Origin of the sequence: Psychrobacter sp. AOP30-A2-5 (assembly GCF_052378115.1) — a bacterium.
GTDB lineage: Bacteria > Pseudomonadota > Gammaproteobacteria > Pseudomonadales > Moraxellaceae > Psychrobacter.
The window spans coordinates 57,672-173,014 of sequence record NZ_JBQSXK010000004.1 but is presented as its reverse complement, the minus strand read 5'-3'; the positions used below and the strand labels follow the sequence as shown (position 1 = coordinate 173,014).

The 115,343-nt window shown below is 42.8% G+C and carries 89 protein-coding genes and 1 tRNA gene (1 of these 90 only partly in view); 43 read left to right on the top strand and 47 right to left on the bottom strand.

Annotated elements, in window-relative coordinates:
• From ACT3S4_RS05280 to ACT3S4_RS05265, 4 genes are all read right to left on the bottom strand, one after another.
• A protein-coding gene (locus ACT3S4_RS05280; protein ID WP_045455214.1) for an ABC transporter substrate-binding protein crosses the window boundary here: on the bottom strand, positions 1 to 282 show its start. The gene continues 759 nt to the left of window position 1, outside the view; only the first 282 of its 1,041 coding nucleotides appear in the window; its start codon is at positions 280 to 282; its stop codon lies beyond the left edge, outside the window.
• Between the two features lie 146 nt (positions 283 to 428).
• Complete coding sequence (locus ACT3S4_RS05275; protein ID WP_444760623.1) at positions 429 to 1,481, bottom strand: ABC transporter substrate-binding protein; 1,053 nt, start codon at positions 1,479 to 1,481, stop codon at positions 429 to 431.
• 313 nt (positions 1,482 to 1,794) lie between these two features.
• Entirely contained in the window at positions 1,795 to 3,906 is a 2,112-nt protein-coding gene (metG, locus tag ACT3S4_RS05270) for a methionine--tRNA ligase (RefSeq protein ID WP_444760622.1), read from the bottom strand.
• A gap of 398 nt (positions 3,907 to 4,304) precedes the next feature.
• Entirely contained in the window at positions 4,305 to 5,720 is a 1,416-nt protein-coding gene (locus ACT3S4_RS05265) for a GntP family permease (RefSeq protein ID WP_444760621.1), read from the bottom strand.
• Positions 5,721 to 6,067: 347 nt separating this feature from the next.
• Between ACT3S4_RS05265 and ACT3S4_RS05260 the strand changes: the two genes are divergently transcribed.
• From ACT3S4_RS05260 to dcd, 8 genes are all read left to right on the top strand, one after another.
• The gene (locus ACT3S4_RS05260; RefSeq protein WP_444760620.1) at positions 6,068 to 6,781 is read left to right on the top strand and encodes a CoA transferase subunit A; all 714 of its coding nucleotides are present in this window, start codon (positions 6,068 to 6,070) and stop codon (positions 6,779 to 6,781) included.
• A 176-nt stretch (positions 6,782 to 6,957) separates the two neighbouring features.
• On the top strand, positions 6,958 to 7,587 hold the full coding sequence (locus ACT3S4_RS05255; RefSeq protein ID WP_444760619.1) for a CoA transferase subunit B: 630 nt from the start codon (positions 6,958 to 6,960) through the stop codon (positions 7,585 to 7,587).
• Between the two features lie 123 nt (positions 7,588 to 7,710).
• The gene (locus ACT3S4_RS05250; RefSeq protein WP_444760618.1) at positions 7,711 to 8,511 is read left to right on the top strand and encodes a 3-hydroxybutyrate dehydrogenase; all 801 of its coding nucleotides are present in this window, start codon (positions 7,711 to 7,713) and stop codon (positions 8,509 to 8,511) included.
• 171 nt (positions 8,512 to 8,682) lie between these two features.
• On the top strand, positions 8,683 to 10,035 hold the full coding sequence (gene mgtE / locus ACT3S4_RS05245; RefSeq protein WP_444760617.1) for a magnesium transporter: 1,353 nt from the start codon (positions 8,683 to 8,685) through the stop codon (positions 10,033 to 10,035).
• Positions 10,036 to 10,206: 171 nt separating this feature from the next.
• Positions 10,207 to 11,430 carry an iron-sulfur cluster carrier protein ApbC gene (gene apbC, locus ACT3S4_RS05240; protein WP_201559744.1) on the top strand — a complete coding sequence of 408 codons (1,224 nt, stop codon included), beginning with the start codon at positions 10,207 to 10,209 and terminating at the stop codon, positions 11,428 to 11,430.
• 177 nt (positions 11,431 to 11,607) lie between these two features.
• Positions 11,608 to 11,949, top strand: coding sequence for a hypothetical protein (locus tag ACT3S4_RS05235; protein ID WP_444760616.1), 342 nt, complete (start codon positions 11,608 to 11,610; stop codon positions 11,947 to 11,949).
• Between the two features lie 23 nt (positions 11,950 to 11,972).
• Entirely contained in the window at positions 11,973 to 13,115 is a 1,143-nt protein-coding gene (locus tag ACT3S4_RS05230; protein WP_444760615.1) for a DUF2804 domain-containing protein, read from the top strand.
• 136 nt (positions 13,116 to 13,251) lie between these two features.
• Positions 13,252 to 13,827, top strand: a complete 576-nt coding sequence (dcd, locus tag ACT3S4_RS05225; protein ID WP_011513914.1) for a dCTP deaminase — start codon at positions 13,252 to 13,254, stop codon at positions 13,825 to 13,827.
• Positions 13,828 to 13,934: 107 nt separating this feature from the next.
• Here dcd and ACT3S4_RS05220 read toward each other — a convergent pair whose 3' ends face one another.
• The 6 genes from ACT3S4_RS05220 to ACT3S4_RS05195 form a co-directional block, all read right to left on the bottom strand.
• Positions 13,935 to 14,372, bottom strand: coding sequence for a ClpXP protease specificity-enhancing factor (locus ACT3S4_RS05220; protein ID WP_045446801.1), 438 nt, complete (start codon positions 14,370 to 14,372; stop codon positions 13,935 to 13,937).
• 254 nt (positions 14,373 to 14,626) lie between these two features.
• Entirely contained in the window at positions 14,627 to 15,241 is a 615-nt protein-coding gene (locus ACT3S4_RS05215) for a glutathione S-transferase N-terminal domain-containing protein (RefSeq protein ID WP_444760614.1), read from the bottom strand.
• Positions 15,242 to 15,437: 196 nt separating this feature from the next.
• Positions 15,438 to 16,154 carry a cytochrome c1 gene (locus ACT3S4_RS05210; RefSeq protein ID WP_045446804.1) on the bottom strand — a complete coding sequence of 239 codons (717 nt, stop codon included), beginning with the start codon at positions 16,152 to 16,154 and terminating at the stop codon, positions 15,438 to 15,440.
• Positions 16,154 to 17,359 carry a cytochrome b gene (locus tag ACT3S4_RS05205; protein WP_173936707.1) on the bottom strand — a complete coding sequence of 402 codons (1,206 nt, stop codon included), beginning with the start codon at positions 17,357 to 17,359 and terminating at the stop codon, positions 16,154 to 16,156. Before ACT3S4_RS05205 ends, ACT3S4_RS05210 begins: the two co-directional genes overlap by 1 nt.
• A 22-nt stretch (positions 17,360 to 17,381) precedes the next feature.
• Positions 17,382 to 17,966 carry a ubiquinol-cytochrome c reductase iron-sulfur subunit gene (petA, locus tag ACT3S4_RS05200; RefSeq protein ID WP_045446807.1) on the bottom strand — a complete coding sequence of 195 codons (585 nt, stop codon included), beginning with the start codon at positions 17,964 to 17,966 and terminating at the stop codon, positions 17,382 to 17,384.
• Positions 17,967 to 18,437: 471 nt separating this feature from the next.
• A complete protein-coding gene (locus ACT3S4_RS05195; protein ID WP_045446810.1) occupies positions 18,438 to 20,381 on the bottom strand; it encodes an ATP-binding cassette domain-containing protein in 1,944 nt (647 codons plus the stop codon).
• Positions 20,382 to 20,622: 241 nt separating this feature from the next.
• Between ACT3S4_RS05195 and ACT3S4_RS05190 the strand changes: the two genes are divergently transcribed.
• From ACT3S4_RS05190 to ACT3S4_RS05180, 3 genes are all read left to right on the top strand, one after another.
• Positions 20,623 to 20,895 carry a SlyX family protein gene (locus ACT3S4_RS05190; RefSeq protein ID WP_045455183.1) on the top strand — a complete coding sequence of 91 codons (273 nt, stop codon included), beginning with the start codon at positions 20,623 to 20,625 and terminating at the stop codon, positions 20,893 to 20,895.
• Positions 20,896 to 21,101: 206 nt separating this feature from the next.
• On the top strand, positions 21,102 to 22,496 hold the full coding sequence (locus tag ACT3S4_RS05185) for an outer membrane protein transport protein (protein ID WP_201501507.1): 1,395 nt from the start codon (positions 21,102 to 21,104) through the stop codon (positions 22,494 to 22,496).
• 405 nt (positions 22,497 to 22,901) lie between these two features.
• Positions 22,902 to 24,398, top strand: coding sequence for a hypothetical protein (locus tag ACT3S4_RS05180; protein WP_444760613.1), 1,497 nt, complete (start codon positions 22,902 to 22,904; stop codon positions 24,396 to 24,398).
• Between the two features lie 765 nt (positions 24,399 to 25,163).
• Here the strand turns inward: ACT3S4_RS05180 and putP are convergent.
• Both putP and ACT3S4_RS05170 read right to left on the bottom strand, forming a co-directional pair.
• Positions 25,164 to 26,663: a sodium/proline symporter PutP gene (gene putP / locus ACT3S4_RS05175; protein WP_444760612.1), complete on the bottom strand. Its 1,500-nt coding sequence runs from the start codon at positions 26,661 to 26,663 to the stop codon at positions 25,164 to 25,166.
• Between the two features lie 477 nt (positions 26,664 to 27,140).
• Complete coding sequence (locus ACT3S4_RS05170; protein ID WP_444760611.1) at positions 27,141 to 28,013, bottom strand: LysR family transcriptional regulator; 873 nt, start codon at positions 28,011 to 28,013, stop codon at positions 27,141 to 27,143.
• A gap of 459 nt (positions 28,014 to 28,472) precedes the next feature.
• Between ACT3S4_RS05170 and leuC the strand changes: the two genes are divergently transcribed.
• From leuC to ACT3S4_RS05140, 6 genes are all read left to right on the top strand, one after another.
• Positions 28,473 to 29,891 carry a 3-isopropylmalate dehydratase large subunit gene (gene leuC / locus ACT3S4_RS05165; RefSeq protein WP_201603548.1) on the top strand — a complete coding sequence of 473 codons (1,419 nt, stop codon included), beginning with the start codon at positions 28,473 to 28,475 and terminating at the stop codon, positions 29,889 to 29,891.
• A 25-nt stretch (positions 29,892 to 29,916) separates the two neighbouring features.
• Positions 29,917 to 30,381 (top strand): hypothetical protein, encoded by a 465-nt coding sequence (locus tag ACT3S4_RS05160; RefSeq protein ID WP_444760610.1) that lies wholly within the window; start codon positions 29,917 to 29,919, stop codon positions 30,379 to 30,381.
• A gap of 47 nt (positions 30,382 to 30,428) precedes the next feature.
• A complete protein-coding gene (leuD, locus tag ACT3S4_RS05155) occupies positions 30,429 to 31,079 on the top strand; it encodes a 3-isopropylmalate dehydratase small subunit (RefSeq protein ID WP_055124341.1) in 651 nt (216 codons plus the stop codon).
• Between the two features lie 141 nt (positions 31,080 to 31,220).
• Positions 31,221 to 31,982 (top strand): hypothetical protein, encoded by a 762-nt coding sequence (locus ACT3S4_RS05150; protein WP_444760609.1) that lies wholly within the window; start codon positions 31,221 to 31,223, stop codon positions 31,980 to 31,982.
• Positions 31,983 to 32,296: 314 nt separating this feature from the next.
• Positions 32,297 to 33,400, top strand: a complete 1,104-nt coding sequence (gene leuB / locus ACT3S4_RS05145) for a 3-isopropylmalate dehydrogenase (protein WP_055124339.1) — start codon at positions 32,297 to 32,299, stop codon at positions 33,398 to 33,400.
• A 434-nt stretch (positions 33,401 to 33,834) separates the two neighbouring features.
• Positions 33,835 to 35,031: a L,D-transpeptidase family protein gene (locus tag ACT3S4_RS05140; protein ID WP_444760608.1), complete on the top strand. Its 1,197-nt coding sequence runs from the start codon at positions 33,835 to 33,837 to the stop codon at positions 35,029 to 35,031.
• Positions 35,032 to 35,335: 304 nt separating this feature from the next.
• Here the strand turns inward: ACT3S4_RS05140 and infA are convergent, their stop codons facing one another.
• From infA to dinB, 7 genes are all read right to left on the bottom strand, one after another.
• Entirely contained in the window at positions 35,336 to 35,557 is a 222-nt protein-coding gene (infA, locus tag ACT3S4_RS05135) for a translation initiation factor IF-1 (protein WP_045446828.1), read from the bottom strand.
• A 121-nt stretch (positions 35,558 to 35,678) separates the two neighbouring features.
• Entirely contained in the window at positions 35,679 to 36,518 is an 840-nt protein-coding gene (gene truA / locus ACT3S4_RS05130) for a tRNA pseudouridine(38-40) synthase TruA (protein WP_444760607.1), read from the bottom strand.
• A gap of 73 nt (positions 36,519 to 36,591) precedes the next feature.
• Entirely contained in the window at positions 36,592 to 37,677 is a 1,086-nt protein-coding gene (locus tag ACT3S4_RS05125; RefSeq protein ID WP_444760647.1) for an asparaginase, read from the bottom strand.
• Positions 37,678 to 37,910: 233 nt separating this feature from the next.
• The gene (locus ACT3S4_RS05120; RefSeq protein ID WP_444760606.1) at positions 37,911 to 39,530 is read right to left on the bottom strand and encodes a FimV/HubP family polar landmark protein; all 1,620 of its coding nucleotides are present in this window, start codon (positions 39,528 to 39,530) and stop codon (positions 37,911 to 37,913) included.
• A gap of 51 nt (positions 39,531 to 39,581) precedes the next feature.
• Positions 39,582 to 41,336, bottom strand: a complete 1,755-nt coding sequence (locus ACT3S4_RS05115; RefSeq protein ID WP_444760605.1) for a type IV pilus assembly protein FimV — start codon at positions 41,334 to 41,336, stop codon at positions 39,582 to 39,584.
• Between the two features lie 111 nt (positions 41,337 to 41,447).
• Positions 41,448 to 42,668 (bottom strand): tRNA preQ1(34) S-adenosylmethionine ribosyltransferase-isomerase QueA, encoded by a 1,221-nt coding sequence (queA, locus tag ACT3S4_RS05110; protein ID WP_444760604.1) that lies wholly within the window; start codon positions 42,666 to 42,668, stop codon positions 41,448 to 41,450.
• Positions 42,669 to 42,834: 166 nt separating this feature from the next.
• Positions 42,835 to 43,920, bottom strand: a complete 1,086-nt coding sequence (gene dinB, locus ACT3S4_RS05105; RefSeq protein WP_444760603.1) for a DNA polymerase IV — start codon at positions 43,918 to 43,920, stop codon at positions 42,835 to 42,837.
• A 508-nt stretch (positions 43,921 to 44,428) separates the two neighbouring features.
• Between dinB and ACT3S4_RS05100 the strand changes: the two genes are divergently transcribed.
• Positions 44,429 to 44,674, top strand: a complete 246-nt coding sequence (locus ACT3S4_RS05100; protein WP_045446843.1) for a hypothetical protein — start codon at positions 44,429 to 44,431, stop codon at positions 44,672 to 44,674.
• A 65-nt stretch (positions 44,675 to 44,739) separates the two neighbouring features.
• Here the strand turns inward: ACT3S4_RS05100 and ACT3S4_RS05095 are convergent.
• Both ACT3S4_RS05095 and ACT3S4_RS05090 read right to left on the bottom strand, forming a co-directional pair.
• A tRNA-Leu gene (locus ACT3S4_RS05095) sits at positions 44,740 to 44,825 on the bottom strand.
• A gap of 134 nt (positions 44,826 to 44,959) precedes the next feature.
• Positions 44,960 to 45,733, bottom strand: coding sequence for a ferredoxin--NADP reductase (locus ACT3S4_RS05090; protein ID WP_045452050.1), 774 nt, complete (start codon positions 45,731 to 45,733; stop codon positions 44,960 to 44,962).
• 509 nt (positions 45,734 to 46,242) lie between these two features.
• Between ACT3S4_RS05090 and tsaA the strand changes: the two genes are divergently transcribed.
• The 8 genes from tsaA (at position 46,243) to gspK (ending at position 54,326) form a co-directional block, all read left to right on the top strand.
• A complete protein-coding gene (tsaA, locus tag ACT3S4_RS05085; protein ID WP_444760602.1) occupies positions 46,243 to 47,145 on the top strand; it encodes a tRNA (N6-threonylcarbamoyladenosine(37)-N6)-methyltransferase TrmO in 903 nt (300 codons plus the stop codon).
• A gap of 85 nt (positions 47,146 to 47,230) precedes the next feature.
• Entirely contained in the window at positions 47,231 to 49,018 is a 1,788-nt protein-coding gene (locus ACT3S4_RS05080; RefSeq protein WP_444760601.1) for a GspE/PulE family protein, read from the top strand.
• Between the two features lie 147 nt (positions 49,019 to 49,165).
• A complete protein-coding gene (locus ACT3S4_RS05075) occupies positions 49,166 to 49,954 on the top strand; it encodes a TatD family hydrolase (protein ID WP_444760600.1) in 789 nt (262 codons plus the stop codon).
• Between the two features lie 233 nt (positions 49,955 to 50,187).
• The gene (locus tag ACT3S4_RS05070) at positions 50,188 to 50,871 is read left to right on the top strand and encodes a TetR/AcrR family transcriptional regulator (protein WP_045446854.1); all 684 of its coding nucleotides are present in this window, start codon (positions 50,188 to 50,190) and stop codon (positions 50,869 to 50,871) included.
• A 174-nt stretch (positions 50,872 to 51,045) separates the two neighbouring features.
• Complete coding sequence (locus tag ACT3S4_RS05065; protein ID WP_444760599.1) at positions 51,046 to 51,873, top strand: prepilin-type N-terminal cleavage/methylation domain-containing protein; 828 nt, start codon at positions 51,046 to 51,048, stop codon at positions 51,871 to 51,873.
• Between the two features lie 3 nt (positions 51,874 to 51,876).
• Complete coding sequence (gene gspI, locus ACT3S4_RS05060; RefSeq protein WP_372815659.1) at positions 51,877 to 52,371, top strand: type II secretion system minor pseudopilin GspI; 495 nt, start codon at positions 51,877 to 51,879, stop codon at positions 52,369 to 52,371.
• A complete protein-coding gene (gene gspJ, locus ACT3S4_RS05055; RefSeq protein WP_444760598.1) occupies positions 52,368 to 53,234 on the top strand; it encodes a type II secretion system minor pseudopilin GspJ in 867 nt (288 codons plus the stop codon). Before gspI ends, gspJ begins: the two co-directional genes overlap by 4 nt.
• Positions 53,235 to 53,273: 39 nt before the next feature.
• A complete protein-coding gene (gspK, locus tag ACT3S4_RS05050) occupies positions 53,274 to 54,326 on the top strand; it encodes a type II secretion system minor pseudopilin GspK (RefSeq protein ID WP_444760597.1) in 1,053 nt (350 codons plus the stop codon).
• Between the two features lie 60 nt (positions 54,327 to 54,386).
• On the opposite strand, the gene ACT3S4_RS05045 is transcribed toward gspK, so the two are convergent.
• The 4 genes from ACT3S4_RS05045 to ychF all read right to left on the bottom strand — a co-directional run bounded on the left by ACT3S4_RS05045 (position 54,387) and on the right by ychF (position 58,451).
• On the bottom strand, positions 54,387 to 55,067 hold the full coding sequence (locus tag ACT3S4_RS05045; RefSeq protein ID WP_045446867.1) for a TetR family transcriptional regulator: 681 nt from the start codon (positions 55,065 to 55,067) through the stop codon (positions 54,387 to 54,389).
• Positions 55,068 to 55,171: 104 nt separating this feature from the next.
• Positions 55,172 to 56,593, bottom strand: coding sequence for a deoxyguanosinetriphosphate triphosphohydrolase (locus ACT3S4_RS05040; RefSeq protein WP_444760596.1), 1,422 nt, complete (start codon positions 56,591 to 56,593; stop codon positions 55,172 to 55,174).
• Between the two features lie 80 nt (positions 56,594 to 56,673).
• Positions 56,674 to 57,231, bottom strand: coding sequence for a hypothetical protein (locus tag ACT3S4_RS05035; protein WP_444760595.1), 558 nt, complete (start codon positions 57,229 to 57,231; stop codon positions 56,674 to 56,676).
• 128 nt (positions 57,232 to 57,359) lie between these two features.
• Complete coding sequence (gene ychF, locus ACT3S4_RS05030; protein WP_404642229.1) at positions 57,360 to 58,451, bottom strand: redox-regulated ATPase YchF; 1,092 nt, start codon at positions 58,449 to 58,451, stop codon at positions 57,360 to 57,362.
• Between the two features lie 362 nt (positions 58,452 to 58,813).
• Here ychF and ACT3S4_RS05025 point away from each other — a divergent pair, with 362 nt between their 5' ends.
• Together ACT3S4_RS05025 and ACT3S4_RS05020 are read left to right on the top strand one after the other, a co-directional pair.
• Entirely contained in the window at positions 58,814 to 61,006 is a 2,193-nt protein-coding gene (locus ACT3S4_RS05025) for an ATP-dependent helicase (RefSeq protein WP_444760594.1), read from the top strand.
• 44 nt (positions 61,007 to 61,050) lie between these two features.
• Entirely contained in the window at positions 61,051 to 62,007 is a 957-nt protein-coding gene (locus ACT3S4_RS05020) for a WG repeat-containing protein (RefSeq protein ID WP_444760593.1), read from the top strand.
• A 118-nt stretch (positions 62,008 to 62,125) separates the two neighbouring features.
• On the opposite strand, the gene ACT3S4_RS05015 is transcribed toward ACT3S4_RS05020, so the two are convergent.
• Positions 62,126 to 66,763, bottom strand: coding sequence for an AAA domain-containing protein (locus tag ACT3S4_RS05015; protein WP_444760592.1), 4,638 nt, complete (start codon positions 66,761 to 66,763; stop codon positions 62,126 to 62,128).
• 391 nt (positions 66,764 to 67,154) lie between these two features.
• Between ACT3S4_RS05015 and ACT3S4_RS05010 the strand changes: the two genes are divergently transcribed.
• Together ACT3S4_RS05010 and ACT3S4_RS05005 are read left to right on the top strand one after the other, a co-directional pair.
• Positions 67,155 to 68,402, top strand: a complete 1,248-nt coding sequence (locus ACT3S4_RS05010) for an NAD(P)/FAD-dependent oxidoreductase (protein ID WP_109590201.1) — start codon at positions 67,155 to 67,157, stop codon at positions 68,400 to 68,402.
• A 59-nt stretch (positions 68,403 to 68,461) separates the two neighbouring features.
• Positions 68,462 to 68,800 (top strand): RidA family protein, encoded by a 339-nt coding sequence (locus tag ACT3S4_RS05005; RefSeq protein WP_055124581.1) that lies wholly within the window; start codon positions 68,462 to 68,464, stop codon positions 68,798 to 68,800.
• Between the two features lie 156 nt (positions 68,801 to 68,956).
• Here ACT3S4_RS05005 and ACT3S4_RS05000 read toward each other — a convergent pair whose 3' ends face one another.
• Together ACT3S4_RS05000 and ACT3S4_RS04995 are read right to left on the bottom strand one after the other, a co-directional pair.
• A complete protein-coding gene (locus tag ACT3S4_RS05000) occupies positions 68,957 to 69,769 on the bottom strand; it encodes an enoyl-CoA hydratase (RefSeq protein ID WP_444760591.1) in 813 nt (270 codons plus the stop codon).
• A 202-nt stretch (positions 69,770 to 69,971) separates the two neighbouring features.
• Positions 69,972 to 70,472: a lactoylglutathione lyase family protein gene (locus ACT3S4_RS04995; protein ID WP_055124259.1), complete on the bottom strand. Its 501-nt coding sequence runs from the start codon at positions 70,470 to 70,472 to the stop codon at positions 69,972 to 69,974.
• A 107-nt stretch (positions 70,473 to 70,579) separates the two neighbouring features.
• On the opposite strand from ACT3S4_RS04995, the gene ACT3S4_RS04990 reads away from it, so the two are divergent.
• Positions 70,580 to 71,449, top strand: coding sequence for a LysR family transcriptional regulator (locus tag ACT3S4_RS04990; protein WP_444760590.1), 870 nt, complete (start codon positions 70,580 to 70,582; stop codon positions 71,447 to 71,449).
• Positions 71,450 to 71,537: 88 nt separating this feature from the next.
• Here the strand turns inward: ACT3S4_RS04990 and ACT3S4_RS04985 are convergent, their stop codons facing one another.
• Together ACT3S4_RS04985 and ACT3S4_RS04980 are read right to left on the bottom strand one after the other, a co-directional pair.
• Positions 71,538 to 72,674, bottom strand: coding sequence for a glycerate kinase (locus ACT3S4_RS04985; protein ID WP_444760589.1), 1,137 nt, complete (start codon positions 72,672 to 72,674; stop codon positions 71,538 to 71,540).
• A gap of 20 nt (positions 72,675 to 72,694) precedes the next feature.
• Positions 72,695 to 74,053, bottom strand: a complete 1,359-nt coding sequence (locus ACT3S4_RS04980; RefSeq protein WP_201553679.1) for a GntP family permease — start codon at positions 74,051 to 74,053, stop codon at positions 72,695 to 72,697.
• A gap of 226 nt (positions 74,054 to 74,279) precedes the next feature.
• On the opposite strand from ACT3S4_RS04980, the gene cobT reads away from it, so the two are divergent.
• Genes cobT through ACT3S4_RS04965 form a run of 3 tightly spaced genes read left to right on the top strand, consistent with a single transcriptional unit; the run spans position 74,280 to position 76,748 of the window.
• Positions 74,280 to 75,332 (top strand): nicotinate-nucleotide--dimethylbenzimidazole phosphoribosyltransferase, encoded by a 1,053-nt coding sequence (cobT, locus tag ACT3S4_RS04975; RefSeq protein ID WP_444760588.1) that lies wholly within the window; start codon positions 74,280 to 74,282, stop codon positions 75,330 to 75,332.
• The gene (gene cobS, locus ACT3S4_RS04970) at positions 75,332 to 76,165 is read left to right on the top strand and encodes an adenosylcobinamide-GDP ribazoletransferase (RefSeq protein WP_444760587.1); all 834 of its coding nucleotides are present in this window, start codon (positions 75,332 to 75,334) and stop codon (positions 76,163 to 76,165) included. The genes cobT and cobS overlap by 1 nt, the downstream gene beginning before the upstream one ends.
• Before the next feature lie 31 nt (positions 76,166 to 76,196).
• Positions 76,197 to 76,748: a histidine phosphatase family protein gene (locus ACT3S4_RS04965; RefSeq protein ID WP_444760586.1), complete on the top strand. Its 552-nt coding sequence runs from the start codon at positions 76,197 to 76,199 to the stop codon at positions 76,746 to 76,748.
• Between the two features lie 20 nt (positions 76,749 to 76,768).
• Here the strand turns inward: ACT3S4_RS04965 and ACT3S4_RS04960 are convergent, their stop codons facing one another.
• From ACT3S4_RS04960 to ppsA, 6 genes are all read right to left on the bottom strand, one after another.
• Positions 76,769 to 77,017, bottom strand: coding sequence for a hypothetical protein (locus ACT3S4_RS04960; RefSeq protein ID WP_055124252.1), 249 nt, complete (start codon positions 77,015 to 77,017; stop codon positions 76,769 to 76,771).
• Between the two features lie 270 nt (positions 77,018 to 77,287).
• Positions 77,288 to 77,797: a 50S ribosomal protein L9 gene (rplI, locus tag ACT3S4_RS04955; RefSeq protein WP_045446903.1), complete on the bottom strand. Its 510-nt coding sequence runs from the start codon at positions 77,795 to 77,797 to the stop codon at positions 77,288 to 77,290.
• Positions 77,798 to 77,823: 26 nt separating this feature from the next.
• A complete protein-coding gene (gene rpsR, locus ACT3S4_RS04950) occupies positions 77,824 to 78,054 on the bottom strand; it encodes a 30S ribosomal protein S18 (RefSeq protein ID WP_010198808.1) in 231 nt (76 codons plus the stop codon).
• A 16-nt stretch (positions 78,055 to 78,070) separates the two neighbouring features.
• Entirely contained in the window at positions 78,071 to 78,475 is a 405-nt protein-coding gene (gene rpsF / locus ACT3S4_RS04945) for a 30S ribosomal protein S6 (RefSeq protein WP_045446907.1), read from the bottom strand.
• A 281-nt stretch (positions 78,476 to 78,756) separates the two neighbouring features.
• Positions 78,757 to 79,752 carry an RDD family protein gene (locus ACT3S4_RS04940; protein ID WP_444760585.1) on the bottom strand — a complete coding sequence of 332 codons (996 nt, stop codon included), beginning with the start codon at positions 79,750 to 79,752 and terminating at the stop codon, positions 78,757 to 78,759.
• Positions 79,753 to 79,881: 129 nt separating this feature from the next.
• Positions 79,882 to 82,266: a phosphoenolpyruvate synthase gene (gene ppsA, locus ACT3S4_RS04935; RefSeq protein WP_055124250.1), complete on the bottom strand. Its 2,385-nt coding sequence runs from the start codon at positions 82,264 to 82,266 to the stop codon at positions 79,882 to 79,884.
• 594 nt (positions 82,267 to 82,860) lie between these two features.
• Here ppsA and ppsR point away from each other — a divergent pair.
• The 3 genes from ppsR (at position 82,861) to sthA (ending at position 86,043) form a co-directional block, all read left to right on the top strand.
• Positions 82,861 to 83,757, top strand: coding sequence for a posphoenolpyruvate synthetase regulatory kinase/phosphorylase PpsR (gene ppsR, locus ACT3S4_RS04930; RefSeq protein ID WP_045446910.1), 897 nt, complete (start codon positions 82,861 to 82,863; stop codon positions 83,755 to 83,757).
• Positions 83,758 to 83,907: 150 nt separating this feature from the next.
• The gene (locus ACT3S4_RS04925; RefSeq protein ID WP_045446913.1) at positions 83,908 to 84,312 is read left to right on the top strand and encodes a DUF4377 domain-containing protein; all 405 of its coding nucleotides are present in this window, start codon (positions 83,908 to 83,910) and stop codon (positions 84,310 to 84,312) included.
• A gap of 81 nt (positions 84,313 to 84,393) precedes the next feature.
• Positions 84,394 to 86,043 (top strand): Si-specific NAD(P)(+) transhydrogenase, encoded by a 1,650-nt coding sequence (sthA, locus tag ACT3S4_RS04920; protein ID WP_045452107.1) that lies wholly within the window; start codon positions 84,394 to 84,396, stop codon positions 86,041 to 86,043.
• 128 nt (positions 86,044 to 86,171) lie between these two features.
• On the opposite strand, the gene ACT3S4_RS04915 is transcribed toward sthA, so the two are convergent.
• From ACT3S4_RS04915 to ACT3S4_RS04895, 5 genes are all read right to left on the bottom strand, one after another.
• On the bottom strand, positions 86,172 to 87,374 hold the full coding sequence (locus ACT3S4_RS04915; RefSeq protein ID WP_444760584.1) for an ABC transporter permease: 1,203 nt from the start codon (positions 87,372 to 87,374) through the stop codon (positions 86,172 to 86,174).
• Positions 87,374 to 88,711: an ABC transporter permease gene (locus tag ACT3S4_RS04910; protein ID WP_444760583.1), complete on the bottom strand. Its 1,338-nt coding sequence runs from the start codon at positions 88,709 to 88,711 to the stop codon at positions 87,374 to 87,376. The genes ACT3S4_RS04915 and ACT3S4_RS04910 overlap by 1 nt, the downstream gene beginning before the upstream one ends.
• 3 nt (positions 88,712 to 88,714) lie before the next feature.
• Positions 88,715 to 89,899 (bottom strand): HlyD family secretion protein, encoded by a 1,185-nt coding sequence (locus ACT3S4_RS04905; RefSeq protein ID WP_193009347.1) that lies wholly within the window; start codon positions 89,897 to 89,899, stop codon positions 88,715 to 88,717.
• 48 nt (positions 89,900 to 89,947) lie between these two features.
• Positions 89,948 to 90,814 carry a YihY/virulence factor BrkB family protein gene (locus ACT3S4_RS04900; RefSeq protein WP_045452110.1) on the bottom strand — a complete coding sequence of 289 codons (867 nt, stop codon included), beginning with the start codon at positions 90,812 to 90,814 and terminating at the stop codon, positions 89,948 to 89,950.
• 210 nt (positions 90,815 to 91,024) lie between these two features.
• Positions 91,025 to 92,734 (bottom strand): TolC family protein, encoded by a 1,710-nt coding sequence (locus ACT3S4_RS04895; RefSeq protein ID WP_444760582.1) that lies wholly within the window; start codon positions 92,732 to 92,734, stop codon positions 91,025 to 91,027.
• A gap of 622 nt (positions 92,735 to 93,356) precedes the next feature.
• Between ACT3S4_RS04895 and glpK the strand changes: the two genes are divergently transcribed.
• From glpK to ACT3S4_RS04875, 4 genes are all read left to right on the top strand, one after another.
• Positions 93,357 to 94,949 (top strand): glycerol kinase GlpK, encoded by a 1,593-nt coding sequence (glpK, locus tag ACT3S4_RS04890; protein ID WP_444760581.1) that lies wholly within the window; start codon positions 93,357 to 93,359, stop codon positions 94,947 to 94,949.
• Between the two features lie 266 nt (positions 94,950 to 95,215).
• Positions 95,216 to 95,728: a hypothetical protein gene (locus tag ACT3S4_RS04885; RefSeq protein ID WP_045446919.1), complete on the top strand. Its 513-nt coding sequence runs from the start codon at positions 95,216 to 95,218 to the stop codon at positions 95,726 to 95,728.
• A 248-nt stretch (positions 95,729 to 95,976) separates the two neighbouring features.
• A complete protein-coding gene (locus ACT3S4_RS04880) occupies positions 95,977 to 97,005 on the top strand; it encodes an endonuclease/exonuclease/phosphatase family protein (RefSeq protein WP_198330793.1) in 1,029 nt (342 codons plus the stop codon).
• Between the two features lie 238 nt (positions 97,006 to 97,243).
• Complete coding sequence (locus tag ACT3S4_RS04875) at positions 97,244 to 97,936, top strand: TetR/AcrR family transcriptional regulator (RefSeq protein WP_055124242.1); 693 nt, start codon at positions 97,244 to 97,246, stop codon at positions 97,934 to 97,936.
• Positions 97,937 to 98,078: 142 nt separating this feature from the next.
• Here the strand turns inward: ACT3S4_RS04875 and ACT3S4_RS04870 are convergent, their stop codons facing one another.
• The 5 genes from ACT3S4_RS04870 to ACT3S4_RS04850 all read right to left on the bottom strand — a co-directional run bounded on the left by ACT3S4_RS04870 (position 98,079) and on the right by ACT3S4_RS04850 (position 109,018).
• Positions 98,079 to 98,852 (bottom strand): hypothetical protein, encoded by a 774-nt coding sequence (locus tag ACT3S4_RS04870; RefSeq protein WP_444760580.1) that lies wholly within the window; start codon positions 98,850 to 98,852, stop codon positions 98,079 to 98,081.
• 166 nt (positions 98,853 to 99,018) lie between these two features.
• Positions 99,019 to 104,376 (bottom strand): SdrD B-like domain-containing protein, encoded by a 5,358-nt coding sequence (locus tag ACT3S4_RS04865; protein WP_444760579.1) that lies wholly within the window; start codon positions 104,374 to 104,376, stop codon positions 99,019 to 99,021.
• A gap of 133 nt (positions 104,377 to 104,509) precedes the next feature.
• Positions 104,510 to 106,597, bottom strand: coding sequence for a hypothetical protein (locus tag ACT3S4_RS04860; RefSeq protein ID WP_444760578.1), 2,088 nt, complete (start codon positions 106,595 to 106,597; stop codon positions 104,510 to 104,512).
• Between the two features lie 51 nt (positions 106,598 to 106,648).
• Positions 106,649 to 107,113 (bottom strand): hypothetical protein, encoded by a 465-nt coding sequence (locus ACT3S4_RS04855; protein WP_060490843.1) that lies wholly within the window; start codon positions 107,111 to 107,113, stop codon positions 106,649 to 106,651.
• A gap of 273 nt (positions 107,114 to 107,386) precedes the next feature.
• Positions 107,387 to 109,018 (bottom strand): hypothetical protein, encoded by a 1,632-nt coding sequence (locus ACT3S4_RS04850; RefSeq protein WP_444760577.1) that lies wholly within the window; start codon positions 109,016 to 109,018, stop codon positions 107,387 to 107,389.
• 630 nt (positions 109,019 to 109,648) lie between these two features.
• Here ACT3S4_RS04850 and aceE point away from each other — a divergent pair.
• Together aceE and ACT3S4_RS04840 are read left to right on the top strand one after the other, a co-directional pair.
• A complete protein-coding gene (gene aceE, locus ACT3S4_RS04845) occupies positions 109,649 to 112,462 on the top strand; it encodes a pyruvate dehydrogenase (acetyl-transferring), homodimeric type (RefSeq protein WP_444760576.1) in 2,814 nt (937 codons plus the stop codon).
• Between the two features lie 25 nt (positions 112,463 to 112,487).
• Positions 112,488 to 114,224, top strand: a complete 1,737-nt coding sequence (locus ACT3S4_RS04840) for a 2-oxo acid dehydrogenase subunit E2 (RefSeq protein WP_372861050.1) — start codon at positions 112,488 to 112,490, stop codon at positions 114,222 to 114,224.
• 228 nt (positions 114,225 to 114,452) lie between these two features.
• Here ACT3S4_RS04840 and ACT3S4_RS04835 read toward each other — a convergent pair whose 3' ends face one another.
• The gene (locus ACT3S4_RS04835) at positions 114,453 to 115,094 is read right to left on the bottom strand and encodes an OmpW/AlkL family protein (protein ID WP_109590148.1); all 642 of its coding nucleotides are present in this window, start codon (positions 115,092 to 115,094) and stop codon (positions 114,453 to 114,455) included.
• Positions 115,095 to 115,343 lie beyond the last annotated feature (249 nt).

Genomic DNA, 115,343 nt, shown 5'->3' with positions numbered 1-115,343 from the left:
TGCGCTTTGGAAATTAACCGTTAAGTTTTCACCATCCTTAAAGCCTGCTTCATTAAGCTCGTCGATAACGCCCTTACGGACGTCATCAAGCGCTGGATGTTCGACGATAGCCGTAATTGCGACGGTCTTCATCGCTGTGGCTGCATCGCCAGTAGCAGCTGCATCAGTGGTGCTGGTATCTTGTGCTGATTGATTACAGCCAGTTAAGATGGCCGTACAAACACCACCTAATAATAGTGCTTTACTAAAGTTAAAATGACCAAAACGATTTTGATACAACATGGGTCTCACTCCTGAAAATAATAATGTGTCCGTACATTATTTAATTTATAGATAAAAGGTATAGATGGATAAAGGGTAAAGCAGTTATCTGTATAGAAGGCTAAATGTTATTTTTCAGTGCTACTTGTCAAAACTATTTATCTGTACTATTTATCCGCACTCTGCGCTTGTTTGTCGACATTAATGGCATTTTTTAGCAGCTCATCAGTCAGACTGACGCCTTGCTCAGCAGCATGTTTCGGGCTTGCATATAAGGTCAAAGTATTCATCACTTCAGGCTTAACGCTGCTAACTGCTTCGCCATTTAACACACGATACACCATTTTGCCTGTGGTACGACCGAAATCATAATCATTGACACCAAGCGCTGCAGTCGCACCACGTCGCACACTGAACTCGTCTGAGGCAATGACAGGAATATCAAGCTCATTGGCAGCACCTGCCATCGCTTCAAAGGCGGATACAACGTTGTTATCTAGTGAGGTATAAATCACATCAACACGACCAGCAAGGCTACGAGTCGCCATCGCCACATCCGTTGGGCGATTGGCGGTGACGTCTAATATCTTAAGCCCACGCGCAGGCGCAGCTTTTTTAAGTTGATTAAGTACCACCACCGAATTGACCTCACCTGGACTATAAACATAGCCAATGGTTTTTGCATTGGGCGCAATTTTTTGAATATTGTCTAGTTGCGGCTCGATAGGTAGCTCACTAGACAGTCCTGTCACATTAGATTGGATAGGCACATTGTTTTCGTTAATGAGCTTTGCTGCGACAGGGTCTGAAATAGCCGTATAAATAACCGGAACCGTCTTAGTTGACGCAACGATAGACTGAGCTGATGGCGTCGAGATTGCCACGATGGCATCTGGATTGTCTCCTGCAAACTGCTTAGCAATCTGACCTGCTGTCGCTGTATTGCCTTGAGCACTTTGAAAATTAATGGTTAGATTTTGGCCTTCAACATAGCCATTATCTGCCAACTCATCAATAATGCCGCGGCGCATCGCATCTAACGAAGGATGTTCGACGATTTGAGTGATGGCTAATGTCTTGGCAGGCTTGTCAGAATCTGCGGCGGCACTGGTATCTGTCGTTGCAGCAGTGTCGGTCGTGTTTGAGCAGCCAATTAATCCAAGCGCGGCGCTCATAGCAGCACCGAATAGGCTGAAGCGTAAAGTAGTAGCAAAGGTCATTTTATTGGGGCTCATAGGTTAGAGAGTGCAGGTTACCCGAGTCAATGTTATGTGCATGCTGAGATAACGGGCTAACATCAAAGTAATCAATCCATTGATCATTACGTCCATATTATGACAGTAATGTAACTTATGGCAATAAGAAATTAAAACGCGTTTGTCATTGTCTCTATAAAGAACGTGCTGAGTTAATATTCATCGATATTATCTTCTATATAAGCACTGATTTTGGCGATTGACCAGCGATAGTTTTGGGACAATAAAAAAGATGCCCAGTTGGACATCTTTTTTGTTTGTTGAGTAAGCCTAACTATTAAGCAAGCACATCGCCAATCACGCAGTTGTCAGGTAAAGTAACCACTGTCAGCTGGGTTTTTGGATTGCCAGTTGATAGCACCATCCCTTCTGAGACACCAAACTTCATTTTGCGCGGGGCAAGATTGGTCACGCAAATCACTTTTTTATCTAGCAATTGCTCAGGCTCATAGAACTTACGGATGCCGCTAAACACATTGCGCGGTTTGTCTTCGCCAACGTCCAAGGTAAATTGTAAAAGCTTATCTGCGCCTTCGACATGATTGCAGGCTAAAACGTGAGCGACTTTCATCTCAACTTTGGCAAAGTCTTCGATACCGATATAGTCAGTTTGCTCAGTATTTGTCTCAGCATCTATATCAGTACCAGCTTCTTTTGCGGGCTTGTTATCTTTTTTAGCAACGGCTTTGCTAGCCACAGGAGCAGCAGCTTGAGCCAAAGACTCTTTTGACGCCTCAACCATCGCGGCAACGTCTTTTTCTTCGATACGCTGCATCAAAGGCTTGAACTTATTGATTTTATGACCCAATAGCCATTCATTACGGCTGGCAAAGCTTAAGTCGTCAATGTTTAAAAACTCTTTGGCATTGGCGGTTAGCTCAGGCAATACTGGCGCAAGATAAACCATTAATTGACGGAAGATATTAATCGCGACCGAGCAAACATCTTGAACTTCTTGCTCTGCGCCTTCGACCTTCGCTAGCGCCCATGGTTTTTTCTCATCGATATATTCATTGGCTTTATCAGCACATTGCATAATCAAACGCATGGCACGCGAAAACTCACGGTTCTCGTAAGCGGCAGCAATCTCATCACCCGTTTTGGTAATGTCTTCTAATAAACTTGGCTCAGCGCAGACTTCTGTGAGCATGCCATCGTACTTTTTGACCAAGAATCCAGCGCTACGACTGGCGATATTGACCACTTTACCAACTAGATCAGAGTTAACCTTTTGCATGAAGTCTTCTAAATCAAGGTTGATATCCTCGACTTTATCAGACAGTTTACTAGCAAAATAATAACGCAGGTATTCAGGATGTAAGTGATCAGCATACGTTTCGGCTTTAATAAAAGTACCGCGTGACTTACTCATTTTTTCGCCATTGACCATCAAGAAGCCATGAGCAAAAACACCCGTTGGTGTACGGAACTCACTACCAGCAAGCATAGCAGGCCAAAATAGCGCATGGAAATAAACGATGTCTTTACCGATGAAATGATAGACCTCGGTTTTGTGCTCGTTTTCTTGTGCCCAGTAACGGTCGAAATCAAGCGCCTCATCTGTACCTGCGCGCTTATCGCATAGGTTTTTGAAGCTCGCCATGTAACCGACTGGCGCATCGAGCCATACATAAAAATATTTGTCTGGCTCATCGCTTGGGGTATCTGGAATCTGAAAACCAAAGTAGGGCGCATCACGGGAAATGTCCCACGTTGCCAGACCTGCTTCAAACCACTCTTGTAGTTTATTGGCAACCGATGTTTGCAAGCGATTGTCACTACGCGTCCAATCTTTTAAGAATTGCTCAAATTCAGGCAAATTAAAGAAGTAATGCTTGGACGTTTTCAGAATAGGCGTGGCATCTGATAATGTTGAATGCGGGTCTTTAAGATCCGTTGCATCATAGGTGGTACCGCACACTTCACAGTTATCGCCGTATTGGTCTGGCGCTGCGCATTCAGGGCAAGTACCCTTGACAAAACGATCGGCTAAAAACAACTGTTTTTCAGGGTCAAATAATTGTTCGACATCTTTTGTACTAATATGCCCAGCATCATTCAAGCGACGATAAATCAGCTCAGAGAAATGCTTGTTTTCTTCTGAGTGCGTGGAGTGATAATTGTCAAAGTTAATCAAAAATTTAGCAAAATCTGCTTCATGCGACGCTTTCACCGAGGCAATTTGCTCCTCTGGCGTGACGCCATTGGCTTCTGCTTTGAGCATGATTGCCGTACCGTGTGCATCGTCTGCGCAGACATAAGTGACCTGATGGCCTTGCGCTTTCATGGCACGCGCCCAAATGTCGGTCTGAATATATTCTACAAGATGCCCCAAATGGATATAGCCATTGGCGTAGGGCAGCGCACTGGTTACTAGAATCTCACGCACTTTTATCACCTATATTTTTATATAAACGGGTTGGTTATCAAACGTCTTAAGCGGTTTTGAGCTATTGGACGCGATACTATTAATATCAAACTATCAATGCTAAAACATATTAAGCAAATAAAAATTTAAAAAAGTGTGCCTATGATACCGTAATTCGGCCAAATTTGTGACATTACCTGAGTAATTAATATAGTCGCTAATAAAGCGATTAACTCTATATGGTATATAGAGTGTCAATCAATTCTGAGAGATAAATAGTCGGTTGTATCTAGAGGTAGTAATGAGAAAGCATGCATAAAAAACCCACCAAGCAATCGCTCAGTGGGCTCTTCGGTATCAAGCAATAATCGTTAAATTTAATTATCTTTAAGGTTTAATAAAAGCCTCATTTCAGGACATTAGAACGAGCCAAATATCGTCCCTAAAATGATAACGGCGACCACAGCAATAAGTGGAATCACCATTGTCACCATGGCGACGTTTAGATAAGACTGCTTATGGGTCAAACCACAAATCGCAAGTAAGGTGATGACCGCGCCACTATGCGGTAGCGTATCCAAACCACCCGCTGCCATCACAGCAACACGGTGCATCAATTCTGGGTCAATACCCGCTGCGACCGCCATTCTTAAATAGTCTTCACCCAATGTCGATAAGGCAATACTCAAACCTCCAGACGATGAGCCAGTAATACCAGCCAGCGTGGTCATCGCCACCGCTTCTGAGATTAAAGGATTGTCAGGCGTTAGATTTAAGATACTATCACGAATGATGAGGAAGCCTGCTAACGAGGCGATAACCGCGCCGTAACCAACTTCTGAGGCGGTATTAAAAATTGGCAACATCGAATCATAAGTACCACGGTTGATGGTTTTTTGCAGATTATTCCAATGACCGATACGTAACAAAATTAACACCGCACAAGCCACGACTAACGAGATGATAATTGACCATAAACCCAGTGAGCCTGCGATATTTAGATCAGGAAACTGAGCTTGTAAGCCGCTAAAATCCACTGATGGAAAGACAGTGTAAGTTAATAAGGCATTTAAGCCAATGACCAACACCAGTGGAATCATAGAAATAGTAAATGAGGTGTGATGCGTATTTAATACCTCAGTTTCTTTTTTGGCTGCGCCAACGCCGCCCACATCCTCTTCGTCATGCTGACCATAGCCTTCGCCTGCTGCATTGGCTTTTCTGGCGCGTGATTGTAGCCATAACCAACCGCAAATAAACATGATGGTACCGCCGATAATACCCAAGATAGGCGCGGCAAAAACGTTGGTATTATAGTAAGGAATCGGAATGGCGTTTTGAATGGCAGGCGTACCTGGTAATGCCGTCATCGTAAAGGTGAATGAGCCTAAGGCAATCGCTGCCGGAATCAAGCGCTTAGGAATATCAGCGGCTTTAAACAAGTCTTTGGCGATTGGGTAAATAGCAAATGCCACGACAAATAAAGAGACGCCACCATAGGTTAAAATGGCACAAACTAAGATAACTGCTAAGATGGCTTTGCTGGCACCAAGCTTTTCGACCACGGTTTTGGCAATCGCGGTCGCCGCACCAGAGTCTGCCATCAAACGCCCAAATAGTGCGCCCAGCAAGAATATAGGGAAAAACTTAAGTAAAAACCCACTCAATGCGCCCATAAAGACATCGGTATAGGCAGGAATTGTGCTTAAAAAATCACCTGATAATAGTACGGCTAATGTCGCCATAATCGGTGCTAATATCAGCACGGAATAACCGCGATAAGCAAAAAACATCAGTAATAATAAAGTAATGACAATAGCAAAGGTACTAAACATGCTCGCCCTCCTTGGCAAAGTTCAGTCAGTGAGTATGCAGAGCATAGTGATATCGGTCAATGAAATTACTTAAAATAGCCAATATTTGATGTTTTATTAAACATAAATCCTGTCTTAATAAGATATTGACCCATTATATATACCGCTACTGCGCTGGCTTGTATATTCCTATGGTTATTCTCTTCTCGCTACGAGAATAATATGGTAAGTTAGCACAAGATTTTTAATTATGATATATCGATAGAAATTGTATTAATATAAATATGGAAATATTGAGTGATGTCACCCACTCATAATCATTGATGATAGAAGTTAATAACAAAAAATAGACTTGCAAGGAGATAAGCATGAGTCAATCAAAAGTATATAGCAGTGCCGAAGAAGCGCTAAAAGGTATTGTCAGCGATGGACAAACGCTCGCTATCGGGGGTTTTGGTCTGTGCGGTATTCCTGAAGCGCTCATCGAAGCGTTACGTGATAGCGGGGTTAAGGATTTGACCTGTATCAGTAATAACGCAGGCGTCGATGATTTTGGCTTAGGATTGCTATTGCAAACGCGGCAGATTAAAAAAATGATTTCATCCTATGTCGGTGAAAATAAAGAATTTGAGCGTCAATACTTGGCAGGCGAGTTAGAAGTTGAATTAACGCCGCAAGGTACGTTAGCGGAGAAACTACGTTCGGGTGGCGCTGGTATTCCTGCGTTTTACACCGCCACTGGCGTTGGCACGCTGGTCGCTGAAGGCAAAGAAACCCGTGATTTTGACGGTCGTACTTATATACTTGAGCATTCATTGCGCGCTGATGTGTCATTAATCAAAGCGCAAAAAGCGGACAAAGCGGGCAATTTAATCTTCAATAAGACGGCGCGTAACTTCAATCCAGATTGCGCCATGGCAGGAAAAATTACCATTGTCGAAGTCGAAGAAATCGTAGAGACGGGCACATTTGATCCTGATGACGTGCACCTGCCGGGTATCTTTGTACAACGTATCGTCTTGAATAGCAATCCTGAAAAGCGTATTGAAAAGACCACGACTAAAGCAGTCGAAAGCGCTTAGTTAAAGGCTTTATAGAATTTTTTAAAGTGTTAAATTAATAATAGAATATTGTAATACTATTCCTAAAAATTTGAGTGGCAAGGAAAACGAGTGAAAGTGCTACATTTAGTAGACTAAGCGAGTTTCACACCGCTCATCATATTTTTTGGGGTCGTTATAAAAATAAGGAAGTTATCATGGCATGGACAAGAGAGCAGATGGCACAGCGTGCCGCACAAGAGCTACAAGACGGCTATTATGTCAACTTAGGCATTGGACTACCAACTCTAGTCGCTAACTATATCCCTAAAGATGTCGATGTTTGGCTACAATCAGAAAATGGTCTATTAGGTATCGGCGAGTTTCCAACGGCAGAAAATGTCGATGCAGATTTGATTAATGCGGGTAAACAAACCGTCACTGCCGAAGCGGGTGCCAGTTATTTTAGTAGCTCAGAGTCGTTTGCGATGATTCGCGGCGGTCATGTTAATCTTGCGATATTGGGTGCGATGGAAGTGTCAGAAAAAGGCGATTTGGCCAACTGGATGATTCCTAAGAAAATGGTTAAAGGCATGGGCGGTGCGATGGATCTAGTCGCTGGCGTGCAGCGCGTGATTGTACTCATGGAACAAGTCAATAAACACGGCGAGCCAAAAATCCTTGCCACTTGCGAGCTACCATTGACGGGCAAAGGGGTGGTTGATCGGATTATTACCGAACTTGCTGTACTAGACGTCACTGACAATGGTCTAAAGCTAGTTGAGCTGGCAGAAGGTGTTAGCTTTGATGAGCTACAAGAAAAAACGCCAGTGAATATTGCTCAATAGCTTTGATACACTACCTAATAGTGTAAAGGCTGATTAATATTTTATTTAATAGCCACTATATTTTAGTGGTTTATTTACTGGTTTACTTCATTAAGTATTATTACCCATTATTAAGGATGATATATGGCGACCCAATTACAACAAGATTTGACCGGCAAAGTGGCATTGGTCACAGGCGCTGCCAGCGGTATCGGACGTGATATCGCTGAAACTTATGCGAAGGCAGGCGCAGCGGTTGGTATTGCAGATATTAATATTGAAGCGGCTCAGAAAACCGTTGATGCTATTGAAGCGGCAGGCGGACGCGCATTTGCCATTGCCATGGATGTGACTTCAGAGGAGGCGGTAAACGCTGGTGTGCAGCAGCTTGTCGATACCTTTGGTGGTATTGATATTCTTGTCTCTAATGCTGGCATTCAAATAATTGACCCGATCCATAAAATGGCGTTTGATGATTGGAAAAAGATGCTCGCTATTCATTTGGATGGGGCATTTTTGACCACCAAAGCGGCGATACAGCACATGTATAAAGATGACAAAGGCGGTACGGTCATTTATATGGGTTCAGTCCATTCGCATGAGGCATCCATGTTTAAGGCGCCTTATGTCACGGCCAAACATGGTTTGCTTGGTTTATGCCGTGTATTGGCAAAAGAAGGCGCTGAGCATAATGTACGCGCGCATGTGATTTGCCCAGGGTTTGTCAAAACGCCATTGGTCGAAAAGCAAATTCCGCAACAAGCGGCTGAAAAAGGCATCAGTGAAGAATCTGTAGTCAATGATATTATGTTAGTCAATACGGTAGATAAAGAATTCACGACCGTCGATGATATTGCCCAATTGGCATTGTTTTTAGCAGCCTTCCCAAGCAATGTATTTACAGGTCAGTCTATCGTTGCCAGTCATGGGTGGTTTATGAATTAACTGAGTGGTGAATTAATGGGTTCGCGGGTTGTTTGATTGGTTTAAGAATCATGGGCTTGCTAATAAAAGACCAATCCATTAGCATCTAGTTTTATATTAATTTGAGCCAATTAGATTGGCTCTTTTTTATGAGCGCTTGAATACCGTTTCGGGTCGCACGGAGTAAGTATAATGAATGATAAGGATTTTGCAAAAACGCTTGCAGTAATAGTAAGCCGTGCTATCGAGCAACAGCAGTTTGAGCAATCAATCAATCAACTTCAAAATTTGCGCCCGATTGATATTGCCGATGTTCTGGCAGTCATGGAGCCAAATCTTGCATGGCAGCTACTTGAGCATCTGCCCAATCGTTCTACCGTGTTCTCCTATTTAGAAACGGATATTCAGGTTGCACTTGCCTATGTATTTCCTCGGGCTATATTAGCAAAAATAGTAGGCGAGATGCCCGCAGATGAGCGTACCGACTTATATAAGCACCTCAATCAGGAGCAGCGGGATGCTTTGTTACCCGCCTTGGCACAGGCACAACGTGAAGATATTCGTAAGTTATCTGCCTATGAGGAGCGCACTGCTGGTGCGTTGATGACGTCTGATTATGCGACTTTAGCTGCTCATATGACTGTCTCTGAAGCATTGGCAGCACTGCGTCTAGAAGCACCTGATGCCGAGACTATTTATCATGCTTATGTGATTGATGAAGAGCGTAAGTTATTAGGCGTTGTCTCTTTACGAGTACTTATTTTATCGGCTCCTGAACAGCTGATTAATGACATTATGATGAGTACAGTAGTGTGTTGTAATGTCAATGATGATCAAGAAGACGTCGCGAAAGTCGTGGCTCGCTATGATTTAATTGCGCTGCCTATTACCGATGATAGGGGTGCTTTGGTCGGTATTGTTACCCACGACGATGCGATGGATGTGGCGAGTGATGAGGCAACCGATGATTTCCATAAGTCGGGCGGTGTCTCGACCATGGTTGGCAAATTAAAAGACGTCAGCATTCGAGTGTTATACCGTAAGCGCGTATTCTGGCTAGTGTTTTTGGTATTTGGCAACTTGCTCTCAGGCTTTAGTATTGCAAAATTTGAAGATGTGATTGCCGCCAATTTGGTATTGGTGTTCTTTTTACCTTTATTGGTCGACAGTGGCGGTAACGCTGGCTCGCAGTCAGCGACCTTGATGGTGCGAGCTTTGGCGACTGGCGATGTGGTCATGCGTGACTGGTTTTCATTATTGGGTCGAGAGGCAGTGGTTGCGTTGATGCTTGGGGCGACGATGGCGGTGGCTATCTCAATCATCGGTTATGTACGTGGTGATGCAGTGGTGTCGTTAGTGCTGGCACTGAGTATGATGTCGGTGGTGATGATTGGTTGCGTCATTGGTATGAGCTTACCTTTTGTGCTTAATAAATTGGGTTTTGACCCTGCCACTGCCAGTGCACCTTTGATTACCTCTGTCTGTGATGCCTCGGGTGTACTTATTTATTTGTTTATTGCTTCACAGTTTTTGTCTATCGGTTAACGCTGCTATAAAGCCTAGTCCCACTAGCGTTGTGGTTTTTTTATAGTGGTAATTCAGCTACACTGTCACTATAAAAGGTCTGGCTAACACGCTCACGAGCGGTATTGTTCACGACAGTATTCACTGAGTTTTTGCCATGCCCACTCACTTGTATAGGCAGTAATAGTCGCTATGTTTAACTTTATGAAGAAAACCTCCACCAAAAAATCAGAAACACCAGAGCAGCGAGCAGAGCGTGATAGTGCCGTGGACAAGGTGCTGCTTGGTTATGAGGTAGGTACTGTCAGTATTGCCACCATGGTAACGGGGCTTGAGCGTGATGGTGACCAGCTCACCTTAGACTTGCGTCTACCCGTAAATAGTAATCCTGAAATTATCCAACAAGAACTTGGGCAACTGTTACATCCGCACGGGATCAAGACTATTCATATGAATGTTCGTCTGCCCGCACCGACGAAAGGCTCGGGGTCAAGTCTGCCAAAAGCAATGCCAAAAACCACTAATGCCATGGACAATCAACATAAACCAGCGGCAAATGCTGATAGCAATACTACTGTTGAACCACCAATTACCAAAGCCGCACCGACACAAGCGTCACTCGCCGCGCATCCGCGTATTCGTCATATTATCGTCGTGGCGTCGGGTAAAGGCGGTGTTGGTAAATCAACGACTACCGTGAATATCGCCTTGGCATTACAAAAGCTAGGCAACCGTGTTGGCGTACTGGATGCCGATATTTATGGTCCTAGTATGCCAACGATGCTGGGCGTCGATAATGTCAAACCTGAGCTGGAAAACGAGCAGTTTGTTCCTATCAATGCGCACGGCATGGCAATGCTATCGATTGGTAGCTTACTCGATGGTGACAATACGCCTGTCGCGTGGCGCGGACCAAAAGCCACTGGTGCGCTGATGCAGTTGTATAATCAAACCAACTGGCCGCAGCTAGATTACTTAGTCATTGATATGCCACCGGGTACGGGCGATATTCAGTTGACACTGGCGCAGCGTATTCCCGTAACGGGTGCCGTGATTGTCACGACGCCGCAGCATATTGCCTTACTTGATGCGCAAAAAGGCATTGAGATGTTTAACAAAACCAATATCCCAGTACTCGGCGTGGTCGAAAACATGGCACTGCATACCTGTAGCAACTGTAATCATACCGAAGCTATCTTTGGCACAGGTGGAGGTGAAAAAATCGCTGAGCAATATCAGGTGCCGCTGTTAGGTCAGTTGCCATTGGCCAGTGGCATCCGTGCACAAGTGGATAAAGGTGAGCCGAGCGTCTTGGCTGATGATGAGTTTGCACCTTATTATCTGAGCATTGCTAAAAATATCGAAGCCAATATTAATAAATTCGCCAAGCCTGTCGATGATAAGCGTATTTTTTAATAGTTTTATAACGGTTCTCGATGATTTTTAGCGATAGCTAAATAGCCTAAGTATAAAAACTTGCAAGGATTTGGGTTTTAAAAAGGGAATATTGTTAGCTTATCGATTTATCAACGACATTTAGATAATATTCTCAAACAGTATAATCTCCTAAGATTATTCCGCCCGCCGTTATATATGATTGAGCTCTCAAACAATCAAGTCATTGCCGTTTGCTACTATAAAGATGGGAGTAGCAAACGGCATCAAGTTAATGATGACTTTAGTAATCGCCGCATGGTGATTGCTGATTTTTTAAAAGCGGTACAAGCGTTAGCTTATCTACTACTTAAATTCCCTAAGCATCCGTTTGGAATAAGTGCTTTTGCAGTAGTCAATGTCTCTGAAGAATTGGCAGACGGATTGACGATGATAGAAATAAAAGCGATTAGAGAAGCAATTTGGGCGGCGTCTACACAGGCAAAAAGAAGAGTCGTAAGTACCACCGTCAGCTACCAAGGACAGCTAATCTCACAATGAGTTTTGGCTAGGATGCCATGACTATGAATAAAAACGTTAACAACCAAGATCAGCAACAACTATCTACCAGCATTAAGCCAGTTGTGCTCGATGAGCTGATTAAAAACGGTCAGCCTACTTTTGGCATCTTTGCTCACGTTAAAAATATCAATTATTTGGACTATCACAGTCATCTTATTTCGCAAAAGGCGCTGCCAAACTGGCGCAAAGAGTTAAAAGCCAATCAATTCTGCTTTATTCAAATTATTCAACCGCCTTATCGGGTTTGTCTGGCATTGGCAACGATTAAACTGGCAACCAGTGCCTTTGTTTATCTTTATAACGATGAGACTAAACAGTTAGAGGTTTGTGAAGCATTGCAGCCGTTGACGCATCAAACACAGTTAGAAGGCGATTGCTATCAAGGGCAAATGGCATTTACCCATAGTAATCTCACATTAACATTGGATTTTACGCCTTCACAAATCGCAGTAGCATTGGACAGTAAACACATTACGCTTGATGTGATGCTACAGCGGCAAGCAGCGCCATTTGCAGTCTGCACACCAACGGGCAGGCGCGGCTGGACCTTCACTCAAAAAGAACCGCTGACGTGTATATCTGGTCATTTGCTTATTAAAGCCCATTCAAAATTTAACACTGATACTCAAGCCAAACAAATCCACTTTTCCGAAACGACTATCGCCAATCTCGATTGGACGCTTGGTTATATGCGTCACAAGACCAATTGGTTTTGGAGTTGTATCAATAGTTATTTGCCAGACGGTCGTCATTTTGCCCTAAATCTAGCGATGGGCGTCAATGAAACAGGGGTTAGCGAAAATGCGTGCTGGCTGAATGGGCAGATTTATTATTTACCGCCTGTGATGTTTGTCCGTGATGGTTTAAAGTTGCCAGCTAATGAGCAAGATGACAAAGCTAAAACCATAGATAATACGCGACAGCCTTGGCGCATCTATCATCAAAACCTAGGCTGGAGCAATGTTGATATTGACTTAACCTTCACGCCGATAACCGTTTATAAAAAGATGGATAACTTTGGTGTGCTTGCCAGTATATTTGAGCAATGGCTTGGCTTCTATAGTGGTGAGATTCGTCTAAAAGATGACGTGATTAAAATCGATAAGATAATGGGCTTAGCAGAAGATCATTTCGCAAAATGGTAGGCGGTTGCTGTGTTGATTGTAGATTTATATTAAACGCAGGCAAGCCTATAAATTAAGCGCTCAATTCCGTATAATCGTCGCTATCAAAATACCCTTCATATCGTAAATTTTATTTTATAGCTGCTAAGGAACAAAAATGTCTATCAAGTCTGACCGCTGGATTCGTAAAATGGCTGAAGAACACGGCATGATTGAGCCGTTTGAAGCGGGTCAAGTACGTTTTAATGATGCAGGCGAACGTTTGGTTAGCTACGGTACGTCAAGCTATGGTTATGATGTACGCTGCGCGCCTGAATTTAAAGTTTTTACCAATGTTCATTCGGTGATTGTAGATCCAAAAAACTTTGATGAGAAAAGCTTTATTGATGTTATCGGTGACGAGTGCATTATTCCGCCAAACTCGTTTGCGCTAGCTCGCACCATGGAATATTTCCGTATTCCACGTGATGTGTTGACGATCTGTCTTGGTAAATCAACGTATGCCCGTTGCGGAATTATCGTCAACGTGACGCCGCTGGAGCCTGAGTGGGAAGGGCATGTCACTTTGGAATTTAGTAATACCACCAATCTACCAGCACGTATTTATGCAGGCGAAGGGGTGGCACAAATGCTGTTTTTCCAAAGTGATGCTGATGACGTATGTGAAACCAGCTATAAAGATCGCGGCGGTAAGTATCAAGGTCAACGTGGCGTGACATTGCCAAGAACCTAGTAATCTTATATGCTAACTGAAAGTGCACAATGATAAATCTTTTAGATTAATCACAAAAAGGCTGACCGTATATAATACGACCAGCCTTTTTTATACCGAAAAATTGACTATTTCAACACTTTTAAACCAGCTTTATTATCACGTTTGGCTTTAGGTGTCGCAGTAGGGCTCTTCTGTGAGCTTACTATCGCATCATCTTCAGGTTGATAGTTGTCATATTCATTGGGGTCAAAAAACATCCCTTGCGAGTTTTCCTTCGCATAAATACCTAACACCGACGTCATTGGTACCCAAATCTCTTGTGACACGCCGCCAAAACGCGCACTAAAATGAATATAATCATTTTCCATACTCATATTACCAGTCGCACGGCTGGCGATATTCAATACGATACGACCATCTTGCACGTGTTCCCTTGGAATCTGTACGTTTTCGGCAGTGGCATCAACCATCAGGTAAGGCGTTAGTTGATTGTCTTCTATCCACTGATAAAGTGCGCGCACCATATAAGGACGTGTTGGGGTAATAGAGGTGGTTTCGCTCATCTAAGGGTTTCCTATACTGATAATTTGAATATAATAATCTAAAGATATTTTGTTGTTTTCTATTTTAAGACAGCGGTTAAGCATTGTCTAGGGTGTGTCCGGCTCTTGGAAATGGTGATAAAAATTGCAGCCAAAGAAGGAAAATAGTGCTGATAATATCGAAATATAAGCAAGCTATTTGACACAGTTGGACAAAGATTTAGTCATTTTTGGCCCATTTAAGGTTTAATGCTCAGATTGAGAATACACCCTAATTAACGCACACTTTTTTGAAAGCTAGTACGCTCAAAGACCCGATGTTGATAGTCAAATAAGGGGCGACTAATCGCGCGTGGCAGCTCAATTCCCATTTCTTCAAGTCGCCATAACAAAGGTGCTAACAATACATCACACCAGCCAAAATCGTCTGCCATAAAATAAGGTTTATGAGCAAACAGTGGTGATAAAGTAATCAAAGAGTCGCTTAACTGTTTTTTCGCAATAGCAGCTTGTGCTTTATTAAAGCTATTAGGGTGCATGAGTAGACGCTTACCGAGTACCAGCCAATCATGCTGAATACGCCAAGCCAGCTGGCGAAATTGGGCACGCTCTTGCGGGGTATCCGGTAGTAGCTTGTTTGTATGGTAACGCTCTTCAAGATACTCAAAGATAACGTTGATCTCATACAGTGCGATTTCACGTTGTTGCAGAACAGGCAAGGTGTGATAGGGATTCAGCTCGGTTAAATCTTCAGGCCGTTCAGAGTGCAAGCGTGATAGATAATAGGCAAGCTTTTTTTCCTCAAGTAATAGGCGCACTACATGACTGTCGTAGCCGTCATCAGCGTATAAAATCAGCTGACTACTTGGAATGTCGTTCGCATCAATCATGAAAGCCTAATGTTAATAGTAAAGCCTATCATCGTAAACAAAGTTGTCCTGATTATCAAGGCAAGGTACGTAAACATTGCGGGTGAGCCTTATTTTAAATAATGGTTCAGTGTTTTATGGTCTTTTAAGAGACAAAAAAAGGCACTACCAGAGTAGTGCCTTTTTTTTCGATAAAAATATATTTTTTAATACTCAATTATTTTACATCTTTCCAGAACTCTTTGTTCAATAAGTAAACTGGAATGAGTAATACTAATAAGAATAAAATCACAAAGAAGCCAATCACTTGACGGTCATGACGGTTAGGCTCTGCCATCCACGCCATAAAGTTAACCAAATCACCCACTTCAGATTCAAACTCTTCAGCACTCAGCTCTTCTTGCATATTATGCAATACATGAGGCATCGCCGCATTGGCAAGTACTAAGTTATTGGCACCCCAAGGACGGCTTGGGTCTTCATAAAACGATAACAGGTAAGTATATACCCAGTCATCGCCACGTAGTCTGGTCTCAAGTGATAAGTCTGGTGGTGCTGCGCCAAACCATGATGCTTGTACTTCAGGATCAATTTCAGCATTGATATGATCACCGATTTGATCGGTGGTGACCATCAAATACTTTTCGACCAACTCAGGTGGTATCTCTAAATCTTTAGCAATGCGCGAGTGACGAACATACTGGGCAGAGTGACAACCAGCACAGTAGTTCATAAAGATTTTCGCACCGTTTTGTAGCGAGCCCTTATTGGTAAAATCAATAGGGGCAGTACTACAAGCTAAATGTTCTTCAACACCCTCAGCATTGGTGAATGTACCACATCCACCGCCACCAGCTGCCAGTGCAGTACCAGCCGTCAAGGTTAATGCCGCGCCTAAGCCTAGACCCGCTAGGGATTTAATTAGCGTGTTCATTAGTGACCTCCGGTAACGCGTTCTGGTGGCTGTTTACACTTCTCAATAGAGGTATAAATTGGCATCAGTAAGAAAAACAAGAAATACAAGACAGTGAAGATACGAGCCATCAATGTTGCTGTTGGTGTCGTTGGCGTCGCGCCTAAGTAACCTAAAACTAAGAAACTAATCGCAAACACGGTTAAAGCAATTTTAGATAAAATGCCTTTATAACGTATAGAGCGTACAGGCGATCTGTCTAACCATGGTATCAAGAATAGTACGGCAATCGCACCACCCATCGCAATCACACCACCCAACTTGTCAGGAACCGCACGTAAAATGGCATAGAATGGCGTGTAATACCATACTGGTGCAATGTGTGCTGGTGTTTTCAATGAATTCGCTGTCTCAAAGTTTGGTGGCTCAAGGAAGAATCCGCCGCCTTCTGGGAAGAAGAATACCACTGCAAAGAACAAGATAAAGAAGACCACGATACCAATCATATCGTGTACTGTGTAGTACGGATGGAATTCAATACCATCTAACGGCACACCATTTTTATCTTTTAGCTTCTTGATATCAATACCATCAGGGTTGTTCGAACCCACATGGTGTAGCGCTACAATATGCATGAATACTAAGCCCACAAGTACGAGCGGGATAGCAACCACATGTAGAGCAAAGAAGCGGTTTAGGGTGATACCTGAGATAATATAATCACCACGTACCCATTCTGCAAGCCCATCACCAATCACAGGTAGAGCAGCAGGAAGGTTCAAGATAACCTGTGCACCCCAAAATGACATATTGCCCCAAGGAAGTAGGTAACCGAAGAAACCTTCTGCCATCAATGCTAAGTAAATACCCATACCGATAAGCCAAATAAGCTCACGTGGTTTCTGGTATGAACCATATAGCAGTGCTCTAAACATATGCAGATATACGACCACAAAGAACGCAGATGCGCCAGTTGAGTGCATATAACGGATGAGCCAACCACCTTTGACATCGCGCATGATGTATTCAACAGATGCAAATGCCCCTTCGGCACTTGGGTTGTACATCATGGTCAGCCAAATACCTGTTACCAATTGGTTAACCAATACCACCATTGATAACACGCCAAAAAAGTACCAAAAATTAAAGTTTTTTGGTGCATAGTACTTTGACATATGGTATTCATAGGTTTCGGTCGCTGGAAAGCGTGCGTCCACCCAATGCATTAACTTTTTACCCATGCTCATATTAAGCCTCCCCAATCGTCAAGATGGTACCATCCATGTTGTAATCTGGGACAGGTAAGTTAAGCGGTGCAGGAACGCCACTATAAACGCGACCCGCCAAGTCATATTTAGACCCGTGGCATGGGCAGAAAAATCCGCCATACCAATCATTACCACCCAAGTCAGCCGCGCCAACATCAGGACGGTAGTTTGGTGCACAACCTAAATGTGTACAGACGCCTTCTACTACCAAGACTTCTGGTGAGATAGAGCGTTCTGGATTTTTACAGTATTCAGGTTGTAATGATGCATCAGATTCAGGGTCAGACAGTAAAGGTTTTACTGACGCTAAAGTCGCTAGCATGTCTTCTGTGCGTTTGACCACAAAAATGGGTTTACCGCGATATTTGACAACGATCATCTGTCCTGCTTCGATAGAACCAATATCTTGGGTCACTGCAGCCCCTGCAGCCTCAGCTTTAGCGCTTGGGTACCAAGAACGGACAAAAGGTGTTGCCACAGCAGCTACCCCAGCTGCACCAATCGCGGCAGTCGAGGCAATAAGAACTCTACGGCGTTGTACGTTAACGCCTTCGGCTTGGCTCATTAATACTTCCTCCAGGTGAATGAAATGGGATTATCCCACACTGGGTTTGTGGCTTAGAAAATGTACAATATCAAGCCACTTTGGCTGTGCCTAATTTTGCTAATTGTTGCTATTCTAAGCTATTTCGGTGATAAAATAAATTATTGCGTTAAAAATAAAGCAACCTTGATAGAACATACTCTAAGGTTGAATAGGAGAATTGATGCAAAATAGCTGCATTATCAATGTCTCACATAGATTTTTTGGCAAGGGTTATAAGCGTGATGACCTTATAATTAATAAGGATATTTTGCAATAGCGAATGATACTCGAAATTAAGGTAATGTTCACTAACTTTCAGTACCTAACTACTATGTAAGTAGTCGTAAACCAATAATCACCGCTTTATAAGAACAACACGGTGATTATTTCATTATTTTTCATATCTTATCAAACTTCAAGTTTTATAAAACATGGCTTCAGTCGCTAACATTAGCTCTCAAGCTCACTCCAACGCTCAAGCTTACTCATCATCTCATCTTCAATCGTCAGTAGGCGCTCACTTGCGGCAGTCGCTGCATTAACGTCAGTGGTGAACCATGACCCATCAGCCAGTTTCTCTTGCAATTGGGCTTGCTCAGCTTCTAACGCAGCGATTTCTTTTGGCAAATTGTCCAGTTCACGCTGTTCATTGAAATTGAGCTTTTTGGCAGCTTTGTTAGGTTTTGCTGCGGTTGTATTATTGGTAACTTTACTGGCAGTATTTGCATTATTGGCTGGTGCTCTAGCCGCGTGTGCTGCTTGCTCACGGTTTTTCTGTACCAAGTATTCTTGATAACCACCGACATACTCTTTAACGATACCTTTGCCGTCTTCATCTTGGTCAAATACCCAAGTAGAGGTAACGACATTGTCCATAAATGAGCGGTCATGGCTGATGAGCAAAATCGTACCGCCAAAGCTGGCGACGGACTCTTCTAGTAGCTCAAGTGTCGCCATATCCAAGTCGTTGGTTGGCTCATCAAGTACCAGAATGTTGGCAGGCTTTAATAGCTGCTTGGCAAGTAGCACGCGGTTACGCTCACCACCTGATAATGCTTTGACTGGGGTACGCGCACGCTCTGGGGCAAATAAGAAATCTTGTAGATAGCTCATGATGTGTGTCTTACGACCACCCACTTCGACGAAATCCGAGCCTTCAGAGACGTTTTGCGCCACACTGGCTTCAAGGTCTAACTGATCGCGCAACTGGTCGAAGAAAGCGATTTTTAAGTTAGTGCCTAATTCAACACTACCAGTCTTGGTAACTTCGTCATCAGACATATCGAGTAGGGCTTTAATCAGTGTGGTTTTGCCCGCACCGTTGGGTCCGACAATACCGATTTTATCGCCGCGCATGATAGTGGTTGTAAAATTATCAACCAATACGTTGCCATCATACTCAAGATGTAAGTTTTTGACTTTACAGACAAGTTTACCGCTTTTCTCGCCTTGACCCATCGTGATATTAACGTTACCGACTTGCTCACGGCGATCACTACGCTCTTCACGTAAAGCTTTTAGCTCACGGACACGGCCTTCATTACGGGTACGACGGGCTTTGATACCTTGGCGAATCCAAACTTCTTCTTGCGCCAGTTTTTTATCAAAGTTGGCGTTGTTTTTTTCTTCAGCCAATAACTGTAGTTCTTTTAGTTCTTGATAGCGGGCATAGCCACCTTCGCCTTGAGTGACGTCATAGCTGGTCAACTGACCACGATCTAGCTCAATGATGCGCGTCGATAGTTTATTAACGAATGCTCTATCATGGGTGACAAACAACAATGTCAGACCTTGCCAATCCAATAAAAAGCGCTCTAGCCATTCAATACTATCAACGTCTAAATGGTTGGTTGGTTCATCAAGCAATAGTACATCGGGTTTGGTGACCAATGAGCGTGCTAGTAGTACACGGCGCTTACGACCACCTGATAATGAAGATAAATCATCATCTGGATCCAGCCCCATGGTTTTGATCAGGCGGGTGGCTTCTCGTTCTAAATCCCAACCGTGTACCGCATCGATATCATGCTGCAAATCGGCCATACGCTCACAAGCATCCATGTCGCCATTGGCACATAAGTCAGTTTGGGCATTGTAGTTGATAAGCAGCTCAGCCGTACGGCTGCTACCACCCATAACGATGTCTAGGATACGTCCGCTTGTCTCGGGAACGTCTTGTTCTAGCATCGCCACGCGCACGCTGCTATTGATAATGACTTCGCCGCTATCAGGTTGTAAGGTGCCGTTAATTAGCTTAAATAAGGTGGATTTGCCTTCGCCATTACGGCCAATTAAACAGACACGTTCACCTGCTTCAATAGCAAAATCAATGCCATCAAGAACAGGAGCGACGCCAAAAGCAAGGTGGATATCTTTTAAATGTATCAGAGCCATAGAATATCTTAAGCTTATATAATAGTGAGGTAGGGGTTGCTGCAAAATTGCGAGCAGTATAACATGCCATCACGTGACTGTAGTGAGCGTAAATGATTTTATCCGCACTATTTATGGCTTTTATTAACGGCTGCTATTTTATAAAGAGCATCGCCATCTAATTGCTACTTTTTATCGGTCATCGAGCCATTTTATTAATGAATCCTACCAGTCTTATGTTTATGATAATTCAGAGAAAAATATGAATCAATTTAATCCTCAAGATAAAGCTCAGAACGAGGCTTTAGCTGTGCATGCTGACCTACAAACGCAACAAGTCATTGATTTACAGATGAGTATGGCGCATCTAGAGATGACAGTAGAGCGACTCGATGAGGTGATTGCGCGGCAAGATAAAGATATTCAGACATTACAACGACAGTTGCAGCTGATCTATAAACAAGTGGAAAGTCAGGATCCTGAAGGCGGCATTGCACCTTTTGATGTAATGGCAGAAAGACCCCCTCATTATTAATATCTGCAAAAACTAAATGGTTGAAAATTTATAACTATTATATCCGCATTGTGAGATACAGATACTGTTCAGTCATAATCAGGAAATAATGTGTTTTTGCAGTTGTTTTAATGTTCGAAAATCATTACTATCCTCCACCTCGGATGCTGCTTGCTTATTAAAATTAAGTAAAGTAGTAAAACAATGCGGACGTTTGGAGATACATAATGCGCGCAAATTTTCATTTGAAAACTCTCACAGTAGCTGTTGCTGCTCTTTCTATTGCTAGCGTTGCTAGTGCTGCTGGTCTTGATCGTTCAGGTCAAGATATCACTGCATTCTTACAAGATGGCACCTATGCCGAATCTGTTTATACTTATATCGATGCCGATGTGAGTGGTAAAGACTTGTCAGGCAATAAGCTCAATGATATCGCAGAGTCTTATGATTTTTTCCGTTATGGTGTAAAAGCAGATATTAACGACACGTTTAGCATCGGTATTTTATATGATGAGCCTTTTGGTGCCGCCGCTGATTATAACGGTCAAAACGATTTCGTTACCGAAAGTGATCGTGACGCTATCATTCAAGACTTTACAAAAAACCCTAATATTACCGAAGCTTACGTCGATAACGTATTAATACCACAATTGCAAGGGGCGCTTGCTCCAGGTAATCCAGGTGGTTTAACCGCTGAAGAATTACAAGCCGCTCAAGGTCAGCTTATTGGTCTTGAAGCCGCTAAAGGTCTAGCAGCAGTAGCGGGCGAAGCGACGCAAGTAGAAGTACGTACTGAGAGCATTACTGGTATTCTTGGTGCTAAATTTGGCGCTAACAAAGAGTTTCAAGCTTATGGTGGTCCAGTGGCTCAGCGCGTGAAAGCAGATGTAAAATTGCGCGGTGATGCATACAGTTCAGCCAAGGGTTATACCACTCACATCAGTAATGACCAAGACTATGGCTGGATCGCTGGTATGGCTTATAGCAAGCCTGAAATTGCACTTAAAGCTGCTTTGACGTATCGCTCTGAAATCAAGCACAATGCAAAAGCTTTTGAGACTTTTCCAATTGCTACGGCTGCAGGTGCTACCGCTGGTCTAGCGTTGCCGACTACCAGACATTCTGATATTGAAATCAATACGCCAGAATCAGTCAACTTTGATTTCCAAACGGGTATCAATCCGACGATGCTAGCTACTGCGAAAGTCCGTTGGGTGCCTTGGAGTGATTTTGCTATCGTACCGTCACTATACAATGATGTCAGTAAAGTATCGACAAAAGATGATGAAGGCTTGGCATTAGTTAGTTATGATGAAGATCAATGGCAAGTTGAGCTAGGTCTCGCTAAGCGCATGACGCCAGCATTAGCAGTGACAGGTACTGTCGGTTGGGATAGTGGTGCTGGTAACCCTGTAACCTCGCTAGGTCCTATCGAAGGCTACTACAGTGCTGGTTTGGGTGCCAAATACAATGTGACTGAAAACTGGGCAGTATCAGCGGGTGGTAAATATCTATGGTTCGGTGATGCTAAAGGCCAAATTCCGACTAAAGCCGTGGTGAGTAACTTTGAAGACAACGATGGTTTTGCACTTGGCGTGAAGCTTTCTTACCAAGCAAACTAGTGTAAGTTGTAATTTGCTAACTTATAAATCCATAGTCTAAATAATAAAAAGCGATCCTGATTGGGTCGCTTTTTTATGCCAGCGTGTTTAAGTTTAATAAAGGATTAGAGTATTTTAGAATTATTAAATTATAACAGATAAGTATCTATCTGCTATCTCTAAAAAATGCTGATAGCAATTTAAAAATTATGACAATGAAAAACTAAATATTAGTTTTGTACGTGTATCTTATTTGTACTGTCCAGTCATATTTGGGAAATAAAGCACTTTAATTGTTGTTTTAGTGTCAAAAAGGCATTAGTATTCATCTCAGGACACGACTTTTATAATCATAAAGTTATGCGCAGCAATGCTAAATATTGATTATTTAAGTAGTAAAACAACAAGGACGTTTGGAGATACACAATGCGCAATACCTTTCATTTGAAAACCCTTGCAATAGCGATTGCCGCTTTTTCTGTAGCTAGCGTAACCAATGCTGCTGGTCTTGACCGTTCAGGTCAGGATGTCACAGCCTTCCTCCAAGATGGCACCTATGCTGAAGCTGTTTACACCTATATCGATGCTGATGTTAGTGGTTATGATAGCGCCAATAACGTTCCTACTAATAATACCTATGTCAGAGGTGATAAGACTGGCGATATCGCTGAGTATTACGACTTCTTTCGTTATGGTGTAAAAACAGATATCAATGAAACCTTTAGTGTTGGTATCTTATATGATGAGCCCTTTGGCGCAGCAGCGAAATATACTGGCGATAACAATTTTGTGTCGAAAGGCGATATTAATGCATCAATAACTCAGTTAACAGGTGGACGGTTCAATGCCGAGACTCTTGGTCCTGAAATTCAAGATTTAAGAGAGCAGGCTCAAGCAGCAGGTGCGGAAGCGCAACGACTTGGACAATTAGCTGCAACAGCTACAGATCCTCAAGTCGCGCAAGGTCTTGCACAACAAGCTCAAGCTCAAGCGGCAGCAGCCCAAGGTTTTGTGAGTGAGGCCACTGGTCTTGGTACAGCAAATGCGATAGCCCAAGCAGAAGCAGCTAATGCAGGGGAAGGCACTAATGTTGAAGTACGTAGTAACAGCCTGACAGCTATTCTTGGCGCAAAATTTGGTGCCAACAAAGAGTTTCAAGTATACGGTGGTCCAGTCGCTCAACGTATTGAGTCTGAAGTGAAATTACGAGGTTTGGCTTATGGTCCTGCTACTGGCTATACCTCACGTAACAGCCCTGATATGGACTATGGTTATATAGCTGGTATTGCTTATAGCAAACCTGAAATTGCCTTAAAAGCAGCACTGACCTATCGCTCTGAAATTGATCACAACATGAAAGTGGCTGAAACCTATCCTTTAGCTGGCGTTATAGCTGGTGATCCAGCTGCAGCCAATCGCACTAGTAATATGGAAATTACTACTCCTAAATCCGTAAACTTTGATTTTCAAACCGGTATTAACCCAACGACGTTAGCAACTGCAAAAGTGCGCTGGGTACCTTGGGGTGACTTTAAGATTACGCCGCCACTATATAATGAGGTTAGTAAAAGATCTTATGGACCTGATGGTTTGAACTTGGTTGAGTACGAAGAGGATCAATGGCAAGTAGAGCTTGGTCTAGCCAAGCGTGTTGCGCCAGCACTTGCAATTAGTGGTACCGTTGGTTGGGATAGTGGTGCTGGTAACCCTGTCACTTCGTTAGGTCCTATCGAAGGCTATTACAGTGCTGGTTTAGGTGCAAAGTATAACGTGACAGAAAACTGGGCAGTATCAGCAGGTGGCAAATACCTATGGTTTGGCGATGCCCAAGGTGTGTTGCCAAGTGACAAAATTGTTGGTGACTTTCAAGACAATGATGGATATATCTTCGGTGTGAAGTTGTCTTACCAAGACACTAAATAATACGAATATTTAGCAGTATCAATACATAAAAAAAGCGATCCATGATGGGTCGCTTTTTTATCGGTGTTCGAAATAGAAATTGATATAAAAGAACATTAAATCAACGACTTTAAAGTGTGCATAAAGGTTTTTAGCAAAATAATAAATTTATTTGACAGCTTTTTTTAGACGATTTCTAAGACGGCAGTGATTAGTTTCTTGCTCGCAATTAAACAATATTTGCCTCAAACATAAGCCACAACATCATTGAGTTATTACGATCATAAGTATATTTCAGCTGAAATATACGCTTCTTGAAACACACTTAAATCCAAGACTCATTGACCTCTCAGCGCTAATAGTATCTTTTCTTATAGATGATCTTATATATCGATGACTCTATGGTGCTCGGTATTGTGCCAGTGCTAATGGATATCATAACCGCCATATCTCTAACTCTTTAGCCTCGCTGAGGTAGTTCTGCTTATCCATTTATCTTTGATATTTGAGGTGCATTATAAATTTATTCAGTAGTATATCTTACACTAACAAGTTAGATGATTAATGACATAGTATAAGTAGCTACAAGCGTGATGATTGAGTGAAAAGTTAACACCTGAATTATGAAGTGTTATAGCGCTATTAGTTAAGTATGAGATCTCTAATAGAAATAACCATAGCTTACTTATGTACCAATGTCCTAGATATTATATTTAATAGTCATCAATAAAAAAACCTCACCAATGATGGCGAGGTTTTTTTATAGTGATAATTATATCGATAAGCTTATTTATTTAAATTGAGTTCCATTTCTTTAAATTTCGCAGTAACAGAGGCTTTTGGACCGCCTGTCATGATACTTACCGCAAAAATGGCGATTGTACTTAAGATAAAGCCCGGAACGATAGCATATAACCAGCTATTGAGTGCCATGCCATTCATCTGGAAAGGACCGTAAATCCATAGGATAACCGTCAATGCACCGACCACCATACCAGCAACTGCACCGTTACGGTTCATACCGCGCCAGATTAGGCTGAAAATAACCAATGGTCCAAATGCTGCACCAAATCCTGCCCAGGCGTTAGAGACCAAATTCAATACCGAGCTTTCTGGATTAGACGCCAGTAAAATGGCAACCACGGCGACAATGATTACGGAAATACGGCCGACCAATACTTGACGCGCTTCCGGTGCATCTTTATCAAAAAACAGCTTATAAACGTCTTTAGTCAATGAGCTTGATACCACCAATAGTTGCGATGAGATGGTACTCATGATCGCTGCTAAAATCGCGGCTAATAAGAAGCCTGAAACCAATGGATGGAATAAAAACTGCGTAAATACTAAAAAGATGGTCTCAGGATCATCTAGAGTCATCGCTGTCTTTTGGACATACGCACGACCAGCAAAACCAGTCATCAGTGCTCCAATAAGGCTGACAATCATCCAGCTCATACCGATGTTACGGGCAGTAGGGACATCTTTGACTGAGCGGATTGCCATAAAGCGCACGATGATGTGTGGCTGGCCAAAATAACCCAAGCCCCATGCCATTAGGGAAACAATACCAAGAATACTCATACCACTAGTAATGTTAAGCAAGCTTGGATCAATGTTTCTAACAGCTTGAGTAGTGGCTGAAATGCCACCAAGATCAGTGAAAGCGACGACAGGAACAATCACCATTGCAAACAGCATGATGATACCTTGTACAAAGTCAGTCATCGAAACGGCTAAGAAACCACCGAATAGCGTATAAGCAACAACAACGCCAGCGGTGACCCATAGGCCAGTGCTATAAGAAAGATTCAAAGAGCTTTCAAAGAGCTTACCGCCACCCACTAGGCTTGCAGCGGTATAAACGGTGAAGAATAGAATGATAACCAAGGCAGATATCACACGTAGCATGTGCGATTTATCTTCGAAGCGGTTAGCGAAATAATCAGGTAGGGTAATGGCGTTATCAGCCACTTCGGTATAAACGCGAAGGCGCGGTGCCACAATAAGGTAGTTTAAAAATGCACCAAGTGTCAAACCAAGCGCGATCCATATGCTCACGACACCGTCAGCATACATGTAACCGGGCAAGCCAAGTAGTAACCAACCTGACATATCTGATGCACCTGCCGATAGTGCAGTGACTGCTGGACCTAAACTGCGTCCTCCTAACATATAGCCTTCAGTATCATTGGCTTGCTTAAAGTAAGCGTAAATGCCAATACCAATCATCACTAAAAAATAGGCGCCAAGTGATACCAGCACGCCACTAGAAACTCCGTTCATATAAATTGTCCTTAACCAACATGGTTGGCGGTAATTATTTTAACTATAAAGATTAAGTGTTATAAGACGATGTCCCAAACAATATCTAAAGACGAAAAAAGCCATTAAGTAGGACATAATGGCTTTTATTCAATATCTGCTGTTAGTTTTATATGATTGATGCTGTTCTAGGGCTAATACGAATTTGCAGTGCTTAGAGATCAATAAGAATGTCATATTACATAATATCGACTGCTCGCATTTGCGACTCATTTATCAGTATCGGCCACCTATATAACCAATCATTTAAAACCATTAAACCTACTGTTAACCATCATATATTACTCGAAGTGTTCAATATATGACTATCAGTGTTCTTATAGTAAATTTTTGTTATAAAGACAACGTCAAGCGTATTATAACGCATGAGGGTCATAAATGCGAATAGCGTGCTTTTTAGATTCCATAGCACGCTCTAATCATCGTTTAGCTGGAGTTTTATTCAATAGGCGCTAACAAGTTTAACAAAGCTGTAACGCTGCTAGATTGCGTCAATTTCGGATTGATAACCACACCCAAATAGCGCTGTAACTCTATATTGTCTGCCATATCGATACGTTCTAAATCTTGACTAATCATGGTTTGCGGTAATACAGACCATCCCAGACCAACAGAAACCAGCATGCGAATAGATTCAAGAGGATTGGTGCTCATCGTGGCATAAGGTTTCAGATTGTGCTTAGCGAATTCAGCCAAGGTAATTTGACTGGTAAAGGTGTTGGCAGACGGTAAAATAGCAGGATAGCGTGCCAATTGCTCTAGTGTCACATTAGATTTGGTCGCTAAAGGCGATAGCGTACCTGTCATAAAGTAAAGAGGGTCTGACCATAGCGTATGATAGGTCAAGCGCTTATCATAGACGGGCGGTAGTGTTAAAAATGCTAATGATAAATCGCCATCGAGTACGGCTTTGTGCGCTTTTTCTGAATCGACGAAATGTACTTCTAGTTGTACGGCAGGATAAGCTTGGATAAAATGCTTAAGTACAGGCGCTAAATGGTGCAAGCCAATATGATGACTGGTACCGATCACTAATTTGCCAGATACGATATGCTGAGAGTGTTGCAGATTAATCTTAAAATTCTCATAATCTTCTAGCCAACGCTTGGCGTGCGGCAGCATTTCATTGGCTGCTTGGGTCGGTACAATGCCGCGTCCCACCGTATCAAACAAAGTAATGTTGAATTCATCTTCCAAATTTTTGATGCGTTTACTGACGGCAGGCTGTGTGATAAACAGTTTTTCTGCGGCACCTGAGATGCTGCCAGTGTGCATAACGGTAACGAATGTCGTCAAGTTTGTGGTGTTCAAACGGATGTCCTTAGCTACTTTGCGAGCTATAAATAAAAGTTGGCTGACCCAATCACAATGTATTAGAAATAAAAGTTTGCGTCTGGGCAAAAATCATCAATTATTATTATAGGATTAGCCTGCTATAATCACAAGACATCAAGGCGTATTGTGACATATTTATTCTATTAAATTGACTATTTGCAGCTCATCGCACGTTTTAAGTGCTGATAATGGTCATCAATGTAAAATCGCCAATATAAAAATATCGATTTTGATACAAGCGCCGCTGACGATGCCGCTGCGTATAAAATTTTTACCATAGACTATAGTCGAGTCAACTTAAAAGTAGTACAAGGCAACCGAGTGTAGATGTATATTTAATACTTCAAGCGAGGTTAACGCAGTAATACTTTTATAGTGGAATGACTATAAGCAAGTAAAAAAACCAGTAATTAGCAACCAATAAAGGATAGCAACATGGCAGGTCAAACGTTATATGACAAACTTTGGAATGCTCACGAAGTCACCAAGCGTGACGATGGTTCGAGCCTGATTTATATCGACCGCCATCTGTTGCATGAAGTGACCAGTCCGCAAGCATTTGAAGGCTTGGAGTTAGCCAATAGAGCACCGTGGCGCCTGTCGGCTAATATCGCCAGTCCTGACCATAACGTACCCACAGTCACTAAAGAGCGTTTAGAAGGCGTGCCTGGTATCAAGGACAAGGTATCACGCTTGCAGGTAGTGACATTGGATGAAAATTGCGCCAAATTTGATATCGCTGAGTTTACGATTAATGATGCTCGTCAAGGCATTTTACACGTCGTTGGCCCTGAGCAAGGTTTGGTGTTACCGGGTATGACGGTTGTTTGTGGTGATTCGCATACTGCTACTCATGGCGCGCTGGGCTGCTTAGCGCACGGTATCGGCACATCAGAGGTTGAGCATGTATTGGCAACTCAGTGCTTGATTCAGAAAAAATCAAAAAATATGCAAATTCGTGTCACTGGTAAGCTTGGTGCTGGCGTGACCTCAAAAGACGTGGTATTGGCTATTATCGCCAAAATTGGCACGGCTGGCGGGACAGGCCATGCTATCGAATTTGCTGGGCAAGTATTTGAAGACATGAGTATGGAAGGTCGCATGACCGTTTGTAACATGGCGATCGAAGCGGGTGCTCGCGTGGGTATGGTTGCGGTCGATGACACAACCATCGAGTACGTCAAAGGTCGTCCTTATGCGCCAACCTCTGAGCAATGGGCGCAAGCGGAAGCTTACTGGCGTACCTTATATTCTGATGATGACGCGGTATTTGATACTGTGGTTGAGTTGGATGGTAGCCAAATAGCGCCACAAGTCTCTTGGGGAACCTCTCCTGAAATGGTTGTCGATATCACTCAATCTGTACCAACACCTGATCAAGCGGTAGATGAAGCACAAGAAGAAGGCTGGTTACGTGCTTATACCTATATGGGTTTAGACGCTGGGCAAAAGATTACCGATATCCAGCTTGATCGCATTTTTATTGGTTCATGTACCAATTCGCGTATCGAAGATTTGCGTGATGCCGCCGCAGTCATTAAAGGTCGTAAAGTCGCGGACAATATCAAAGAAGCCATCGTTGTGGCAGGTTCTGGGCAAGTGAAGTTGCAGGCTGAAGCAGAAGGCTTAGATGCCTTGTTTACTGAGGCTGGATTTGAGTGGCGTGAGCCGGGTTGTTCGATGTGTCTTGCCATGAATGCGGATAAGCTTGAGCCACAAGAGCACTGTGCTTCAACGTCTAACCGTAACTTCGAAGGTCGTCAGGGCAATGGTGGTCGTACGCATCTGGTCAGCCCAGCAATGGCAGCAGCAGCAGCATTGGCGGGTCACTTTGTCGATGTAAGAACGTTTTAACTTTGCATTTCTATAGAGCATAAAAATGAAAATGCTGTTTGTTTTATTTTGCTTATTGGGCAACTCTCAGTTAGCGATGGCTCGTGATTACTGTAATGGAAGATTTGCCTATTGTGTCTATGTGCCAAATCAATTGACATGGTTGCCTGAGGCAGATAATGGTGATGGTCGTCATTTTAAGTTACCCAATTCTAATGCCACTATTTTGGTCTTTGGGAGTAATACACCAACTGTTTTCTTTTATACCGATAGTGATTATCTAAAAGAGAAGCAGCATCGATATAAAACAGGCATGACAGTTACTTACGAGCTGTTAAAAGATAAAACCTATACAGCAAGCGGCTATAGAAAAGACGGTCAAGTTTTTTATCATGTTATTAAAGTTAAGGATGGTCAGGAAGCAGTATTACATCTGAACTATCCTGAAAGTGAAAAAACTAAAATGACAAGTATTGTTAAACAAATGGCACGCTCTTTTGAGATTCATTAGACCGTCAAAAAAATTTACGTTAGTAATCGATATTTTAAGGAAAAACCATGCAAGCTTATAACACTCAAACGGGTATCGTTTGCCCATTAGATCGCGCAAACGTCGATACCGATCAAATTATTGCCAAGCAGTTTTTAAAGTCCATTAAACGCACAGGCTTTGGCGTCAATTTGTTTGATGATTGGCGTTATCTCGACGAAGGCTATCCGGGTCAAGACAATAGCACACGCGTTATCAATCCAGAATTTGTACTAAATAAGCCGCGTTATCAAGGCGCGACTATTTTGCTGGCACGCCGCAACTTTGGTTGTGGTTCTAGTCGTGAGCATGCGCCTTGGGCGTTGTCTGAATATGGTTTTCGTACGGTGATCGCGCCAAGCTTTGCAGATATTTTTTATAACAACTGCTTTAAAAACGGCATGCTACCAATTGTCTTGGATGAGGCAATTGTAGATACATTAATGAAAGACACGCTTGCTAATGAAGGCTATGAGCTAACTGCAGATCTTGAACGCCAAGTCGTCGTCACCTCAACAGGTGAAGAATATGCATTTGACGTGGATGCTTTTCGCAAACATTGCTTGTTAAATGGGCTTGATGATATTGGTTTAACCTTGCAGCAAAGCGATGCCATTAAAGATTATGAGCATAAGATGATGCAAAAAACACCATGGATATTTAACGATGTACGAGCATAAATAATGAATCTGCAAGCCATTACTCATAAAACTGCTGAACAGTAATAATGTAACGTTGAGTTATGGCGGTGAACTGGCTAAAATGAAGGGTAGTTTTTTTACGATATTTTATTATTTCTCTCATAAATAGTAGCCGCCATTATGAATAAAAAACGTTATGCTTTATGGACAAGTACGGTTGTTGCCGCAAGCTTATTGTTGTCAGGCTGTCAGCTATTGACTGGGTATCAGAAAATAGATGAGGCAGAAAACGCTAAAGCATGGGCAGGTAAGATTCAACCGATTGCGGGTGAAGTCAATATTGCCTGTATAGGAACCTATCATTGTGAAATTGCACGGATAGATAAGACACGAGTGATAGGGGCTGATACGCATGAGCCTATCAATCCTGCCATGCTGGTCGCGATGAAAGATATGAGTGCAAAGGGCAAAAGTCATACCAGCAGTCATAACAACAATAAGCATGCACAAACATCAATGCACGCAAACATAGATATGACGCCACTCGCTCATAAAAATGAGATTAAAATTGTACCTTTGTCTGCCTCAGGCATGCCGGGTCTAACCAATTATTATGCGCGGGTAAAACCTGCAAAACGCGAAGTACAGGTGAATTTCTATCCAGAAAACAATCTGGGCTATGTTGAGCGTTTTACTTTAATTCACGATTTTATTGAGGCGGACACTTATCAATTACGGGCTTATCAGAAAAAATCTAACGATAATTCTGGCAGTTTATTAGACACCGCTTCACCACAGCCGCTATGTGTTGATCTGTATCAAGGCAACACTGTACAGCGCCGTTTTTGTAAAGAGCTGTCTGCTGAGCATCAAGGAGAGTTTGTAGAAACTCGTATCGTGAAAGCATTGCCTGCATCATCGAAAGTAAAAGCCAAAGCTTAAAGCCTATGTGATTTTCAAAAATAGTAAATTGATCACGATTTTTTGTGCTATTGAAGGCACTAAAAATCGTTTTTAGGAAAATATCGTAAATTTGTAGTATTAGGGCTTGTCCTCAATTCAATCGATTATCCTCTAAATGAGTTGAAAATGGCTAAATTTTGCCAAACATCGTTAACAAACATCGTTAAATAGCTTATCAATATCTCGATATTATTTGCGCTACTTTCCTTGTTTGACGGCAATTTTTATCACCATTTTTAAAATGAGGACATGCCCTAACATAAATAAAAATCTACCTACCCACAAGGATTAGTATGGCAACGATTTTAACATTAGCGGGCGATGGTATTGGTCCCGAGATCATGACTCAAGCCATTGACGTACTGAATGCAGTCAATAAGAAATTTGCGTTAGATTTGACACTTGAATCTGGATTGATTGGCGGTGTGGCCATTGACGCAACGGGCGAGCCTTTGCCAGATGAAACGCTAGACCGTGCCCGTGCAGCAGATGCGGTATTGTTAGGAGCGGTCGGTGGTCCTAAATGGGATGGTATTGAACGCAGCAAGCGCCCTGAACGTGGTTTACTTAAAATACGTGGTGAGCTTGGTTTGTTCGCTAATCTACGTGTGGCAAAGCTTTACCCGCAGTTGGTCAATGCGTCTAGTATCAAACCTGAGATTATTTCAGGCTTGGATTTGCTTATCGTTCGTGAGTTAACGGGTGGTATCTATTTTGGTGAGCCACGTGGAATCCGCACACTAGAGAATGGTGAACAGCAGGGCTACAACACCATGGTCTATAGCACAAGCGAGATTCAGCGTATCGGTAAAGTTGCTTTTGAATTGGCAAAAACGCGTGCGCAAGCAGCAGGCACAGCAGCGAAAGTTTGCTCAGTGGACAAGGCAAACGTATTAGAAGTCACCGAACTGTGGAAGCAAACGATGACCCAAATGCAGCAAGCAGATTATAGCGACGTGGCGTTATCGCATATGTATGCTGACAATGCTTGTATGCAATTGATCAAGAATCCTAAGCAGTTTGATGTCATGGTGACAGGCAATATGTTCGGTGATATCTTGTCTGATGAAGCTGCTATGCTCACTGGATCTATCGGTATGTTGCCATCAGCCAGTCTTGATGAAGCAGGCAAAGGGATGTATGAGCCGTGTCATGGTTCAGCACCTGATATTGCTGGGCAGGACAAAGCCAACCCATTGGCGACTATTTTATCGGTTGCGATGATGCTGCGTTATACTTTTAAGCAAGAAGCAGCGGCACAAGCGATTGAGCAAGCAGTGAGTGATGTCCTTGATGACGGTTTGCGCACGCTTGATATCTTGGACAGTAGTGAAGCTGGATTGAAGCAAGTAGGGTGCCAAGAGATGGGGCAAGCAGTATTGGCTAAATTACTCTAGTCCCACTATAGTGATATAGATTGAATTTTCCCCTGTTTTATTTCGATAGGGAAAAATTCTCATCTTTATCTTTAATCGTCGTTCTAAACCCATAATTTGCTCAGCAAATTATGGGTTTTTTTTTATGTTTATTTTAATCACTTTCTAGCGGTAACACACTAAACCAGATAGTTGTAAAAAAGTACTTGTTTTAACACAGACACCGCAGGACAAAGGCTTTATTAACATAAAGCTGTTATATGCTCACAAGGTAATATGACACTATTAACAGCTTACAAACCACTAGAATCGCAGACTTTCACGTTAGAAGAGAGCTGATGAAAAGGTGTTTGAGTAAAGTTGGTTATGAAGGCGTTACAACTCAAAATAACAAGCCTTGATGACAACATAACAAAATAAAACTTATTATTTTTATAAAAAATTAGGAGCATGAGGTGTATCAATTAAAAAAAATCAGCACAGCAGTAGCGATGATCGGTTTTTCTACGGCAGTTTTCATGGGGCAGAGCGTTGCAGCACCACTGGATAGTGTAAATGCCAACAATCAAGCAACGACCAATAACTCTGACAACCAAACACCGACCAATAACGATGAAGCCAGTATTAGCAAAAATAATGCTAATAAGGCGAATGCTGCTGAAGAAGTCAGCCCTGTGACCAATGGCGTTAGCCAAAAGCTAGCACGTGATAGCAAAACCGCAAATGCTTCGAAAAAATTCCTACCTACTATCAAGTATACGACAGACAATTTATCAGTTGCTGCGCAAAAGGTGAATGATGCCACTTGGAAAGAGGGGATGAGTATCGACCGTGTCATCGGTACTAAATTGCAAGCCTTATTAAATTGGCATCACAATGGTGTAGGCCCTGTTGATGGTTATTGGGGCAAAAATACCCGCAAGGCCATGCAAGCGTTTCAACAAGCAAATGGTTTGGCAGTCACTGACACGCTAAACAACGAAACATGGCAAGCGCTGACAAAGAATGAAAAACTCGCGGTGCAGCCAGTGCTAGTCAGCTATCAGATAACTGATGCGGATGTTAATATTAAGATGACAGAAATACCAGCTGGTGCTGAAGCCAAATCCAAACTTGAGGGATTGTATTACGAGAGCATCACAGAAGGGCTAGCAGAAAAATTCCATATCAGTGAAAGCTATCTCAAAGCGTTAAACCCTAAGGGTAGCTTTAGGGCGGGTGAAACCATCACAGTTTATAATCCTGGCAACCCAAATACCAAGCCTGTCAGTCGAGTCGTTGCTGATAAAGCCACTGAAACGCTATATGCCTATGATGATAAAGACAACTTAGTTGCCAGCTATCCGACCACAGTAGGTAGTACGGCAACACCGTCACCAACAGGGACACATACGGTAGAGGTGAAGGTGCATGAGCCTAATTATACTTATACTGCTGAGGACGGTAGCAAGTCTATTCTTCCACCTGGCCCTAATAATCCAGTTGGCTCGGTATGGATCGGGCTTAGTAAGCCTTCTTATGGTATTCATGGCTCACCAGATCCTGATCGTATTAGCCGTCAAGCCTCAGCGGGTTGTATACGCCTGACAAATTGGGATGCACTTGCTTTGCTAGGGGTGATTCAAAACGGTGCGACTGTCGAGTTTAAATAGTGCCTCACTGTTTCTTAATCATGCTACTTATTAATCATGATTTAGAAATTTGAAAGTAAGTCAACTCATAAAATTTAGACAAAAAAATACCGCTGAAATTTAGCGGTATTTTTTATGATAAAAACAAATAACTAAGACTGAATCACTAAAATATTGATAGGCAATAATGAGCAGGTTAGCATTTTCATTATTATTATCAGTTAAACCACCCAAGCGTCTATATCAGCTATCAGCGAAAAGAAGCCATTTAGCAACCAGCTGTATTTATATAAATGCTTTTATAACCATTTTAGTTTATAAGAAATTAGTTTTTGCCACGATAAGTAATACGACCTTTTGATAGGTCATAAGGTGTCATTTCGACCTTAACTTTATCACCTGTCAGGATACGGATATAATGCTTACGCATTTTACCTGAGATGTGAGCAATGATTTCGTGTCCGTTTTCTAAACGAACTCTAAACAGGGTATTTGGAAGGGTGTCAATGACTTCGCCTTCAAATTCAATAATATCGTCTTTTGCCATAGTTGGTATCAATCAATTAAAAATAAGCCCATATTATACGTAAGTTAGCGGATTAAAGCAATACAGCACTAGGTTTTTACTTGACAGCCTGTAACCGTTATGTATGCCAACTCCTATTTATTTAGTCAGGTAAATTTAGCCAAATGGGGGTTAAAGGAGCATTTGGCAGTCGTTGTTGAAAATGCTCAGGATAGTAAGCATTGATAAAATATAGACCATCACCAGAGGCAGTAGGCGGTGCGATAGTACGATCTTTTTTGGCTAAAATATCTAAAAAGGCTTCTGGCTGCAACTCGTGTCGACCGATGGCATACAAGGTACCCATTAAGTTACGAACCATATGATGCAAAAATCCATCTGCTTGAATGTCAAAAACGATAAACTGACCATGGGCAAAGAGTCTTGCGTGACTGACTGAGCGTACCGGCTGATTAGACTGGCAAGCAGCGGCGCGGTAGCTACTAAAATCGTGAGTACCGACGATCTCAGCCGCCGCCAGTTGCATCGCTGCTAAATCGAGCGGTTCATAGATGTGAGTTACTTGGTGATTCAAAATAGCAGGGCGCTGTGCTTGATTCAGCGTGATGTAGCGATAGCGACGGGCAATGGCACCAAAACGCGCATGAAAGTCGTCAGGCATTGGTTGAATCCAGCGCAGGGCGATATCATCAGGCAATAGACTGTTTACCCCGCGCAGCCAGTTATGAGTAGGACGATAGGCACGTGTCGTAAAGTGGGCAATCATATTGCTGGCATGGACGCTTGCATCGGTACGACCAGCCGCGACGACCTCTACCGTCTCATTTGCGACTTTACCGATAGCGGTTTCTAACGCTTCTTGTACGCCTAATACTTCTCGTTGTCGCTGCCAGCCATGATAGCGCGTGCCCAAGAACTCAATTGCAATGGCTAATGTATAGGTTGGGGGCATTTCAGCGTTGATGCTGTTAATCTCGGACATGTTAATCTCGGACATGGTTGGTATTGGACATTTTCGTATTGGTTCTTATAAAGTAAACATATTTAACGATAGTCTAACGCTTTTTGATAGTGGTACCCGCCTGATTGACATTGTTCAACCAACGTTGTCTGCGCCGAGCGGGATTGTCATAACGCAGCAATAGCCATAATAATCGTGCATAGATAGCAGGAATCGTTAAGCGTCCGCCAGCAATCACATGATACTCATATTGCCAACTACCAGCCGCATAGCTGTCACTGACACCGCCAAATGGAGATTGGCTAGCGCATATCACCATGTGACCGTTTTTATAAGCAAGCTCTAGTGCCTCTGCTAGCGCTTGAGAATAAGGAACATTACCTGCGCCAAATCCTAACAAGATAATGCCACATGGCGGCTGTGATAATAACGCCTGTAGCTGGCTAGTCATTACCTCAGTGTCGTTTGGCAAGCAATATAAAGCATGAATGCGTGCTTGCTCAGCCCGAGATTCGATATGGTTAATCATTGCTTGCTGATCATCGAGCCAATGCTGGCGGCGGGTATTCGGTAAGTTTTTTATATAACTATTGGCAGGATAGGCAGCTCTGGAGTGACCCGTAAATGCCATCAAATCATGGCTATGAATTTTTTGTACCGTTTGCGCAGGCCAAGACTCACCGCCAAAAGCAATCTTCACACCCGACTCACCAGCAGCAGCCAGTTTTAGTGAATCGCTGAGGTTATCCCATGCGTCGCTATGGTCATCGATATCATAGGACTGTATCACCTCGCTGTCTAACAATGGGCGCATACTACCAGTGACGACTATACAAATATCACTGCCAGCAAACGCTTCTGCTAAAAACGCACCCAAATAACTCAAAGTATCTGTACCAGTGATGAGCACAAAACGCCTGTCGCCTTGTGCATAGGCTGCTAGCAAAAGCTGATAAAAATGTACAAAGTCGTTAGGGGTAAGTTGGCTACTGTCTTTAATTAAGGCATTATCCAGCCATGAGATTTGAGGCAAGTGGTTAGCGTTATCTTGGTCAGTCAATAGCTTTTGTAAAGTTGGTAAGAATACTTCTGCTGATAACGGTGCTAAGGGTCGTCCATAGCTACCAAAAGTACCGCCAGCATAAATGAGTTGGACAGGATTGGATAATGTATTTGTCATAGCAGAAAATGGCATAGTATGAGCCGTAATAAAGAAGTATGTGATAAAAAAGAGAGTTTAAGGTTGGATGCTAATAGCTAATAGCTAATAGCTAATAGCTAATAGCTAATAGCTAATAGCTAATAGCTAATAGCGCTCAGTAATAATAAATAGTATAAAGGTTAAATGCAAAAAAAATCAGCAAGTATTCTTAGTGTTATAGAATACTTGCTGACCAAAGAACGATGGGACTTTTACGCAGTACGATCTAGTAATACTTTTGCTTGGTTCTGTTGCTCACTAGTGCCCTGAATTAATACCTCATTCAATAAGCGTTTGGCACTGTCGTATTCACCCAATTGTAAATATTGGCCTGCCAAATCTAGCGTAACTTGAGTGCTATCTAATGATTTGACAAAGTCAAAGTCGGCCGCAAAGCGCGAGGAAAAGTCTTCTGCTGTTTCAGCAGCATCTTCGGCGGTAAGGGGAGACTCGTCTTCAACTGGGCTGAGCGCTGTTGAAGAGTGAGTATCGAATTCATTGTCTAATAAAGAGTTATCATCGAATAGCAGCGGGGCTGTCGTTGTGACAATAGATTCTTCAGCAAGATTATATTCTGAATCATTATTATCAAGCGATTGTGCTTCGAGATTAATATTTTCAAAGCCTTCAGTTTCAAAGCTCTCAGTTTCAAAACGATCTTCTTCAATAATGAAGTTATCAATATCACTATTTTCTTCAAGTACAGGCGCTTCGCTTTCTGTTAATGTTTCTATGTTGTTTCGCGCATCGAGACTGTCTAAAGACAAAGTGAAATCATTTTCTTCGTCATTCTGGACAGTGTTGATAGACAATGCTTCAGCAGTCTCTTCAACACCTTTATCGACATCAGTTGCTAGATCATCAAAGTCTAAAATGAATGCGTCATCTTCTAGCGTCATTTCCTCGTTAATACTATCAGGGCGGTCTGGAATGACAGAATCCGTTGCCTGAGCATCAGTGTCTTCAGATGAATCAAAGCTGAAGTCAAAATCACTAAGATCATTGAGATCATTATCTTCTGCGGACACCGCGACATCATTATCAGTTATGTCAATATTGTCAGTGTTCAGGCTTTCATCATCTGTCATCTCTAATGATGACGTGACTGGCGTCGTATCAGTCGCCTCAGATGCGCTAATATTACTCTCTAAATCACTCAGCGTAAGATCAAAGTTATCCTCTACATCGTCGCTAGTAAGACTGGTCTCATAAGATGTGTTTATTACTGCCGAATTAGACAGGCTGTCGTCTAGCATCGTACTACGGTTATCTTCAGAGGTTGCTGGCTGATCAGATAGCGCGTTCTTACTATCGATTTGATTAATCGGTAAGTCAAAATCTATGCTTTCAAAATGGCTATTATCTTCTACGGGTGCCTCTTTTGCTGCGACTTGATTCTGCTCTTCTGAAAATAAAGCTTTTAACTCATCAGCTAGCGCAAGACTTTTTGGGTCGCTTTGCGTCTTGATGGCATCATAAACTTTGTTAAAGTTCTCTGGCTGATTAATAGTCGCGTATATACTGAGTAATTTAACAGACAATTGACCATCATTCGGTTTTTCGCTTAGGCCGCGACTGAGGGTTTCAATGGCTTTGTCATAACGCTGTTGATCCATGAAGCGCTGGGCAATCGTAATATGATCAAACTTATTGTCATCATCTTTGTGGCTTTGGGCAGGAGTGTTGTGATCCGTTTTTGGCATCGGAGCTGGCGTAGCGGTACTCATTCCCGGCTGCGCTGAGGGCTTTTGCGCTTTCTTTTTGTACAATAGTAAACCGGCTACTATTAGAATAAGTACCAATCCGGCGATGATATATAGCATATTGTCCATAGTTACTCCCACGCCTATGATCACAGCACACTGCGTTGATCAGTTAGGCAATTATTGATTGCGTAGTTTTTTGAGACGAGCTTGGAGCTCAGCCAGTTTTTGGTTTTGTAATTGAATTTTTCTTGTATAGCTATCAAGTGCACTGCTGGTTTTTGACAGCTGCTGAGCTTGAGCTGCCGTACTTTGTCTTGAGGCCTTGAGCGTGGCTAATATATCTGTGCTGAGACCATTACCTGTTGCCACTGCTGATGTTGCTTGGGTGCCATCTGCGTTGCCATTACGACCAGGTGCGAGCACTGAAAATTGTGCTTTTGGCAGCGTTTGTGTTTTAGTAATCATGGGTTTTTTACGCTGTTTAGCGACTTGATTTGTTTCAGACGGTTTTTTAGAGGGTGCTTTGGCAGCCTTTTTTACCACAGGTGTGTTTGCTCTGCGGCTATATTGTCTTTGCGCTTTAATAGCCGCTTCTAGTTTTTGTTGTGATGGTACAACATCGTAACTGGGCAAGCTAAGCTTGGCATCCGCTTTGAGTTGACCCGCGTCTTTATTAATAAAGGCATCAGGGTTTTGCGTCTGAATCTGCTTCATTACTGTTTGAATGTCTAAGTCATTTTCTTGCGCAATTTGCTGTGCAATAACCCATAGACTGTCGTTGCGCTGTACTTGATATTGGGACGCAGTAGTAGTGCTGGCTGCCGTACTGATAGAGGCGTTGTTGGTGACACTAGATGGAACAGTGGCGACAGCTGTATTGCTGGTATCAAGACTGGCTTTTGGTGTACTCGCTTTGTTGTCACTCGGCGTTGGCATAATAGGAGAAGCAGTCATCATGCCAGCTTCTGATTTGCTACTCGGCTGTATCTGGCGAGTGACTTGAATATTCAAAATATCGAGCTGTTTATCAGTGACAGCTGTAGCAGACAGATTATTACCTATTGGCATGGTCTTGTTATTGACTAGGGCTGTATCATTCGCTACATTCTTAGCAGAATTGAGGTCGATATTGCTATTACCCATTGTCGTAACATTGCCATTTGCACTCAAGCGACCATTGTCTAATCGACTGGTTGGATTACGATCATTGTCGTTAGCGCTAAGAGTGTTGTTAACGTTGTTTAAACGACCGTTATCTAGCCGGCTAGGCGCATAAGCAAGATTGTTGCCTTGCGAAGTAGGAGTCGTTGTAGGTGCTTGGATATTAGGTGCTGGCAATTTAGACATCACCAACTCGCTCGTTGACGAGTGAGTAGTCGCTAGTATGGGCGATAATGTTAATGGCGGCGGTGCACCTTCTCTAACAGTCAACGGTTTAGCCATATTAGAGGACACACTGGGTAGATTGGGTTTTTTTGCGCCAGTAACGATGTTTTTAGGCGTGTCAATGGGCAAACGGCTATTGAGCGGCATCAACAATGTCTTGGGAATGACGTTGCGTTGACCCTTATCATTTATGTTTAAAACCACATCAGCAAAAGGTGTAGATACAGGTTTTGAGGTAGTAATAAATACTTGACCGCTGGTCGCTGAGGTAGGTTTAAAGCGTACGGTCATCGAATCAGTTTGGGCTAAGCCCATTTGCTGATAAATAGTAGAGTTTGCCAAACTTGCTGAAAAGTCAGCGGCTCGAATATCACTGACCACAATGCTCGCAGCTAGCGGCTCATGCTGGGCAGAGGTCACAACAGTCTTGCCAATCGTTGCAGCTTGTGCACTCGATACGAGAGCCGCATAGCCTACGGAACAAAGTAGTGCCATCGAGACCGCGCGATGTACCGTAGTCAACCGATGAGATAAATGACAAGACATGTGCAGACCTTTAAGATATAAGTTATCTGTGCTGTTATAACAAAATACCATTTAGTTTACCAGTTTATTTCACAACTGTTGTGGACAATACAAAAAATGTTTGAGTATTGTTTAACCTCGCTTTCTGTCGAGCAGCATTGCATCGCCATAACTAAAGAAGCGATAGTGTTCTTTAATCGCATGTTGATAAGCATGCTCAATGGCATCTTTACCCGAAAATGCCGACACCAGCATTAACAACGTTGATTTGGGTAAATGGAAATTGGTTAATAGTCGATCTATCACACCAAACTTAAACCCTGGGTAAATGAATATATCGGTATCACCTGACCAGCTGGAGAGAGGCTGCCCATTAACGGCTGTTTTTTGATAAGCCGTTTCGAGCACGCGTGTGACCGTGGTGCCAATAGCGATGACTTGTTTACCATTCGCATGGGTTTGATTGATGAGCTCAGCGGTTGCTTGTGGTAAATGTGCATACTCACTATGCATGGTGTGATTGAGCAAGCTGTCCGTTTTTACTGGCGCAAATGTACCAGCGCCAACGTGCAAAGTCACAAAAGCAGTACGAATACCTTTTGCCGCAAGTTCACTCAGTACCGATTCATCAAAGTGTAAGCTTGCAGTCGGTGCAGCCACACTCGCAAGCTTGGTTGGATCATGAAAGACCGTTTGATAACGAGTATTGTCTGTCTCATCCGCATGGCGTTCAAAGTAGGGGGGAATAGGCAGCTCACCATAAAGCTCTAAATGCGGCAAGATCGGCGCATCAAACGCTAAAATAAATAAGTTGTCTTGACGACCAATCATCACCGCCCTCATATGACCGTCAGCAAGCTGCAAGTGTTGTCCAAGTTTGAGCGCTTTACTGGCTTTAACATGGCAAAGTGCAATATGTTCTTGATTCACGGGTTTGTCATTTGCAGCTTCTACAGATTTTTCAGCCTCTACATATAAAGTCGCTGTCTCTAAATCTGAGATATCAACCAAACGTTCAATCAATACTTCAAGCTTACCGCCAGTATCCTTTTGTCCGAAGAGGCGCGCTTTCATCACCTTTGTATCATTAAATACAATCAAATCACCTTCATTTAATAACTCAGGTAACTCAGTGAATAAGCGATCTTCTACAAGCGTAGAGTTTTTTTGATTATTGGCGGGCAAATACAAAAGTTTTGAGGCAGAACGCTGTGAGAGAGGATAGCGTGCAATCAGGCTATCTGGCAGCTCATAATCATAATCATCAACGCTCAAATAATTCAAATCATTGTTGTTTTTTTCGGCATCAATTGAGGCGGCAGTAGTAGGGTCTATAGTGTGAAAATCGGTCATAATCAATCTTTAAATGAATGTAAATTTTGGCGTAATTGTAGCAGAAACGATGTCATGAAAGGACAGTTTAGTAACGACTCATGCGCACAAAACGGTTTGTATATTAAATAGCCTAAGCATTAATTATTAGAATGAATAATTAACAAAAGCGATGAGCGTCAGTATGTTATTCAAACAAATTTAACTGCGGCAACAATTGGGCGGCAGGTACCAATGAAGAGAAAGTAACACCGACTAAGCGGATAGGTAGCTCACGAGGAATGTCTAAAAACAGTTTGTCTAACCAATAATGGGCAGAATCAGCACTGTTAAAGGCAGTCGATAGCGTGTGTGAGCGGGTGATTTGAGTGAAGTCTGCGTATTTAACTTTTAGAGTAATGGTATAGGCGACCAGCTGTTTTTGTTGCAGTTGATGAAAGGCATCGGCATTCTGTTCATAAATTTGTATACGTAATTCATGATTATCACTTAGATTATCTTTGAATGTGGTCTCAGAACCCACAGATTTATGCGCGCGCTCAGATTTGACAGCACGCTCATCACACCCATGGGCAATATCGTGATAAAACTGCCCACGCTTGCCGAACTCCTGCACCAATACAGCCGCTTGCATTCGCTTGAGATCCGCGCCAGTACTTACACCCATCGCATGTAAGCGCTTGGCAGTGGCTTTACCAATACCATGAAAGCGCTCGATAGGTAGCGTACTGATAAAGGCATCAGCGTCCGCTGGCGTGATAATGGCCGTACCATTGGGCTTGTTGATATCAGAGGCAATTTTAGCCAGCATCTTGTTAAACGACACACCTGCTGAGGCCGTTAATCCAGTATGCGCTAGTATTTGTGCCCTTAGCCAGTTCGCCATCAAGGTCGCTGAACCTTTATGGACTTGTAGCCCTGTAACATCGAGATAGGCCTCATCTAGAGACAATGGTTCAACATGTGGCGTTAAGCGGTACATAATCTGGCGAATATCGCTACTAACTGCGCGATAAACCTCAAAACGTGGCCTAACAAAAATGACTTCTGGGCAACGTTTACGCGCCTCATAACAAGACATGGCAGAGCGTACACCGAATTTACGTACCTCATAGCTGGCTGCTGCGACCACACCGCGACCACTTGGATCGCCACCAACCACCAGTGGCTTACCGCGCAGTTCAGGAAAGTCACGCTGCTCCACACTGGCATAAAAAGCATCCATGTCTATATGAATGATTTTACGGGGGCTAGCATTTATAGAAGTTGTCATACTCACTATTTTACCTGATTCAAGCGCTTTGATTGAGTATCAAAATTTAAATTTATCGATAGACTCCTTTGCTAGGTTAGCAGGACGCTAGCAATGATATATGAATAATTTTATATGTCATAAATCTTATATATCATAGAGTTAGTTAATAATAAACAGTAGTATTCATTCAAAAAAATCGCATTTAGCAAACATATTTTTGCTCTTAAATTATCTAAGTCTACTGTAAATCAAACTCATTTGTACTCTTGCACCACCTGTCGTATCCACCTCACCGTTTGTCATAAATCTCACATTTAGATGTTACAGTTTTGATTCTGGTGTTTTACAATATAGTATCCGCGCTAATGGATGACTGTAAAACAATAAGTAATGCCTTGTGCGCCTCTATGACTATGTAAAAAAGACATTGCTTATCGCTCATGCCAAGATCGAAAATGGAGTTGTGGTAAAATTAACTCTTTAAGAGCTTGATGTTAGAGAGTTTAGAATGACTAAGGAGCTGATGATGAATAATGAACTAAAAGGGAGCGATTTAACAAGGGCGATGCTAGCACGCGGCGATAAAAAAGTATGGTGTGCGGTTTGTGATGATAGTGATGAGCAAGCAATGATGGATCATTGTGGTAATGATTTTACGGCTTATATCGTGTCATTTCGTGACGGACATTTTTATTGCAATGCTGGCATGCCGTGGGAGTTTGCCGTGCCCATTAAGATAATTGCGGTGCTGCAATCTGAAATAGAGAAGTAAGTGAAGCAATAATATTACCGGCACAAAAAAACCTCCTAATGAGGAGGCTGATTTGTTACTAATATTGGTACCAGTGGTCGGACTCGAACCGACACGCTTATTAGGCAACGGATTTTGAATCCGTCATGTCTACCAATTCCATCACACTGGCATGTTAGAAGATAAGGTCTATTAGATAGAGATTATCGAATTGGGCTACAGGGTTAACTCTGTATAGGATGCGTATTATAGCAGCCTATTTTTATCCGTCAAGAATTATTTTATATAATTTTCAATTAAATTGGTTTAGCCTACAAAAGCACGTTCAACGGCATAATCTGCTTGGACACCCATGCGTGGTGAAACAGTCAAACCAAAATCATCCAAAATCGCTGAAACTTCAGCATTAAATGGCATGCTACCGCAGATCATGACACGGTCGTCTTCTTTATTCATCGGTGGTAAGCCAATGTCTTCAAAGAGCTTTCCTGAGGTCATTAAGTCAGTCACGCGACCTTGATTTTTGAAATCTTCACGAGTCACTGTTGGGTAGTAGATGAATTTTTCACGGTACCATTCACCAAAGATCTCGTCGTTAGGTAATTCGTTTTCAAACATATCACGATACGCCAAATCATCGACATGGCGTACACCATGTACCAAGATGATTTTTTCAAAGCGTTCATAGACTTCAGGATCACGTGCCAACGATAAAAATGGCGCCAGTCCAGTGCCTGTAGAGAGCATATAAAGGTTTTTGCCAGGCAGTAAATCATCTAGTACCAAAGTGCCCGTTGGTTTTTTGCTCACCAACAGCTCGTCACCGACTTTGATATGCTGCAAGCGCGAGGTTAATGGGCCATCTTGAACCTTGATAGAAAAGAATTCTAAGTGATCTTCGTAGTTCGGGCTAGCAATCGAATAAGCACGCAATAGCGGTCTGCCATCGACAACGATTCCGATCATCGCAAATTCGCCATTACGAAAGCGCAGGCCATCGTCGCGAGTTGTCTTGATGCTAAATAGAGCGTCATTCCAGTGATGAACCTCTGTGACCGTTTCGGTGCGAAGTTTTGACATAAAGTCCTCGTTAATAAGTTGCTATCGGTTTTATTAAGTTTAAATGAGTGTTAAATTAAAATTTTCAATGAAAAAGGGTATAGAAGGGTAGTAAATTTTCAATCACTATTGGAACAGCCAATCGTTTAAAACTTCTGTCACGCAAAGTAAGTAGCATAGCCGATGTTTTAACCAATGTGATGGGGCGATATTCTAACACCTTATTAAGCATTTGAAATCAGGAGAGGGACTGATAAGGTCTAAGGATAGATACGACTGAATCTGTCACCTGTCAAACCACGACAATGGCTGTTGCTGTAAATGGCTTATAAGGGTTGAAAAATAAAGGCTCTCATCGAATTTATGGCTCATAATACCAAAATTTAAAATAAAAATCCGTCTAGCAGCGGCGATGCGGCATGATAAAATGGAATATCGTTAGTGAGTAATTTTGTATCACTGGATAATATGCGCTAAACGCACTCATAAAAGCAGATGCTTACTATTGAACGGTTTTTTGGAGAAACATGATGTCCGATGATAATATCTCTTTGGCGGGTTACCACTATGCGCCAATGATTGGCTACCATCGTGCGCCGCTATCACAGAAATTTGGTGCGCCACGCCAGCCGAATTTGGTTGCGCTCACCAGTATCATTGAGATGATAGCGCCTTATGACTCGCCAGTAGCATTTGCCGGTTTAGACGCGTTCAGCCATATCTGGATCAGTTGGCAGTTTCATCATAACTATACCAATAAAGACACCCATATTGGCAAAGGCGGCACTGACTTTCGTGCGCAAGTTCGACCACCAAGGCTCGGTGGCAATCAAAAAATAGGGGTGTTCGCCAGTCGCAGTATGTATCGACCCTCAGCGCTTGGGTTATCTGTCGTTAAGCTTGAAAGTATCGAGGTTGTAGAAGGGCGCGTGTTACTTATTATTAGCGGTGCAGATATGATAGATGGTACGCCGATTATCGATATTAAGCCCTATGTCGCTTATAGCGATGCGCTCAGCAATGCAAAAAGCGGGTTTGCGCCAACTGCGCCAGATTTATTAGAGATAATTATTACGGAGTCGGCTTACGAGCAATTTATGACGTTGGTTGACGCTGGACGATGCGATAAAAATGACAATGACAATGACAATGACAATGGGACTGAGACTGAGACTGAGAATAAAAATAATAAGAAAGCTATTCATGCAAAAAATAATAGTGTAGCGACGCTTATTCAACAAATGCAAGAGCAGTTGCTCATTGCTGATATCGAGACTATTAAAGCGTTAATTGCACAAGACCCGCGTCCAGCCTATCGTCGCGCGGAGATAAATACGCCGTTTGTCATGCGTTATAAGTCTGTTGATGTGAGCTTCCAGTTGATAGAATCAGGGCAATTGCAGATAACGGCTGTTGTCAAAGTGAGCTTATAATGCCCAGCAATGCCATTACTGCCGCATGAATTATCCATAAATCACTCCTCAATAAATAAAGCATCAATAATAAAAGAAGAAAAATATGTCTGCTCAGAAATATTCAATCGTGATTGATTTACGTTGGTGCTTAGATGAACTATTGGCAGATAAGGTAATTGATCAGCGTGGCTACAATTTAGTGATGACGAGCCGCCGTGATAAAGCGCAGCATCCACTCCTGACCATCAGTGAATTTGGTCTGCCAAACGGTCATGCACTGGATAAAAATGTTGAGCATAAATTGACTTTGGTATGGTTGAATCAATGGTTAGCTGCCAAAGCAGGCATGGCACTTGTCCGTATTGACCCGTTAAAAGTCGATGTCCCAGCCGTCACTCAACTGATGTCCTTTGAATATGCCCGCTCACAGCATATTTTGCCCATTGAAGTGACGAATGATGAAGTCGTCATCGGTACAGACCAGCCGTTTTGTACTGAGTGGCAGACAAGTATCGAAAAATTAATCAAGTCTAAAAGCTATCGTACGGTTTATATCAATCCTGAGCAAATCAATCGCTACCGTCAAGAGTTTTACCAAGTCACCCAAGCGATTGCAGGAGCAAATAGTGTCCATAAGCGGGCGGCGGCTGATGTCACCAATGTTGAGGCATTACTGCAACTGGGCGACAATACCAACCCCGATGCCAACGATCAACATATTGTCAGAGTTGTCGATTGGTTGTTGCAATATGCTTTTGAGCAGCGAGCCAGTGATATCCATTTAGAGCCTCGCCGTGAGACGGGTAAAGTCCGTTTTCGTATCGATGGCGTGCTACATACCGTCTATGAGATGCCTTTGGCAATCATTGTCGCGGTGACGGCGCGGATTAAAATATTAGGACGACTGAATGTGGCAGAAAAACGCAAACCACAAGATGGCAGGTTGAAAACCCGTACGCCAAAGGGTCTGGAAACTGAGCTGCGCTTATCGACGATGCCGACGGCCTTTGGCGAAAAGCTGGTGATGCGGGTATTTGATCCTGAAGTGCTGGTGCGCTCGTTTGCTCAGCTTGGTTTGTCAGGTAAGCAGCTCGATACTTGGCATGAGCTGACAGCGCATCCAAATGGCATTATCTTGGTTACGGGTCCGACTGGTTCTGGTAAGACTACGACGTTGTACAGTACGCTTAAGCAGCTCGCCACAGAACAAGTTAATGTCTGTACGATTGAAGATCCCATCGAGATGATTGAACCTGCTTTTAACCAAATGCAGGTTAATCCAGGGGTTGATTTGCACTTTGCAGATGGTATTCGCTCTTTGATGCGCCAAGACCCAGATATCATTATGGTTGGTGAGATTCGCGATGCCGAAACCGCCAATATGGCAGTACAAGCATCACTCACTGGACATTTGGTACTCTCGACGTTGCATACCAATGATGCACCAAGCTCACTTACTCGCTTGCATGATTTAGGCATTCAGCCGTTTTTAACCTCAGCGACGATATTAGGCGTCATGGCGCAGCGTTTGCTACGAACGTTATGTCCGCATTGCAAAAAAGCCCTAGACGTGATCCCAAACAGTGAAATTGCTGTGCAGTGGCAGGAATTGGTTCAGCCTTGGCGTGCGCCCGCTCCAGCGCAAATTTATACGGCGCAAGGCTGCGAGCATTGTCGCCATACGGGCTATCAAGGTCGCGTTGGTCTGTACGAGATCATGCCGTTGTCAAATGAGCTAAAAAAACTGGTCGCCGCCGATGCCAATTTAGATGTGCTTAAGCAGCAAGCGTATCGCGAAGGTGTGCAGCCGCTGCGATTATCGGGCGCAAAGCGTATTAGTGAAGGGGTGACGACTATAGAAGAAGTAATGCGAGTGGTGCCGCTTCATTAAAAGCTGCCTTTGTACTAAAAATAAGTTTGCTAATCATGACTTGAAAAGCGCACTTATCAGAGCAATTAATGCTCTTGCGACTACTAATTTTATGTTATAAGTTATTGTTCTAACACATTTTATTCATTTTTATTAACGAGATTACTTATGTTTACTGATAGCCATTGCCATCTTAATCGCTTAGATTTAACCAAGTATGATGGTAAATTGTCTGGCGCGATTGACGCGATGAAAGCTGCCAATGTCACTCGGGCAATGGCGATTATGTGTGATTTTGCCGAATATGATGAGATTGCTCATATTGTCAGCACCTATAGCGATGAGGCGCTAAATCTTGGCATGAGCATCGGTATTCATCCTTGTGAAGATATCAGTGTCTTGCAATCAGCGACAGTTGAGCGTTTGATCGAAACGGCTGATGCTGACCATGTATGGGCGATTGGGGAGACAGGATTAGATTATTACTGGTCAACGGAAAACAAAAAAGAGCAGCAAGCCAGTCTTGCTCGCCATATTCATGCCAGTCAAAGCCTGAAGAAACCACTCGTCATTCATATGCGTGATGCCAAAGAAGATACGATTGATATACTAAAATCAGAAGGCGCTGAACATGGCATTATTCATTGTTTTACCGAAGATTGGGAGACGGCCAAACGTGCACTTGACTTAGGGTTTTATATTTCATTTTCGGGCATTGTTAGCTTTAAGAGTGCTCAAATGATTCAAGATGCAGCAAAAAACATGCCTAGAGATAGACTGCTTATCGAAACCGATAGCCCTTATCTAGCACCGGTGCCCAAGCGTGGTAGACCGAATGAGCCTGCCTACGTACCGTATGTCGCCAGTTGTCTGGCAGAAATGTATGGCTGTAGTAGCGATGACGTTGGGGCATTAACTGCAAAAAACTTTGAGAATTTACTGGCACAGTATTACTAAAATGGTTATGCTATGACCACTCAGTCATTTATGATACAGTCCTGTTGCTTTACGTTATTTGCACTTATGATGTGGAGCGTAAGCCTATGATTATCAATGACTATTCAGCAAACATAAGCATATCTCCTTTGGTGGTTTTCGAGCAGACTTTGTATGACGTTATACGCTTGTCGCCGATGCATTCATCCACACGATGGTCATATGCTTAATCTTGTCAGGTTTTAGGAGAGATTATGAGTCGTCAGCATCAGTTCAAGGCACGAGAAGAGAATATCTTAGCGATGGCAGAGCAACTGCTACTTGAGTCGGGCGATGGTGATATTACTTTAGACAGTTTGGCAGACCAGCTGGATCTGGCTAAAGGTACACTGTATAAGCATTTCTCTAGTAAAGATGAACTCTATTTGCGTATTATTATCCGCTATGAAGAACAACTGTTTGAGATTAATCGTATTGATGATTGTCCATCAGCAGGCGTTGCTCGTATGATCTTTCAGCAGTTATTTAATCCACAAAAAGCTATGTTGCTCAATCAAATCGAAGAGCGTTTGGCGGCATCAGTGACGGGTCTTAATCGTTTATTTGGTGAGCTATATGATATTCGCCGTCAGCGTATGAAACGCTTGATTGACATTATCAGTGCGTATTTACAAGAGCAGCACAGTAGTTTGAGCACGCGCGACTATTTGTCCTCGATTTGGGCGATGGGTCAGGGCGGTGCTGGACTATTAAATTCAAGCTTTTACCAGCGGTATTTGGGTCGCCGTGATACCCTACGTTATGCCTTCGTTCAGCAAATGCTTGAGTTGCCGAGCCATTATCCTGCGGCTGACGATGAGGTGATGGATGAAGATATGCAGGAGTTGGTCGAGCAAATCGATACTGAGTCAGAAGAGCACCGTAATACCAGTTATTAATATCTTTGTTTAACTTATGGTCTTTTAACCCAATTTTTTAAATTCGTGTTGCTATATTCGTTATCGCAGCACGGTGTATCCATGCTAAAAATGGGTATATGCTTACCAGCTTTAGCGCCCAATCATAGTTTTATTCTTCATACCACAACCTACTTATAGGTTTATAGGTGCAATATGCCGGTCACTGCCAAGACTCCGTCCAGCTCAGCGGTCACTTGCTATTCACACTTAAGTAATCAATATTTGCAGTATAAAAACACGGATAGATATCTCTTATCTCTTGTTTATCAGCATAAATCCTTTCCAGTACAAAACGCTTACGTTTCCCCTTATAAATCCTCAAGCCTTGCTCAGGCACAGCAGGGCTTTACCCTTGTCGAAATTGTAGTGGTGGTCGTTATTCTATCTATCTTTGCTGGCATGATGAGCTTGTCGGTGGGCAGTAGTGAATCGCGTAAAAACCGTGCGTTTTATGAGCATTTAACGGATTCGCTGAGCTATGTACGGTTGTTGTCTGCTGAGCGTATGCAGCCGATGGGTTTGAGCTTGCAAGCAGATAAACAAGGTCAAGTAGCTCCTGTGATTGTTACTTTATCAAATCCTTATATTGCCTATCAGACCAATGATGCCCCGTCAAATAGCATGGACAGCACGCCTAAAAATTCGATGGAATTGTCTGCTGACCTGACAAGTAGGTCGGGGGCGATGGGAAAGCAACAGCCAGTGCCTGGCTGGGAGATTGAGCCAGAAGTCAGTTTGCCTGAGTTACCTGCTGGGGTTAGTTTAAGGGTGCAAAGCTTGGAGGCTGGCAATCTATCAATGCCTGAACAGGGGCAAACATTGCAGCCTTGGTTTGCCGATCAAGCAGTCCCACAGATATTATGGTTTGGTACAGGGCAAGCAACGCCTGTCACCATTGAGGTGCTGCACAATTCGCGTCTGGTGGGCGAGGTCATTACCATTATGCCTGATGGTAGTATGACGATCGGACAAGGACTGTAACTGATGATAGATAAGGATGGCATTATATCTGCTGATATAAACAAAAAGCCAATGCTATCAAAGCATGAAAGCGGCTTTACTCTGATTGAGGTAATGGTAGCGTTAGCAATTTTAGCAGTTGTTGCGGTGGCTGCTAGCCGTGCCAGTAGTGCCTATCTCAGCTCAGTGGATGTCTTACGCACACGTACATTGGCACATTTTGTCGCACAGAACGCGGCCGCTGATTTGCGTATCCAAGAGACATGGCTGACGGCCAATCGCACACAAACAATCAATGCTCAAGGGCGTGATTGGCAAGTAGTGATGACGGTCAATGATGCCATTACGCCTGCTTTAAAAGAGGTGAATATCGCTGTCGCACCCATTATAGATGGACAGACGCGCACAGCCGTGACGGATATCAACGTAATGTTGAGCAATGCGGAGCAAGACATTGGTAGTTTGGACTTAAGCAGTTTGGGCGCTGATATTGCAGGGCAGTCTGGAGGCAATCCGTGAAGTCGCAGCGTGGATTTACGCTACTTGAATTGATGGTTGCCATGGCAATATTTGCGATGTTGGCGGTGGCTGGCTGGCAGGTGTTTGATAGCGTCAACCGCGCCCGAGAACGTGCACAATTTCATGCTGATAACTTAGCTGTTTTGCAATATGCTTATTTGCAGCTACAGCAAGATATGGGTCAAATTATCCCTTATCAAATACCAAATACTCAAAATATCAGTGTGACAAATAACAGTACAAATGCCAGTGATAGCACAAACAATAGCGCCCAAGCCAATGAAACAGTACCTGGGCCTTTTATGAGCTTGGATGGTGAGCATGTCAGCTTTGTTCGTTTTGCCGACCCCGATCCACGTTATCAAAGTAGCATGAGTGTCCAGCATATCGAATACATTTTTGCAGATGAGCGTTTAATTCGCCGCCAATATACCAGCATCGATGGTGGGCGCGATAGCATCAGCCTAGACAGTGTATTGCTAGAAGGCGTCACCGCAGGGCGTTGGCAAGCATATTTACCTGAACTGAGCACCAAATTTCCCAATAAAGACAGCAGTAATAACGGCAATAGCAGTACAAATACAACCTCTGGGCAGACGGCCAATGCCATAAACGTCAAGCCGGCAGTGGTTTTATTGCCCAAAGGCATCGCTGTCAATTTTACTTATCAGGATATGCCCATCACTTGGCAGTGGGCGCTTGCTCCCCAACCAATGCCAATTAACAATACCAATAAAAGCAATAACAATGCTGCTAATAATGGCAATGGTAGCAATAACGATAGTAGTGATAACACTAATAATGACAATCCAAATAGCAATGTAAATAACAATTTAAATAACAATGCAGGAAGTAATATTTAAAATGTACCATTGGGTCAATAATAAAGGCGGCTTAAGTCAATGACAACGCACTCTCAGCGCGGAGTAGCGCTGCTCACTATCTTACTATTGGTGGTCAGCATTACCGTGGTGGCGGGGGCGATGCTTGCCAGTCAAAAGATTGCTATTAGGCGTAGCGGTTTATTGTTTGATCAAAATCAGCTGTCACAAGATATCAATGCTGGTCAGCAATTGGCCATCACGATGATTCGTGCTGACGATAAGCTGAATGACACAGATAGTGAGCAAGATATTTGGGCGCAGCCATTACCGCCTTATCTTTTAGCCAATCATAGCATCAGTATCGAATTGCGTGATGAAGCCAGTCGTTTTAATATTAATAATTTATATCAGAATGGCGCGGTTGATAGCGCCGCCTTAGCCATATTTCAAAGACTGTTGACACAATTAAATCTGGAACCTGATATTGCCATTGCTGTTCTTGATTATCAAGATACGGATAGCGACGTTTATCAAGATGGTGGTGATGAGAATGTGGTTTATTCTCAGCAATCAAGTGGCTCAGCGAGTAAGACTTTGCCCAATCAAGCATTGGTCAGTGTCGATCAGTTGCAAGAGATTCGAGGGGTAAATGCTGAAGTACTAGCGGCACTACGTCCTTATATTACGGCGGTTCCTTATTATGTGCCTATTAATGTCAATACTGCCAGTCCAGTTTTGCTGGCTGCACTGATAGATGGCGCAACCAGCCAACAGATGCAGGGATTGGTCGATATGCGGGCAAAGCAGGCGTTAGCCTCTATCGATGATGTATGGAAATTGCCGATGTTGAGCGTTTTAAATGATGATCAGCGAAAGGCGTTAAAACCACTGCTCGCAGTCGATAGCCAAGCCTTTATGGCGCTTATTACCGCAACGGATAGTGCAAGCCTTGGTCAACAAAGACAACGGTTTGCAACCGTATTGATTAGCAAGGTTGCGACTGACGCTAGCGCGGCAGCAGGGAGTAATGCGAATAACAGCACGCCTAACAATAATAATGGCAATAATAAAAAAGCCAAAGAAATTAAAGTGGTGACACAGCGTTTATGGGCATTTAGACCCAGTTTCTAACGTTGAGCCACCTAAAAAGAGTCTTGCTTAATACCGAGGTAGTAGAATAGCTGACGTCACCTAATCTCCTAAGTGCGTCTCTTCCGTAGATTTCCAGTTATAAGCCCCATAAAACAGCATCTGTGCTTGGCGAGTGCAATTATGGAGCATCAGCTGTTTATTTTCTTCAATCTCATTCAAATCGATTTCATCATCATGGTCTTCAGTATAAGTCAGCTCCAACCAATCGATAATCCAAGAAAAGAACATATTTACCCCAGCTTCAGCCAGTAGGCGACGGTCATAGGCATTGATATGAGTAAAAGCAGGCTGTAGCGCTAAATCATCAGCCAAGCTTTGAGCATGTTTTTTGACAAGTTCATTAATGGCTTTTCGAACCGCTTCTGAGCCACCGTAGCGCTCACTGACTAAAAATTGCCAGTAATAAGGCTGATCACTGACCATATACAAGAACAGCTGAATGCTCTTAGCAATTTGGCGATCAAAGCTACGTTTACGCCCAATCTGTAAGCTATCGCTTAGGATTGCCAGCGTACCGCCTAGCTCTTCCACCACCAATGCTCGACCAAGCGATTCCATGTCATCAAAATGCCGATAAAATGCGGTCGGCACCACACCAACCTCACGCGTTACTTGCCGGAGGCTAATTGAGCTAAAAGACTGCCCTGTCATACATAAATCAAGCACGGCGTTAAAAAAGGCGTGCCGAGTTTGAAGTTTCTTTTGTTCGCGACTGCTCATAATATTTCAAAATTGTCCGATAAGGGTTTATCATACTCATTTCAGCGTAAAAATACGACTGAAATACGCAACTTGTGTTAATTTACTAGACCTGCATAGGTTTGTTAAACCATTGTACCCCAATGGCCTTGTAACTCTTGTGCCAATCGATACGCCTCATGATCATTCATCCCAGTGATAAAGTCCAATATATTTAAGATATTGTGATAGACATTATCTGATAATAGCCGCCGATGCTCATCGAGATGTGGCTGTAACAACATTAGTAGGCGCTGCTGCTCAAAGGAGATGGATTCAGGATCAGATGTTGCTCTACTACTTGTCCAAGCCAATGGCATAAAAGCATCTAATAAACGATGCAGGCATTGATTGGCCATCAATTCCATACGTACTTTACTTGGGTGATTGAATATTTTCTCACGTGCCAACTGCTTGGCCTGCAAGATGCCACTTTGCACACTGATATCACAGTGGTCAAATAAACTGCCTTGCAATGTACCAGCCAGTAATGCATCACTGTTGGCGACAAAAGCATCGGTCACGGTATTGACCAAGCGCATCATCGCACGGGCTCGCAATGACGCTAAGCTCTGCCTGACAGACATGTGTACGGGCAGATTAATACTGTTAGGGCGCTCACCAATCAGCTCATAAAATATGGCTGCAACCTCATTATAGGTCAGCATATTGAGATTGATACCATCTTCTAAATCGATCAAGGCATAGCAAATATCGTCTGCCGCTTCTAGTAAATAAGCCAGCGGATGACGCGCAAAACCGTCGTGCTGTGTTGAACGTGGTAAATGCAAACAGGCTGCCAACTCTTCTAATTGTGCTGACTCACTATAAAAGCAGCCAAATTTTTGTACATTTTGATGGTGGTGTTTATCATTGACATCGTTGCTGTGAGAGGCAAGCCAAGGATACTTCATAAAAGCGCCTAGCGTTGCACAAGTGAGACGCATACCACCTTTATCGGGATGGTGTTCATTACGTGCCAACAGTCGAAACCCTTGTGCATTACCTTCGTAGGCCAGCAAGTCCAAGCGCTCGTTGCTACTTAACTTTTGTAATATCGCTTGAGGGTCAGGCTGCCTAAACCAATCTCGAATGGCATACTCTCCCGCATGACCAAAAGGCGGGTTGCCAATATCGTGAGCGAGGCATGCTGCTTGTACAATGACACCGACATCGGCTGGCGATACGCCTGCTGGTAAACCATTGCCTAATTTATCATGGAGCTTTTCTGCTGCCATCATTGCTAAAGAGCGTCCAATAGAGGAGACCTCAAGCGAATGAGTTAGACGTGTATGGATACCGAGTTGATTGGTTAATGGATGGACTTGGGTTTTTTGATTCAACTGCCGAAAGGAGTGAGAAAATACCAGTCTGTCGTAGTCTTTGTGAAACTGAGAGCGAGTACTGGTATTGGCGTTAAACTTTTTGGCAGCACCAAGACGCTGTGAGTTGAGAAGATGAGACCATTGTGTGGTAGGAGACGGCAAAGAGGTTGGTGTACTTAGCATATTGCAACATCCGAAACCAAGGGAGCCTCTAGCATAGCAAAATAGCGCCCTTGGTACAGATATATAGTCAGAGAACTACATTAAGATTTTTGGCAGTTAAAAAGCACTTCTTCTTTTTCAATAGCAACATTGCTGTCCAATGTTTTATTGAGCAAGGTTGCTTTGTCACCATTTACTTGCCATATAATGCCATGGGTATTATCTAATCCGATATCACTAGTATAAATGGTTTTTTCAGTACTGGCGTCGCTATCAGAGGTAGCGGTCAAATCGTATTCGATACCATCGATGAGTAGGTGCACTGTCTGCAATGGAGCATCATCATGGTAGGACACGCCGATAGTAGCAGTAGGCTCACAAGAGAATGGTGTGCTGTTGCTGGCATGTTCTGCATGATCGTGGCTTGCGTGCGCGCTTTCTTCGTGGCTATGACTTTCATGATTGTGTCCTTCATGACCTTGTTCCATAGCTTCGTGCTCTTCATGAGCATGTTCAGCGTGATCGTCTACGGGCGTTACTTCTTCAGATGCTACCGTATCACTTTCTGTATTAGGCTGACAGCCCAATAGAGAGCCTGTCATGATACTTCCTACAAGCGCAACACTGGCAAATCTAGAAACAGAGAAATAGTCAGTCACAGTATAAGTCCTCACATAGTAAAATAAAGATATGTTATAATATAACAATGTTAAGATAAAATAAAGCCGATGAGGGAGAATTTCCAACATCGGCTTATTAACTATCAGACAGGATGTACCGCTTAACGTTACACGTTAAATCTAAAGTGCATGATATCGCCATCTTGTACGATATAGGTTTTGCCTTCTAAACGTGATTTGCCAGCTGCAGCTGCGCCTTTTTCACCGTTGTATTCGATAAAATCATCATACGCAATGACTTCGGCACGAATGAAACCGCGCTCAAAATCGGTATGAATCACGCCAGCTGCTTGCGGAGCCGTTGCGCCAACTGCAACCGTCCAAGCGCGCACTTCTTTAACACCAGCAGTAAAGTAAGTCTGCATATCTAGCAAATCATAACCACCGCGAATGACTTGATCAAGACCGGCCTCGAGCATATCCATCTCAGCTAAGAAGTCTTTTTTGTCGTCTTCATCAAGCTGAGCGATTTCAGATTCGATTTGGTTGCATAGAGCGATAACGATAGAATCTTCGCCAGTCGCATAGTTGCGTACCGCATCAAGGTAAGGGTTGTTTTCAAAGCCATCTTCACTGACGTTAGCGATATACATGGTTGGTTTTAGGGTGATTAAACCATAACTTCTGATGAGCTTTTTCTCATCAGCATCTAGGTTCGCTGCGCGTGCCGCTTTACCTTCTGCTAATAAAGGCTCAACTTTTTTGAAGATATCAAGCAATGCTTGCGCGTCTTTGTCGCCACCTTTAGCCTTCTTGGTTTGATTGTGAATGGCACGCTCAACGGCCTCTAAATCTGCCAATGCCAATTCAGTATTAATGGTTTCGATATCATCAATAGGGCTGACGCGACCATCAACGTGGACGACGTTGTCATCATCAAAACAGCGTACGACATGCGCAATCGCATCAGTCTCACGAATGTTGGCTAAGAATTGGTTGCCCATGCCTTCGCCTTTCGAAGCACCAGCGACTAGACCTGCGATATCCACAAACTCCATCGTCGTTGGCAATACGCGCTCAGGCTTAACGATATCAGCCAGTTTCTTTAGGCGTGGGTCAGGTACTGGTACGATACCTGTGTTGGGATCTTTGGTACAAAATGGAAAGTTTTCAGCGGCGATACCCGCTTTGGTCAACGCATTAAACAAGGTGGATTTACCCACGTTTGGTAGGCCGACGATGCCGCAATTAAAACCCATAACATTCTCTCAATATAGTAATAAAATCAGTTGGTATAAAGATTGGTTAAATGATAAATCAAAATTGGGCACATTGTAGCAAATTTACCTGAATAGGGGTGAGGTTGTTGTGTTGTATACTGAGATTTTGCGTTTGGTCATGACTGGTAATTTTGCTGTTTTATCGATTATGGTAAGCTGTGCTATAAAACGATAGTTTGGCTTGTAGGCGTATGACAGGTAAGCGCCTACGACTCGTTACACTGTACGAGTAATCTTCATTATGAACACGAAAATTTCTCAGCCAAATCTGCAAAACACTATGTATAAATGCGCCGTATCGATAAAGGCCGCTAAAATAAAATGAAAGGCAAAATCCTATAATGACCAACACGATTTTTGATACGCGCCACTACAATTATCCGCAAAACTTCATCGAGATTAAGCCTAAGCTGGCACGACTTGAGCAGGCAATTAAAAAGCTAGAGGCAAATTTAATCGATGCTAATAATGCTGTAAATATTGAGCTGTTAACTGAAAGGCTGAATGGTGAATTAGGGTTAAAAATAGACTATGCCCGTGAGTTAAATCCTGACCAATTATTAGCAGCCACAACTATAGAAGGCAAGGTGCTAGTCATTGCTGGTGCAGGCTCTGGCAAGACTAAAACGCTCACGTACCGTACCAGTTATTTATTAGAGAACGGGGTCACGCCCAAAAGCATCTTGCTACTGACTTTTACGCGTAAAGCAGCGAATGAAATCAAAAGCCGCGCCAAAACCTTACTTGCGAATACCTTATTTGATAAACAGTCTGATGAAGACTTGGTAAAGGATAAGCTGCCAACTGATAAACGGCTCAACGATATCACCAGTGGTACTTTTCACTCATTCTGCAATATGCTGCTGCGTCAATATTCAGGTTTATTGGGCATTAATCCGCGATTTACGATTTTAGACACGGGCGATAGCGAAGATGCCATCGACTTAATTCACAAAGAAAAAAAGTATCCCGCGCAAAATAAGAGCCAAGCCTTTCCGCGTAAGAAGACATTGCAAAATATCATTTCTAGCTCTCGGAATAGACGCATTCATATCCGCGATTTAATCGAAAGCAGTTATCCTGATATCGCTGTGCATATTCCGATTATCGAACAATTGGCGGTCGATTTTCATGAGTATAAGCGTGCCAATCATCTCTACGACTTTGACGATATTATCAGTCAGGTCGTGCGCCATTTAAAGACGAATGATACCTTTCGCCAAATGCTGCAAAACCAGTATCGCTACATTATGGTTGATGAATATCAAGACACCAATATTCCGCAAAAGCAGCTGATAGATTTGATTGGTGCACCTGAGTCGGTATCGCTGATGGTCGTTGGTGATGACAATCAAAGTATCTATGCTTTTCGCGGTGCCAACTACGAAAATATTCTGTTATTCGGTGAGACCTATCCTGATGCCAAGCTCATTAAGCTTGAGCAAAACTATCGCAGTACGCCCGCTGTTTTGGATTATATCAATGCCTTATCCGCGCAAATAACGCTAGGCTATCAAAAGCAACTGTACTCTGGCGCATTGATAAGTGGGCATAAGCCAATATTTAGCTGCCTAACCAATGAGACAAAAGAAGCAAAATATATCGCCGATAAAATCATCGAGCTAAAGTCGGATCATGATTACGATGATTTTGCGGTACTGTGTCGCACATCCTTTCAGTCTAACTATGTCCAATTAGAGTTTATGGAGCGTCATATTCCATTTATCGTGGTGGGTGGTATTAAGTTCGTTGAAAGGCGACATGTCAAAGACGTTTTGGCCTTTGTTAAAGTCCTCTATAACCCGAATGATACGATTGCTTGGCATCGTATTTTGACCTTATTCCAAGGAGTGGGAACAGTCACCGCCACGCGTTTGACTCAAGCGATTAATGCCGATAACAATTCCTTTGAGCCATTACTCACGGCAAAGTTTGCTAAAAAAAGCGAACAGCTTGAGCCTTTGTATAATACGCTTACTAAGGCAAATCAGGCTGAGTCAGTCGATACCGTCATTGAGCATATTTTAGAGTTTTATATACCTGTCCTAAAAACGATCGAAGAGAATTGGCGAGAGCGCAGCGAGGACTTTCGTGTACTCAAAAACTTAGCCACTGAGCATAGTAGCCTTGATAACTTTTTAGAAAACCTTGCGCTTGATCCACCTAACGATTCAGTGGCTACTGCCAGTGAGCCTGAAGCAAACCATACAGACAAAGTTACTATCTCAACCATTCATAGTGCCAAAGGGTTAGAGTGGCCAGTGGTCTTCGTTAATTCATTGGTTGATGGTATCACGCCGCACTATCGCTCTTTGGATGACTTTGAAGAGCTAGAAGAAGAACGAAAATTATTCTATGTTGCTTGTAGTCGCGCCAAGAGCAGACTGTATCTAACGGCACCTGATTACTTTGCCAGTTATTCAGGGTATTTTGACAAGCCATCGCGGTTTATCGCGGAGCTAGCAGCAGATAAGGTAACGGTCGAAACCAATAAACGGCCTATAGATGAGAGTGATGATCCAGTGTGGTGGTAGTGCTTTATCGAATTCGCAGTAATAATATTTCGAGGTATTAGGTTTTGTATAAGCAAATAGCTAAAGCTTTATTAGTCCCAATTATTTCTTCAATAAGTAGTTTGCCTGCTTTAGCTGCTGAGGATTGTATGCCGCCGAAGAGTCACTATAGAAATATTCAATGTACTGATAATAAGCATCTATTTGTTGCTTATGATGACGATTATCGTCCACAAGCGTTACTCAATATAAAAGGTAAAGTAACAGCTAGTCTCAAAGATTTTGATAAAGTTGAGGCGTGGTTGTACAGCGATGGATTTTTTCCTGTTTTAAAAAACGATCAAGTCGGCTATATCAACGAACAAGGTAAACTGGTCGTACCTACTATTTACGACAAATTAATAGATCCTAATGATAAATATAATGAGGTTTGGGCAAACCCTGTTTATCAAGGTAAAATTGTCGTTGTAAAAGATGGTGCATATGGTGTCATCGATACTAACAATAAAGTTATTCTCAGTTTTGAAAATAACTACGCCATGATGGATTCTTTTAGCAATGATAGGGCTCCTGTTTATGACTTTAATACGGAGTTATGGGGTCTTATAGACACTAACGGTAAAGAAGTTGTTGCCCCGCAATACGACGGTCTGGATGGTCATTTGGGTGGGCACTATGGTTTTAATGAAGGTCTGCTCGGTGTAATTAAAGATGATAAATGGGGATTTGTTACCAAGACGGGAGCTGTTGCTGTCCCTTTCATTTACGATGAAATAAGACCTTTTAGTGAGCAGCTCGCTGGCGTGCGTAAAGGTAATCGTTGGGGCTTCATAGATGGTGCCAATAGAACTGTCATTCCTTTCAAGTTCTCGGACGATAAAGTACAGAGGATGAGCGTTACTTCTTTTGGTGCAAGGTATTTCAATTTTAATAATGGTACAGCGCAGATAGAAGAGAAAAGTGATGGTACGTCTGTCTGTATTAATAAGCTAGGTAAAATAGTGGCTTGTAGTGAATGGTGATTCTTTAAGTTTAAGTATAGTTAAGAACAGAAAAATCCGTGCTTTGATAAAAGACGGATTTTTCTTAAGATAATTATGATAGTCGCTATGAACTGAGTATCTAGCAGGCTATAAATGTTTAGGTCTCGGCTTCAATATCGATCTGTGGTGCATCAACAGTCGTGACGATTCTAGATTCAACATACGAGCTGCTATATGCCGTGTCGGTAGTGATTGGATAAATCTCTAAACGTTCTAATTCTGCTAATAAATCTTGGACGACTTCACTTTTACGAGTGACAAAAGTGGATGCAAAGCAGCGCCAGAATTTCCAGCCAGCACGCTCCAAAATACGCTGACGTTGCATATCGCTGTCCCATTTGTCAGGCCCATGATATCTATCGCCATCACATTCAATGGCTAGGCTGTTGTCGTTTTCACCTTCGACAACCATATCGATTCGGTATGCACCTGCTTTAACCTGTGGAACCACTCGATAGCCTCTCTCCACCAGAAGATCAAAGACTTCCGTTTCAAAGGGTGACTCACATTTATCACGCAAGTCAGCTACTTGCTCTTCATTTTGCATAAATGGCGCTTGAAAATGTTTGATGAGTTCAGCGCGATAATGGTCAGCTTGGCTAAGCTCATCTAGCTCAATACTACGTACTAAATACATTCTATCGCGCGCTCTTGAGGCCGCGACATTCATACGCTGAGCGAAAGTATCTCTCGTTTGTGCATGGGCAGCTCCAGGTGCCACTACCAATGACAAAAACATGATATCGCGCTCTTTACCTTGAAAGGTTCTGGCATCACCGCAAGCGATATCAAAAGCAGTCATTACCGCCTCATCTAGTTCTTTGTTGAGTATCTCCATAATATTATGTGCTTGCTTATTGCCTAGCAATGAGACAACACCGATGGTTTTACCTTTATAAGCTGGATCAGAAACGAGGGTTTTGATTTCATCGATAATAAATCTGACTTCTGATGGGTTAATATCAGAGCCTTTAATCCGATAGCCATCGGTGACATAAATATCAATCAATGGAGGGTCTAAGCGCTCTGAGGGTTTTGCTTTACGCAAAGGTATCAGCTCATGGTTGTAAAACTCACGTTTTGAGAACTCAATAATAGGTGCCACACTACGAAAATGTTCTTTTAGCATCACACTGCTATCTGCAAAAACGACTTTGAATAAATCATAGATTGAACGATCAGGCGACATCTGTGAGCGATAGACAGGGACTTGATTGCTCAAATACTGTGCCATCAGATTGCGAATTTTTTCGATATCGAGACCGACGCCTTCTGGTGACACTTGCTTATCGTCACCAACGATTAACACTTTTTTGGCTCTCATGATGGCTGGCAATGCCGTTAAATCAGATTGAGAGGCTTCATCGATGATAACCAAGTCAAAACTGCCGAACTCTGCTGGCAAGGATTCAGAGATACGATAATGCGGCATAATCCAACACGGAATAGCAGCACTTGCTCCTGCAGAGGCTTCGCGCGCTTCACGGCGATAATAGTGCGCACCTTTGCCCGTTCCTTTACCAATACGCATAATGGCAGAGCGGTATTTTTCTAAAGACGCTCTCACGTTTGGCGTTGCATTTTCTGCGACTTTTAACCAAGCTCTTTTGGTGATGGCTTCTTGATAGAGTCTTGCCAGATTTACTTCTAAATTGCCACGAGTTTTGGCCAGTTGAACCAACTCCTTGCGACCATCGATGCTGTCTATAAAGCTGGTCAATCTAGCAATTCGCCAAATCTGCTGCCAGTTATCTGATGCCAAGGTGTCTTGAGAATTATTATGAGGTTCATAACGCAATTTCTTCGCCCAAAGTGGGGCGCCGTTATCTTCAATGAGTTGGGTAACGTCAGCGATTGTCTGTAAGTCTGTTGCAAGATTATTCACGCGTTGCAGCTCATTTAACAGTTCTTGATAGTCTGTTTGTAATTCATCGTCAGATAAACTCGGCTCACCAATATTTTGAGTAACAAATGCCGTCATTTTTTCACTGATATTACCTTTACAGTCAGCGAGGTTATTAAGTAATGTCTCTTTTAACGTGAGACTTTCAGCCAAATGATGTCGCTTTAAATGTTGTTTAAGAACACTTTCAATTTCAGCCAAAATACCTGTGTCATAAGATGCTGCAGAAATAACACTCCAATCTGTGAATATAGTGCTTAAGGCCTGTTTGATACTGTGTTGTAAGTTGTTACTATCAATGATTTCATCGTATAGATGAACGGCTGCATGTAACGCAGACAGATTATTGGCCGATACTTCAAATATCGGTAAGGACAGCTCATTTGATAGGGCGTTCCATCGAAGAATAAGTGCTTCAGACTTTTTTCTAAACGCTATAAAGCTAGATATATACTGCCAGTCTGCCGTACTTGATGGCGCTGACGAGACTATCGTAATAGACTCAAGGCTTTTCTTCTCAGCAGATTTACCAAAAATGCCAGCGAAACCAAATGGCTTTTTGCTTTCAGATAAATTTTTCACCGCGTCAATGAGCTCTGGATTTTTATCAAAATCATCAGCCATCGTAATAGGTTTGGTTAAATAAACAGTTCTCTCGTCAAAAAGTGCTTTGATCTCATCGTTTAGTATAGTGAGATGGCCGATGATGTCTTGTTTAGTCTCATTAGATAGATGCTGCTGAATATCCGTCGTCCAGCGCTGCCCAGCCGCGACAATTTTTTGTAGTAGGTCAGTTAGACGAGATGTATTAGCAGTGATTTCCTGAGCAATATTTATTGTACTAGCACTGTCATTGATTAAGCTTGGCAATTCTCCTTGCTGCTCAGCTGCTTGCGACTCATTGAGATAGCTCAAATCCTTATGAAGTTGCTTGATAGCGTTGGTAGGAGGCATGTGTGCAACGGCAGGAATTTTTTTATTAAGATAATCCAAATCATGGCCGAGATTTACTCTTGCGTCTTTTAGTGCTGTGATATCAGCATGAGTAAATCGAGGCTTAAATATCTCTTCTATGCCCAATTTATCGTGAAAGCTTTCGATAAGCTGCCTGTTTTGAGCAACCTCAGTCGCGGCATCTATGGGCTTGATAGTTTCATTATCGATGGTGATATCATCAAGGTTCAACCGTGCCCAAGCCGTAATTTTATGATCAGTGCTGGCCAACTGTGCATGGATGGTATCAATTTGATTGTCAAACATGATAATGTCTTTTTTGTAGGCCTCGCGATTGATACTAGACACTTCGCTCGATATTTTTTTGATGGTATGTTCAAACTGCTTTAGACCCTCGTTTTCACTGGTCAGTAGACTAACGGCGAGCGGGCGAATAGATTCAGGTAGTTGTCCTTGCAGCACCTTTAACGCAGGGTCTTTCATCGACGTGACCAGTACCCGCTTGCCAAGTGCTAAGTAATGACAAATGACATTGGCAATAGTGTGGGTTTTTCCTGTGCCGGGCGGGCCTTGAACGACGACTCCTTCATGGACATCTAGCTGTTGTATGATTTGCACCTGTTCATCATTAAATGCTTTGGGGAAGTATAGCTCGGCTGGCGTGCCGATATAGCTATCACTGCCACTCACCATAGACAAACCACGATAAGCAGGCAGTATGGTTTCTTTGTTTTCTGTAGCAGGCTCTGTCAGCATTGCCTTAAGGGCGCTCGGTAAATCAATGCCAGTGACCGATTCTAGCTGAATGGATAAGTTGTTTAAGTCTTGCAAAAAGATATTGTTACTTCTAGGACGCGCCATAATGACCCATGTGTCAGTAACAATCAGGTTGTTTTGCGCTTTAGGGATTTTTCGATCATCTGCACTAGTATGATTTGGTTGATAAACACCAGAGGAGTCAAGCAAAGTAACCGCTGATTTTAAGATAGGCTCATAGCTACTCGGCAAAAAAGGACTTAAGGACACATCTTCTGAATCATAAAAATCTTTGCTGTTCTTTAATAACCTCGCTAAACCTTGATTTTCTTCTATAGAAAAAGGCTCCGTTTCAAGCGTGGGAGCAGATAGGGTAGGCTTGATGAGTAATGCCATTGTCTTTTGATCTAAGGTGATTTCAACAGATTGCGTCAATAGTGGATACTTTATCTGCTTGCTACTCTGCTCATCGTCCGTGCTTTTTCGTGTGGCAATACCCACACCCCACACCAACTCTAACTGTGCATCAGCGAGATTGCCCTGAAGCTGTTGATTCAGCATGAATAGACTGGAATACAAAGCAATGCTTTGGCGAACGAGCTTTTCTTCTGCTAGCCAAGGTTGCCAAATATCTTTGAGGTAATTGTTATATTCCTCTTGTAAAGCTTCTCTTTCAGAGAAATCTTTTAAATAAACTTCTGTCTTTAATGTCTCGTCTGAATCTAACGATTCATTTTTATGATTATTTTCAACTTCAAACGGAGTGAATACCTCTGTAGCGCCCGAGGACAAAAGACCATCATCTATGAATGATTGCACAGATGCTTTTTCTTTTAGTGACGGTGGTTCGCTAAATTTGGCTGGAAACTTTAACCAATGTGCTAACAGTGCGCTGTTGGGTTTAGGTGCTGAGTTTTCACGCAATCGCTCTAAACGGAGCCAAACGTCCTCTGAGGTATCGTCGGTGATGTTAAGATTGATACCCGGCAAGCCTAATAATTGCTCCTCAGTACAAGTGAAATCACTGTGTTTAGCAAAATCTTGAGTAGGCGCTTTTTTCATCAAAGCACACTGCTTGATGAACTCAATTTGAGAGGCCAGTCTTTGTGCGTAAATACTCATTTTTTAAACCTTCCAAATCATCAAAATATTAGCCCTGACCTCACTGGCACATAATAAATACTGTTTATCAGATTTTATAATTAAAATGCTTAGGCGGCTGATCATTTCTAAATTAAAAAAAGACCAAACTATAGCACAGAAATTGATAGCACTAAGTCGCATCTAGTATTTTTAAAAATGATGGCTGATCGTTACTATTTTATCAACCAAACCCTCATTATTCCTATCAAAAATACCTTTTCAAAAACCCTATAACCAAAAGTATTTAATAGCAAAAATATTTATGAGATTGGGGTTTAATATTCAGCTCAATGCGTTACTATTACCACCTTATTCCGTTAGACCCTCATATTAGATACTCTGTATTAACACCATAAGAAAAGGATAGGTTATGCGCTATGAAGTGATCGTTATCGGTGCAGGTATGGTTGGCACGTCAGTCGCGTGGCATTTGCAAAAAAATAATTCAAAAGTACTGATGTTAGACAAGAAGTTGCCAGGGTCAGAGACCTCGTATGGCAATGCAGGATTGATTCAGCGCGAAGCCATTCATACCCATCCTTTTCCTCGTCAACTGACTGAGATGATCCGAGTATTACCGAACCAAGGCACTGATATTCGCTATCGTATTCCAGCAATTTTGCGTTACCATCAAGCGCTGCTACAGTACTGGAAATACTCTACGCCCGCTTCGGTCAAAAAAATAGAATCAGAATGGCAGACGTTGATCGCGCATTGTACCAGTGAGCATCAGACAATGATTTCAGCATCTGGTGCTGACGAGCTAATTACTCGTGACGGCTGGTTGCAATTGCATCGCTCGGAAGAAACGTTTAAAGAAGCACAAGCATCAGCCATTGATGCGCGCAATCAAGGCGTTGAGCATAACGTACTAAACCTTGAAGCGCTAAAAGCCATGGAGCCTAGCGCTAATTTTGAAGGTTTCGTTGGTGCGATTCATTGGAAAAACTCTTGGCAAGTATCGAACCCAAGCTCGCTAGTAAAAGCCTATGCGAAAAATTTCCAAGAGATGGGCGGTACAATTAAAGAGAGCGATGTAAAAGAAATCGTACAAGACGGTGAAGGTTGGAAAATCATTACTGATAATGACACTTATTATAGTGATAAGTTGGTTATCGCAGCAGGTCCATGGTCTAATGATTTGATCAAGCCACTTGGCTATAATCTGCCATTGTTCCCAATGCGTGGCTATCATCAGCATTTCAAAGTGACAGAAAAGAACACCATCAATCACAGTATGTTCGATATGGACAAAGGCTTTGTGATGGGTCCAATGCAGCAGGGTATCCGTATCACGACTGGTGCTGAGATGACCACGATGGATGCACCAAAGAACTTTGGCCAATTAAAAACGGTTCTGAAGCTGGCAAGAAAAATCTTACCATTAGAAGATGCGGTTGAGAGCGAAGCATGGGCAGGATCACGTCCTTGTATGCCTGATATGAAGCCAGTTATTGGTCCTGCAGACAAGCATGAAAAACTATGGTTTGCCTTTGGTCACAGTCATCAAGGCTTTACTTTAGGGCCGATGACAGGACGTCTCGTTGAAGAGATGATTCATGACAAGCCATTATTAGTAGATGTTGCGCCATTCAGTGCCCAGCGTTTTTCTAATTAACAGCGCATTTGACAGATTTAGCACAGACTTAAATTAATAAATTGAAGGTATATAACATGATAAAGAAGCTGCATAGCAATCAACGTATGAGCAAAACTGTAATTCATAACCAGACTATCTATTTATGTGGTCAGGTAGGTAATGCAGAAGACGATATCAAAGCGCAAACATTGACTTGTTTGGAAAAAATCCAAACCTTGTTAGAAGAAGTGGGTAGCGATAAATCAAAACTACTGTCAGTAACGGTTTGGATAAAAGACATGGCAGACTTTGCTGCTATGAATGAAGTCTATGACCAGTGGTTTGAAGGCATTCAGCCGCCAGCTCGTGCTTGTGGCGAGTCTGCATTGGCACGTCCTGAGCTGTTGGTTGAGATGATTGCAATCGCCGCTGAGTAAGTAATAGATAGATTGATTGTAGTAGTTGTTTAAAAAAGGCCATGATAGCGATATCATGGCCTTTTTCGTGCTTGGTACATAATCTGGCTCGAATGCTATTATGGACGGTTAATAAAAAAATAACAGTAGCTAAGTAGGTGGCAGCCACAGCTGTAGTTAACATCCTTTCCATACGGCTTGACGCTTTTCAATAAAGGCGTCAATACCTTCACTCACATCGTCTGCCATCATATTACAAGTCATCACTTCACTGGCATAGTCATAAGCATCTTCGACGCTCATATTCAATTGCTTATAAAACATATCTTTGCCAGTTCTTACCGCTACTGGAGATTTGGTAGTAATCGCCGTTATCAACGATTGCAAGACTTGCTCTAATTGTCCCGCTGGCGCTACTCGGTTAATCAATCCATATTGCAAAGCAGTATGTGCATCGATAAATTCACCAGTAATCAGCATCTCAAACGCTTGCTTACGAGGTAGATTGCGACTGACTGCAACGGCAGGCGTAGAGCAAAAAAGCCCAACGTTTATCCCTGAAGTGGCAAATTTGGCTTCATCAGCGGCAACGGCTAAATCACAGGCGGCGACTAGTTGGCATCCTGCTGCTGTCGCGATGCCTTGCACTTTGGCGATCACGACTTGCGGCATACGGTTAATAGTGAGCATCATGTGACTGCATTGTTGGAATAGGGCGCGCTGAAAGGCTTCATCTGAATGTGCGCGCATCTCTTTTAGATTGTGACCTGCACAAAACGCTTTACCATTTGCTGCAATGACGACTACACGGATATTGTCATCTTGAGCGATACTGTCCAGTTCCGCTTGTAGCGCAGAGAGTAGCTCAACGGATAAGGCATTGAATTGCTTTGGTCGGTTTAAGGTGAGAGTGACCACGCCACTTTTTCTATCGTCTTTTCTAATAACGAGAAAGTCGTCCATGTCTAAGGCAACGTCAGAGTTTGTCATTTATCATCCTTGATAATGGGTTGTTTCATTTGGTAGATGCTATGTATAGCTACCTAAATAGTAGCATGGCTTACCTCTTATATAATAGGTTGCTCATGTAGAAAGCGGACAAATAAAAATAGCGATCTCATATTCTGAGGTCGCTATTTGTTTATCAGTCAGATACAAGTCAAGGTTGGATTAAGCTGTGTTTACACTGAGCTTAGTATGCGCCTTCGCTATAGATAAGCTCGTAGCTGTGGCTGTATATCTCGACGATATTGCCAAATGGGTCTTCCATATAGATCATGCGGTAAGGTTTTTCACCAGGGTAATAATAGCGTGGTTTTTCCATACGCTTTTTACCGCCAGCTGCAACGATGCGCTCAGCCAACTCTTCAACATTTGGATCTTGAACGCAGAAGTGAAAGATACCTGTTTTCCAATATTCAAAGTTATTTTCAGGGTTTTCTTGATTTTTAAATTCAAAAATCTCAACACCGATACGATCACCAGTAGATAGGTGAGCAATACGGAAGCTGCCCCAACCTGAACCGAATACTTCAGTACACATCTCACCAATCGGGCTATTATCTTCAACAATCTCAGTTGGTTCCATGATGGTGTACCAACCCATTACTTCAGTATAAAATTTTACGGCGGCTTCTAGGTCGGGAACTGAAAGGCCAATGTGCGAAAAACTCCTTGGATAAACGTTGTTCATAGCTTTTGCTCCTGTTAGTTGTACTCTTATTTAACGTGAGGCCAGTATACAAACATAAGATTATTATGTAAAATTATCAAATATTATATAAATAATTATGTATCGTAATGATAAATATCACATGGTTGCGCACTTTTTGTGCGCTTGCCGAGTTCGGGCACTTCACTCGTACGGCTGAACGCTTACACATGACCCAATCTGGCGTGAGTCAGCATATACGTAAGCTAGAAGATCAGTTGGATACAGACTTACTGATTCGTCAAGGAAAGCAGTTCTCATTGACCAATGCAGGTGAGCAGCTCTATGAAGAAGCAGGCGAGATATTGCAGCGCTTATCAAATCTGGAGCAGCGCATCGGTGAAGATCCTCATTATGAAGGATTGGTGCGTTTGATGTCGCCTGGTAGTGTGGGACTCAAGCTATATCCGCAGCTTTTGACCTTACAACAGCAGCACCCAAAGCTAGTGATTGATTATCGCTTTGCCCCAAATTCTGATATTGAGCGGGCACTGGCTAATCACGAGATTGACATTGGTTTTATGACGGATGTCTCAGATGATGAAACGGTTAGTTGCAAACCTATGGCGCAAGAAGCGCTAATATTAGTGACACCTGCAACTACGGTAGAGCCGAGCTGGGAGCATCTCACCGAGCTTGGCTTTATTGATCATCCAGATGGTGCCCATCATGCAGGCATGCTACTGACTGCCAATTATGAGCAATTTCAACACATCAATGATTTTGAGAAAAAAGGCTTTTCTAATCAGATAGGTTTAATCTTAGAGCCAGTCAGCAGAGGAATAGGCTTTACCGTATTACCTGCACATGCAGTGGCTGCTTATCCAAAGCCTGAGCTGATTAAAAGCCATCATCTGCCTGTTGCCGTTAGCGAGACGCTATATCTTGCGGTAAGACGACAGCATGCACTCTCTAATAGAATGCATACTGTCATTGATGAAGTAACGAAATGGCTATAGATATTTTGAGAATAAATGATAAATGCAAAGCTATCAAAGGTTAAATAGCTGTGCATTTAATAGAAGTCGCTTATTTAATAAACTATCGTTATTTCAAGTTTTGCCCAAGTTTGATACTTGCAGCGATATTGACAGCAGTTGTTTCAATATTGTCATAAGCCTGACTCAGTACGTTTTCGATGGTATCTACTTTTTGAATACTGGGCATGATGACCTCGAACTGGCTAGTTTGCGCAGGTTTGAGTCCGTCAACACTACCGCAAATAGCAATGACTGGCGTATGGCTGGCTTTGGCAAGCTGACTGATGCCACCTGCCACTTTACCCATGGCTGTTTGCGCATCGAGCTTACCTTCACCAGTGATGACGAGATCAGCCTCTGCGATATGCTGTGACAGGTGAGCCACCTCAGCAACTGTGTCAAAGCCTGATTTTAGCTGAGCTTGAAAGAACGTCATCATCGCGTAGCCAAGACCACCAGCTGCTCCAGCGCCTTCGACATGTTGGCAGTCCTCATAACCGTGATGACCGCACATGGTGGCAAAGTGACTGAGTGCTTTATCTAAAGCTTTTACTTGCTCTGCACAAGCGCCTTTTTGTGGACCAAATACTGCGCTCGCACCCAAAAGACCACATAATGGATTGGTCACATCACAAGCGACTTCAAATACTGTGTCTAATACCTTTGTATGAAGATTTATATTATCAAGCCTATGTAGGCTGGCAAGTGCGCCACCACCATGAGTGAGTAGAGTGTCATCGATATCGTGAAATGTGATGCCTAATGCCATTAGCATGCCAAGACCTGCATCATTGGTTGCACTACCACCTAGACCAATCACGATACGTTTAGCCCCTTCTTCTAACGCATCAGCAATCAGCTCGCCGACACCGTAACTGCTAGCAATCACAGGATTGCGTTCACCGCTTGTCAATAGATGTAACCCGCAAGCTTGAGCAACTTCGATGACGGCCGTAGCGTCGGGCAATAACAAATACTTTGCCGTTATCGGTCTCATCAGTGGATCATTGACCACCACTTCTTTCCAGCGTCCACCCAATACATAAGACAGTACCGCAGACGTGCCTTCGCCGCCATCAGCCATCGGCAGTAGCTTATAATCAGCCTCTGGAAACACTTGGCTGAAGCCAGATTGAATGGCGCGGCAAACATCCAGTGCGTCTAAGCTTTCTTTAAATGAGTCGGGAGCAATTAAAATTTTCATGAATGTCTCTTTGAATCTCTTTAAATAAATACCAACGTCAATAACCAGATAAATACAATACTGGTCACACCTTGAATACCAGTGGCCATCGAATGAGCTTTGTACGCTTGTGCCACACTCATACGGCTGAACTGACTGACAATCCAAAAGAAGCTGTCATTAGCATGAGAGATTGTCATTGCGCCCGCACCGATTGCCATGACACAGAATACACGGCCCAGCTCACTGTCTAGACCAATTTGATCAAGTAGAGGCGCTACCATTGCAGAAGTGGTGACCAGTGCAACTGTGGTCGAGCCTTGAGCTGTCTTTAATGCAGCAGAAACGATAAATGGCATAAAAATACCCAGTCCTAGTGCGGATAAAGTCGTACCCAAATAGTCGCCAATCGGTGTGACTTTTAACATCGCACCAAACGCACCACCTGCACCCGTAATCAGTAGAATAGGGGCCGCAACTACTAAGCCTTGTGAGATACTATCGCTGATTTGCTGGGTTTTTTGCTCGCTGTTAATCAGTAAGAAAGACAAAAATAGACCAATAAGTAATGCGGTGAGCGGATTACCGATAAATACAAGAATATCTGTCAATGTTCCACTGCCAAACGGCGCGCTTGGGAAATTGGCAACAGAGGACAGGCAGATTAATATGATAGGCACAATGATAGGTAAAAATGCCATGGTCGCTGACGGCAAATGGCTATACTCGTCGCGAGTTTTCATGCCTTCAGGCATTGCTGCTGCCGGTGCGTCTGCTGCATTTATATTGTCAGGAGTCGCATTGAGGAAACGATTAGACCACCACCAGCCAGCCAATACTGCCACAGCAGTCACAACCACACCGACCATGATGACCAGACCTAGATTTGACTCTAGTCCTAAATTGCCTGCGGCGGCAATCGGACCTGGCGTCGGCGGTACAAAGGTATGAGTGGCATACAGACCAGTCGCTAGAGCGATACTCATTGCCACGCTAGAGACATTTAAACGCTCAGCCAACGACTCTTTAAGAGAGTTTAGGATGATATAGCCTGAGTCACAAAATACGGGTATTGATACCACCGCACCGACGATAGACATGGTCAAAGTAGGGAAGCGAGGTCCCAATACTTTGATGACTGATTCTGCCATCACGATAGCAGCCCCAGTTTTTTCCAGTATCAAGCCAATAATAGTACCAAATACAATCACAAGGCCAATGTAACCTAAAATACCGCCAAAGCCATCAGAGATGGTTTTAGCAACGGTATTAAGCGGCACTTGGTAAAATAGCGCTACTAAAAAGGCTGATAATATCAATACTAAAAAAGGATGCCACTTTAACTTTGCTGTGGCAAAAATAATAAAAAGAATGGTCAGCACAAGCCAAAATACGATCATTACTGTCTCTACATGTAGGGTTGATAGCGATAATTGTGGATGCTGCTACTGAGCGATTATTTCATTAATAGCAGCATCAATAGGTATATGGATTTTTAAAGGGGCATATTCTATAGTAAATCCAAGCTGCTAGTGAATCTATTCGGCTCATATTTGATTTTATTCATGGTAAAGCTTAGATACTCTGCTAGTATGTGCTTTTTGCTTCACACGTACCATTATCAGGATGCCTACCTTGACCATATTTACTGCGCCTACTATAGCCAATATAGAAAATGATGAATTACGTCAGCAGCTACAGCAGATTATAGACCTAAAAACCAAGCCGCTGGGCGCGCTTGGGCGAATAGAGGCACTCGCTGTGCAGTTGGGTATGATTCAAGGAACGATCACACCGCATATTGAGCAAGCGCAAATACGAGTGTTTGCGGCAGACCATGGTTTAACTAAGCATGGTACATCAGCGTTTCCTAGTGCTGTCACTGCGCAAATGGTTCATAATTTTTTGCAAGGTGGTGCCGCCATCAACGTATTGGCACGCCAGCATAATATTGAGTTAAAGGTTGTTGACGCTGGGGTGAATGCCGACTTTGCTCCTCATCCAAAATTGCTAGATTACAAGGTTCGTCATGGTAGCCGAGACGCGCTAACAGAGCCTGCAATGACAGAAACAGAATGTTTGGCAGCGCTAAAAAATGGCATGAAAGTCGTCAAGAATCTAGCGGGTAATCTGTTGATTGTTGGTGAAATGGGCATTGGTAATACCTCAGCGGCGAGTCTACTGCTGGCGAGATTGGGTGATGTACCACTTGCTGATTGTATCGGTCGCGGTACAGGACTTGATGATGCAGGATTAGAGCATAAGACGGATATTTTGACGCAAGTATTAGAGTGTCATCAACAGGCACAAGCACCGTTTGATGTACTCGCTGCATTGGGCGGGCTTGAGATTGCGATGATGGCGGGTGCGCTGATTCAGGCTGCTAGTGAACGGCGTATTCTCCTGATTGACGGTTTTATTGCCAGTAGCGCATTATTGGTGGCTGAACGCCTAGCGCCCGGTGTTGCTCAATACGCGATTTTTGCTCATCATTCTGTTGAGCCGGGGCACGCGCATTTATTGAAATCACTAAATGCTGAGCCTTTACTTAATATGGGCATGCGCTTAGGCGAGGGTAGCGGGGCTGCGCTCGCGTATCCATTGTTGCAATCCGCTTGCGCCATTATCAATGAGATGGCAAGCTTTAGTGACGCCGGTATCAGTGAGCAAAACAACTGATGTCAAGCTCATCATCAAAGCTGTCTTTATTGCAGCGCCTCCGTTATGAAGCCCGATTAATATTGGTCGCCGTTCAATTTTTAACCCGAATACCTGTACCGTCATTTAAGCATTATGATCCGCAATGGTTGCATCAGAGTAGCCGCCATTTCCCCGCAGTCGGTTTACTGGTTGGCTTACTCTGTGCTGGCGTGTTTTGGCTGGGCAGTCTGTTATTTACGCCCCTAGTTGCTGCAGTGCTGAGCACAGCTTTTGGAATTAAGCTCACTGGCGCTTTTCATGAAGATGGTCTGGCGGATAGCTGTGACGGTCTAGGCGGTGGTCTGACTCGCGAGCGCACACTGACTATTATGAAAGACTCACGCCTAGGTACTTATGGTGTATTAGGTTTGGTGTCGGCGCTATTACTCAAAATCAGCTTACTTGCCTCAATGCCCTTAACGATGGCTGTCATCGCGCTTATCCTAGGACATACCGCGTCGCGTTTACTTTGCATTAGCCTGCTGTCTTTACTGCCTTATGGTGGAGAGATAGAACACGCAAAAGCCAAACCGATGGCGCAGCAGTTGACGCCAATACAAGGATTATTAAGCAGTGGCTGGCTAATATTGGCTATTATTTTAGTCGCACTTATATTTCCCAATACGATGCAGCAGATTGGAATGGGTCAATGGTTGTTAGCCATGATACTGGCGCTGATAGCCACTGACTACATGCGACGTTTATTGCGCAGGCGCTTGGATGGTTACACGGGCGATGGGCTCGGCGCGACGCAGCAGCTTAGCGAAATTGCTATTTATATCGGACTGGCTGCTTCTATACCCTTTATTTAAATCAAATCGTCAACAAGGAACATACTCATTCATGATTCTCTATATTTGGCGTCATCCCAAACCGATGAATACTGAAGGAATTTGTATTGGACAAACTGATATCGGCGTCGATAAACGTAAGTTGAAACGTCTTGCCAATAAAATCGAGCGCTTTGTGCGTTTGCATCAATTGCCAAAAATAATTTGGGTCAGCCCCTTACAACGTTCACTAAAAGTCGGGCAAATATTAGCGCAACGTGGTTTTGAGTGTCGCGTCGCGCCTGAATTGGCTGAGATTCATTTTGGCGAATGGGATGGATGTCGGTGGGCGCAAATCACTAAGCAAGAGATTGATGAGTGGTGTCATAATTTTGCATATTTTGCGCCCAGTCATGGAGAGAGCTTACAGCAGCTATTTGAGCGTGTTGAAGGTTGGTTGATTAAGGTTTCAGCTGAACAAAAAGATAGCCCAGTATTAGTCATCGGTCATGCAGGCTGGATAAATGCGGCCAAGATAATAGCTGCTGACCAAGAAGTGCCGAAAATAGCCGCTGAGTGGCCGCGCTCTGTCGCATATCTGTCCTGTAATCGTATTGATATTTAATTAAAAAATCGGCCATTATGCTAGCTTTCAGCTTGTAGCTCATCGATTTTTTCAAAATAGGCTCTCTCGTTTTCTGCTAATCCTAGGTTCGAATCAAAGCTCACATAAATGCCTCTATCATCCAGTGTTGCATACCAGTGGTCTGCATCATTATCGGTTAGGATTTGAAAGTATTTATTATTAACGATTCTACCCACCTTATAAATTTCACCTTCGCTATAAAAATGATTACCTTGGGTACAGCGTAATTTGTCGTCAGTATTTATCATGTCATTGCAGCCTATCGTTATCTAAATAAAATCTATCAATCAAATACAACGAGCATATCAACTCAGGTGACAATAATAAAGATGACTTTATAGGTAGTATCTTATTGTTAAGTATAGGCTTTCCAAGCTATTTATTACAAATAGTTGCTAGAATATATCGCTGTTCAAGATACCTGATAAAATCATCAATTAAGCGCGATAGCAAAACGCAAAAAAGCCAGCAACATGACGTTACTGGCTTTTTTAGACTAGATCTAGATATTCAAAAAATTACTCTTCTGAATAATCTTCGTTCTCGTCTTCAACTTCTGTTGCTGACTCTTCGTTGTCGCCATCTTCAGAAAGAATGGTAACTAAAATAGTAGCGGTAACGTCATGATGTAGCTGAATATCAACATTGTATTCGCCAACTTGACGTAAAGTGCCTTCAGGAAGCTTGATTTCAGCACGGTCTACTTCTAGACCTGAGTTAGTCAATGCTTCAGCAATATCGCGAGTACCGATAGAGCCGAATAGCTTGCCTTCGTCGCCTGATTTAGCACGCATGATGACATTAACGTCAGTTAGCGCATCAGCACGTTCTTGAGCAACAGCTACTTCTTTGGCTTCTTCAGCTTCAAGCTCGGCACGACGTGCTTCGAACTTTTCAATGTTAGCTGCAGTAGCAGGTAGTGCTTTACCCAAAGGGATAAGAAAGTTACGTCCGTAACCTGGTTTCACATCGACAGTTTCACCGAGTTTACCAAGGTTGACGATACGCTGTAACAAAATAATTTGCATGAGTCATTCCTAGTTAAAATTAACGGTTAACCCTGATGGTTATCAGTGTATGGAAGTAGCGATAAATAACGAGCTTGCTTGATAGCAGTAGCTAGTTGACGCTGATATTTAGTAGATGTACCGGTAATGCGGCTTGGTACGATTTTACCATTATCACTGATGTACTGTTTTAGCAATTCAACATCTTTATAATCGATGTGAGTGATGCCTTCAGCAGTGAAACGGCAGAATTTGCGACGGCGATAGAAACGTGCCATGAGTATTCTCCTTTAATTAGTCTTCACTGTTGTCGTTGTCGTCATTATCGTTTTCACGACTGTCTGGACGACGAGTAGTTGCTTTGCGTGCGCGTTTTTCATCGGCATTCTTGGCTAACTGCGACTCTTCAGTGACAGCGTCGTCACGGCGCATAACTAGACTACGAATGATCGCGTCGTTATAACGGAATAATTCTTCAAGTTCAGCTAAAGTTTCACCGTCAGTTTCAATGTTGAAAAGAACGTAATGAGCTTTGTGAATCTTGTTGATTGGATATGCCAATTGACGGCGGCCCCAATCTTCTAAACGATGGATAACACCGTTGTTGTCTTGAACCAACTTGATATAGCGTTCAACCATGCCGACCACTTGGTCGCTTTGGTCTGGGTGTACAAGTAACACCAGTTCGTAATGTCGCATTATGACTCCTTACGGATTAGTAGCTATTAACCCTATGTTAATAGCAAGGAGATTTATAAGGTAAGCCCGATTTCTAGCTATTATTATGAATAAATAATAAGAAATAAGCTTAGTTTATAAAGCGCCGTATTATAACAGTACTTAGCAACTAACACAAAGGTTAATCACTAAGCCACCGTTAGTAAATTATAACAATAATTAAAAATGCTCGGTTCATAAAAAAGCAGCGATATCACGCTGCTTTTTTATCAAAATAATAAGATGGATTGCTAGTAAACAAGCTATTTTATTTTCGGTTCTTTCACTAGCTGACTGCTATCTGCTTTTACCACCAAAGTTTTGGCCAATTTGTCATGCCAGCCGATATTTTCAGGGCTTTTTGAGGCCATGTAATAATGAATAGCAATAATCACGAACCCTAGGAAGCTGGTAAACGAAAACAATAAGTTATAAATAATAAACAATAACAAAGTACGCACACCAATAAGCTTGGTAAAAGAGGGCAGCCGATGAGTGGTTTGATCCACCACGCGAATACCCGTAATCAGCTTACCGAGTGACTGACCACGCAGTGTGATAAATACCAATTGTAGCGCAAATAAGCCAAATACCATCACTTGCGACATCATCAATGTGCTACTAGGAAGACTCTCCATCAGTGTCATTGAATACTGATAAGCCGCATCCATGTCTTGGATATTTTGGAATTTGGTATAATCCACATCCATTTTTGTCAATGCCATCACTAGCGGAAAAATAGCCAGTAGATAGAGTAATCCATTGATGGCTGTTGCTAATACTCGCGACATAATCGGTGCAAGTACCACATTGCCGACGACTTTGTCTTTGCTAGACGCAGCCTGATTGCTATTAGCCTTGTTTAGTGACACATTATTGTGCGGTGTTTGCTGACGATTGGTGGTCATGTCAGCTTTCATATTTTTATCCGTGTCTTTCGGACGTTCAGGCTTGCCATACAATCTATCTAATGAAACTGATTTGCTATCCGAGCTATTGCTAGCGTTATCTTCAGGTAAAACAGTTACATTATTGATAATAGAGTCATTAACCTGAGGCTTGCCAAGGTTGGTAGGTCGATAAACCGTTTGATTATTGGTCAAGTTACCGACACGCTGCCATTGGTCTAAGCCTTCATGCCACACCAAATCATCCAGCAGTACTTCACCAGATGCCAACATGATATTCAGCTGCTCCAAATTGTAGGGACCAGCTTGTATGTTATTTCGAGCAAGGAAAATCTGCATAATTGCCTGCATAGTTAGTCATATCTTAAGTCACTATATATGATACATAATATTAGGGTCTATTTAATATTTTTCAAATAGACCCTAATCATTGTTTCTTTAATGACTGTGTGAATTACTGCTGTGACTGAACGTTAGGGCTTACTTCGCTTCTTCACCAGCTAAGAAGAACCAAGTATCTAGTACAGAATCAGGGTTCAACGACACTGAGCTGATACCTTGCTCCATGAGCCAGAACGCGAGATCTGGATGGTCTGATGGACCCTGACCGCAGATGCCGACATATTTGTTTGCTTTACGGCAAGCATCAATCGCCATGGTCAATAGTTTCTTAACCGCAGGATCACGCTCATCAAATAGATGTGAGACGATACCTGAGTCACGGTCAAGACCAAGTGTCAACTGAGTCAAGTCGTTAGAGCCGATTGAGAAACCATCGAAGTGCTCTAGGAATTCATCTGCCAACAGGGCGTTGGTTGGTAGCTCACACATCATAATAACACGTAAACCGTTTTCGCCACGTTTTAGACCGTTTTTCTCAAGTAATTCGATGACTTCTTTGGCTTCACCAACGGTACGAACGAATGGAATCATAATCTCGACGTTGGTCAAGCCCATCTCATCACGTACGCGTTTTAGTGCTTTACACTCAAGCTCAAAGCAGTCACGGAAGTTGTCAGACACATAACGACTGGCACCGCGGAAACCAAGCATTGGGTTTTCTTCTGATGGCTCGTATAATTTACCACCAAGCAAGTTAGCATATTCGTTAGATTTAAAATCTGACATACGAACGATAACTGGCTGATCCATAAAGGCAACGGCTAGCGTTGAGATACCTTCAACCAACTTATCCACGTAGAAATCTACCGGTGAGGCATAACCAGCGATACGCTCTTGGATGGCTTGGGCAATTTCGCGTGGCAAGCTGTTCATGTTCAGTAGTGCTTTTGGATGCACACCAATCATACGGTTGATGATGAATTCTAAACGCGCAAGACCAATACCTTCGTTTGGCATTTGCGTGAATGAGAAGGCACGATCTGGATTACCAACGTTCATCATTACTTTGAAGGCAAGCTCTGGCATAGACTCAACAGAGTTGGTCTGTACTTCAAAATCAATTTGGCTTTCATAAATGAAGCCAGTATCACCTTCGGCACAAGAAGCAGTTACGTCTTGACCATCAACCAATAGCTCAGTCGCATTACCACAACCAACAATGGCTGGAACACCTAGCTCACGAGCGATAATCGCTGCGTGACACGTACGACCACCACGGTTAGTGATGATAGCAGAAGCGCGCTTCATGACTGGTTCCCAATCCGGATCCGTCATGTCTGATACCAGTACATCACCTTCTTGTACTTTATCCATCTCATTTAAGTTGCTAACGATACGGACTTTACCTGAACCGATACGCTGACCGATTGAACGACCTTCACACAATACTTTAGCGTTAGTCGTGTCGATGATATAACGTTCCATAACATTGCTGTCTTGGCGGCTCTTAACGGTTTCTGGACGCGCCTGAACGATGAAGATTTCGTTGGTATCGCCGTCTTTTGCCCACTCGATATCCATCGCTTGGCCATAATGCTTTTCGATTGTTACGGCTTGTTTAGCAAGAGAGGTTAGCTCTTCAGTTGATAATGAGAACTGCATACGATCTTGCTTTTCAACATCGACAGTTTTTACTGATTTAGTGGTGCTACCTTCATCACCATAAACCATTTTCTTATGCTTGCTGCCTAGGTTACGGCGAATCACCGATGGTTTGCCATTGGCTAGTAATTGCTTAGAAATATAGAATTCATCTGGGTTAACCGCACCCTGTACAACCATTTCACCTAGACCATAGCTTGAGGTGATAAAGACCACTTGATCAAAACCGCTTTCGGTATCTAGCGTGAACATCACACCCGCCGCGCCAGTTTCTGAGCGAACCATACGTTGTACAGCAGCAGATAAGGCAACGCCTTCATGCTCAAAGCCTTTATGGACACGATAAGAGATGGCACGGTCGTTATAAAGAGATGCAAATACTTCTTTAATTGCAATTAGGACGTTATCAATACCGCGAATGTTTAGGAAAGTCTCTTGCTGACCCGCAAATGATGCATCTGGCAAATCTTCGGCAGTCGCAGAAGAACGTACAGCAACCGCGATGTCTTCGCCGCCGCTCATCGTTTCAAACGATTGACGTACTTCTTGCTCAAGATCACTTGGCAGCTCTTGCTCAATAATCCAAGTACGAATCTTTTTACCCGTTTCTGCAAGTTTTTTGACATCATCAACATCTAGCGTTTTTAGTTCGCTGTTGATTTTGTCAAGCAGGCCAGTTTCATTCAAAAAGCGGTTAAATGCATTTGATGTGGTGGCAAAGCCGCCTGGTACACTAACACCCAAATCAGACAAATGGCTGATCATTTCACCTAATGAGGCGTTCTTGCCGCCGACCATTTCAATGTCGTCTTTTCCTAGCTGATCAAGATTGATTACAAGTGCTGTAGATTGCGCTGCCATGATAACTCCAGAAAATAAGGTTATTTAGTAAAGATTATAACGGTGAATTATACCGCTATATTTGGAGAATTTCGAGGGGTTGAACCAATATTTTTGTCAAAAAGATACAAATTGTGGGCTTTGCTACATAATTAATAGAAGGTTATTCATTTTTCTATTTTTGAGATGACGTAAAAATGCGAGTAAAGACGACTCTAATTATCAAGATATGTTTGTAAATCGGTTGATAAATAGAGGATTTAAAATAAATAACAGAACAGCTTTAGGATATTCTTATAATATTTGCCTTTATATATAGCAGGTAATGCTGCGCTAGTATGAGTAACCAGTCAGCACAATAATGGTTATTAATCGGTATGATAAGATTAAGGGCACTGTGGCTTTCTAAGTGTACGCCTGTAACATTGATTTCTATTAGGTCGCTATTATGCGTATAATGTAGAGCATAAATAGTAGCGGTTTATCCTGATATAAATGTGCAATATTAGCGCTTATACAAAACGAAAATTACGTCTGAAAATCAAGTCTAAAGCCGATCAAAAATAAAAGCCAAATGAAGATTACCATTGTGTTTTCAATCGAGGTGCCAACGTTATGTACTCAAGTAATCCAGCTGAACAACTGAATCCCACTATTCAAAATCGCAACGCATTAAACTTAGACAGCTCTCAAGCCGTTCGAACCGCGTTTTTTATCTCAGATGGCACAGCGATTACCGCGGAGACACTTGGCCGCGCTATCTTGAGTCAGTTTGCTTCAGTACCTTTTGAAACACGAGTGTTGCCATATGTCGATAGCTTAGAGCGTGCAGAAGACGCCGTTGAGCAAATCAACATGGCGTATCAACGAGATGGTCTGTTGCCATTAGTCTTTGATACGATTGTTAACCCTGATATTCGTGAAAAGATCAATTCTGCCCAAAGCTGTAACTTGGATATGTATGAGGGTTTGATAGGTCGCGTCGCTGAAGAAACGGGTGTGGAGCCTGACGGACATTCGGGTCATGCACACGACGATGTGGATTCTGAGACTTATAAAGAACGTATCGACGCGGTGCATTTCGCTTTAGACAATGATGATGGTGCGCGTACGCGTCATTACGATGCGGCCGATATTATTTTGGTGGGCGTATCGCGTTCAGGCAAAACACCGACTTCTTTATACTTAGCCTTACAGTTCGGTATTCGAGCAGCAAATTATCCTTTGACCGAAGATGACTTGTACGATAATCAATTACCAAAAGCATTGCGCGAGCACAAAGACAAGCTGTTCGGTCTATTGATCGATACCGATCGTTTGGTGAAAATCCGTCAAGAGCGCCGTGCGGGCAGTCGTTATTCAAGCTATCAGCAATGTCAGCAAGAGCAGCGGGCGATACAGGGGATTTACATCACGCATGGTATTCCAAGCCTTGATGTCTCTGAGATGTCCGTTGAAGAAATCGCTACGCGTATCTTGCAGATGACGGGTCTCAAACGCCGTATCGGCTAATAAAATATAAGCTATCAATGAATGGCTTGAATCAATTAATTATTTAGTAATAACGGTTTAGCAATAACGATTGCTCCAAAAAGAACCATTATTTAAAGCATCACTATTAATAATCATTTAATACCATCTCATTATCACATAGAGAATATTATGAGTTCATCTTATAAGTCTAGCAAGACCCCTTTATTATTGGCCAGCTTGCTGAGTGCGGTCAGTTTACTGAGTGCTTGCCAAACGTCACCTTTTTCACGTGAGCCAGTGCCTGAGCCACGTTATATCCCAACCATTGTATTGGGTGAAGCGCAAACGCTAACAATCATGCCCAATCGTGTGGCCTGTGCCTCGGCATTACCGATGCAGTGTTTACTGGCCAAATCAAGTAAAGATGGCAGCGTGTTTCAGGTACCTTATGATTGGATTGATGACTTTAAACCAAGCCTTGGCACAGAATATGTGATTAGTGCGCGTCCGCAGATTGATGAGGGACAGAAAAGCGCGACTGGGCATTGGACACTGCAAAATATTGTGTCACAACGTATGGTGGGCACGCCTTAGTCGTGTGGTTTTGACTCAAGCAATTATTGATTCATACACAGTCTAAAAATCAAATAAATAAGTAAATGTAAAGAGGACACGATGGGAACTAAAAAACCAAGCGACGCGACCAATGATATTGGTAAAGACATTCATACCGAAGTATCAAATAAAGAAAGCGGTCGCGTGCCGAATCCTGAACATACTGAAGGCAAAAATAAAAAACAAAATATTGAACAAACCCATGAGCAGGTCACTGATGATGTCATGCACCATCCTGATCTTATTAATCCGCTCGATGATACGCGAATCGATATCAAGTCTGGTTATACGAAAGATTCACGTCGCTTAAAAGGCGATAACCACGAGTATGAGTATGATGCGGTCGTTTTAGGAGCAGGTCCTGCTGGCGAAGCGGCAGCTATGAAACTGACTAAATCTGGCAAAAAAGTGGTGGTCATTGATCCACGTGATCAGGTAGGTGGTAACTCTACCCATGTGGGTACGATTCCAAGTAAAGCACTGCGCCAATCGGTATTTAACCTCATTAACTTTCGCCGTGATCCTATGTTTACCAAGGCGATGGAGTACAAGCAAGTTCCTCTAAATAGAGTGCTTGCCAATGCTCGAAAAGTCATTCGCAATCAGGTTAGTACGCACACACGATTCTATGAACGCAATCGCATTGAAGTGATTCAAGGTTGGGCAAGTTTCATTGATGCTCATACTTTGCGTGTTGAAACCGATGACAATGTCTTTGAAACCATTACCTTTAATAAAGCCATCGTAACGGTTGGTAGTCGTCCTTATCGCCCTGAAATTTTAGACTTTAACCATCCGCGCGTTTTTGATTCTGATAAAATTTTGCAAATGGATTATGTGGTCAAAAAAATTATCATCTATGGTGCGGGCGTGATCGGTTGTGAGTATGCCTCTATCTTTACGGGTCTTGGTTATAAGGTTGATTTGATTAATAACCAAAATCAATTGCTCAGTTATCTCGATAGCGAGATTAGCGATGCTATCGCGCATGACTTTAGACAATTTGGCGTATTGATTCGTAGTAATGAAGAGATTGATCATCTTGAAACGCATGACGATTATGTCGTCTTGCATCTAAAGAGTGGTAAGCGCATCAAATCTGATGCCATTCTTTGGTCAAATGGTCGCTCAGGTAATACGGAAGGTTTAAACTTAGAAGCGATTGGTCTAAAAGCAAACAGCCGTGGTCAATTAAAAGTTGATGATACCTATTGTACTGAAATCGAAAATATCTATGCCGCAGGCGATGTGATTGGCTGGCCATCTTTGGCTTCTGCCGCTTATGACCAAGGACGCTGTGCGGCGGCCTTTATGGTCGGTGATAGCGATGCGGAACCAGTGTCAAGCGTGCCAACTGGTATCTATACGATTCCTGAAATTTCTTGTATCGGTAAAACTGAGCAAGAGCTAACCGACGAAAAAGTCCCATACGAAGTGGGTCAAGCATTCTTTAAGCATTTGGCACGTGCACAAATCATTGGTGAACGCTCAGGCGTACTAAAGATTTTGTTCCATCGTGATACGTTAGAGATTTTAGGCATCCATTGCTACGGTAACCATGCATCAGAGATTATCCATATTGGACAAGCCGTGATGAAGTGTAAGAGCAATAATACACTTGAGTACTTTGTGAATACTACTTTTAACTATCCAACGATGGCAGAAGCGTATCGCGTGGCGGCACTAAATGGTCTTAATCGTGTTTTTTAAGTGATAGAATATTAAAACGTTATAAATAAAAAAGCGCCTGCTATTTAGCAGGCGCTTTTTTTGATTCAGGATTATTGATTTGGCTTTTATTGATGGCAGTCGCTAATGACATGCAATCGTCTTTTGCTTTAGGACACTGTTTTAAGTGCTTTATTCGCGTCATGCCAGCGCACCCACATAAGTAGCGCAAAGTAAAACACCCATAAGGCGGCTAGTGCATAAAATCCAGTAGAAACTTGGGAAATACTAGCCCCCATTTGATTAAGCTGGACGGAGGTGTTGATACCCGGTGTCGTGGGTACGAACCAACGTATGATCTGTAAAACTGTGGGCAGCTGATCTGCTGGCCACGGATAACCACTGACAAAAAACATCGGTAGTGAGCTAAAAATTAGGATTTGCATACTACGTTCGCGCTGGCGAAACCAGAGTCCAAGCACACAACCAAGTGTCGCCACGGTTGGACAAAATAACAAAAGGAACAGTAAACTGCCAAGCATGTTTTGCCCACGCGGATAGTGGTGTAGCTCAAATGTCCAACCATAATAAAAGCAGCCAATAATGAAGCTAAACATACTGAGCGCAGCAATTCGCCCAAGCCAACCACGGATACTTGTCGCATGTCGCCGCTGCTCATACCATGTACCAATCAGCATCGCTGTGGCGATTAATAAGGTTTGTTGCAAAATTAGAATAGAGACCGCTGGCACCACATAAGCGCCATAACCTTCTGTTTGATTGTATAAAGGGATAATTACTAATGGTACCGCTTGAGTATTAGCAGCCGCTGTTGCTGAATAAGCACCTTGTGCCACGTTTTTTTTGACTTCAATCCCTGCTGATACCGTACTGACTGCTTTTAAAAAGCCCATCTGTACGTTTTTATTTAACAGAAAGTAGCCGCCATTACCCAATACGCTGACGCTCGCCGCTTTTCCCGATAGTACTTGCTGCTCAAGCCCACTTGGAATGACCATGTACCCAGCGATTTCATCTGACCACATGGCCTCTTTAGCCTGCTGCTCGTTGAGAAAAAGCTGTGTGTCTAACTGTGGACTGGCACTCGCATAGCGAACGATGGTTCGTGATAGATTACTATTGTCGTTATCAATGATACCAACAGGTACATGGTTGACCACTTCTGTCGAATACGGCCAAGGATAAAAAAAACCATAAATAATAGGGGCAATCAGTAAGAGTAATAGCACACCTTTATCAGAAAAGATGTCCTTAATGGTCTGTAAAAAACTACCTAAGAAACTAGGTGTTGAAGACTGCTTGATTGAATCTGACGTTGTCGAAGATAAATGGTCTTTTGGTGGTAATGACATTAGCGCGCCCCCCAACGTTCAGGATGCGCCAGCGCGCGTTTGGTTAATAAAGTAGTCAGGGTCATCGCAATCGTCGTGGCAATAGCCAGACCATAGACGATCGGCAATGACACAGCAACAGGGGCTTGCATCTGTAATTGTGCAATGTGCAGTTTTAGATAGTGAGTGAGTGGCAGTGCATCTGACCAATGCCGAGCACTGTCACTGATAGCAATATAAGGGAAGGTCACACCAGCAAAGGCATAAGAAGGTGCTGAAATAAAACCAGTAGCAGACAAGCCCATGCGTAATGAAAATGAGCCTAAGGTAAAGATAGCACCCAGCCAAAACGATAGCATTATTAATAATATCAAACCAGCATAAGTTGCAAGCACTGAGCTCATGGCAACGGATTCTTGCGGCGTGGCAAGCCATAGAGCCAACATCGCCCAAATGCTAAAGGCCAATGTCGGCCAAAAGTATTTGCCCAACAGACCAAACAATAAGACTAAAACGTTTGCACTTTCCGTCATATCTTCATTCGCATGACTAGAGACAGAGATTTGATCATTTTTGCTCATGTTATGGTTGTTTTCTACGGCATTTAATATTTGCCCTGATGTTGACTCGTTTTTTGTGATTCGTGTCAAATTGGGATGACCTGTACTGATAAAGCGATACCAGTGGCCGAGTCGTTTATCCCGCAGCTCACGACCAATCGTCGTTGCACCGATCACCATCGCTAAAATATGCAGCAGCGCGGGTATGACCGTTGAAGCCAAAAACTGCTGATAATCGGTGGCTGCATTAAACAGGCTGATACGCTGTATGCCAATCGGTGAGTAAGCAATCGCAGCTTGCGACGGTGCCATGCCTTGTTTGACCAAGCGTTGTATCTCAACGCCTGCCGATAACGTCCCAGCGACCGCTTGAACGCTGGTTTGGATAATGCCCGAATGTGTACCGTACTGAGCATTTACTTGTAAAATTAATGGAGCAGGCTCAGCAGATAAAATATGCCGAGAAAAATCTTCAGGGATAATGACAATAGCGTAAATATCACGCTGCAAAATAGCCGCTTTTGCCTCAGCCTCTGAGTAATAAAGTTGTCTAACCGTTAGAGTAGGGCTGGCTTCCAAATAGCGTACCGCGGTATTGGCAATCGGGCTATTGTCTTGGTCTATCACCCCAATGGGCAAATCCGTAATCTGTGTTTGTGAAAATATCCACCAAATCAGTAGGACGGTTGCCAGTGGTATCCAGACCACCATACTAAAGTCCCACGGATTTTTGGTCAAAAACCGTCGCTCATAGGCAGCACTACGTAAAAAAGCCTTACTTAACTTCATCAGATGCATGGCTTACTCTTGGCTTGCATTAGTAAGTGCTGGATTGACGCGTACAATAACGCTCATACCTGAGCGAATACGTGCATCGGGAGTCGTCGGACGTGCTTTTACTTCAAAGGTACGTACATCGAATCCATCATCATTATTGGTCGGCCGCCAAGTGGCAAAGTCAGACAATGTTGACGTAGCATAAACGGTAAACTGTTTGGTATAAGGCTTATTTGCTGATGACAGCGCAGGAATCGTACCAGTAAATTGCTGACCAATCGCAAACTGGTTTAAGTAGGATTCGGTGACATTAAGTACGACCCACTGCTCATCGGTATTGACCAACGTCAAGATAGGCACGCCTTGTCCGATGACTTCACCCGCGCTGACAATGACATTGTCCACAATGCCTGCAATAGGGCTTTTTAAATTGGCTTCTTCTTTTGCCACCAGTGCTTCTTCTAGTTGCGCATCGACTTGCGCTACTTGCGCTGTCGCCGCTGATTTATCTTCACTGCGTGCGCCTTCTTTTGCCAAATCGTATTGCAAGCGCGCCGCTTCAGTTTGATCTTGAGTGGCCAGATATTGCGCATACGCCTCATCGCGTTTTTGCCGTGCCATAAGGCCTTCTTCATAAAGGCGGTTGACACGCTGGTAAGTGTTCTCTGCCAAATCAGAAGCAGCTTTGTTGGCTTGCCAAGCCGCTTTTGCTTGAGCGATCTCTTGTGGACGGGCGCCATTTTCGGCTTTATCTAACTGACTTTGTGCCATTTGCTTGCCAGCCAGCGCCTGATTGATCTTTGCGTTAATCTCAGGCGAGTCCATTTCAATCAGCTGTTGCCCGACCGTCACCGCATCACCTTCTGTGACCAGAATTTTGGCAATACGTCCCGGTACTTTTGCAGCGATGGAGGTTTGCTGCATCTGCATCTGCCCTTGCAAAGTCACGACTTCAGGTTCGCTATGCTGATTGCTTTTATATAGACCATAGGCAATAACGCCTAATACAATCAGAACCAATAGCGCCAGAAGTGCCTTTTTTATCATGGCAGATTTATCCGCTTTTTCTGCATGGCGCTTATAAGTAGGCACTGCTTGCTCATTTTCAGCATCAGTTGCTTGATCGTTATGGTTATTGACTGAGTCGGTAGATTGCTCTGAGTCGTTTAACTTGCGCGAGTCGTCTGATTCGTTGGTAGATTCAGTCATGACAGTGAGATTCCTAAAGCAGCAAAATTGAGGATAAAGGGTATGTTATTAGTACATTCGTACAGCATAAGGTTTGGCGCTTTCTAAGGCTTCAGAATTAAAAATCGCACCAAAGGCGACGATAAATGCTGAATAATAAAGCCAAAGCATAATGACCACGGCAGCTGAAAGCGCGCCAAACTCAGCGCTATAGTTATTAAAGTTTTGCACATAAATCGAAAATAGCACAGACAATACAATCCAAAGAATGGTCGACAGAGCTGCTCCTGGCACCAGTTTTTTTAGCGCGACGGTGTCACGGTTTGGGGCTAGGCGATAGAGGCTTAAAAAGCTCAAAAATATGATACCAGCCAATATAGGCCACCTGCTCCAAAGCGCAATCGTTTTAGCTATTTGCGGGAAGGGGAAATAGGCTGCCCCTACAGGAATAATAGCAATAGAAGAGACCGCTATAATCAAGATTACTACCGCGCCAAAGGTTAAGCTGACTGCTAAAATGTTACTTTGTATGAAGTTACGCTCTTGAGTGATATGAAAGGCGAGATTGATCAGAATAATTAAAGATTTAACACCTTTAGAGCCAGCATAAAGGGCGAGTAAGGTCGATAAGACAAGACTGAACGTGAGCGCGGATGTGGTATTAGAGACCAATGCGCTTAGGCGTGAATTGAGGACTTCATACACCGTATCAGGTATAAACGGACGCAAAATCGAGATTTGCTCTTGCATCTCAGCTGGTGAAAACGCGAGACCATAAAGCAGTACAAACACCGCCATTACTGGAAAAATTGATAAAAAACCAAAAAATCCCACGCTCGCGCAGTGCGCCCAAACATTAGAGTTGTTCGCAATACGCCACGTCTTTAATGAAGGCTGCAGCCAGTTACTTATTAATTTAGAAGTCGGGTTTTTCATAAAACAGTATTCACAATAGAGTTAGCAATAGTATGGTTATTGACAGCTTTATGATAATTAGTATGGTCAGGCTACTGTAATAGTATTGCGGCGTTAACCTCGCTTGAGGTATCAAATATACCTCTTCGCTCAGCTGCCTTGTCATACTTTAAAATCGAATCAACTATATAAACGCTTATCCACACTATCTATCATTTTCAAATTAAATCATTACTCAGTATACAAAGTCGGTAATCGAATATCAGCAGCATTAAGATAGGCATTAAAGGCAAGAGGCGTACCACAGCTTTGCATGAGTGCGGCCAGCGATTGTACATAGCTGTTCGCCGCTTGCGCTTGTTCAGTACGTGCTTTAAGCGACTGCGTTTGTGCTTGGACTACCTCAATCGGTGTATTTACACCTTCTTGTAGCCCCAACTGGCGCAAACGTAAGACTTCTGCGGCCAGATCTACGTTACTTTGTAATGCCTGATAACGAGATTGGGCATTATTAACATCGTGCCAGTTTTTTTCGACCAGTAATAATAAATTGTCACTGACTTCGATTTCAGACAGATCCGCTTGGCGTATTTTGGCATTGCTCGATGCGAGTGATGCATTTTTATCAAGACCACCCCACAGCTTCCAGCTGGCTGATATACCGGCTACCCAACTGGGGTCTTTTTCAATTTGTCCGTAGCCATAGAGCATGACGGTAGGCTTGTGACCAGTATCTGATAGCGCATGTAGCTGCTCAGCTTGCGCGCGTTTGGCGGCGACTTTTTGTAGACCTGGGTGATTGGTGAGTGATAAATTCTGAAAATAGTTTACATCGGGTAAAGGACGGCTAGAGACGAATAACGGTGTCGTAGGTTTGATGCGATAGTCGGTACGCAATAACCGCTGTAAAGCCATCATCGCAAGACGAGCATCGTTATTGGCATTGACGGACTCACTTTTTGCATCGGCAAGCGCAGATTGTGCTTCTAGGCGATCAACACGTGAGATAAAACCTTCTTCAAAAAGCCGCTGCGCCATATGGTCAGTCTGCTGCAAGGTATCATAAGCATCTTCGCGTAAATAAGCGGCAATGATGGCCAGCTGTGCCTTAAAATAACGCTCAATCAGGGTATTATAAAGCTCGTTTTTATCCAATAGGCTGTCTGCGACGGCTTCTTGGGTACGGGCATTGGAAGCACCTGTCAAAGCGTTGGTACGTCCAGCAGTATAGATGGGCCAAACCACGCCCAGACCTGCACCAGCCGTTGAGCCTGAGCGCTTTAACTCATAAGAATCTGGGATACGCTCACCGACCAATTCACCAAAATTCGGCAAATCTGGTAATGGTGGAATAGGCGGAATCACATTATCGACACCATTGTTAACGTCATTAACAATACCGTTTTTCAATGATGATAAGTCAAGATCCGCGTCTAAGTTGTAAGCGTTGGCTGATAGTTGGGCAAACACCAATGGATTGTCTAAAGTTTTGAGCGCATCCGTTTGATATTCACTAGCAGCAATCGCCGCTTGATTGGCGGCCAGTTTCGGTGACACTTGTAATAAGATATTTTGAGCTTGCTCAAGGCTTAACAGGCTAGATACTGCTAATGGATAACTATTATCAATACTTTTATGGGTAATGGGATCGATAAGCGTTGTTAAGCCAGTTTTTTGCTCAGCTTGACCCATATCCGTATCTGTCGTTGACCTTCTATTTTGAATCTCATTTTTTTGAGTACTGTTTTGAGCGCTGTCTTGAATGCTGCTTTGAGTACTGTATTGAGTGTCAGCATCGATAATTTGCGTCACTGCAACGGCTGTGACCCCATTCGGTGACTCGATATTATGATCAGTAGCGCTTGCAAAAGCAGGCGCTGCTAAACCCATGAACGTAATCGTCATCACCGCAGTAGACAGAGTCGATAAAGCAAATTTCATAAGTCACATAAGCCATTAATTAGAATGCAAAGTATTTTAGAGTCAGGCAAAAAAGTATCAAAAACATCAACTGTTATGGTCAAACCCTGTTCAAACAGTTCAATATGGTCAACCATTAACAGCAGCCAACATTTTGTTATGGATAACAAGCGCTACACTGTAGTGGCACAATGGTGACGGGTCAATGCTCAGTATTTGCTTACTGTGCGTTGAATAAGCCATGATTTTATGTTAGAGGTCGGGTGTTAAGACAAATAATAACATCATTTGTTAATTAATAATAAAAGGTTTATCAAGTCATTAGCATTTAAATCGATTTTAGATCACTTTTAAAAGTTTTCAGCGAAAATGATGGTTAGTTATGATTGTTGTACTACAAAGCAGCTTATAAACTATACATAACAGTGGTGTGTGCTATATTTCAGCACCTTATAGCGTTGAGCAAGATTAAAATGAATGGCATTTATTTTAACTGTCAGCAATTGCTCATTGGCGCAGTGCTAATGTAAATAAAACTGGCTATTACGATAGGCGTTACTCACAAAAAGTATGTGCCATCAATAAAGACTGGGCTATAAAATATAAATGTAAAAAATGAATGCAACAAAATAGGATGTGAGTAATGGCAGGATATATTTTGGCTTTGGATCAAGGGACGACATCGAGTCGAGCGATATTGTACGATGATCGTGCGCGTCCGATAAAAATGGCACAGCAGCCCACCACTTTACAAACCCCAAAAGCGGGCTTTGTCGAGCAAGACGCGCAACAAATTTGGCAAACGCAGATTAGCTGTGCCCATGATGTGATTAATCAAGCAGGGCTGCTTGCTACCGACGTCACCAGTATCGCGATCACCAATCAGCGTGAATCTATTGTCATGTGGGATAAGCAAACGGGTAAACCTTTAGCCCCTGCCATCATTTGGCAAGATCGCCGTACGGCGAACTACTGTAAAACACTCGCAGCTGAGAGTGCCAGTAGCATGATGAATGGCAGCCATGATGATGTGACAAGCGAAGTGCAACGCATTACAGGCCTACGTTTAGATCCTTATTTCAGCGCCAGCAAAATCGCTTGGTTACTAGAGCACAATCCGAAATTGAGCGTACGAGCCAGTAGAGGAGAAATAGCGGTTGGTACTATAGACAGTTGGCTCATATATAAGCTCACCGGTGGCGAGCATGTCATTGATGTGACCAATGCTTCCCGTACTTTATTATATGATATCCACAAGCTTGAGTGGTCAGAAGAGCTGTGCGCCCGTTTTGCGATACCCATGAATATTTTGCCTAAAGTCCTACCATCTGATGGTGACTTTGGTAAAACTAAAAAAGGACTGTTTGCCAAACAAATTCCTATTCAAGCGGTATTGGGCGATCAGCAAGCGGCACTTTTTGGACAAGGCTGCCTCGATGCTGGTATGGCTAAAAACACTTATGGTACTGGGTGTTTTATGCTGATGAATATTGGTCAAAAACCCAAACTGAGTGAGCATAAACTACTAACGACAATCGCTTGGCAACGAAAATCCACACCGACTCGTCCAGACAATTTATCGTTCGATCAAATTGTACAGTCAGGCAAACGCATGTTGCAGCCACCCAGAAAAGAAGTCACTTATGCCTTGGAGGGTAGTGTGTTTATGGCAGGTGCTATTGTCCAATGGCTACGGGACAATCTGGGTATGATTCAACACAGCAGTGAAGTCGAAGATTTAGCCCGCCAAGTTGATAGTAGTGAAGAAGTGGTGTTACTGCCTGCATTCACAGGGCTAGGAGCACCCTATTGGCGCTCCGATATCAGCGCGAGTATTACTGGTATGAGCCGCGGCACGACGAAAGCCCATATTGCTCGTGCTGCGTTAGAGGCAGTTGCTTATCAAACTTATGATGTGCTCATTGCCATGCAAAAAGACAGTCCTCATCCATTAACTGAGCTAAGAGTAGATGGCGGCGCGGCTAACAATGACTTATTGATGCAGTTTCAAGCTGATTTACTCGATGTGCCTGTCCTGCGTCCGAGAGATACAGAAATCACTGCCAAAGGTGCAGCATTACTCGCAGGTTTAAAAACGGGGCTATATGATGAAGGGACGATGCAAGCATCATGGCAAGTCGATCGGATTTTTGAACCCCAAATGTCCAGTGATATCCGTGAACAACATCTTGATAAGTGGCAACGAGCCATCGATAGAGCATTGACATCCTTATAAGTATTGAACAGACACATTAAAATATTGTAACAACTCAATGAAAAATTACTTAAAACGCTTCACTGTCCTACAAAATCATTATAAAGATACAGGCTGTAACGCAAGGCAATCGCAATCTGGACACAATTTACACAACCTATCTATCTGTTGTTATCCATAAATTTCTATACTTTAGGCGACTCAAGTAACACATGAATCGAGTAAGACCGCTAATTTTTAGCACTTAATAAATCTAAAATATAACAAATTAATTTAAGGATAAAATTATGAGTAACTATGACGGTATTGATCGCAGTGAAGTAAAGCATATGTCAAAAGAAGCTAAGCAGGATCTGAATGCTGATATCATCACAGGTGAGCCAGGTTCGCATCCAGTAGGCACAGCTATTGGTGGTCTTGGCGGCGCAGCAGCGGGTGCAGCAATCGGTACAATGGCAGGACCACTTGGCACACTCATTGGCGGTGCGATTGGTGCTATCGTTGGTGGCGGTGCAGGACATGCAGCAGCAGAAGCGATTGATCCAACACGTGAAGAAGCTTACTGGCGTGCAGAATATGCAAATGTTGATTATTACAAAGAAGGTTATGACTTCGACCGTGATCTACATCCAGCTTATGCAGTAGGGTACGCCAACCGTGCTCGTTATCCTGCGGATGCACGTTTTGAAGACCATGAAGCTGAATTAGAGCGCTCATGGCATGAAGTAAAAGGTGAATCACGCATGGAGTGGGAAGAAGCACGCAAAGCATCGTATGACGCATGGAATCGTGTATCGTAATAAGCGAAACTAACAGCACATTTGATTTAAGTAAGTAGACAGTATATAAGCTTACTACCTTATCACTGGGCTTAGTCTGATTGTAGACTTGGGTCTGCTAATAGACTAAATACTTTCAATTTATGCTATTTTAAAGTCTTCAAAGATTTCTTTGGAGGCTTTTTTGCTGTATATTACTAAGTATGAATATATTAAACAGCCAATCATCTTTGGAAGCAATATTCTAGAATAAAAATAATAGGTAATCTATGAACAATAATGCGGAAGCTAAAAGCGCCAGACAATTTTATATTGCCACTGCCAACTTGCTCAATTTTGCCAATCCTAACCGAATTTATTATGACAATGCGCCAGCTTACAGTAACGATGAATACGAGCACAAGCTAAGCGGCATCACCGATTTATTAGCAAAAGCACATGCTGATATTATTGCGGTACAAGAAGTCTGGGATAGTAATGCGCTTGAAGCGTTGGCGGTGTCGTTGGGATTTAAGCCCGAGCATGTTGTTGTTCCGTTGGCAAGTAACGACCGTTCAAGCCCTTATACCCATGGCAAAGGGGCACAAAACACTCCTGCCGTTGGTATTATTAGCCGTTTTGAGCAATTAGAAAGCCGCTTGCTTGAAGATATTGCACCAAAAGCGGTGATTGATATCCCTGATATTGGTCCTTACCAGCGCTTTAATCGTCCACCATTGGTAGTGCGGGTCGATGCCTTTGGTCAACCGATAACGATTATTACGGCGCATCTAAAAAGCAAACGGGCATTTTTCTTGCGTGATGAAAGTGGCAATTTGTTAGAAGACATGGACGATCCAAATATTCGAGTCCGTGCCAAGCTCCGTAGCTTATGTATGCGCGCCGCAGAAGCAGCTTCTATTCGCATGTCTATTATAGAGCGCTTACGTCATACTCGTGAGCCATTGATTTTGTTAGGCGATATGAATGATGTCACCGGTAGCGTCACCACCCAATTGATGGCTGAGACTGGTGAAGTTAATTATGACAAAGGCATGCGCGATGTTGCATTATTCGATGCTGCCCGTATCCAAGCACGCTATGGTTGGATGAAAGATGTGGCATATACCCATATATATCAAGGTATGCCAGAAGTGATTGATCAATTATTTGTTTCAGAAGAGTTTCTTCCTGATAGCAAGTTTTCACTGGGTCAGGTTGAAAGAGTAGACTATTTCAATGACCATTTAAAGTGGGACTATGCAGATAGGGTCATCGATCATGGTATTATAAGAGCGAAAATTAAACTCAATGATTAAATTTTTTACATTACGTGGTTAACGCTATTAAATGATTGACCTATACATTAATTTTTAACCCATTTATCTCCCTTGCTTGATAGTGTACAAGCGTTTATGATGCCTCTCCATTAGACATAGTAGCGCTAATATCAGTGCTACATTATTAGCTAATAGGATGTAATTCTTCAATTTAGGGCGAATACTATCTATTGAAGATTATATTTATAAAATAGGGTGTAACATTAAGAGACTTATGATGAGCGAAAATAAAGACGAAAAGATTGAAGATGTGTTGGTAGATTCGGAACTGGCAAAAAAACTGGTCCCGAATAAGTTTAAGTTTACCAGCCAACAAGGCCGTGCGCGCCGTCAAAAACTTTTGGCTGGTGCCAAGAAGTTAAGTGAAACACAACCTATCAATGACATTACTTTGGCAGCTGTATGTGAAGAAGCAGGCATTCCAAGAGCTTCTGCTTATCACTTTTTTCCTAACATAGAAGCAATATTTTTAGCATTGCGTTTTTTGAATGCTATCGAAATATTAGAAATAGTAGAAACAGTCGATATTGGTAATTATGACAGATGGCAGGGCTATTTGACGGCGCTTATTGATAATTGTGTGACGATATTCCATAACGACGAAACCAAAGCCAAGCTCATTTATGACACGAACACGCCTGATTTTGAAGGTGATAGTTTTGGTGAAGATATCGATCATCAAATCGTCGATTTGGTTTATAAGCGTTTATCAGAGCGCTATGAGATGCCGAGTTTCCACGATATTCAAGACACGCTATTGATTGCTTATAGCATTATTAATGCGATATTCACATTGTCTTATCGTCGTCATCAAAGCATTACCAATGAATATATCCAAGAAGCAAACACTGCATTTATCGCTTATTTGCGTTGCTATCTACCAGAAAAGCTACCGCGTAAGAATCGCTAGTTTTTTCGCTATTTAGATGATGCATAGACATTAGAGTGTGATTAACATGCTCTAATGTCTGCTAAGTAAATACAAAAAAAGCCGACATAATATGTCGGCTTTTTTGTATTTACTGCCTTGCTGAGCAGTGATAATAATGGACTTAACGGATAGGCGTCAATACTTGCCCACGGCAACTATCAGCACTCGCATCTAATGTCTCATATTGCTTATAATAGCTGACGATCAGCTCTTCCAAAGCGACGTTGGTCTGTGAATCATGGGTATTGACGTATGCTTCGCGGGCTTGTTCAAGCCAACGATCTGCCATGCGAAAATGGATGCCTGATTCCCGCGAGCCGCGCTCGCATTGGTTCGTATCAGCCCAAATTAAAGCGACCTCGCTGAAAGCTATCTCTCGTGGTGCTGACTCGATACCACCGCTATCTTTTAGCGCGCTTAAGGTTGCCCATAGATCGGGGCGCATGAGAGCAGAGTTTGAGGGTATGTCTTGAATAAGGTTGAGATCTTGTTCCTTGCCATTTTTTAAGGTAGTCAAAATCGTCTCTGCTGCCTGTGCTGCTTGCTGTCCAGCAGGTGAACGACTATTCATGCTATCTTGATGGATAGCGTAGTTAAGCCAGGCCTGAGCTTTATAGGCAAAGTATTGTTGACGTGCGCTCATATTTTTTTGTTGATATGGTTGTAACTCTGTCAACATACAATTCATAGCACGTTGGCGCGTACTTTGGTATTTTGGGTGGTGAGATTGAGTTTGAACCTCATTGGCACAGTGAGTAGCGTCATGGGTTACTGCCACTTCAGGAGTATGATGACTCGCCGATGCAACCGAGGTCATTGTTAGGAAGAAAACGGTTGATAATAAAGCCTTTATAGGCTGTTTATAATGGGCTGCTTTGTCGGCAGGATTAGGCATGATGCAAAACCTCATATTAAGCGGAGCAGTATCAATATTGGTGTTGGTACTTGCGGTTTTTGGCGCTGATCTCATCGCTTATTAAAATATATCTGTCATATAATATGATGAACAGCGCGATAACGCCCGCATTGTCGTCAGATGATAACACGACAATGGGGATAAATTACAATGTAGAGTGAGTCGTCAAACGCTGGTTCTTACGTGGATCATCACGTTTGAATAGGTCTTCGTCAAACTTGAAACGTAATCTAAAGTAAGCGCCTTCCATAGTGCTATCGTCATAAGCGATGTCTTCATCCTCAAAGCCCATGAAGTTATAACCTAGTGACAACCAAAGATTGGTCATCGGGCTATAGCCTACTTCCGCACCCAGCATATAAGACATATCATCTGCTTGTTTGTTCCAATAAGTGCCTGCTTGCAAGCCCACATCCCAGCGCTCACTGATGTCATATAGACCACGAGCATAAAGCGCATGGGCTGTATTGTCGCTACTGATATTATCAGCATCAAACTGAGTATATTTACCCGCGTAACGGCCTGATAACGTCAACGGACGCGTTGGATGATAGTTACCACTCAATGACCAAATAACGGCGTCTTTTTGATAGGCGTCATCGCCCGTACTGTTATCATCTAAGCGATACTCAAGCTTGGCTAACATGTCTAACTGATTGCTATCATAATCACGATAGGCAGCTCCTAGCTGGAAACGATTAATCGTGCGATTGCCATCGTCATAATTGACGCGTGAGTAGATGTCTTTGGCCAACAGAGTCACATCATCAGTATAGCGATAAGCAATACCAGCGCTACCTAGCAATGTGTCACTGGTCTCACCCCAACGCTTCTCAAAACGCGCCGAGGCTTTGTAATCTTCTTTCGCAAGATACTCTACACCAATGCCAGCTGCCGTTGCGGTGTTCTCGGTATCGCCCTCTAATGATTCAACACGCTCAAATAAAGTATTGATGGTTAAACCTTGCTGGACATACCATTTGTTCTTAAGCCCAATGGCCGCTTCAGCTTCGCGGGCACTGATAGCATCGCGCATGCGGTATTCGCTATAGACTTTGCCGTCTGTCATGTAGTTGGCGTCAAAACCAAATACGGTACGCTGGCGTTCTTCAGTATCATCAAGACCATAGCTACCAGATAGACTGTTGATCAAGTCATGACGGGCGTATAGGCGACCTAAACCACCTAGCGGCGTCTCGCCTCCGATGGAGGTGGCATTACGATTACTGTTATCAATATCTTGCTCATATTCTGCAAATACTAAAGAGTCATTGAGCTTGGGTAACCGTGCCGTGATACGAGCGCGGGCGGTAGTACCTTCAATATCTTTTTCAGAATCACTGACATTATTTAGCGCTGATTGATTGATAATATCGTCATTAAAGATGGTGTTGTCAGTCACATCTACGACGTCTGTTACCGCTTGGATATTGCGTGAAGCCGCTGTCGCATCTTGCTTATAATAACGTAAGCCAATCTCGCCAACGATGTTGGTGCTCAAACGCTGTTCAATACTGGCTAAGACACCTTGGCGGCTAGCATCAGTGGTATGATCTTTAGTGCGCACGCCTTCTAGTTTTAGCGCGGTCTTTTTATCATTAATTAAATGAGTGACTTCGACGCCCGATTCAGCGCGCCCAGCAGTCTGCGGCGAGGCACCAGTCACGAAACCTTCGTCAGTATCGTTATAATAAGCTTTGGCACGAGTGTTTTTCTGGTTATCAAAGTCAAGCTCGATACGCAAGGCATTACCTTCTGCGTCCTGACCGTCTAATTCTGTCGCATTGATTTGATTGCTTGGCTGAAAATTTGGATTCTCAGCTTTATTCATCGCGTATTCAGCGACCAGTTTTAGCTTATCGTTAAACTTGATAACGCTGTTGACGCTAGCCAGCTCTTCTTTGTTAAGAGGATCAGCACTGTTGACATAGCTACCACCGATGGCGACTTTATCAGTCAACTGCTGCTTGGCAGCAATGCCACCGACCAAGTATTTTTCGCCGCCTTCATCTACTTCTACAGTGACTCGTAGATAAATAGGGTTGCCATCGATGTCTTGGCTAGCGATAGGGGCTTTTAAAAATAAGCTGCGACTGATAGGGTCAATTTCATAATCAGCAAAGCGGGTAAGGGTCTCACGGCTAATGATCAAGCCTGGATTGTTGGCGTCACGAGTGATCACTTCGACAGTTTCTGAGTTTTCTAATACGGCATCAAAGTTTTCAGCCAATGGATAAGGGCCTGAGATACCAAGACCACGAGTCTCATTGACGCGCTGGCTGGTACTCGTCTCCGCGACAAAGGCGGTAATGCGAGTATTGCTATCTTCATACTGGGCTTTTAGGCCAGTCAACGTACGGTTATATTGACCTAATTTAATACCTTCATCGTTATCGATTTGAGTTTTTAAGTCGCCATACATAGCAAATGAGCGGCCCTTGTCCAAGCGCACATAGAGTTTGCTGGTAGATTGCGCATCAAAGCCCTTGGCTGATGAATCACCATAGACAGGATAGTATTCACCAGGCTCGATATCACGGAACAGACGCTCGCCTTTTTTGTCGCTGTCATAAGCCAAAGTGAGCAGATAATCGCCACGTACTTTGCCTTTAAGGAACATCGCGGCGCGACCAGAAGCGGTATAGTCATCGTTACCAGCGAAATCATTGAGCTCTTGCTCAAAAGCGCCTTGGGCGTCAGTAATGCTGCTGCCATCAAAGTCTTTAAGTGAGATCGCGCCTTCGACGATGCCGACGGCAATGAGAGGACGTAATTGCGCGGTAAATTGTAACGGGATAATCTGTTTACTGCTACCAGTGTCGATGACCAACTCACCTTTACCCGGTACACTCGGTGCAGTCACGGGTATGAGTAGCTCACCACCTGAGACAATAACTTGCGTACCAGCTTGATCTTTACTGCTGTCATTAAGATTGATACGGCCGATATTGGTATCGATAGTGATAGGTGTTGAGGCGATATAAGGACGGCCATCACGGTCTTTTAGGCTAATAACGACTTGATAATCGCTAACGCCATCTGCCGGTACTAGCTGCGCTTGAGTGCGATAGTCAATGGCTTGTAAATTGTCTGGCGTTGATACTTTAATGGTTTGCTCAGAGATAATTTTGCCATTCACGTCAGTAGCGACACCGCGCAAGATATTGTTGCCACGCTTTAAGTCGACGGCATAGTAATCAAAGGCAGTCACATTCTGTTTTTCTTGCTCAGCTGTTTTGCCGATTTGTTGTTCTGATACTGCTTTTCCATTGGCATATAGTGTAAATATTGAACCTAGTGGCGCTTGCACCTGTACCATTTGTTTATAAGTGCTGAGCTGTTGACCTTCGTTTAAATTGATAAAAGCCACGTCATTGTTAGCCACTTCTTTGAGATATTCTTCCAGCTCTTTTTCTACTGGCGGTGCTACCGTAGTGACGGTCATATCAACACGATTGGCGGCTGGATTGATCATCTCATTGACGATAGCAGAGTCACAGTTGCTGCCCAGATCTAAGTCGCCATTGATGTTGCAGCCACTGGCGTCTACATTATCATCGTAGTCACGATTGTAGTCACGATTGTAGTCACGATTGTAGTCAGGATCTAGGGTTAGCTCGGTTTTTACTGCTTGCTCAAGGCTATCATTCTTAGCGCTTACTGATTTGCTACGAGCGACAAGCTCTGTATTCAAACGCTCAGTGCTATCGCCCATACCGACCACGATACCGAAATCGGCACGATGTAATTCGCCATATTTTAAATCAACGAAACGGCTGCCAGCATCGCCCGCATTGCGATTACTTTGGGTGACCATCTCGGTTGAGTGAGGGATGGTGGTGCGGTCAACTTTTAAGACGTGAGTTTTGGCACTGACACCATAAAAGTTATATTTACCTTCAGGATCAGTCACGACAAAGTTACCGTTTTCCATGTAGATACGCACGCCTGCAACGCCAAGTTCGCCATCTTCTTTTTGTTGAATGCCATCACGGTTGATATCGTGGTAGACCTTACCGATGATGATGCCATCAGTATTCATGACGCCGCGCTCTACTTCAATCTTCCACTGTGCTTCTCTTGAAACTAAGCTTTTACCTTGCTCATTGCTAGCAACGGCAGTCGCGCGGTTGATGCCATCACCGCCCAATGATGAGGAACCGATTAAGACACGGTAAGTAATTTTTTTACTGTCGCCATTTGCCATATTACCTAAATTTAGCACCTGATATTTACCATCAGCTTTAAACTCAGTGGTTTGCGCTTGGTCGATATTGATATCAGCAGTTTGGTTGATACGTACACTACCATCTACATAAGCAAAACCACGTGGTAGGGCGTCTTTTAGTTGTACATCGTAAGCGGTAGAGTTGCCACTATTGGTGATATTGATGGTGTAACTAACATAATCACCAAATTCAGCGCTTTTAACGTCGCTTTCTTTGGTGACGACTAAGCTTGGGCTATCATCGACGATATTGATTTGTGTATTTAAGTCATCTATACGTACGGTGAAGTCACCTTCGCTTGGTAGCTGCTCAGCGCCAGTGCCGACAGAAGGCGCGATACAGGCGTCTAGACTCGCAGTCAACGTGTCATTTGCTAGAGTCTGAATAAATTTGTCATTGATAGCATTGGCATTGTTTTGTGTTGGTGCTGATAGCTGATATTTACCAGTACTATTGCCCGTCTCAATCGCTTTCAATGCGTATTTGTCACCCGTCAATAAAGAGGTAATCGTGACCCATACTTGATCTGGCTTATCTAGTTGAACGTTACACTGCGCATAGCTGGCATCGATATAGACGTTTTCATCGATTTGTGAGGTGGTTTTGTTTGCGTCAAATTTAGGAGTTGTAAATTTGATTTCAGGCTCAACGATGATCAGTCTATCAGTCACGTTGACACTCGATACGGATGGGTCTTCTAGAACGACAGCGCCAATTTTAATATCTGCAGTATCGCCACTTTTGCCGTTAGCATCTGATAAAGCTTGCACGATAAACTGGATACTTTCACTGTGTCCAAGTTTGATTTGTGCGCTTAAATTATCGAAAATAACTTCAGTATCACCACTATCAACGACGCCGTTTTTATTTAGATCTTGATAGATTTTTAAGTTTGAGAGCGTTGGAGATACAGCTAATGTTAGCTCAACAGTCTGTTTGCTATAGCTGGTATTGCTTAGGACATTTACCCAGTTGACCAAGGCGTTAGGCATAACGGTGAGTAACGGCTGTTGAGTGAGTTCAATACCGTATTCAGGAAGGTCTGAGGCTTTGACTTGTACTTGGTTTGAGGTGCTAGATATTGTGACGTCAGTCTGGTTATTGACGTTATAGCTAGCATTTGCAATATTGTTGATGATTTGCAGATTAGGATTTGCTGCATCAGCTGCAATCGCGATATTTGATTGCATAAGCAACATTGCCAATGACAGCGCAGAGATCTTCGCTGAACACAATGCAGTACGATTAGACGGTGTCATGGTAGATAGAGTCATATGTCGCTTATCCAATAAAATATCAGTGAGGGTAAGGGTAGAGATTCTCTAGCTTGGCTAATATAAAAGAATTAGGTCAAGCTAGAGGGGATCTACAAGCACTCGAAAATGCTCATAAATTGATACTTACTATTTAGTTAGTGCCTGATTGTGAAGGTTTTACAGAGAATCTGATATTTACTGTCTCTTGCGGATTTAAAGTGGCAAAAATCCCTTTGATTAACGGAGCAGCAATTTGAGTTGGTGCAGTCACTGCTTTTGAAGGAGTAAAGTTGCCCTGATACGTAACAGATGACATCAATGTATCTGAAATTGCAAGGTTACTAATAGCTCTATTACTTTCAGTAAAGGTATTTTTCGCTTCTAATTTATAGAAGATACACTGTCCAGAAGTTGCGGTAGTAGCAGTGCTCGACCAAGCAGCATTATTATCAGCAGGTAGTGCTGCCTCACAATTAGCAACTATCTGGTATTTCTGTAAATTAATACCTTGCATAGTAGTTTTCGAAGTAGTGCTGACATCAACAGGTTTTGGTGTACCATTTACTGACCCTTGTGGTAATACCGCTAAGGTCAAGGTTTCAGAGTCATTAATGTTGTTTTTGCCACCTACAAGATTACTACCAGTACCAGAAGTTGATACTTGCACACCTATTTTAATAGCATTAGCTGTACCAGCAGCAAAACCTGTTGTTTTTGCTTGATTTAAATCGTAGGTATACTCTGAAGTCGTTCCAACTTGAGTGCCAGTAAGTTCTATGTCGCCAATATTAAAAACACCGTCGTTATTAATATCTGCAAACACCCGGGCTATGCTAATGTCAGTGTTATCAGTAGTACCATCTACACCATTAATTTTACTAGCAGTAGGCTTAACAGAGAATGTAACAGAATTAGCGGTTGCTGCTTCTGTAATATCAGTACCATTGTTAGTGATAGTGTAGATATAAGTATTGCCAACTTTATTTTCAGTATTAGGTGTTAACAAAGGCACTTCTTTATTAACTCCTTCACTGATAGTTATAGAACGAGTCTGGTTTGTAGTGGTTACTGTCGCATTAGTGTTATCGTCTTTACCTGGATAAGGACCTGTGCCTACTGGGTTTTCATAGTTCACTTCTGCAACACCAGCATTGGTTTTGTCATTTGAGTGATCAATTAAATCAGGAGTGTTAGCATCAACATCGTTTTTAGTGTTGTCTTTAACGGTCGCATAGTTTGAGAAATCACTAGTTGAAGTAGCAGCACTAGATTTTTTAGCACGGAAAGTGATGGTAATTACATCGTTTTTAGCGATATCAACATTCTTGAATGTTATTTTATTAGTCGAAATCTCTGGAGTTACGGTAATAACAGCGTTATTACGTTTTATGACTGGAGCAGTATAAATATCCGTTTGTGTAGAAGGGACTAGTGTTAAACCGTTAGGTAGAGCATCTTCAATAGTGACTGCGGTACCATTAATGTTACCTTCGTTTTTGACCGTAATAGTATAATCAATATAAGCGTTGGCATTATTAAGATCTAAGTTTTTGTTACCAAGGTTAGTAGCTGCCGATTTAGTAATAGCATAGACAGGCGTAGTGGTTTTTGCGTTGTCTGTATTAGACGCTGTATAGGCTGCAGGCGTACCTGTATTTTTAGCTTTTAAATAAGCACTTTCAGCACTAACTGTTAAGATACCGTTTTTATCCATACTACGTGCAGTGTTAGCAGTCGCTACAATTGTGATACTCGCAGTTTCGTTGGGTGTCAAAGTAATAGCAGTAGTAGCTTTTCCATTAGCATCAAGTGTAATGTTCTGAGACGTGCCATTGCTAGTTTTTGTATAAGTGACTACATAGCCACTATAATCAAAATCATCTCCGTTAACATTTTTTAAATCTAAAATATAGCTATCATTTACGTTACCTTCGTTCTTTAAGGTATGTGTGAAAGTAGCTGTTGAATTAGCTTGTGGATTGATAGGAGTATTAACGTTGTCATTAAGTAGGCTAAATGAGCTAAGCTCATTGACCTTGACTGTTACTTCATTAGAAGTAGCGGTTTGCGACTGGTCGTTACCAGCAACCTTATAAGTGGCTTCTGCTTTGTTAGTGACATCGAAACTACCTGTGCCAGTACCGCCAGTAGGCTTAGCCGCCATAGCCCCAGTAGAGATACCCATCACCGCAGCAACACCAACGGCTAACAGGCTATAATTAAAATTATTTGATTTCATATAGATATCCTAAAATTAGAAGAGCAAGATTTTGTGAGTTGAAGGAGAGGTCTAGTTGACGATCGTGTTAAGTGCCACGGCGGCAGACTTCTGTGCTGGTAATAACTTGATATTCCAGCGCAGGGTACGATATTCAGAAAACGGAATTTTAACCATTTTGCCATCGACTTTACGCATCAGTGGCATATCGGCATAGTTCTTGCCATCGATACTGGCTTGAGCACTGGTAGGATTAGCTTCACCAGTGAAAGCCATATTGGCAGGGATAGGTAATACGACCGCCAGATCTTGGATATCTTTGTTAATAATATTGCTGTATGTTGCCTTATACTGAATGACCGTACCCGCTGGAGCATTACGAACTGGTAGATAAGAGATCTTACCTTCGGCGTTTTTGGTGACTTGATTGGCTGTTAAATCCATTTTTAAGGCATCATTGGCGTGAGCAGCACTTAATGCTATTACCGACGCTAAGCTTGCTAATATGGCACTGCGTAAAAAATTAAAACCTTTCATATCGTATTCCTTGCTTAAACCATTATTATCAAGTCAATCTTGACTTCGTCCCATGCAATGTAAAAACTGCAATCAACTATGAATAAGAGATGCTGATAAAGTTAGAATTGTTCCTTAATGTGATTGTCACGCAAACAATACAAATATTCACCACAAAAACGACAAATGGTATTTTGGAGTACACAAACGGTAAAAGCCCTATCTATAGAGATAGGGCTTTTGTCAGTAAAAAATATTCTTTAGGGTTGATAATATAGCAAGGGGGAATAGTTACTAAGGATTCACAGTAGTGCCGTATTTGGTGTTGAAATAAAAATCACTTTTAGTATTTTTTTGCAACATCAATGCAGTAGTTTTGACCGTACCATTCAAACCAAGAGCGACACTATCAGTAGCATAACTGCCATTATTATCGGTAGGCGCCACACGTATAGACGTTACCTGTGCATTATTTACCCCTTTCTTTTGAAGCACATCACTCATGATAAAGTCATTAATAGCAAGATTGGCGCGATTGGTCGCGGTTATCTTATAAGCAATACACTGCTGCGGAGTGATATTATTTTGGATAGGATCCATACTGAACCCAGTTCTTGGATCGCCAGTCATAGGAACTGAGGCGTAAACTAAAGTACCGGCATTGCAATCATTTACAAACTGGTACTTCTGCAGAACCAAAGCTGCATTCGCAGCGATGACTCTACCAAAGTTGTTATTAGGATAATTATAAGTGGTTGCTGAGAAACCAACATTTCTGCTCTCACTACTAGTGCGAATAGGATAAGTAGCCCCTGTTCGACTCTCTACCAAACAAAGATTAGTATTATTAGCCAGTGTTGTTTTAGGAATACTGATTTGATACTCACCGACAGAAGCCCCGTTTCTAATTACCGATTGGGTTGGATAAGTAATAGAGTTGTTTGCGCAATTGGCTAATCTTACATTACTCCCACTAATACCTAATTCCTGAGGGGTATTAAATACACCGTTAAAGTAGTTTGGTTTATTAAAATAGGTACCACTAGTAATATTGGCGTTATTAGCATCAGCTTGGGTATCAGTAATACCACCGTTATCATCAAATACTGTACCAGAGAATATATACTGAGGAACATAGCAGTAATTGTCTACTCGAAAATCAATTTCCTGATTAGTTGATGTACGAAGATACCCTGTATTGGAGTAACGAATTTTAACAGAACTAACTGGCTGAGAAAATTGTACAGATCCTTGACATTGGGTGCCAAGATTTTTGGCTGGGCAATTAGGGTCGCTGACTGTTCTAGTTAACAAGCCTTGTAAAGAGTCGCTGAATGTAATATTTGAGCCAGTTACAGATTTAAAGGTGCCAGATATAGTAGTCCCAGCTTCGTTTACTCCAGTAATTTGTACAAAATCATCAAAAGTGTTGCCATTACTATTCGCATAATCAATATCAAAAGCGCTAAGAGCAACATTAGTTAAAAAAATTGGTTGAGTAGTTATACTATTACGAAAATCAAGATTAATATCGGTGTAAGCAGACGTATTAGGGAATGTACGTCTGACATTTATGGCTCTAACACTATCAAAATCAGTGACAGTAAGAGCATTCAATGTAGTGTTCGAGCTAGACTCTTCAGTGCTGATCTTAACCTGCAATGGAATACTGCCAGAAGCATTACCTGCAACTTGTACAAAGTTTCCTAATGAAGATATTAAGCTATTATAGTCATTATTGGTTAAACTACCCTGAGACGCCCCTGCAATACCAGTACAAGTAGCCCCAGGATTAGTTGCAAGCGCATAGGATGAGTTGCTCGCAGCAAGCAAAATTATTGCAGCTATCAATGCCAGCACCCGATATATATGTTCACTGAATAGTTGTGAAATTATTGAATTTAGAACGTATGGCATTTTATGCATATGATTATTCCTATAAGAAGCTAAAACTTGCTATAAGCGTTTAACTAGTTCTCAATTATTTCACTAACTAAACTAATGTGTATATTACGTAACTTAACATATTAAGCAATAATTTCGTAAAAGTCCTACGAAATGGATGAATGGCAGATATTTCATGACCAGCTACAGTATCTGGTTATAGATGTTAGCTTGTTAGCAAATAATCCTTATATTTCTTTGAAACATTTCTAAAAAAACTAATGATTATTTATTTCAAAAATACTTGTCATATCACCATTTCTTTACAGCTATAAACAACAGCAGCATAAGAGCCTATAATAAAGAGTTATTATCATTTGATAATTGACTATAAAAGTTGGGTTAGCATTTTATTATCTAACCACTTTTAAATACTCAGTTCATATGCGATAGATAGTAGCGCTGTTTTTATTTTGGCTATGTGAGGCTGCTCCAGATTATGAGTCGGTCAAATACTGCTGCATAACCGCACCCTACTATAAATCTCACTTCTTAAAATTAACAAGGAAGTCATTGAGAAAATTATTCCCGCACGACAATATTGAAGTAACACTTTGATTTAATAATATCCTGTCTTCGGGCAGGACTGACTGATAAAAAAGGACAATAGTGATGAATTATTATAAGGATGCTGATAGCACCGAAACCCAAGAGTGGCTGGAAGCGTTTGAATCTGTTATTAAACATGCAGACAAAGATCGTGCTCAGTTTCTGCTAAAAGCTTTATACAATATGGCAGTTCAAGAAGATTTGCCGTTCAATCGTCTCGATACCGCTTATATCAATACCATCGCCGTTGAAGATGAACCGATGTACCCTGGCGACCTAACCATTGAGCGCAAAATCCGTGCTTTGATTCGCTATAACGCATTGGCCATGGTCATGCGCGCGAACAAAAATGACGACGATTTGGGTGGTCACTTAGCAACATTCGCTTCTAGTGCCACGCTATATGAGACAGGTTTTAACCATTTTTTCCGTGCTGCCAGCGATCATTTCGGTGGTGACATGATTTATTATCAAGGTCACTCAGCACCCGGTATTTATGCGCGTTCTTATTTAGAAGGTCGATTGACTGAAGATCAGCTGGATAATTTCCGTCGTGAAGTCGGCGGTAAAGGCTTATCAAGCTATCCGCATCCGTACCTCATGCCAGATTATTGGCAGTTCCCAACCGTATCGATGGGACTTGGTCCGATCATGTCGATTTATCATGCCCATGTACATCGCTATATGGAAAACCGCGGTCTGCTAGAGAAAGAAGGTCGTAAGATTTGGACATTCTTGGGTGATGGTGAAACGGATGAGCCAGAAAGTTTAGGGGCTATTTCTCTCGCTGGTCGTGAAAAGCTAGATAACCTAATCTGGGTCGTCAACTGTAATTTACAGCGTCTTGATGGTCCAGTCCGTGGTAACGGTAAAATTATCCAAGAGCTAGAGTCTGTATTCCGCGGCGCTGGCTGGCGGGTGATTAAAGTTATCTGGGGTGGTAAATGGGACAGCTTGCTTGCCAATGATAAAACGGGCGTGCTCAAACATCGTATGGAAGAAGTGGTCGATGGTGAGTATCAGCTATACGAAGCCCGTACAGCTGAGTTCACTCGCAAAGAGTTCTTTGGTAAATATCCTGAGTTGGAAGAGATGGCTGATGCGCTATCTGATGAGGATATCTCGCGCTTGAATCGTGGTGGTCATGATCCAATGAAAGTTTATGCCGCATTCAGTGAAGCGATGAAAACCAAAGGTCAGCCAACCGTTATTTTAGTCAAAACCGTTAAAGGCTATGGCTTATCGGCTCAAACACAAGCGGTCAATAAATCACATCAGATTAAGAAACTCGATCAAGAAGCGTTGATGTATTTCCGTGATCGCTTTGATTTGCCATTTACTGACGAGCAGCTAGAGACGCTACCATTCTATCGCCCTGAAGAAGGTTCAGCGGAGATGAAGTACCTTAAAGGTCGCCGCGAAGCGCTAGGTGGTCATTTGCCAAATCGCCGCAGTGGTCATATCCCATTGAATATTCCTGAATTGTCGATGTTTGATCGGGTATTAAAAGGCAGCAATGGTAAAGAGCAATCAACGACGATGGTATTTGTGCGCTTATTGTCAGCCATGCTAAAAAACAAAGACATCCAAGATCGCGTCGTGCCGATTGTACCTGATGAAGCACGTACTTTTGGTCTAGAAGGTATGTTCCGTCAATTGGGTATCTACTCTGCAGTTGGTCAAAAATATACGCCAGAAGACAGTGAAGCTTTGATGGGCTATAAAGAAGCCATCGATGGTCATATGTTAGAAGAAGGTATCAACGAAGCAGGCGCAATGAGTACGTGGATTTCGCTTGCAACCAGTTATTCTGTGAACGCTTTGCCGATGATTCCGATGTATATTTATTACTCGATGTTCGGTTTCCAGCGTGTGGGTGATTTGGCTTGGGCGGCAGGCGATTGTCAAGCACAGGGTTTCTTACTGGGTGCAACCGCTGGTCGTACTACCTTGAACGGCGAAGGCTTGCAGCATCAAGATGGTCATTCGCAGATTTTATTTAACGTTGTTCCTAACTGTGTGACTTATGATCCTTGCTTTGGTTACGAGCTAGCGGTTGTGATGCATGATGGTTTACGTCGTATGTATGGTGAAGGAGAACGCGTTTATTATTACTTAACGCTAATGAACGAAAACTACGAGCAACCTGAGATGCCAGAAGGCGCGGAAGAAGGCATCAAGCGCGGTATGTATTTGCTCGAAGATAATGGTTCAACCCAAGTGCAGCTATTAGGCTCTGGCGTTATTTTACGTGAAGTACAAAAAGCGGCGCAGATTCTAAAAGATGAGTTCAATATCACCTCCAACGTTTGGAGTGTGACCAGCTTTAACGAGTTGACTCGTGACGGCATGGTTTGTGATGATTACAACCGCTTGCATCCAATGGATGAAGAGAGAGTGCCTTGGGTCACTGAGCAGTTAGCGCCGCATGAAGGTATCGTAGTCGCCGCGACGGATTATATGCGCAATTATTCGGAGCAAATCCGTGCTTGGTTGCCAGATAATCGTCCTTATACGACTTTAGGCACAGATGGCTACGGTCGTTCTGATACTCGTGAAAATTTGCGTAGTTTCTTCAATGTGGATGCGGCTCATATCGTGGTTGCGACGCTCAAACGCCTAGCGGATGAGGGTGAAGTCGAGATGCGTTTGGTGAAAGATGCCATCTCAAGTTTAGGCATCGATGTGGATCAGCCACCTGCATGGCAACAACAGCCTTATTATGATCATTCTCCTGATGCACCAGCACCTGGTAATGTCAATCCAAATCCTGTCCCTGAATTTGTCGCTGAAGATGATGATGAAATCAGCAACGAGGGTCGGGCTGAAGATCAAGCGGATGCGACTTTACTTAATAACGGTGATGTCAAAGAATAATAATCATAAGACTAGGAGATAAATCATGGATATTAAAGCCCCCGATTTGGGTGTTGATAGCGCCGAAGTCAGCGAAATTATGGTAGAAGTGGGTGATGTCATCGCAAAAGATGACAACATCATTCTATTAGAATCTGACAAAGCCTCAGTTGAAGTACCAAGTTCCGCTGCTGGCAAAGTCACCAAAATCAGCGTTGCTGTTGGTGATCAGGTCAGTGAAGGTATGGTACTGATTGAGCTTGAAAGCGTAGAAGACAGTGCAGAAAGCAATGTAGACACTAAAGAAAATAGCGCTGCTGACGAGAAGCAAAAGGCAGATGAAACGGCTGCTAAACCAGAAACAAAACCTGAGCCTGCGGCAACTGAATCAGCCTCGTCTGACTCTAATGACAAGCCTGCGTCTAACGCTGGTAAATCGACCACTCATGCATTGCCAGATTTAGGTGTCGATGAAGCCCAAGTTTCTGAAATCATGGTCAGTGTTGGTGACATCGTGACTGCAGATCAATCAATTCTATTGATTGAATCTGACAAAGCATCGGTAGAAGTGCCAGCGCCAGTCGCTGGTAAGATTGAAAAAATCTTAGTTCAGACTGGTGATATGGTTGCTAATGGTCAAGACTTTATCGTTATCATGAGTAGTGGTGCAGATGCTGCTGATGAAAGTGAGTCTACATCAGATAGCGCTGAGCCAAAGCCTTCAGCACCAGCCAAAGCAGAAGAGAACTCTGCTGCTAAAACAACGGGTGAGCCAAAACAGGCAGAAAAATCTACAACGCCTAATGCGGTCGCTAGTAAGCCAGCTGATAAGTTGACTGAAGCACAGGTCAATGAAAAGTTGGTTGACGTATATGCAGGTCCAGCCGTACGTAAGCTGGCGCGTCAGTTAGGTGTCGATATCACCCAAGTGAATGGTTCGGCACTAAATGATCGTATTCTAAAAGAAGACTTGTTTGCGCATGTTAAAGAAAGCCTAAGCACTCAAAAAGCGGCACCTGCCAGTGGCAATGTAGCCAGCGCTAGCCTGCCAAGCTTACCTGACATGAGTAACGTTGAGATTTGGGGTGAAACAACAACCCAAGACCTTAGCCGTCTACAAAAAGTCTCGATACCGCAGCTCAACTACAATACCTTGTTGCCACAAGTGACCCAGTTTGATTTGTCTGATATCACTGAGACAGAAAAACTGCGCGGCGAGCTAAAAGGTAGCATGAAAGCTGAAGGTATCGGCTTCACGATTTTAGCGTTCGTGGTCAAAGCGACGGCCTATGCCTTAACGCAGCATCCACGCTTTAACAGTCATTTAAGCGACGACAATACGCAAGTTATCTTACGTAAAAGCGTCAATATGGGCATCGCGGTGGCAACGGATGATGGTCTCATCGTACCTGTTATCAAGAATGTGCAGGATAAAGGCTTGAAGCAAATCGCCATTGAAATTGGTGAACTTGCGGTAAAAGCGCGTGACAAAAAACTCACTACTAAAGATTTGCAAGGCGCAAGCTTTACCATATCAAGCCAAGGCAACTTGGGTGGCACTGCCTTTACGCCATTAGTAAATTGGCCTCAAGTGGGTATTTTAGGCGTGTCTGAGGCAAGTATGCAGCCACGTTGGGATGCTAAAAAGCAAAGCTTTGAGCCGCGTCTCATGTTGCCATTATCATTGTCTTACGATCACCGTGTGATTAATGGCGCAGATGCTGCCGTATTTACCCGCTATATCGCAACATTGCTGGCTGATCCGCGCCGTATTTTGCTATAAGAATCGTTTGTACTAAAAGGCTCTGAAAAAAGAAGACTGTCTTAGGATGGTCTTTTTTTATGATTAAAATTTGATACTAATAGTCACCAGATTTTTAGCAGTTAATGACTTTAGCACAATCGTTTTTATCTATAATTTTTTTATCTATAGTCATTGCCGCTTAAACTTTAAGCACAAAAAAGCCGGCGATTAAGCCAGCTTTTTTTATTCACATTGCTTTATGTTATATTAGAAAGTCTTAACAAAAGCAACGCCATATACCCAAGGGCTGATGTCAACTTCACCAAGTTCAATGGTCTCACCATTAGCTTTTACGCTGGCGTCTGTTTTGATGTCCATATAGCGAGCATCAATACGGAAGTATTCAGTTGGGGCAAAAGGTATGTCAAGACCGATGTGACCAGCAACGCCGACGCTATCATCAAGTTCTAATTTTTCGAAAGCATCGCTATAGATTTTTTCTTTAAAGAAAGTCGTATAGTTCACACCAACACCAACAAATGGCTTCACATTCATAGGCATGTTGTAGCCATCGAAGTGATACTGTACCGATAGAGTCGGTGGTAAATGCTGAGTTTTAGCATCGATAGTAGCATCGCCAGCAGTTAAGGTAATGTCATGATGGAATGGTGTAGCCGCTAGTAATTCAATACCAATGTTATTGGCAACGAAATATTCGCCGCTAATGGTTGGTTGAACATCACTGTCTACGTCGACACCAATAGTGCCATCTGCCAGAGTACCGTTATCGCTCTTTGGGTCAACCATGTGAGCGCCAGCAGCGACAGACCAAGTACCAGCTGGTACAGCAAATGCTGTGGTCATAGTAAGTGCAGCAGCAGTGGCTAAAACTAGGGATTGTAGTTTCATCATTTGATTCCTTAACGTGATAGAAGATTATCGGTGGCTATCTAACGAGGGATGACATTAGGTACCGATACACAATGTTATGATTATTGACTAACCTGTAACATTACAACGCCATTATAATACAAAACCATATTTACTGTAAGGTTTTAAATGCATGTTAATGGCTTTTATGGCATAAATTTACCGTAAAAGGTATATTTGTCGAGGTAATTAAAAATTACTTGGGACAGTTAGTGTTTGTGAGGCAGG

Coding starts and splice junctions, on each gene's coding strand:
- ACT3S4_RS04880 (WP_198330793.1), top strand. CDS start 95,977: ATGAACAATAATGCGGAAGCTAAAAGCGCCAGACAATTTTATATTGCC.
- ACT3S4_RS04855 (WP_060490843.1), bottom strand. CDS start 107,113: ATGAAAGGTTTTAATTTTTTACGCAGTGCCATATTAGCAAGCTTAGCG.
- aceE (WP_444760576.1), top strand. CDS start 109,649: ATGAATTATTATAAGGATGCTGATAGCACCGAAACCCAAGAGTGGCTG.
- apbC (WP_201559744.1), top strand. CDS start 10,207: ATGTTTAACTTTATGAAGAAAACCTCCACCAAAAAATCAGAAACACCA.
- ACT3S4_RS04885 (WP_045446919.1), top strand. CDS start 95,216: ATGAGTAACTATGACGGTATTGATCGCAGTGAAGTAAAGCATATGTCA.
- petA (WP_045446807.1), bottom strand. CDS start 17,966: ATGAGCCAAGCCGAAGGCGTTAACGTACAACGCCGTAGAGTTCTTATT.
- ACT3S4_RS05195 (WP_045446810.1), bottom strand. CDS start 20,381: ATGGCTCTGATACATTTAAAAGATATCCACCTTGCTTTTGGCGTCGCT.
- ACT3S4_RS04865 (WP_444760579.1), bottom strand. CDS start 104,376: ATGACTCTATCTACCATGACACCGTCTAATCGTACTGCATTGTGTTCA.
- ACT3S4_RS05260 (WP_444760620.1), top strand. CDS start 6,068: ATGAGTCAATCAAAAGTATATAGCAGTGCCGAAGAAGCGCTAAAAGGT.
- ACT3S4_RS04910 (WP_444760583.1), bottom strand. CDS start 88,711: ATGCATCTGATGAAGTTAAGTAAGGCTTTTTTACGTAGTGCTGCCTAT.
- ACT3S4_RS05215 (WP_444760614.1), bottom strand. CDS start 15,241: ATGATTGATGCGAACGACATTCCAAGTAGTCAGCTGATTTTATACGCT.
- ACT3S4_RS04995 (WP_055124259.1), bottom strand. CDS start 70,472: ATGAACAACGTTTATCCAAGGAGTTTTTCGCACATTGGCCTTTCAGTT.
- ppsA (WP_055124250.1), bottom strand. CDS start 82,266: ATGGCAGCGCAATCTACAGCACTTGTAATCAATCTTGATCAGCTAGGA.
- ACT3S4_RS04850 (WP_444760577.1), bottom strand. CDS start 109,018: ATGCATAAAATGCCATACGTTCTAAATTCAATAATTTCACAACTATTC.
- ACT3S4_RS05255 (WP_444760619.1), top strand. CDS start 6,958: ATGGCATGGACAAGAGAGCAGATGGCACAGCGTGCCGCACAAGAGCTA.
- dinB (WP_444760603.1), bottom strand. CDS start 43,920: ATGACAACTTCTATAAATGCTAGCCCCCGTAAAATCATTCATATAGAC.
- ACT3S4_RS04925 (WP_045446913.1), top strand. CDS start 83,908: ATGAGTTCATCTTATAAGTCTAGCAAGACCCCTTTATTATTGGCCAGC.
- putP (WP_444760612.1), bottom strand. CDS start 26,663: ATGAACGGAGTTTCTAGTGGCGTGCTGGTATCACTTGGCGCCTATTTT.
- ACT3S4_RS05210 (WP_045446804.1), bottom strand. CDS start 16,154: ATGAACACGCTAATTAAATCCCTAGCGGGTCTAGGCTTAGGCGCGGCA.
- ACT3S4_RS05070 (WP_045446854.1), top strand. CDS start 50,188: ATGAGTCGTCAGCATCAGTTCAAGGCACGAGAAGAGAATATCTTAGCG.
- ACT3S4_RS05040 (WP_444760596.1), bottom strand. CDS start 56,593: ATGCTAAGTACACCAACCTCTTTGCCGTCTCCTACCACACAATGGTCT.
- ACT3S4_RS05000 (WP_444760591.1), bottom strand. CDS start 69,769: ATGACAAACTCTGACGTTGCCTTAGACATGGACGACTTTCTCGTTATT.
- ACT3S4_RS05185 (WP_201501507.1), top strand. CDS start 21,102: ATGCGCGCAAATTTTCATTTGAAAACTCTCACAGTAGCTGTTGCTGCT.
- leuD (WP_055124341.1), top strand. CDS start 30,429: ATGCAAGCTTATAACACTCAAACGGGTATCGTTTGCCCATTAGATCGC.
- ACT3S4_RS04990 (WP_444760590.1), top strand. CDS start 70,580: ATGATAAATATCACATGGTTGCGCACTTTTTGTGCGCTTGCCGAGTTC.
- ACT3S4_RS04870 (WP_444760580.1), bottom strand. CDS start 98,852: ATGCCTAATCCTGCCGACAAAGCAGCCCATTATAAACAGCCTATAAAG.
- ACT3S4_RS05120 (WP_444760606.1), bottom strand. CDS start 39,530: ATGGACAATATGCTATATATCATCGCCGGATTGGTACTTATTCTAATA.
- ACT3S4_RS04835 (WP_109590148.1), bottom strand. CDS start 115,094: ATGAAACTACAATCCCTAGTTTTAGCCACTGCTGCTGCACTTACTATG.
- ACT3S4_RS05275 (WP_444760623.1), bottom strand. CDS start 1,481: ATGACCTTTGCTACTACTTTACGCTTCAGCCTATTCGGTGCTGCTATG.
- ACT3S4_RS05045 (WP_045446867.1), bottom strand. CDS start 55,067: ATGAGCAGTCGCGAACAAAAGAAACTTCAAACTCGGCACGCCTTTTTT.
- rplI (WP_045446903.1), bottom strand. CDS start 77,797: ATGCAAATTATTTTGTTACAGCGTATCGTCAACCTTGGTAAACTCGGT.
- ACT3S4_RS04915 (WP_444760584.1), bottom strand. CDS start 87,374: ATGTCATTACCACCAAAAGACCATTTATCTTCGACAACGTCAGATTCA.
- rpsR (WP_010198808.1), bottom strand. CDS start 78,054: ATGGCACGTTTCTATCGCCGTCGCAAATTCTGCCGTTTCACTGCTGAA.
- ACT3S4_RS04965 (WP_444760586.1), top strand. CDS start 76,197: ATGATTCTCTATATTTGGCGTCATCCCAAACCGATGAATACTGAAGGA.
- ACT3S4_RS04960 (WP_055124252.1), bottom strand. CDS start 77,017: ATGATAAATACTGACGACAAATTACGCTGTACCCAAGGTAATCATTTT.
- glpK (WP_444760581.1), top strand. CDS start 93,357: ATGGCAGGATATATTTTGGCTTTGGATCAAGGGACGACATCGAGTCGA.
- ACT3S4_RS04895 (WP_444760582.1), bottom strand. CDS start 92,734: ATGAAATTTGCTTTATCGACTCTGTCTACTGCGGTGATGACGATTACG.
- ychF (WP_404642229.1), bottom strand. CDS start 58,451: ATGGGTTTTAATTGCGGCATCGTCGGCCTACCAAACGTGGGTAAATCC.
- ACT3S4_RS05125 (WP_444760647.1), bottom strand. CDS start 37,677: ATGACAAATACATTATCCAATCCTGTCCAACTCATTTATGCTGGCGGT.
- tsaA (WP_444760602.1), top strand. CDS start 46,243: ATGTCCGATGATAATATCTCTTTGGCGGGTTACCACTATGCGCCAATG.
- ACT3S4_RS04860 (WP_444760578.1), bottom strand. CDS start 106,597: ATGAAATCAAATAATTTTAATTATAGCCTGTTAGCCGTTGGTGTTGCT.
- rpsF (WP_045446907.1), bottom strand. CDS start 78,475: ATGCGACATTACGAACTGGTGTTACTTGTACACCCAGACCAAAGCGAC.
- sthA (WP_045452107.1), top strand. CDS start 84,394: ATGGGAACTAAAAAACCAAGCGACGCGACCAATGATATTGGTAAAGAC.
- gspI (WP_372815659.1), top strand. CDS start 51,877: ATGATAGATAAGGATGGCATTATATCTGCTGATATAAACAAAAAGCCA.
- ACT3S4_RS05080 (WP_444760601.1), top strand. CDS start 47,231: ATGTCTGCTCAGAAATATTCAATCGTGATTGATTTACGTTGGTGCTTA.
- ACT3S4_RS05160 (WP_444760610.1), top strand. CDS start 29,917: ATGAAAATGCTGTTTGTTTTATTTTGCTTATTGGGCAACTCTCAGTTA.
- queA (WP_444760604.1), bottom strand. CDS start 42,668: ATGACCGATTTTCACACTATAGACCCTACTACTGCCGCCTCAATTGAT.
- ACT3S4_RS05205 (WP_173936707.1), bottom strand. CDS start 17,359: ATGCATTGGGTGGACGCACGCTTTCCAGCGACCGAAACCTATGAATAC.
- ACT3S4_RS05025 (WP_444760594.1), top strand. CDS start 58,814: ATGACCAACACGATTTTTGATACGCGCCACTACAATTATCCGCAAAAC.
- ACT3S4_RS05265 (WP_444760621.1), bottom strand. CDS start 5,720: ATGTTTAGTACCTTTGCTATTGTCATTACTTTATTATTACTGATGTTT.
- ACT3S4_RS05015 (WP_444760592.1), bottom strand. CDS start 66,763: ATGAGTATTTACGCACAAAGACTGGCCTCTCAAATTGAGTTCATCAAG.
- ACT3S4_RS04840 (WP_372861050.1), top strand. CDS start 112,488: ATGGATATTAAAGCCCCCGATTTGGGTGTTGATAGCGCCGAAGTCAGC.
- leuB (WP_055124339.1), top strand. CDS start 32,297: ATGGCAACGATTTTAACATTAGCGGGCGATGGTATTGGTCCCGAGATC.
- ACT3S4_RS04875 (WP_055124242.1), top strand. CDS start 97,244: ATGAGCGAAAATAAAGACGAAAAGATTGAAGATGTGTTGGTAGATTCG.
- ACT3S4_RS05180 (WP_444760613.1), top strand. CDS start 22,902: ATGCGCAATACCTTTCATTTGAAAACCCTTGCAATAGCGATTGCCGCT.
- ACT3S4_RS05100 (WP_045446843.1), top strand. CDS start 44,429: ATGAATAATGAACTAAAAGGGAGCGATTTAACAAGGGCGATGCTAGCA.
- ACT3S4_RS04980 (WP_201553679.1), bottom strand. CDS start 74,053: ATGATCGTATTTTGGCTTGTGCTGACCATTCTTTTTATTATTTTTGCC.
- infA (WP_045446828.1), bottom strand. CDS start 35,557: ATGGCAAAAGACGATATTATTGAATTTGAAGGCGAAGTCATTGACACC.
- ACT3S4_RS05230 (WP_444760615.1), top strand. CDS start 11,973: ATGAATAAAAACGTTAACAACCAAGATCAGCAACAACTATCTACCAGC.
- cobS (WP_444760587.1), top strand. CDS start 75,332: ATGTCAAGCTCATCATCAAAGCTGTCTTTATTGCAGCGCCTCCGTTAT.
- ACT3S4_RS05010 (WP_109590201.1), top strand. CDS start 67,155: ATGCGCTATGAAGTGATCGTTATCGGTGCAGGTATGGTTGGCACGTCA.
- truA (WP_444760607.1), bottom strand. CDS start 36,518: ATGTCCGAGATTAACAGCATCAACGCTGAAATGCCCCCAACCTATACA.
- ppsR (WP_045446910.1), top strand. CDS start 82,861: ATGTACTCAAGTAATCCAGCTGAACAACTGAATCCCACTATTCAAAAT.
- ACT3S4_RS04940 (WP_444760585.1), bottom strand. CDS start 79,752: ATGCAGGCAATTATGCAGATTTTCCTTGCTCGAAATAACATACAAGCT.
- ACT3S4_RS04900 (WP_045452110.1), bottom strand. CDS start 90,814: ATGAAAAACCCGACTTCTAAATTAATAAGTAACTGGCTGCAGCCTTCA.
- leuC (WP_201603548.1), top strand. CDS start 28,473: ATGGCAGGTCAAACGTTATATGACAAACTTTGGAATGCTCACGAAGTC.
- gspK (WP_444760597.1), top strand. CDS start 53,274: ATGACAACGCACTCTCAGCGCGGAGTAGCGCTGCTCACTATCTTACTA.
- ACT3S4_RS05220 (WP_045446801.1), bottom strand. CDS start 14,372: ATGAGCGAAACCACCTCTATTACCCCAACACGTCCTTATATGGTGCGC.
- ACT3S4_RS05250 (WP_444760618.1), top strand. CDS start 7,711: ATGGCGACCCAATTACAACAAGATTTGACCGGCAAAGTGGCATTGGTC.
- ACT3S4_RS05190 (WP_045455183.1), top strand. CDS start 20,623: ATGAATCAATTTAATCCTCAAGATAAAGCTCAGAACGAGGCTTTAGCT.
- ACT3S4_RS05235 (WP_444760616.1), top strand. CDS start 11,608: ATGATTGAGCTCTCAAACAATCAAGTCATTGCCGTTTGCTACTATAAA.
- ACT3S4_RS05075 (WP_444760600.1), top strand. CDS start 49,166: ATGTTTACTGATAGCCATTGCCATCTTAATCGCTTAGATTTAACCAAG.
- dcd (WP_011513914.1), top strand. CDS start 13,252: ATGTCTATCAAGTCTGACCGCTGGATTCGTAAAATGGCTGAAGAACAC.
- ACT3S4_RS05115 (WP_444760605.1), bottom strand. CDS start 41,336: ATGTCTTGTCATTTATCTCATCGGTTGACTACGGTACATCGCGCGGTC.
- cobT (WP_444760588.1), top strand. CDS start 74,280: ATGCCTACCTTGACCATATTTACTGCGCCTACTATAGCCAATATAGAA.
- mgtE (WP_444760617.1), top strand. CDS start 8,683: ATGAATGATAAGGATTTTGCAAAAACGCTTGCAGTAATAGTAAGCCGT.
- ACT3S4_RS05150 (WP_444760609.1), top strand. CDS start 31,221: ATGAATAAAAAACGTTATGCTTTATGGACAAGTACGGTTGTTGCCGCA.
- ACT3S4_RS05065 (WP_444760599.1), top strand. CDS start 51,046: ATGCCGGTCACTGCCAAGACTCCGTCCAGCTCAGCGGTCACTTGCTAT.
- ACT3S4_RS04905 (WP_193009347.1), bottom strand. CDS start 89,899: ATGACTGAATCTACCAACGAATCAGACGACTCGCGCAAGTTAAACGAC.
- ACT3S4_RS05090 (WP_045452050.1), bottom strand. CDS start 45,733: ATGTCAAAACTTCGCACCGAAACGGTCACAGAGGTTCATCACTGGAAT.
- ACT3S4_RS04985 (WP_444760589.1), bottom strand. CDS start 72,674: ATGAAAATTTTAATTGCTCCCGACTCATTTAAAGAAAGCTTAGACGCA.